At 58.4% G+C, this 87,183-nt stretch carries 83 protein-coding genes and 2 pseudogenes (1 of these 85 cut by a window edge); 47 read left to right on the top strand and 38 right to left on the bottom strand.

Features of this window, described 5'->3' with window-relative positions; all coding sequences use genetic code 11:
- A pseudogene (locus tag AACY50_RS12700) lies at positions 1 to 297 on the top strand (IS3 family transposase); the annotation flags it as partial.
- Between the two features lie 1,881 nt (positions 298 to 2,178).
- Here AACY50_RS12700 and AACY50_RS12695 read toward each other — a convergent pair.
- Positions 2,179 to 4,344 (bottom strand): glucosyltransferase domain-containing protein, encoded by a 2,166-nt coding sequence (locus AACY50_RS12695; RefSeq protein ID WP_339538635.1) that lies wholly within the window; start codon positions 4,342 to 4,344, stop codon positions 2,179 to 2,181.
- A 450-nt stretch (positions 4,345 to 4,794) separates the two neighbouring features.
- Between AACY50_RS12695 and AACY50_RS12690 the strand changes: the two genes are divergently transcribed.
- The 4 genes from AACY50_RS12690 (at position 4,795) to fabF (ending at position 9,547) form a co-directional block, all read left to right on the top strand.
- Positions 4,795 to 6,789 carry a polysaccharide biosynthesis protein gene (locus AACY50_RS12690; RefSeq protein ID WP_339538632.1) on the top strand — a complete coding sequence of 665 codons (1,995 nt, stop codon included), beginning with the start codon at positions 4,795 to 4,797 and terminating at the stop codon, positions 6,787 to 6,789.
- 110 nt (positions 6,790 to 6,899) lie between these two features.
- Positions 6,900 to 7,235: a ComEA family DNA-binding protein gene (locus AACY50_RS12685; protein ID WP_339538631.1), complete on the top strand. Its 336-nt coding sequence runs from the start codon at positions 6,900 to 6,902 to the stop codon at positions 7,233 to 7,235.
- 210 nt (positions 7,236 to 7,445) lie between these two features.
- The gene (locus AACY50_RS12680; RefSeq protein ID WP_339495521.1) at positions 7,446 to 8,240 is read left to right on the top strand and encodes an SDR family NAD(P)-dependent oxidoreductase; all 795 of its coding nucleotides are present in this window, start codon (positions 7,446 to 7,448) and stop codon (positions 8,238 to 8,240) included.
- 32 nt (positions 8,241 to 8,272) lie between these two features.
- Positions 8,273 to 9,547 carry a beta-ketoacyl-ACP synthase II gene (gene fabF / locus AACY50_RS12675; RefSeq protein WP_339431163.1) on the top strand — a complete coding sequence of 425 codons (1,275 nt, stop codon included), beginning with the start codon at positions 8,273 to 8,275 and terminating at the stop codon, positions 9,545 to 9,547.
- Between the two features lie 113 nt (positions 9,548 to 9,660).
- Here fabF and AACY50_RS12670 read toward each other — a convergent pair whose 3' ends face one another.
- Positions 9,661 to 9,828 carry a DUF2897 family protein gene (locus tag AACY50_RS12670; protein ID WP_064503201.1) on the bottom strand — a complete coding sequence of 56 codons (168 nt, stop codon included), beginning with the start codon at positions 9,826 to 9,828 and terminating at the stop codon, positions 9,661 to 9,663.
- 129 nt (positions 9,829 to 9,957) lie between these two features.
- A complete protein-coding gene (gene eat / locus AACY50_RS12665) occupies positions 9,958 to 11,322 on the bottom strand; it encodes an ethanolamine permease (RefSeq protein WP_339538630.1) in 1,365 nt (454 codons plus the stop codon).
- 370 nt (positions 11,323 to 11,692) lie between these two features.
- On the opposite strand from eat, the gene kdpF reads away from it, so the two are divergent.
- The 7 genes from kdpF to AACY50_RS12630 all read left to right on the top strand — a co-directional run bounded on the left by kdpF (position 11,693) and on the right by AACY50_RS12630 (position 20,485).
- The gene (gene kdpF / locus AACY50_RS12660; protein WP_221729235.1) at positions 11,693 to 11,782 is read left to right on the top strand and encodes a K(+)-transporting ATPase subunit F; all 90 of its coding nucleotides are present in this window, start codon (positions 11,693 to 11,695) and stop codon (positions 11,780 to 11,782) included.
- 8 nt (positions 11,783 to 11,790) lie between these two features.
- Positions 11,791 to 13,500 carry a potassium-transporting ATPase subunit KdpA gene (gene kdpA, locus AACY50_RS12655; RefSeq protein ID WP_339538629.1) on the top strand — a complete coding sequence of 570 codons (1,710 nt, stop codon included), beginning with the start codon at positions 11,791 to 11,793 and terminating at the stop codon, positions 13,498 to 13,500.
- A 10-nt stretch (positions 13,501 to 13,510) separates the two neighbouring features.
- Entirely contained in the window at positions 13,511 to 15,568 is a 2,058-nt protein-coding gene (kdpB, locus tag AACY50_RS12650; RefSeq protein ID WP_339464815.1) for a potassium-transporting ATPase subunit KdpB, read from the top strand.
- Positions 15,569 to 15,698: 130 nt separating this feature from the next.
- The gene (kdpC, locus tag AACY50_RS12645; protein WP_339431167.1) at positions 15,699 to 16,244 is read left to right on the top strand and encodes a potassium-transporting ATPase subunit KdpC; all 546 of its coding nucleotides are present in this window, start codon (positions 15,699 to 15,701) and stop codon (positions 16,242 to 16,244) included.
- A gap of 71 nt (positions 16,245 to 16,315) precedes the next feature.
- The gene (locus AACY50_RS12640; RefSeq protein WP_339464814.1) at positions 16,316 to 18,967 is read left to right on the top strand and encodes a sensor histidine kinase KdpD; all 2,652 of its coding nucleotides are present in this window, start codon (positions 16,316 to 16,318) and stop codon (positions 18,965 to 18,967) included.
- Between the two features lie 48 nt (positions 18,968 to 19,015).
- Entirely contained in the window at positions 19,016 to 19,732 is a 717-nt protein-coding gene (locus AACY50_RS12635) for a response regulator (protein ID WP_339538628.1), read from the top strand.
- Positions 19,733 to 19,894: 162 nt separating this feature from the next.
- The gene (locus tag AACY50_RS12630; RefSeq protein WP_339538627.1) at positions 19,895 to 20,485 is read left to right on the top strand and encodes an Ig-like domain-containing protein; all 591 of its coding nucleotides are present in this window, start codon (positions 19,895 to 19,897) and stop codon (positions 20,483 to 20,485) included.
- An 83-nt stretch (positions 20,486 to 20,568) separates the two neighbouring features.
- On the opposite strand, the gene AACY50_RS12625 is transcribed toward AACY50_RS12630, so the two are convergent.
- Positions 20,569 to 21,606 carry a patatin-like phospholipase family protein gene (locus AACY50_RS12625; RefSeq protein WP_339431171.1) on the bottom strand — a complete coding sequence of 346 codons (1,038 nt, stop codon included), beginning with the start codon at positions 21,604 to 21,606 and terminating at the stop codon, positions 20,569 to 20,571.
- 216 nt (positions 21,607 to 21,822) lie between these two features.
- Here AACY50_RS12625 and AACY50_RS12620 point away from each other — a divergent pair, with 216 nt between their 5' ends.
- The 3 genes from AACY50_RS12620 to AACY50_RS12610 all read left to right on the top strand — a co-directional run bounded on the left by AACY50_RS12620 (position 21,823) and on the right by AACY50_RS12610 (position 23,893).
- On the top strand, positions 21,823 to 22,107 hold the full coding sequence (locus AACY50_RS12620; protein ID WP_339538626.1) for a hypothetical protein: 285 nt from the start codon (positions 21,823 to 21,825) through the stop codon (positions 22,105 to 22,107).
- 79 nt (positions 22,108 to 22,186) lie between these two features.
- Positions 22,187 to 22,951 carry a CHAD domain-containing protein gene (locus AACY50_RS12615; RefSeq protein WP_339431172.1) on the top strand — a complete coding sequence of 255 codons (765 nt, stop codon included), beginning with the start codon at positions 22,187 to 22,189 and terminating at the stop codon, positions 22,949 to 22,951.
- 147 nt (positions 22,952 to 23,098) lie between these two features.
- Positions 23,099 to 23,893: an acyl-CoA thioesterase gene (locus tag AACY50_RS12610; RefSeq protein WP_339538625.1), complete on the top strand. Its 795-nt coding sequence runs from the start codon at positions 23,099 to 23,101 to the stop codon at positions 23,891 to 23,893.
- 19 nt (positions 23,894 to 23,912) lie between these two features.
- Here AACY50_RS12610 and AACY50_RS12605 read toward each other — a convergent pair.
- The 3 genes and pseudogenes from AACY50_RS12605 to AACY50_RS12595 all read right to left on the bottom strand — a co-directional run.
- Positions 23,913 to 24,143: pseudogene (locus tag AACY50_RS12605) on the bottom strand (terminase); the annotation flags it as partial.
- Between the two features lie 213 nt (positions 24,144 to 24,356).
- Positions 24,357 to 25,838 (bottom strand): methyl-accepting chemotaxis protein, encoded by a 1,482-nt coding sequence (locus AACY50_RS12600; protein ID WP_339538624.1) that lies wholly within the window; start codon positions 25,836 to 25,838, stop codon positions 24,357 to 24,359.
- A 198-nt stretch (positions 25,839 to 26,036) separates the two neighbouring features.
- Positions 26,037 to 26,843: a TatD family hydrolase gene (locus tag AACY50_RS12595; RefSeq protein WP_339431175.1), complete on the bottom strand. Its 807-nt coding sequence runs from the start codon at positions 26,841 to 26,843 to the stop codon at positions 26,037 to 26,039.
- A gap of 236 nt (positions 26,844 to 27,079) precedes the next feature.
- Between AACY50_RS12595 and AACY50_RS12590 the strand changes: the two genes are divergently transcribed.
- From AACY50_RS12590 to AACY50_RS12580, 3 genes are all read left to right on the top strand, one after another.
- Positions 27,080 to 28,501 carry a transglycosylase SLT domain-containing protein gene (locus AACY50_RS12590; protein WP_339431176.1) on the top strand — a complete coding sequence of 474 codons (1,422 nt, stop codon included), beginning with the start codon at positions 27,080 to 27,082 and terminating at the stop codon, positions 28,499 to 28,501.
- Between the two features lie 108 nt (positions 28,502 to 28,609).
- Complete coding sequence (locus AACY50_RS12585) at positions 28,610 to 29,044, top strand: DoxX family protein (RefSeq protein WP_221729222.1); 435 nt, start codon at positions 28,610 to 28,612, stop codon at positions 29,042 to 29,044.
- Between the two features lie 248 nt (positions 29,045 to 29,292).
- Positions 29,293 to 29,601 (top strand): class I SAM-dependent methyltransferase, encoded by a 309-nt coding sequence (locus AACY50_RS12580; protein WP_339495512.1) that lies wholly within the window; start codon positions 29,293 to 29,295, stop codon positions 29,599 to 29,601.
- Positions 29,602 to 29,606: 5 nt separating this feature from the next.
- On the opposite strand, the gene greB is transcribed toward AACY50_RS12580, so the two are convergent.
- Genes greB through AACY50_RS12565 form a run of 3 tightly spaced genes read right to left on the bottom strand, consistent with a single transcriptional unit; the run spans position 29,607 to position 33,326 of the window.
- Positions 29,607 to 30,104 (bottom strand): transcription elongation factor GreB, encoded by a 498-nt coding sequence (gene greB, locus AACY50_RS12575; protein ID WP_339431178.1) that lies wholly within the window; start codon positions 30,102 to 30,104, stop codon positions 29,607 to 29,609.
- A gap of 34 nt (positions 30,105 to 30,138) precedes the next feature.
- The gene (locus tag AACY50_RS12570; RefSeq protein WP_339538623.1) at positions 30,139 to 32,643 is read right to left on the bottom strand and encodes an ABC transporter permease; all 2,505 of its coding nucleotides are present in this window, start codon (positions 32,641 to 32,643) and stop codon (positions 30,139 to 30,141) included.
- Complete coding sequence (locus AACY50_RS12565) at positions 32,643 to 33,326, bottom strand: ABC transporter ATP-binding protein (RefSeq protein ID WP_339431180.1); 684 nt, start codon at positions 33,324 to 33,326, stop codon at positions 32,643 to 32,645. The genes AACY50_RS12570 and AACY50_RS12565 overlap by 1 nt, the downstream gene beginning before the upstream one ends.
- A 10-nt stretch (positions 33,327 to 33,336) precedes the next feature.
- Here AACY50_RS12565 and AACY50_RS12560 point away from each other — a divergent pair, with 10 nt between their 5' ends.
- The 3 genes from AACY50_RS12560 to AACY50_RS12550 all read left to right on the top strand — a co-directional run bounded on the left by AACY50_RS12560 (position 33,337) and on the right by AACY50_RS12550 (position 35,400).
- A complete protein-coding gene (locus AACY50_RS12560) occupies positions 33,337 to 33,942 on the top strand; it encodes an arylesterase (RefSeq protein WP_339431181.1) in 606 nt (201 codons plus the stop codon).
- Positions 33,943 to 33,999: 57 nt separating this feature from the next.
- Positions 34,000 to 34,293, top strand: a complete 294-nt coding sequence (locus AACY50_RS12555) for a hypothetical protein (protein ID WP_007955656.1) — start codon at positions 34,000 to 34,002, stop codon at positions 34,291 to 34,293.
- Between the two features lie 135 nt (positions 34,294 to 34,428).
- On the top strand, positions 34,429 to 35,400 hold the full coding sequence (locus AACY50_RS12550; protein WP_339431182.1) for a L,D-transpeptidase family protein: 972 nt from the start codon (positions 34,429 to 34,431) through the stop codon (positions 35,398 to 35,400).
- Positions 35,401 to 35,524: 124 nt separating this feature from the next.
- Here the strand turns inward: AACY50_RS12550 and oprI are convergent, their stop codons facing one another.
- Positions 35,525 to 35,776, bottom strand: a complete 252-nt coding sequence (oprI, locus tag AACY50_RS12545; RefSeq protein ID WP_002553018.1) for an outer membrane lipoprotei OprI — start codon at positions 35,774 to 35,776, stop codon at positions 35,525 to 35,527.
- A gap of 640 nt (positions 35,777 to 36,416) precedes the next feature.
- Here oprI and AACY50_RS12540 point away from each other — a divergent pair.
- Positions 36,417 to 36,698: a GNAT family N-acetyltransferase gene (locus AACY50_RS12540; RefSeq protein WP_003226804.1), complete on the top strand. Its 282-nt coding sequence runs from the start codon at positions 36,417 to 36,419 to the stop codon at positions 36,696 to 36,698.
- Positions 36,699 to 36,762: 64 nt separating this feature from the next.
- Here the strand turns inward: AACY50_RS12540 and AACY50_RS12535 are convergent, their stop codons facing one another.
- Together AACY50_RS12535 and AACY50_RS12530 are read right to left on the bottom strand one after the other, a co-directional pair.
- Positions 36,763 to 37,839 (bottom strand): 3-deoxy-7-phosphoheptulonate synthase, encoded by a 1,077-nt coding sequence (locus tag AACY50_RS12535; RefSeq protein ID WP_339431183.1) that lies wholly within the window; start codon positions 37,837 to 37,839, stop codon positions 36,763 to 36,765.
- Between the two features lie 142 nt (positions 37,840 to 37,981).
- A complete protein-coding gene (locus tag AACY50_RS12530) occupies positions 37,982 to 38,425 on the bottom strand; it encodes a PilZ domain-containing protein (protein ID WP_339431184.1) in 444 nt (147 codons plus the stop codon).
- Here AACY50_RS12530 and AACY50_RS12525 point away from each other — a divergent pair.
- From AACY50_RS12525 to cysB, 5 genes are all read left to right on the top strand, one after another.
- Positions 38,424 to 38,810, top strand: a complete 387-nt coding sequence (locus AACY50_RS12525) for a thioredoxin family protein (RefSeq protein WP_339431185.1) — start codon at positions 38,424 to 38,426, stop codon at positions 38,808 to 38,810. The genes AACY50_RS12530 and AACY50_RS12525 overlap by 2 nt on opposite strands.
- Positions 38,811 to 39,764, top strand: coding sequence for a putative 2-dehydropantoate 2-reductase (locus AACY50_RS12520; protein ID WP_339464807.1), 954 nt, complete (start codon positions 38,811 to 38,813; stop codon positions 39,762 to 39,764).
- Positions 39,765 to 39,790: 26 nt separating this feature from the next.
- Complete coding sequence (locus AACY50_RS12515) at positions 39,791 to 40,696, top strand: 5'-nucleotidase (protein ID WP_339431187.1); 906 nt, start codon at positions 39,791 to 39,793, stop codon at positions 40,694 to 40,696.
- A gap of 98 nt (positions 40,697 to 40,794) precedes the next feature.
- Entirely contained in the window at positions 40,795 to 41,298 is a 504-nt protein-coding gene (locus AACY50_RS12510; RefSeq protein ID WP_221729210.1) for a universal stress protein, read from the top strand.
- Between the two features lie 113 nt (positions 41,299 to 41,411).
- A complete protein-coding gene (gene cysB, locus AACY50_RS12505) occupies positions 41,412 to 42,386 on the top strand; it encodes an HTH-type transcriptional regulator CysB (protein WP_221729209.1) in 975 nt (324 codons plus the stop codon).
- A 9-nt stretch (positions 42,387 to 42,395) separates the two neighbouring features.
- Here the strand turns inward: cysB and AACY50_RS12500 are convergent, their stop codons facing one another.
- Complete coding sequence (locus AACY50_RS12500) at positions 42,396 to 42,878, bottom strand: GreA/GreB family elongation factor (protein WP_221729208.1); 483 nt, start codon at positions 42,876 to 42,878, stop codon at positions 42,396 to 42,398.
- A gap of 2 nt (positions 42,879 to 42,880) precedes the next feature.
- Entirely contained in the window at positions 42,881 to 43,288 is a 408-nt protein-coding gene (locus tag AACY50_RS12495; RefSeq protein WP_339464806.1) for a hypothetical protein, read from the bottom strand.
- 123 nt (positions 43,289 to 43,411) lie between these two features.
- Here AACY50_RS12495 and earP point away from each other — a divergent pair, with 123 nt between their 5' ends.
- Together earP and AACY50_RS12485 are read left to right on the top strand one after the other, a co-directional pair.
- Positions 43,412 to 44,554 carry an elongation factor P maturation arginine rhamnosyltransferase EarP gene (gene earP / locus AACY50_RS12490; protein ID WP_339538621.1) on the top strand — a complete coding sequence of 381 codons (1,143 nt, stop codon included), beginning with the start codon at positions 43,412 to 43,414 and terminating at the stop codon, positions 44,552 to 44,554.
- 48 nt (positions 44,555 to 44,602) lie between these two features.
- Positions 44,603 to 45,172 (top strand): elongation factor P, encoded by a 570-nt coding sequence (locus AACY50_RS12485; protein WP_028619992.1) that lies wholly within the window; start codon positions 44,603 to 44,605, stop codon positions 45,170 to 45,172.
- Between the two features lie 188 nt (positions 45,173 to 45,360).
- Here AACY50_RS12485 and AACY50_RS12480 read toward each other — a convergent pair whose 3' ends face one another.
- The 3 genes from AACY50_RS12480 to AACY50_RS12470 all read right to left on the bottom strand — a co-directional run bounded on the left by AACY50_RS12480 (position 45,361) and on the right by AACY50_RS12470 (position 47,566).
- The gene (locus AACY50_RS12480) at positions 45,361 to 45,780 is read right to left on the bottom strand and encodes an organic hydroperoxide resistance protein (protein WP_339431191.1); all 420 of its coding nucleotides are present in this window, start codon (positions 45,778 to 45,780) and stop codon (positions 45,361 to 45,363) included.
- 301 nt (positions 45,781 to 46,081) lie between these two features.
- A complete protein-coding gene (locus AACY50_RS12475; RefSeq protein WP_339431272.1) occupies positions 46,082 to 46,537 on the bottom strand; it encodes a MarR family winged helix-turn-helix transcriptional regulator in 456 nt (151 codons plus the stop codon).
- A gap of 72 nt (positions 46,538 to 46,609) precedes the next feature.
- Entirely contained in the window at positions 46,610 to 47,566 is a 957-nt protein-coding gene (locus tag AACY50_RS12470; protein WP_339464804.1) for a LysR family transcriptional regulator, read from the bottom strand.
- Between the two features lie 110 nt (positions 47,567 to 47,676).
- On the opposite strand from AACY50_RS12470, the gene AACY50_RS12465 reads away from it, so the two are divergent.
- Entirely contained in the window at positions 47,677 to 48,426 is a 750-nt protein-coding gene (locus AACY50_RS12465) for a sulfite exporter TauE/SafE family protein (protein ID WP_339431193.1), read from the top strand.
- On the opposite strand, the gene AACY50_RS12460 is transcribed toward AACY50_RS12465, so the two are convergent.
- Positions 48,416 to 49,270, bottom strand: a complete 855-nt coding sequence (locus AACY50_RS12460) for a LysR substrate-binding domain-containing protein (protein WP_339431273.1) — start codon at positions 49,268 to 49,270, stop codon at positions 48,416 to 48,418. The genes AACY50_RS12465 and AACY50_RS12460 overlap by 11 nt on opposite strands.
- A gap of 97 nt (positions 49,271 to 49,367) precedes the next feature.
- On the opposite strand from AACY50_RS12460, the gene AACY50_RS12455 reads away from it, so the two are divergent.
- Positions 49,368 to 49,583, top strand: a complete 216-nt coding sequence (locus AACY50_RS12455; protein WP_339431194.1) for a DUF1127 domain-containing protein — start codon at positions 49,368 to 49,370, stop codon at positions 49,581 to 49,583.
- A gap of 64 nt (positions 49,584 to 49,647) precedes the next feature.
- Positions 49,648 to 50,874: a winged helix-turn-helix domain-containing protein gene (locus AACY50_RS12450; protein ID WP_339538620.1), complete on the top strand. Its 1,227-nt coding sequence runs from the start codon at positions 49,648 to 49,650 to the stop codon at positions 50,872 to 50,874.
- A gap of 111 nt (positions 50,875 to 50,985) precedes the next feature.
- On the opposite strand, the gene AACY50_RS12445 is transcribed toward AACY50_RS12450, so the two are convergent.
- Positions 50,986 to 52,332: a class II 3-deoxy-7-phosphoheptulonate synthase gene (locus AACY50_RS12445; RefSeq protein WP_339431196.1), complete on the bottom strand. Its 1,347-nt coding sequence runs from the start codon at positions 52,330 to 52,332 to the stop codon at positions 50,986 to 50,988.
- A 151-nt stretch (positions 52,333 to 52,483) separates the two neighbouring features.
- Here AACY50_RS12445 and AACY50_RS12440 point away from each other — a divergent pair, with 151 nt between their 5' ends.
- Positions 52,484 to 53,239, top strand: coding sequence for a spermidine synthase (locus tag AACY50_RS12440; RefSeq protein ID WP_339431197.1), 756 nt, complete (start codon positions 52,484 to 52,486; stop codon positions 53,237 to 53,239).
- A 109-nt stretch (positions 53,240 to 53,348) separates the two neighbouring features.
- Here AACY50_RS12440 and AACY50_RS12435 read toward each other — a convergent pair whose 3' ends face one another.
- Entirely contained in the window at positions 53,349 to 54,140 is a 792-nt protein-coding gene (locus tag AACY50_RS12435; RefSeq protein ID WP_339538619.1) for a crotonase/enoyl-CoA hydratase family protein, read from the bottom strand.
- Positions 54,141 to 54,562: 422 nt separating this feature from the next.
- Between AACY50_RS12435 and AACY50_RS12430 the strand changes: the two genes are divergently transcribed.
- A complete protein-coding gene (locus AACY50_RS12430) occupies positions 54,563 to 56,236 on the top strand; it encodes a DEAD/DEAH box helicase (RefSeq protein WP_008088238.1) in 1,674 nt (557 codons plus the stop codon).
- A gap of 116 nt (positions 56,237 to 56,352) precedes the next feature.
- Here AACY50_RS12430 and AACY50_RS12425 read toward each other — a convergent pair whose 3' ends face one another.
- Positions 56,353 to 57,120: a DODA-type extradiol aromatic ring-opening family dioxygenase gene (locus tag AACY50_RS12425; protein WP_339495504.1), complete on the bottom strand. Its 768-nt coding sequence runs from the start codon at positions 57,118 to 57,120 to the stop codon at positions 56,353 to 56,355.
- A 103-nt stretch (positions 57,121 to 57,223) separates the two neighbouring features.
- Between AACY50_RS12425 and AACY50_RS12420 the strand changes: the two genes are divergently transcribed.
- On the top strand, positions 57,224 to 57,880 hold the full coding sequence (locus tag AACY50_RS12420) for a thiopurine S-methyltransferase (RefSeq protein WP_339431200.1): 657 nt from the start codon (positions 57,224 to 57,226) through the stop codon (positions 57,878 to 57,880).
- A 127-nt stretch (positions 57,881 to 58,007) separates the two neighbouring features.
- On the opposite strand, the gene htpX is transcribed toward AACY50_RS12420, so the two are convergent.
- Together htpX and AACY50_RS12410 are read right to left on the bottom strand one after the other, a co-directional pair.
- Entirely contained in the window at positions 58,008 to 58,895 is an 888-nt protein-coding gene (gene htpX, locus AACY50_RS12415; RefSeq protein ID WP_339431201.1) for a protease HtpX, read from the bottom strand.
- A 304-nt stretch (positions 58,896 to 59,199) separates the two neighbouring features.
- Positions 59,200 to 60,411, bottom strand: a complete 1,212-nt coding sequence (locus AACY50_RS12410; protein WP_042560257.1) for a pyridoxal phosphate-dependent aminotransferase — start codon at positions 60,409 to 60,411, stop codon at positions 59,200 to 59,202.
- Positions 60,412 to 60,635: 224 nt separating this feature from the next.
- Between AACY50_RS12410 and msrB the strand changes: the two genes are divergently transcribed.
- From msrB to AACY50_RS12395, 3 genes are all read left to right on the top strand, one after another.
- Positions 60,636 to 61,031 (top strand): peptide-methionine (R)-S-oxide reductase MsrB, encoded by a 396-nt coding sequence (gene msrB / locus AACY50_RS12405; protein WP_339431202.1) that lies wholly within the window; start codon positions 60,636 to 60,638, stop codon positions 61,029 to 61,031.
- 101 nt (positions 61,032 to 61,132) lie between these two features.
- Positions 61,133 to 61,618 (top strand): glutathione peroxidase, encoded by a 486-nt coding sequence (locus tag AACY50_RS12400; protein WP_339431203.1) that lies wholly within the window; start codon positions 61,133 to 61,135, stop codon positions 61,616 to 61,618.
- Entirely contained in the window at positions 61,615 to 62,076 is a 462-nt protein-coding gene (locus tag AACY50_RS12395) for a MarR family winged helix-turn-helix transcriptional regulator (protein ID WP_339431204.1), read from the top strand. The genes AACY50_RS12400 and AACY50_RS12395 overlap by 4 nt, the downstream gene beginning before the upstream one ends.
- On the opposite strand, the gene AACY50_RS12390 is transcribed toward AACY50_RS12395, so the two are convergent.
- Entirely contained in the window at positions 62,060 to 64,381 is a 2,322-nt protein-coding gene (locus AACY50_RS12390) for a hybrid sensor histidine kinase/response regulator (protein ID WP_339464800.1), read from the bottom strand. The two genes, AACY50_RS12395 and AACY50_RS12390, sit on opposite strands and share 17 nt — an antisense overlap.
- A 166-nt stretch (positions 64,382 to 64,547) precedes the next feature.
- On the opposite strand from AACY50_RS12390, the gene AACY50_RS12385 reads away from it, so the two are divergent.
- Both AACY50_RS12385 and AACY50_RS12380 read left to right on the top strand, forming a co-directional pair.
- Entirely contained in the window at positions 64,548 to 65,438 is an 891-nt protein-coding gene (locus AACY50_RS12385; RefSeq protein WP_339431206.1) for an ATP-binding protein, read from the top strand.
- Positions 65,435 to 65,917 carry a GAF domain-containing protein gene (locus AACY50_RS12380; RefSeq protein WP_339431207.1) on the top strand — a complete coding sequence of 161 codons (483 nt, stop codon included), beginning with the start codon at positions 65,435 to 65,437 and terminating at the stop codon, positions 65,915 to 65,917. Before AACY50_RS12385 ends, AACY50_RS12380 begins: the two co-directional genes overlap by 4 nt.
- Here AACY50_RS12380 and AACY50_RS12375 read toward each other — a convergent pair whose 3' ends face one another.
- From AACY50_RS12375 to AACY50_RS12340, 8 genes are all read right to left on the bottom strand, one after another.
- Positions 65,918 to 68,863, bottom strand: coding sequence for an HD domain-containing phosphohydrolase (locus tag AACY50_RS12375; RefSeq protein ID WP_339431208.1), 2,946 nt, complete (start codon positions 68,861 to 68,863; stop codon positions 65,918 to 65,920).
- A gap of 47 nt (positions 68,864 to 68,910) precedes the next feature.
- Positions 68,911 to 72,555 (bottom strand): transporter substrate-binding domain-containing protein, encoded by a 3,645-nt coding sequence (locus tag AACY50_RS12370; RefSeq protein WP_339538618.1) that lies wholly within the window; start codon positions 72,553 to 72,555, stop codon positions 68,911 to 68,913.
- An 8-nt stretch (positions 72,556 to 72,563) separates the two neighbouring features.
- Entirely contained in the window at positions 72,564 to 73,190 is a 627-nt protein-coding gene (locus AACY50_RS12365; protein WP_103304761.1) for a response regulator transcription factor, read from the bottom strand.
- Positions 73,191 to 73,574: 384 nt separating this feature from the next.
- Entirely contained in the window at positions 73,575 to 74,903 is a 1,329-nt protein-coding gene (locus AACY50_RS12360; RefSeq protein WP_339464796.1) for a deoxyguanosinetriphosphate triphosphohydrolase, read from the bottom strand.
- A gap of 70 nt (positions 74,904 to 74,973) precedes the next feature.
- A complete protein-coding gene (locus tag AACY50_RS12355) occupies positions 74,974 to 76,137 on the bottom strand; it encodes an EAL domain-containing protein (RefSeq protein ID WP_339431212.1) in 1,164 nt (387 codons plus the stop codon).
- A gap of 126 nt (positions 76,138 to 76,263) precedes the next feature.
- Positions 76,264 to 76,602, bottom strand: coding sequence for a hypothetical protein (locus AACY50_RS12350; RefSeq protein ID WP_339431213.1), 339 nt, complete (start codon positions 76,600 to 76,602; stop codon positions 76,264 to 76,266).
- Positions 76,599 to 76,985, bottom strand: a complete 387-nt coding sequence (locus tag AACY50_RS12345; protein WP_339538617.1) for a phage holin family protein — start codon at positions 76,983 to 76,985, stop codon at positions 76,599 to 76,601. Before AACY50_RS12345 ends, AACY50_RS12350 begins: the two co-directional genes overlap by 4 nt.
- A 2-nt stretch (positions 76,986 to 76,987) precedes the next feature.
- Positions 76,988 to 77,302, bottom strand: a complete 315-nt coding sequence (locus tag AACY50_RS12340) for a DUF883 family protein (protein WP_339431214.1) — start codon at positions 77,300 to 77,302, stop codon at positions 76,988 to 76,990.
- Positions 77,303 to 77,607: 305 nt separating this feature from the next.
- On the opposite strand from AACY50_RS12340, the gene AACY50_RS12335 reads away from it, so the two are divergent.
- Positions 77,608 to 78,816: an ammonium transporter gene (locus AACY50_RS12335; protein ID WP_339464793.1), complete on the top strand. Its 1,209-nt coding sequence runs from the start codon at positions 77,608 to 77,610 to the stop codon at positions 78,814 to 78,816.
- On the opposite strand, the gene AACY50_RS12330 is transcribed toward AACY50_RS12335, so the two are convergent.
- A complete protein-coding gene (locus AACY50_RS12330; RefSeq protein WP_339431216.1) occupies positions 78,813 to 80,525 on the bottom strand; it encodes a cation:proton antiporter in 1,713 nt (570 codons plus the stop codon). The genes AACY50_RS12335 and AACY50_RS12330 overlap by 4 nt on opposite strands.
- 207 nt (positions 80,526 to 80,732) lie before the next feature.
- Between AACY50_RS12330 and AACY50_RS12325 the strand changes: the two genes are divergently transcribed.
- From AACY50_RS12325 to AACY50_RS12315, 3 genes are all read left to right on the top strand, one after another.
- Positions 80,733 to 80,969 (top strand): glutaredoxin family protein, encoded by a 237-nt coding sequence (locus tag AACY50_RS12325; RefSeq protein ID WP_339431217.1) that lies wholly within the window; start codon positions 80,733 to 80,735, stop codon positions 80,967 to 80,969.
- 112 nt (positions 80,970 to 81,081) lie between these two features.
- Complete coding sequence (locus AACY50_RS12320) at positions 81,082 to 81,399, top strand: transcriptional regulator (protein WP_003226726.1); 318 nt, start codon at positions 81,082 to 81,084, stop codon at positions 81,397 to 81,399.
- Positions 81,400 to 81,470: 71 nt separating this feature from the next.
- Positions 81,471 to 82,361 carry a pseudouridine synthase gene (locus AACY50_RS12315; protein WP_339431218.1) on the top strand — a complete coding sequence of 297 codons (891 nt, stop codon included), beginning with the start codon at positions 81,471 to 81,473 and terminating at the stop codon, positions 82,359 to 82,361.
- An 81-nt stretch (positions 82,362 to 82,442) separates the two neighbouring features.
- Here AACY50_RS12315 and AACY50_RS12310 read toward each other — a convergent pair whose 3' ends face one another.
- The gene (locus AACY50_RS12310) at positions 82,443 to 82,664 is read right to left on the bottom strand and encodes a YgdI/YgdR family lipoprotein (protein ID WP_339431219.1); all 222 of its coding nucleotides are present in this window, start codon (positions 82,662 to 82,664) and stop codon (positions 82,443 to 82,445) included.
- A gap of 78 nt (positions 82,665 to 82,742) precedes the next feature.
- Positions 82,743 to 83,345 carry a molybdenum cofactor guanylyltransferase MobA gene (mobA, locus tag AACY50_RS12305; protein ID WP_339431220.1) on the bottom strand — a complete coding sequence of 201 codons (603 nt, stop codon included), beginning with the start codon at positions 83,343 to 83,345 and terminating at the stop codon, positions 82,743 to 82,745.
- Between the two features lie 81 nt (positions 83,346 to 83,426).
- Between mobA and moaB the strand changes: the two genes are divergently transcribed.
- Positions 83,427 to 83,966, top strand: a complete 540-nt coding sequence (moaB, locus tag AACY50_RS12300) for a molybdenum cofactor biosynthesis protein B (RefSeq protein WP_339431221.1) — start codon at positions 83,427 to 83,429, stop codon at positions 83,964 to 83,966.
- Entirely contained in the window at positions 83,950 to 85,176 is a 1,227-nt protein-coding gene (locus AACY50_RS12295) for a molybdopterin molybdotransferase MoeA (RefSeq protein WP_339464789.1), read from the top strand. The genes moaB and AACY50_RS12295 overlap by 17 nt, the downstream gene beginning before the upstream one ends.
- A 61-nt stretch (positions 85,177 to 85,237) precedes the next feature.
- Here AACY50_RS12295 and AACY50_RS12290 read toward each other — a convergent pair whose 3' ends face one another.
- The gene (locus AACY50_RS12290; RefSeq protein ID WP_339431274.1) at positions 85,238 to 85,546 is read right to left on the bottom strand and encodes a hypothetical protein; all 309 of its coding nucleotides are present in this window, start codon (positions 85,544 to 85,546) and stop codon (positions 85,238 to 85,240) included.
- Between the two features lie 313 nt (positions 85,547 to 85,859).
- Between AACY50_RS12290 and yegS the strand changes: the two genes are divergently transcribed.
- Positions 85,860 to 86,777, top strand: a complete 918-nt coding sequence (gene yegS / locus AACY50_RS12285) for a lipid kinase YegS (protein WP_339431223.1) — start codon at positions 85,860 to 85,862, stop codon at positions 86,775 to 86,777.
- Here yegS and AACY50_RS12280 read toward each other — a convergent pair.
- Positions 86,761 to 87,183: the 3' portion of a response regulator transcription factor gene (locus AACY50_RS12280; protein ID WP_339431224.1), read on the bottom strand. It continues 237 nt past the right edge of the window; 423 of the gene's 660 nt are visible here — the last part of the coding sequence; the start codon falls outside the window, past its right edge — the gene reads right to left on this strand; it ends in the stop codon at positions 86,761 to 86,763. The two genes, yegS and AACY50_RS12280, sit on opposite strands and share 17 nt — an antisense overlap.

Genomic DNA, 87,183 nt, shown 5'->3' with positions numbered 1-87,183 from the left:
TGCCCACAATGGCCGGCAGATGGCTTTGCCAGTCTGGACGCGGCACGCGCCTGGGTCAGGGATTTTATGCGCTGGTATAACCACGAACACCGGCACAGCCGAATCCGCTTCGTGACCCCGGCCGAACGGCACCGTGGTCAGGATCATCAGATCCTGGCTCGGCGTCATGAGCTGTACGAGCAAGCTCGGGAGAAATGCCCGGAACGCTGGTCTGGCCAGACAAGAAACTGGGAGCCGATGGGCACTGTGATGTTGAACCCGGATCGGCAGCAGCAGACCGAGAAAAGAGCGGCATAGTTAGACGGCGACGCGACAACAACCTTGAAAAACGCCGCTGATCCTGCAAGCCAAAACAGTGGCAAGGCCAACAGTGCGGAAAGCGCTAATATTAATTTTCTCATCCTAGATGTAATGCCGCTCTGTGCAACAAATGCCGCTAAAAATGGCAGCAGGGCAACCCATTGTCGCGTCTCGGAGCCGATGGCCAATATAGGCAAAAAACCTAGAATGGCTATTTTTACTGGGTAATGCAGCCTCGTGCTATCTGTCGACCTAAACAGAAGTGCTAGAGCAACGATGAATAGCGGGCCAAAATATATAAAATGAGAAATTAATGGTTTGAATGGTGGGTTGATTGATTGGAATAACATGTTTTGCCATAAGTTTGGTCCTCTGAAGCCGTTGTTCCAGTTTAGTCCAAAATATAAAATGGCATGCCCCGCGACGCTCGCAAACAAAGCAACTATCAGCCATTTTATTGAAAGTTTTGAAATAAATTCGCTTTTGGAAAAGTGGTTGCTCCATAGCCATGCGACCACTATCAGCGCAGTTAATACATATATGGTGCTCAGCGTTCTTAGGCGTGGTAATCCTGGTGCAACGGATGAGCCAATATTTAATAGTTCGCTGTCGGAAATTTGGCTTAGTAAGGAATAAGTAAAACTAACTATGGTTAATGAAAGCACTGTAAAAAGCACAGTTTTAAATTGAGTGGACGTTGTCCATCGGCTTAATAAAATATTGCTTTCTTGCGTGCTAGAAAAGGCTAATAGAGTAAGTGGGAGCAGAAAAAGTCCTGGCATTACAAGTGGTGATATTAAGCAGATTGCAAGCAAGCTTGCACGATATTTTTTCGAAAAACACCATAGGCTAATACAGGAAATTATTGTTGCAAAATGATCGCTAAGTAGAGGGTAGTACGTCGGCATAACTAGTATCGGCCACGACAGAAGCATCATTGTTGAGTATTGGGTGGCGGCTTTTAGAGGTATTCCAGACCTCAAGAGATAGTCGAGAAACAATCCTAGTGCGACGCCATAGCCAATAATATTAAGAGCTACTTGTATGTGGATAAGTTGCTCTGCACCGAGGTTAATCAGGAAGGCTAGTGCTATAAGTGGGGTGAAGCCAGGCAGCCTGCTCATGCGATACGGGTCTGCGTCGGGGAGGTGTCCAGACTGTTTCCAGTCAAACAGAAGATTCAGATAGGCGCTCCCATCCCACCCTGCGCCATCGCCAACGGCGATAATTCCGCTGAACTGATAGATTATTATAAAAGTGCCCATCGCGAATATTGACATGCAATAGGCAAGTTTTTTTTTCCAAAATCAGTTTTTTTAAGAGAAATATGATACCGATTAAAACGAGGCCATAAGCAAGCGTAATAAGTATGGCTGCATAAAGTAGTTCTTTCTGTCGTATCGAATCATCGATCTCAAAAAAATCTGTGGATCGTCGTTTGCGAAGTTCAGCATCCAAGGAGGATCCATCACCGATGAGCTCGTAATACCACGACTGCTGGACTGTAGCTGCTTGAGTGGTAGAAGTTGCCGCAAACCGTAAAAATTTACAATCGTTCGGTCTATCTGCATCGTGGAGATGAAGTTGCTGGGATCCCAGCGCAGATATTTTTCTCCGAGGGGTACTGTAAAACAAATGGTCTGTGTGCCTTTGGTCAGGCCTTTGGAGTCAGATTGCTGTTCGTTAAATATCCCGGGGGTCGTTGATCTAAAAAGTTGGGTGACGCCCTCCACAGAGGAAGTTACACTGAAGCATACATCGTGCTTGGTGCTGCCAAGTGCTCCAGTTATGTTTGCAATGTAAATGGAGGTGAGAGAAAGAAACGCGCATCCGAACGCAAGTAGCAGCCAGACGAAAGTGGGCCGCCAGGCTGTTTTTCTACTCATTGGGCTTAGCCTGTTTGTAAAGAGCATGCGTTGGATCAGGTGTTTCGCTTAACTTGATCAAATAGATGCCGTCTTTGTAGCGAACGGACCCTTGCGCGGGCCACACTGACATTGAGTCGAAGTGAGGTGTTAGGGAGGTTCTGACTGAACTTCCAAGCGAAGCGACATTGCTGAAGCCGATCAGCCTCATGTAAGCCACCATTCGATAGACGTTGCCTTGATCCCAATTAAAAAACGATGAGCTCATTGTGGATGTGTCGGGTGCAGGGTATCTACTTTCGAAAGGAAGTTTGCCATACACATCAATGAAGACCTGCTGGGCCCTGTCGAACTCTGGATTTAATTCAGCTATACGAGAGTATATTTGCTCAGCGGTGAGCCGGTCATGAGTGGTTGCCATGATCGTACTTGCGGAATATTGACCATTGGCCGATACCATCTGAAATAACATGAATATTGCGGTAACGGTACCAATAACACGCATCAATCCTTTTTTCTCAAGGACGATGATAGTTGCGATCCAGCTGATAAAAGATACAGCCAGCATGGCGCGCAATGGCAGATAAATGGCGCCAGTGACAAAATTCAGTAGAAATGGAGCTATAAGCATCGACATTACAAGGAGGCTCATCCACAGAGATGCCTTCCAGGTTTTTTGCGTGACTAAAAAGAGAGTGGCTAAGCCCAGCATTATGAACGTGCTGAAAAAGGAGGTGCCAAAAGTCTGTGATGATCCTGTGTAGTACTTCCACATTTCTATAAACACAAGCTTGCTTATTGATATGGGGTTTTCCAGCAAGTCATTGATGCGGAGGAAGTTATCAATATAAGTCCTGTTGGAAGGGTGTGAAAGTTGTGCGATCTTATTGATTGCGGCGTATAGAACGATGCTGACTATAAGTGTTGTAACTAGAAGCGCAATTCGGTTTAGCGTGGATTTTAGTTTCAGGTCGGATGCGTGATATTCTTCTCGGTATTTGAATATTATGACGCCTATCCCTGCGGCGATATAATACATGATCAGAGATTGATAAGCCCCAACGGCCAGCGATAGAAGGGAGCCAGCCATGATGGTCTGCATGACGGTTTTCGTTTTCGAATCATAGCTAAGTTTAATTCTGGAAAATATAAAGACAGAGATTGATAGTGTTAGTACACCAAAGCCGGTAGATGGTACATTAGAATAGAATTCGCCGATGAACCACCAGATGGGGTGCGCGATCAGTATGCAGTAGGCGAGCCCGGTAACCCACGTGAACTTCAGGCGAAATGCCCGAAGTAGGAACATGTAAGAAAGCGCAAGACAGGCATAGAAAAATAGGTTGGGTACGAAAGGGATCACGGGCTGGGGAAAGATGAATTTTTCAACCAGGAATGCTGTCCAGCGCCCGTCTCCTATCCATCCCGATGGGTCTGTACGGAAGGCGCCTACTTCATCATCCACAGATAAAAAGAAGTTTACGATTGGGATAAGATTTAGGAAAATACCTATGCCCAATAGTTTCACAAACTCATTCAGGGAGAAGTCTTCTCGAGAAAAGAGTATCTTCAGTTTAAGAGTGAGGGCGTGATCTCTTTGCAGGAACTCAAGAATACTTTCGTGCCATTTAATCCATCCCAGCACCGAAAAAGCCGCGACCAATCCCAGAAGGATTGCGCTAATAAGTTGTAACTTGTTTAGTGAGTTACTACTAATGTGAATATTGATCTGCGGGTCTGCAGCGTTCTCGGCAGCAGTGAAATGCACGTAGTTGTCGGTGCGCTCGGTCTCCTGGATTTGTACCAATGGTGTCAGGTTTTTCAAGTCCACCGATTTTGAATAACCCAGAACGCTAATCGTGACCGCTTTTACAAAGAAGGAACCAGAGCTTTCCAAGGGGTCCCACCTCAAATCAGAATCATATTGCAGCAGGGTGAAGTTGAATGCTTGGCTGTCCGAATCCAGTTTGTTGATTGATGAGTTACTTTCGTTGTACTCCCCACCGTTCTTATAGAAAAGTTGAGATTGTTTCGCAGGGAAGTGCGCTGTCTGGATCGTAATGATCGGCGCCAGTAGAGTGCTTTTTAGGAGAAGCCACGCAAAGATTAAAGTGAGCAGTCCCGCCGCTGCGGCCCATTTCGATATTGTTTTTATTTGTAACATTGACCCGGTCTGCATCACGTGCACCCACTTCCCTATTCTTGGTTCAAACGTTCGGTATTGTTTTGGTTGACGCTTTTAATTGGTTTGATTTTTTCGATGTTTTGTGGTGCACATTACGGCGACCATATCGCCTCTGACAACAGCCATCGTGCCTCCAATCCGTATCTCTCTTTTATGGTCGACGTTTAGCCGGAATTCAGCGTGGCATTGTGAGATAAAATCATGCTGCGCAGTATACCTACATTGGCTATGAGGCCGCAGCAGAGGTATGTCATCTCGCGCAAAAGCTCTTGGTTGAACGAAGGTCGCAGCGCCACAGTCACATAGCGCTGATGGCTTGAGCAGCGGGGGAGGGCTTTGTACCTTGCACACCTCGTTCTTTTTTCTGTAACGAAGATCCTTACCTCCGTACAATGTGCTTCGCCGGTTCAACCAAGGGAGTAGGCCAGATTGGAACAGCGGAAAATGGATAGATTACGCGGCTTCCTGCTAGGGTTGCCAAGACGACAGAAGCGACTGATCCAGGTTCTTACGGACGTCGTTCTCGTTTGGGTGGCTTTGTGGCTGGCGTTTATTGTCCGCCTGGGGATCGACGAGATGGTCAATCCCCTGAGGGTTCACCTCTGGCTGTTTCTCTGTGCTCCGGTAGTCGCTATCCCCCTTTTCATACGGTTCGGCATGTACAGAGCCGTAATGCGTTATTTCGGTAATGACGCCCTGATAGCTATCATTAAGGCTGTCAGTCTCTCGTCGCTGATACTCGCACTCATTGTCTACTGGTACAGCAATCATGAGGCAGTAGTACCGCGATCCATTGTCTTCAACTACTGGTGGCTAAGCCTCGTCATCATCGGCGGCCTGCGCTTGTGCATGCGTCAATACTTCATGGGCGACTGGTTCACCGCCGCCCAGCACGTACCGTTCACCAATCGCGACGATGGCCTCACCAAAGTCGCCATTTACGGTGCCGGCGTAGCGGGCAATCAGCTTGTCGCAGCACTGCGTATGGGGCGGGTCATGCGTCCTGTGGCATTTATCGACGATGATCCGAGCATCGCGGATCGTTCGATTGCCGGGTTGCAAGTCTACAAACCCAAACACATCCAACAGATGATCGACGTAACCGGCGCACAGGAAATCCTCCTGGCGCTGCCGTCATCTACCCGCGCACGACGTCGAGAAATTCTCACTATTCTGGAGCGTTTCCCGCTTCACATTCGAAGCGTACCAAACTTCACCGATCTGGCCAGCGGCCGGGTCAAGGTCGAAGATATACAGGAAGTGGATATCGCCGACCTCCTGGGACGCGACTCGGTCCCAGCGCAACCGGACCTGCTCGAACGTTGTATCAAAGGCAAGACAGTCATGGTCACGGGCGCTGGCGGATCGATTGGTGCGGAACTGTGCCGGCAGATCTTTTCGCTTGGCCCTATCACGCTTTTGCTGTTCGAGCACAGTGAATTCAACCTCTACAGCATTCTGTCGGAGTTGGAGCAGCGCGCCAGCAGGAAGTCGGTTCCTGTCCGTCTGCTTCCTATCCTCGGCTCGATCCGTCACCAGGACAAACTTCTGGATGTGATGAAAACCTGGGGCGTGGACACCGTCTACCACGCTGCCGCTTATAAACACGTCCCAATGGTCGAGCACAACATTGCCGAAGGCGTGCTTAACAACGTCATTGGCACGCTCAACACTGCTCAGGCTGCGTTGCAGTCGGGTGTGTCCAACTTTGTGTTGATCTCCACCGATAAGGCCGTACGCCCCACGAATGTCATGGGCAGTACTAAGCGTTTGGCCGAGTTGACCCTGCAGGCGCTCAGTCATGAGATTGCACCGGTGCTGTTCGGCGATAATGCCAATGTGTCTCGGGTCAACAAGACCCGTTTCACTATGGTGCGCTTTGGCAATGTGTTGGGTTCTTCCGGTTCAGTGATCCCGCTGTTCCACAGCCAGATCAAATCCGGTGGTCCGTTGACGGTCACGCATCCGAAAATCACGCGCTATTTCATGACCATCCCCGAAGCCGCGCAACTGGTGATCCAGGCGGGTTCCATGGGGCAGGGCGGTGATGTGTTTGTCCTGGACATGGGCGAGCCGGTGAAGATTGTCGAGCTGGCGGAGAAGATGATTCACCTGTCGGGCTTGAGCGTGCGTTCGGAGAAGAATTTGCATGGGGATATCTCCATCGAGTTCACCGGGCTACGTCCCGGTGAGAAGCTTTATGAGGAGTTGCTGATCGGCGACAACGTGGCAGCGACCCAACATCCGATGATCATGACGGCCAACGAAGATTATCTGTCGTGGGATGTGCTCAAGGGGTGTTTGTCGGAGTTGCTGTTGGCCGTCGATCAGGACGATTACGCTCGCGTCCGCCAACTCCTGCGCGAAACCGTCAGCGGCTACACCCCCGACGGCGAAATCGTCGACTGGATCTACCAACAACGTCGCCTCGAGCCCTGATTGTTTCACATCCTGTAACGCACGCATTTTTGACATGGCTCCACCATGACCTAAGTTTGGAGAGCAGCTTCGGAAAAGCTGCTTTCTAAAACGATGATGGAGCGTCACTTATGCGTACCGGTTACTTCTATTCCATGATATTCGCGCTGCTCACCAGTGGTTCGATTGCAGCGATTGCTGCACCGATTGTACCTTCGGAGGCCACTAAGACGCCGATCGTGATGGACGCGGCGGCATCTTCCCAGAGCGCAAAAATCGATCTCAATGAAGCCGACTTGGCGACGCTGCAAAAAGAACTTGCGGGAGTCGGCGAGGCCAAGGCCAAGGCGATTGTTACATATCGCGAAACAAATGGGCCGTTCGCGTCAGTGGATGAGTTGTTGGAAGTGAAGGGGATCGGCAAGGCGATTCTGGATCGCAATCGCGAGAAGCTGGAAGTGAACTAAGCTGATTGTTCAACGCCAAGGGGCCGGTCATTGACCGGCCTTTTTGTTTTCTGTTCGCGGGTTTGGCAGGGAAGGCGAAGGGGACGCTCGTCGGATAGCAAAAAATTACGGCTGTCATATTAGTATTGGATTATGCCTATAATAATTTCCGTGCGATCTGCATCATCAAGATCCGGATGGCGATCCCTCAAGCATCTCAGGAGTACTGTCATGAATTCTGTAGCAACCCAAGGTACGGCTCTGGTCACTGGCGCTTCGTCCGGTATCGGTGCGATTTACGCTGAGCGGTTGGCAGCGCGCGGGTTCGATTTGTTGTTGGTCGCCCGTGATCTGGAGCGGCTGGAGAGTGCCGCGAGCCAATTGCGCGAGGCGCATGGCGTTCAGGTGGAGGTGATGAAGGCGGATCTGACGCAAAAGGATGATGTGCTCAAACTTGAGCAGCGCCTGCGCAGTGATTCAAGCATCACCCTTTTGGTCAACAACGCTGGTGTTGCTGCCGACGGTCTTTTGGCCAATGCCGATCTGGATAAGCTGGAGCGTTTGATCCAGCTCAATATCACCACGGTCACCCGACTGGCCTCCGCCGCTGCCGCAAGTTTTGCCAAGGCAGGTCGCGGCACGATCATCAACATCGCCTCGGTGGTGGCGTTGTTCCCGGAACGTTTCAACGCCACTTACAGCGCCAGCAAGGCTTACGTGTTGAGCCTGACCCAATCGCTGAATGCCGAACTCGACGGTACCGGGGTCAAGGTGCAAGCGGTACTGCCCGGCGTTACCCGCACGGAAATCTGGGAACGCTCGGGTATTGACGCCAGCGGCATCCCGGCAGAAATGGTGATGGAGGCCGGCGAAATGGTCGATGCCGCGCTGGCAGGTCTGGATCAGGGCGAGCTCATCACCATCCCTTCGTTGCCGGATGCGGGCGAATGGCAGGCGTTTGTGGCCGCGCGTCATGTGATGGCACCGAACCTGTCGCGCAGTTCGGCAGCGAGTCGTTACAAGTAAGCTTTTCTGAATCGGTCAGAGGTACACGCGGTATGAATCAGCGTCGAGTAGTCGTCACGGGCATGGGCCTGGTTTCACCTTTGGGCAGCGGAGTCGAAGTTGTCTGGCAGCGCCTGCTGGCCGGGCGTTCGGGATTGCGCAGCTTGCCAGAAGCGGTCGTCGCTGATTTGCCGGCAAAAATCGGTGGGGCTGTGCCGTCTCTGGAGGATGACGCCGAGGCCGGGTTCGATCCGGATCGCGCCACGCCCCCCAAGGAACAGAAGAAGATGGACCGCTTCATCATGTTCGCCATGGAGGCTGCACGGCAGGCATTGGAGCAGGCCGGTTGGCATCCGGCGGAGGAAAAGGATCAGGAGCGCACCGCGACCATTATCGGTTCCGGTGTCGGCGGATTCGGTGCCATTGCCGACGCGGTACGCACAACCGACAGTCGTGGCCCGCGCCGGCTGTCGCCGTTCACCATTCCTTCCTTTCTGGTCAATCTGGCTGCGGGTCATGTATCGATCCAGCATGGTTTGAAAGGTCCATTGGGCGCTCCGGTGACAGCGTGCGCCGCCGGAGTTCAAGCGATTGGTGACGCCGCTCGATTGATCCGAGCCGGTGAGGCCGATATTGCCGTTTGCGGTGGGGCAGAGGCGGCGATTGATCGGGTCAGCCTTGCGGGTTTCGCAGCGGCGCGGGCGTTGTCCAGTGGCTATAACGACACACCTGAACGCGCCTCACGTCCATTTGATAGCGGTCGTGATGGTTTCGTGATGGGTGAGGGGGCCGGACTGCTGGTGATCGAGTCTCTGGAACACGCCTTGGCTCGCGGCGCGAAACCCTTGGCCGAACTGGTCGGTTACGGCACGACTGCCGATGCTTATCACCTGACGGCCGGGCCTGAAGATGGCAGTGGTGCGCGGAGGGCGATGGCGTTGGCAATGGCTCAGGCTGGCGTCACGCCCGATCAGATCCAGCATCTGAACGCTCACGCTACCTCCACGCCGGTCGGCGATCTAGGCGAGTTGGCAGCAATTAAAGCGCTGTTCGGTGTGCAGAATAAAATCGCCGTGACCTCGACCAAATCCGCCACGGGCCATTTGCTGGGCGCTGCGGGCGGGCTTGAAGCGATCTTCACGCTGTTGGCCATTCGTGATCAAGTGGTACCGCCCACCCTCAACTTCGACAATCCCGATCCTGCCAGCGAAGGGGTCGACATCGTCCATGGTCAGGCGCGCTCGATGCCGATCGAGTATGCATTGTCCAACGGGTTTGGCTTTGGTGGGGTGAATGCGAGCGTGCTGTTCAAACGCTGGCAGGGCTAATGTCGTCGGGAAACCAATGAAAAAGGTGGCTGGAGCTCTGCGTCTATCAAACCGGCAGACAGGTTCAGTGCAGAGCTGAAAAACCAACCCCGCCGATTCAGGCGGGGTTTTTGTCAGCGGTCTTGCGCTTCTTTAGCGTCCGCTTCGGCATTGCGCTCAGCAACACGTTTACGCTCTTCATCGGTCAGTTCGACCTTGTTGGCGGTGTCGCGCAACATCATCAATCCGCCAACGATCGAGCCGATTGCAACCACCAGAATCAACCAGGCATACCAAGGCATAACGGCTCTCCTTAAGGGCAGATCGACAGGCGAGGACTTCGCCGTGCGATGCTGCATACCACATTGGAGCGAAGCGACTTCGCAGTGGTTCCATTCTAGGCCTGTTATGCCCGGTGTACCCGAAGTCCCTTAATGCCCGGTCAACATCGCATCGGCTGGCGCGTTGGCACGCAACTGTCCGGTGAGCAGAAAGTAGCCGAAACCCACCGCCATAAAGCTGAGGAAAATCAGTCCGATCAGCGCGTTGAACCACGCCATGGCTACCAGGCACACCACCGCGAGCACCAGTGCGATCATTGGCACCAGCGGATAGCATGGCGCGCGAAAGGTGCGCTCCAGATTCGGCTCGGATTTACGCAACTTGAACAGGCTGAGCATGCTCATGATGTACATCACGATGGCGCCGAACACGGCCATGGTGATCATCGCCGCCGTGAGGGTCATGCCGCCGAGGTTGATCAGGCCATCGCTGTAGATCGCGGCGATGCCAATGATGCCGCCGACAATGATGGCGCGGTGCGGGGTCTGGAAACGCGACAGTTTGGCTAGTGAAGCAGGCAGATAACCGGCGCGGGCGAGGGCGAAGAACTGGCGCGAGTAGCCGAGGATGATCCCGTGGAAACTCGCCACCAGCCCGAACAGGCCGATCCACACCAGCATGTGCAGCCAACCGGAATTGTCGCCGACCACCGCTTTCATCGCTTGCGGCAGCGGGTCGTTGATGTTCGCCAGCGTGCGCCAGTCACCCACGCCACCCGCGAAGAACATCACGCCCATGGCCAATAGCACCAGGGTCAGGATGCCGCTGATGTACGCCTTGGGAATCGTGCGTTTCGGGTCCTTGGCTTCTTCGGCAGCCATCGCCGCGCCTTCGATGGCGAGGAAGAACCAGATCGCGAACGGGATGGCAGCGAACATGCCGGCAATCGCGGGCGCACCAAAAACATCCGAGCCGGCCCAGCCATTGAGCGCGAAATTACTGAAGCTGAACGCTGGCGCGACCACGCCCATGAACACCAGCAATTCGGCCACTGCCAGTACACAAACAATCAGCTCGAACGTTGCCGCCAGTTTCACGCCGAGAATGTTCAGGCCCATAAACACAATGTACGCACCGACCGCCGCGTGTTTCGGATCAAGTCCGGGAAACTGCACATTCAAATAAGCGCCAATGGCCAGCGCAATTGCCGGCGGCGCGAAGACGAATTCGATCAGCGTCGCCAGCCCAGCGATCAATCCACCTTTTTCGCCGAAGGCACGGCGGCTATAGGCAAACGGTCCGCCCGCGTGGGGAATCGCAGTGGTCAGTTCGGTGAAGCTGAAGATGAAGCAGGTGTACATGGTGGCGACCATGAACGAGGTCACCAGAAAGCCCAGTGTCCCGGCGACGCCCCAGCCATAACTCCAGCCGAAATACTCGCCGGAAATCACCAGCCCGACGGCGATGCCCCACAGGTGCAAGGTGCCCAGCGTGGGTTTGAGTTGTGTGTTCATACGCATGCTCCCTGAACGGTTTGTAAAGCTCGGGGGAGGGTGTGTGCAGTGGGCGTGCCAGTCTTTGAGAACAGGTCGTAATGGGCTGAAAGCTGTCGTATCGGGGATGTTCGCTGCTCGATGGGCGCATTTTTGTGCGCCAGTTGGGTGCGATGGTGGCTGTGCTGCCGTCTTCGCGAGCAAGCCCGCTCCCACAGGGGGGCGCGAAGGGGCCGGCCCTGCTGGTGCAAAAACCTCCTGTAACGCCCGCATAAACCCACTCTTTACGCTTTCTTTATGCCCAGCCAACCCCCTCGCTCTCGTTCCTTTACAGCCTCCTTTCCGACAATGCCTGCACACACGGCAATACGCCGTAACACGGAGATCTTCCATGAGCGTTCTGGACGGGGTGTCACTGTTTTTGGCAGTGGGGCTGTTCACTTATCTGTTGGTTGCGCTGTTGCGCGCGGATCGGAACTAGGAGCGGCTATGCACAGTTATGACTATTGGCTGATCCTCGCGTTTTTCGCGGTGGTCTTGCTGCCGGCGCCGTTTCTCGGGCGCTTCTACTACAAAGTGATGGAAGGCCAGCGCACCTGGTTGACGCCGATTCTTGGCCCGGTCGAGCGCGGCTGTTTTCGCGTGGCCGGGGTCGATCCGCAGGATGAACAGAGCTGGCAGAAGTACGCGCTGGCGCTGCTGGCGTTCAACCTGGCCGGTTTCCTTGTGCTGTTCTCGCTCCTGTTGTTCCAGGATCATCTGCCGCTGAACCCGCAGAACCTGCCGGGCATGGAATGGACGCAAGCGTTCAACACCGCGGTCAGTTTCATGACCAATACCAACTGGCAGTCCTACAGCGGCGAAGCGTCTCTGAGCTACCTGAGTCAGATGGTTGGCCTGACCGTGCAGAACTTCGTCAGCGCCGCGACCGGCCTGGCCGTGCTGGTGGCGCTGTGCCGTGGTATCGGTCGCAAGTCGGCGAAAACCCTCGGCAACTTCTGGGTCGACATGACCCGCGCCACCCTCTACGGCCTGCTGCCGCTGTGCCTGCTGCTGGCACTGTTTCTGGTCTGGCAGGGCGTGCCGCAGACCTTCGCGCATTATGTGAATGCGGTGACGATGCAGGGCGTTGATCAAGTGATCCCGCTCGGCCCGGCCGCCAGCCAGATTGCGATCAAGCAACTGGGCACCAACGGTGGCGGTTTCTTCGGCGTCAACTCGGCGCACCCGTTCGAGAACCCGAGCGCCTGGAGCAACTTGTTCGAGGTGTCTTCGATCATTTTGATTCCGGCAGCGCTGGTCTTTACCTTCGGCCACTACGTCAAAGACCTGCGTCAGAGCCGCGCGATCATCGCCTGCATGCTCGCTCTGTTTCTGATCGGCGGCGCGACTTCGCTGTGGGCCGAGTACCAACCCAATCCTGCGCTGAACAACGTCGCCGTCGAACAGACCGCACCACTGGAAGGCAAGGAAGCGCGCTTTGGCACCACCGCCACGGTGCTGTGGTCGGTAACCACCACCGCCGCGTCCAACGGTTCGGTCAACGGTATGCATGACAGCCTCAGTCCGCTCAGCGGCATGGTTGCGCTGGTCAACATGATGGTCGGCGAAGTGATCTTCGGCGGTGTCGGTGCGGGTCTCTACGGCATGTTGCTCAACGTGCTGATCGCGGTGTTCCTCGCCGGCCTGATGATCGGGCGCACGCCGGAATACCTGGGCAAGAAACTCCAGGCGCGCGAAGTGCAGTTGTTGGTGGTCACGTTGCTGGTGATGCCGATTGGCGTGCTCGTGCTCGGTGCGATTGCCGCGAGCCTGCCAGGTCCGGTGGCCGCAGTGACGAACCCGGGGCCACACGGTTTCAGCCAGTTGCTCTACGCCTACACCTCGGCCAGCGCGAACAACGGTTCGGCGTTCGCAGGCTTCGGTGCCAACACCCCGTATCACAACCTGATGCTGGGCTTTGGCATGTTGCTCGGCCGCTTCGGTTACATCCTCCCGGTGCTGGCACTGGCTGGCAGCCTGGCGATGAAGAAGACCGCACCGATTAGCCAGAACAGCTTCCCGACTCATGGCCCGCTGTTCGTGACCCTGTTGACCGTGACCATTTTGCTGGTGGGCGGCCTGACCTTCTTGCCGACCCTCGCATTGGGCCCAATCGCCGAACATTTGAGCATGGCTGCCTTTGGTATAGGGAGCTGAGGAGTCAATGATGAATATGCCCGCAATCAAACCCGTTGCCGTCAAAGCACCGGAACAAGCGAAAACCGCGATCTCGGCCCTGTGGCGCCCGGCGCTGGTGCAAGCTTTCGTCAAGCTCGACCCTCGGCAGTTGGCGCGTTCGCCGGTGATGCTGGTGGTCGAACTGACCGCCATTTTCACCACCGTGCTGTGCTTCATTCCAGACAGTCAGGTGCCGACCTTCGTTGCCGCGCAGATCGCCCTGTGGCTGTGGTTCACCGTGCTGTTCGCCAACTTCGCCGAAGCCTTGGCTGAAGGTCGCGGCAAGGCCCGCGCCGACAGCCTCAAGGCCGGCAGCGAAGGCCTCAGCGCCCGGCGCAAACAGGCCGATGGCAGCTTTCAGGTCGTCCCGGCCACCAGCCTGCGCAAAGGCGATGTGGTGCGCGTCGATGCGGGGGAGATGATCCCCGGCGACGGCGAAGTCATCGAAGGGATCGCCGCGGTCAACGAAGCGGCAATTACCGGTGAATCGGCCCCGGTGATTCGCGAGTCCGGCGGCGACCGCTCAGCCGTCACCGGCAACACTCGCCTGGTGTCCGACTGGCTGCTGGTGGAGATCACCGCCAACCCCGGTGAATCGACCCTCGACCGCATGATCGCACTGGTCGAAGGCGCCAAGCGCCAGAAGACGCCGAACGAAGTGGCGTTGGACATCCTGCTGATCGGCCTCACCCTGATCTTCCTGTTGGTGGTGGTGACCCTGCAGCCGTTCGCTCACTTCGCCCACGGCAGCCTGCCACTGGTGTTCCTGGTGGCGCTGCTGGTCACATTGATTCCGACCACCATCGGCGGTTTGCTCTCGGCCATCGGTATCGCCGGGATGGATCGTCTGGTGCGGTTGAACGTGATCGCCAAGTCTGGCCGTGCAGTCGAAGCGGCAGGCGATGTGCATGTGCTGCTGCTCGACAAGACCGGCACCATCACCTTCGGTAACCGTCGTTGCAGCGCGGTGTATGCAGCGCCAGGCGTCAGTGCTCGCGATCTGGCTGAGGGCGCTTTGTTTGCCTCGCTGGCGGACGAAACCGCCGAAGGCAAGTCCATCGTTGAGTACCTGCGTGGTCTGCATCCGCAGCCTGAGCCGGCGCCGGAAACCCTGACCGCCGTGCCGTTCAGCGCCGAAACCCGCTTGTCCGGTGTCGATTATCAGGGCCGCGTGTATCGCAAAGGTGCGGTCGATTCGCTGCTGAGTTTCCTCGGGCAACCACGCGCCGATCTGGCCCCGGCCCTGTCGCGGGAAATCGACAGGATCGCCCAGAGCGGCGGCACGCCGTTGCTGGTCTGTGTCGACGGCAAATTGCTTGGCGCGATTCATCTCAAGGACGTGGTCAAGCCAGGCATTCGCGAGCGCTTTGCCGAGTTGCGCAAACTGGGGATTCGCACGGTGATGGTCACCGGTGACAACCCGTTGACCGCTGCGGCCATCGCCGCTGAAGCGGGCGTTGATGACGTGCTCGCCGAAGCCACCCCGGAGAAGAAACTCGCACGTATCCGCCTTGAGCAGAACGACGGTCGTCTGGTCGCGATGTGCGGCGACGGCGCCAACGACGCCCCGGCGCTGGCCCAGGCTGACGTCGGCATGGCGATGAACGACGGCACGCAAGCCGCACGCGAAGCAGCCAACATGGTCGATCTCGACAGCGACCCGACCAAGCTCTTGGACGTGGTGCAGATCGGCAAGGAATTGCTGGTGACACGCGGTGCGCTGACGACCTTTTCCATCGCCAATGACGTGGCCAAGTACTTCGCGATCCTGCCGGCGCTGTTCGCCTCGATCTACCCGCAACTGGGCGTGCTGAACATCATGCACCTGACCAGTCCGCAGAGCGCGATTCTGTCGGCCATTGTGTTTAACGCCTTGATCATTGTGGTGCTGATTCCGCTGGCCTTGCGTGGCGTTCGCGTGCAGGCGGCGAGTGCGGCGGCGTTGCTGCGGCGCAATCTGTTGATCTATGGATTGGGCGGGATTGTGGTGCCGTTCGTGGCGATCAAAGCCATCGACATGCTGTTGACGGCGCTGCATCTGGTTTGACCCCTTGGCCAGCAGGCAGGCTCCCGCCTATGCGATGCATTCCCTGTGGGAGCCCGCCCGCTGGCGATGAGGTCAACGTGTTCCACCTGACTTAACGCGGTATCTGCTGTTTGAATTCGAGGAATTTGAAATGTCCACAATGATACGTCCGGCCCTGAGCCTGCTGGTGCTGATGACCCTGGTCACTGGCGTTGCCTATCCACTGGTGGTGACCGGTGTCGCGCACGTTGCCTTCCCCGATCAGGCCAACGGCAGTCTGGTGCACGATGCCGATGGCAAGGTGCGCGGCTCGTCACTGATCGCCCAGGATTTCGTCGGTGATGCCTGGTTCCATCCACGTCCTTCGGCGGGCGCGTTTGCGACCGTGTCCAGCAGCGCCAGCAACCTCGCGCCGAGCAATCCGGCGCTGGCCACGCGGGTGATCGACGACGCCAACAAACTGCAAGTTCCAGGGCAAGGCCCGGTGCCGCTGGCGCTGCTGACCACCTCCGGCAGCGGCCTCGATCCGCACTTGCCACCGGCGGCAATTGCCTATCAACTGGCGCGTGTCGCGGCAGCCCGCAACCTGCCGGTAGTGACCGTGCAGCAACTGCTCGATGCGCACATCGAACAGCCGCTGGTGGGGCCGCCGGTGGTGAACGTGCTGGAACTGAACATGGCGCTGGAAAAACTCTGAACCGGCGGCGCGGCCATTCGCGAGCAGGCCACAACTGGCAACACATAAACATCTGACTGAAGAGATCAAGCATGAGCGACTCCGGCCGCGCCGACGCGCTGTTAGCAGACCTGCCCCGCGACGGCCGTGGCCGGCTCAAGGTTTTCCTCGGCGCCGCCCCCGGCGTTGGCAAGACCTACGCCATGCTCCAGGCCGCCCACACCCAACTGCGCCAAGGCGTGAAAGTCATTGCCGGTGTCGTCGAGACCCACGGTCGCGCTGAAACCGAAGCGCTGCTCGGCGGCCTGCCGCAGCAACCGTTGGTGCGCTCGGAATACCGTGGCGTGATGCTCGAAGAAATGGACCTCGATGGCCTGCTTGCGGCCAAACCGAAACTGGTGCTGGTCGATGAACTGGCCCACAGCAACGCCCCCGGCAGCCGTCATACCAAACGCTGGCAAGACATCCAGGAACTGCTCGCCGCCGGCATCGACGTGTTCACCACGGTCAACGTCCAGCACCTGGAAAGCCTCAACGATCAAGTGCGCGGCATCACCGGCGTGCAGGTGCGTGAAACCCTGCCGGACTGGGTACTGCAAGAGGCCTACGAACTGCTGCTGATCGACTTGCCGCCGCGTGAGTTGCTCGAGCGTCTGCGCGAAGGCAAGGTCTACGTGCCGGAGCAGGCGCGGGCCGCCATCGATGCCTTTTTCACCCAGACCAACCTCACCGCGTTGCGCGAATTGGCCATGCAAACCGCGGCGGCGCAAGTCGATAACGATCTTGCCCAAGGCTATCGCCAACTCGGCCAGGCCGCCCCGGCGGTTCGCGGTCGTTTGCTGGTGGGCGTCGATGGCGATACGCAAGCCGAACGCTTGGTGCGTCATGCCAGTCGGGTTGCGCAACGTCGGCATCTGCCGTGGAGTCTGGTGCACATCGACAACGGCGGTGTGCGCGACGAGCAATCGCGCTTGCGCCTGCAAAGTGCTCAGCAATTGGCCGAACGTCTGGGCGGTGAAGTGGTGTTGCTGCGTGCCGGTGAGGTGGCGAAAACCCTGATCCAGCATGCCGCCGAACGGCGTGCGAGTCTGTTGCTGGTTGGCCAGTCCCGCCCGCGTCTGCGTCGTCGTTTATTCGGGGGAGGGCTGGCCGCACGGTTGTTGCGTCAGGCCCCTGGCCTGGAAATCAACGTCCTCGACAGCGATCAGCAACAGCATCAACCACGCTTGCGATCAGCGCCGACATGGGTCTGGTTCGACTATGCGCTGGCGCTGTTGGCGACGGTGTTGGCCAGTGCCTTGGCGTGGGCGGTGTCGAGTGTGTTGGCGCTGCCGAACATCTCGCTGGTGTTCCTCGCGGCGGTGTTGTTGGTGGCAGTGCGCAGCAGCCTTGGCCCGGCGCTGGCCTGTGCGGCGCTGTCGTTTCTGACCTATGACTTTCTATTCATCCCGCCGAATTTTTCTTTCAGTATTCAGCGTGAAGAAGACGTGCTGACGTTGCTGTTCTTCCTGCTGATGGCGGCGCTCACCGGCAACCTCGCGGCGCGTCAGCGTCGACAGTTGCAGGCGTTGCGCGACACGCAGGAAGAGACCAGCGAGCTGCTCGACCTGTCGCGCAAACTGACCGCCGCCACCGATCGCCAAGCGGTGGTTAACGCCGCCGCGCAGCACCTCAATGGCTGGAGCGATTTGCAACTGTGCCTGCTCAATCGCGACGGGCAGGGCGGCTGGACAGTCGAAACCGGCGCCCCGCTCGAATTGACCGAGTCCGAACGCGCTGCCGCCGATTGGGCCTGGCAGCACGATCAACCGGCCGGCATGGGCACCGGCACCCTGCCGCTCGGGCGTTGGTGGTGGTGGCCGCTTTCCGTCGAGGACGGCCCCTTGGCGTTGCTCGGTGTCTGTGCCAAAGAAGGCCAAACGTTGAGCGGGCAGCGGCGGCGCTTGCTGACGGCGTTGAGTCAACCGCTGGCGCAAGCGTTGGCCCGGGCGCAATTGGCCGATGATCTTGAAGCGGCGCGCTTGCACGGCGAAACCGAACAATTGCGCAGTGCCTTGCTGGCCTCGGTGTCCCACGACCTGCGCACGCCGCTGACGTCCATGCGCGGCAGCATCGACAGCCTGCTGGCACTGGGCGAAGCGATCCCGCTGGAGGATCGCCGCGAACTGCTCGAAGGCACCCGCGATGAAGCCGAACGCCTCGACCGCTACATCCAGAACCTGCTGGACATGACCCGCCTCGGCCACGGTGCGTTGAAGCTGGCGCGGGATTGGGTGTCGCCGGCCGACATCGTCGGCAGTTCGCTCAATCGTCTGCGCGCCGTGCTGGCGCCGTTGCAGGTCAGCACCGATGTGCCGTCCGAGTTGCCGCTGCTGTTTGTGCATGCCGCGCTGATCGAGCAGGCACTGGTCAATGTGCTGGAAAACGCCGCACGGTTCTCGCCAAGCCACGGTCGCTTGCAACTGAGTGCGGGAGCGAATGACGACGAGATTTTCTTCTCGGTCAGCGATGAAGGGCCGGGTATTCCCGAAGACGAGCGGGCGAAGATTTTCGACATGTTCTACACCGCCGCCCGCGGTGATCGGGGCGGGCAGGGCACCGGTCTGGGGTTGGCGATTTGTCAGGGCATGGTCGGCGCTCACGGCGGGCGCATCAGCGTTGCCGACGGTATCGACGGACGCGGCACCTGCATCACCTTGCACCTGCCGTTGCAGACGCAACCGGGGATGGACAGTGAAGCCTGAATCCGACTGCGCTACTCTCTTGCCAATCCTTTGTGTTGATGTGAATTCATGAGCCAGACCGCGACCATTTTGGTCATCGACGACGAACCGCAGATCCGCAAATTCCTGCGCATCAGCCTGGCTTCCCAAGGCTACAAAGTGCTGGAGGCCGGCACCGGCGCCGAGGGGTTGGCGCAGGCGGCGCTGAACAAACCCGATCTGCTGGTGCTCGACCTCGGCCTGCCGGACATGGACGGCCAGCAAGTGCTGTGCGAGTTTCGTGAGTGGGCGACGACGCCGGTGCTGGTGCTGTCGGTGCGCGCCAGTGAAGGGCAGAAAGTCCAGGCGCTGGATGGTGGCGCCAATGACTACGTGACCAAGCCGTTCGGCATTCAGGAGTTTCTCGCCCGGGTGCGTGCATTGTTGCGTCAGGCGCCAGCGGGAGAGGTGCAGCAGGCCGCGCTGAGTTTCGGCCCGCTGACGGTGGATCTGGCCTACCGGCGCGTATTGCTCGACGGCGTCGAAGTGGCGCTGACCCGCAAGGAATACGCAGTGCTGGCGCAACTGGCGCGGCATCCGGGGCGGGTGATCACCCAGCAGCAATTGCTCAAGGACATCTGGGGGCCGACGCATACCGAGGACAGTCATTATCTGCGGATTGTCGTTGGGCATTTACGCCAGAAACTGGCAGATGATCCGACGCGGCCGCGGTTTATTGTGACGGAGGCGGGGGTGGGTTATCGGTTGCTGGAGCTGGAGGGCTCAATTGCTAGTGAAGGTTGCTGAGTAAAAGCTGAGCGTATTCTCCCCTATGCCATTCATCGGGACTGTCATTTCTATCAGGTGCCAATTGTCCATTGCCGGTTGTAGGTTCTTCTTGTCGAACTCGCCACACTCAAACAGTGTGCGAATCGGTGATGAACTCAATCAGCGTAAAGCGGAGCACCTATGGACGGCCTAAAAAAATTTGAAATGGATGAATCTGATGCTTCCATAACAGGATCAGCTCATTCTTTGCAGGCTCATTCTGGTTTGATGCCTCAAGCATCTCCGGATACGATTTTTCAGCGCAAGCCTACCGGCGGCAAAGAACCGTACACCTACAAGGTTAGCGATCCACGCATTGCACATGTTGATGATCAGGGGCTTGTCACCGCACTCAGTTCGGGTCAGGTCAGAGTGACGGCTTCAGATGCGACAGGGCAGGAGAAAAGCTACGTATTGAGCATTCCTAACGGTTATCGCTATTTCTCTTTTGGCGCAGGGCGATTGAGCAACTTACAAAGCGATGCGAACCGCGAAAGAGTCAGGTTGGCAGATATTTATGAGTTGAGGATTCTTTATCAGCGCTTTGGCTATGCGTGGCCGTTGAACGATGGACAGTTCTGGTCGACGACGGGATCTGCTGATACGCCAGAGCCTGCGCCTCCATATCCCATTGAAACGGGGAACAATGTGTACACGAAAAACATGAAAACCGGTGTCGAGCAGACAAATGACACGGGTCATGTTTTTGATTCCCTGGGCAGAAACCTGTAACGGTTTGCTTTCGGTGAGTGAACGCTGTTCAGGGAGCTGGTAACCAGGCCCCTGAACCATGCATTGCAGCTGCGTCGGTGCGCTCATCCCTGCTCGCTGTCATATCGATCCAGCGTATCCCGAGCAATTTCTCTGCCCAGTGCGATCAACTCCGGCGCTTTGTAGAACTCGAAAAACCGGCAAACCCGCTTCGGTACGTTGATCAGGATATCCGGTGGGTACCCGGCGATCTTGTACTGCGCCAGCGAGGTCTGCATCACCTCGAAGCTCTGGTTGATCAAGTCCAGCAATGATGCCGGTCCGACGTTATCGATGATGAACGAGCCAGTTGCGGATTTCGGTGCGCCTTCGCGTTCGGGCGCGGCAGCGGGTTGTTGGGCTTCGGGTTCGGCACCTTCGAGCCACGGATTGATGTCCGCCGCTTCGGCCCTCAGGGCTTCCTGTTCCAGGCGCAGTAATTGTTCGGCCTGGGTGCGACGGAACGGCATCTTCGAACCCAGCGAACTGATCAAACTGTCGAAGCGCGAGCGAAACGCCGGCGGACGCTGGATCACCGGCAGTTTGTAATGCCCCTGGTTGGTCGAGTTGAGATTGACCGCGATGATCAGATCACAGTGGCTGGACACCACCGGCACGATCGGCAGCGGATTGAGAATCCCGCCATCCACCAGCATGCGGTTGCCCTGCATCACTGGAGTGAACAGGCTGGGAATCGCCGCTGAGGCGCGCATGGCCTGGTGCAGGCAGCCTTCCTGGAACCAGATTTCCTGTTGATTGGTGAGGTCGGCGGCGACGGCGGTGTAGGGGATGCGCAGGTCTTCAATGTTGATTTCGCCGACGATCTTGCGGATCTGGCCGAAGACTTTCTCGCCACGAATCGCTCCCAGGCGAAAACTCACATCCACGAGCCGCAGCACGTCGAGGTAATCCAGCCTTTCGATCCAGTTGCGATATTCGTCGAGTTTGCCGGCGGCGTAGATACCGCCGACCACGGCCCCCATCGAACATCCAGCAATGCAGGCGATTTCGTAGCCGCGCTTTTCGATTTCTTCAATGACGCCGATATGGGCATAGCCCCGGGCACCACCGGAGCCCAGCACGAGTGCGACACGCTTTTTCATCAAACTTCCTCCCGACAAGGGGCCACAATGCACTTATCGAGCGGGCGGCTCAATCGCCAGGGTCGTTCAGGGCGCCGGGAGCGTCGTTTTTTGCGGCGGCGTGTTCCTCTGGCGCTATTCTCTTTACCCGCGCGGTTTCATATGCAGGTCAGGCACTTTTTCGCGGCCTGACCGTCTTAACTGCACGACTGTTGACCTAACCTTGAGGTGTGAGTGATGAAAGCCTGGATCTGTGTGCCGTTGATTGCATTGGCATTGGCATTGGCCGGTTGCGCCGGTAAAACCGCTTACCGCGACAGTTGCGGCAGCCAACTCGACACCGCTTGGCATGAGCTGGACCTGGCCAAGGCTGAAGGCTTTGCCGGTACCGTCAGTTATTCCAAAGCCTTGTCGCTCCTGACAGCCGCCAAGACCCAGCAACAATTCGAGGGTTTCGAGGGTTGCAGCAAGAAAGCCGAGAAGGCGCGTTTCTATATTCGCGAATCCCGTGCCGGACGCTAAGCTGCTGACATAGCGCAGGGAGGCGGTTTTGCCATGTCGGCAGACGCTTCCCCCGAGCCATTTGAATCAGGAGCAAGTGATGTCAGCGTTGGTTGACCGGTTGGTGGCCCATGTTCTGAGCCTGGAAGTGCGACTGCTGGCCTGTCAGGCGCGGTTGACTGCCCGGACCGACCCCGAGGCGTTGCACGATTTGCGCACGACGGTGCGCCGCTTGCGCAGTCTGTTGCGGCCCTTGCGTGGCTTGCCGGGTGTGGAGCAACTTGAGGGCGCCGCTTCGGCCGTCGGTCAATTGACCACGCCGTGGCGTGACCGTGAGGTGCTGGCGGCGTACTTGCTCCAGCACGATCAACCCGAAGCCGCGCAACGGCGCATGGCAAAGATGGCCGAGGCCTATCCGACGCTGGCGGCGAGCAGCGAGGTGGCTTCGCTGTTGATGATTCTCGACGCGTTCCCGCGTTTTCTGCGTGCGTCCCAGCGTCAGGGGTTGCTCAAGGGGCTGGAAAAACGCATCGAAAAACGCCTCGGCAAGCAATGGAAAAAACTCGATGAGGCGCTGCACGATCCGGCCCACGACCGTCATCGCCTGCGCTTGCTGATCAAGCGTGTGCGTTATGGCATCGAGGCCTACCCTGAACTGGACCGTTTGCCGCAAGCGGCGCTGGCGCGCTTGAAGTCGGCGCAAGGCGCCTTGGGCGATTGGCACGATTGCTGGCAGTGGCTGGCAAAAGCCGAACAGGAAGCGGATCTGCAGCCCTGCGTCGCGACGTGGCGGGCGACCATGATCAAAGCCGAGAGCAAGGCCGATCGCGTACTCGAAAAACTCAGTTCAACCTGCTTCAAATAATCCTCAAACCTGCCTGCATCCACTGTCACTGTGTGGGCGGGCTTCATCCTGTCCGAGATGTCAGTCTATTTGACCGGAATAGACGCTGCGGCGCTCTGCCTGGCTGGTTAAGATCCCTGCATTCACTTTTCGTTTTCTGAGGTTGCCATGCGCTTTTGCGATTTGCTCGAAGCGGTCCGCCGCGAACCGGAACTGACCATCCCTGCCGAATGGGCACAGGGCCGCGCCAGTTTCGGTGGCCTGGTGGCTGCGCTGCAATACGAAGCCATGCGCGCGAAGGTGCCTGCCGATCGCCCGGTGCGTTCGCTGGCGATCACGTTTGTCGGTCCGGTCGAGCCCGAAGTCCCGGTGACTTTTCAAGTCGATGTGCTGCGTGAAGGCAAAGCCGTCAGCCAGGTGTTGGGCCGGGCCATGCAGAACGGTCAGGTGGTGACGCTGGTGCAAGGCAGCTTCGGCGCCTCGCGAGCGTCGGAAGTGGCCGTGCCAGCCCTTCCTGCCCCCGAGATGAAGCCTTTGGACGACTGCCAGGAACTGCCGTACATCAAAGGTGTGACCCCTGAGTTCATGCGCCACCTGGCGATGCGCTGGAGTGTCGGTGGCCTGCCATTCACGGGCAATACATCGCGAGACATGGGCGGTTGGGTGCGTTTGCGTGGCGATGTGAAGGACGAACCTGTCACTGAATCGCACATTCTGGCGCTGGTGGACGCATGGCCGCCGTCATTGTTACCGCACCTGAAGAAAGTGGCGGCGGGCAGTACGCTGACCTGGACCGTCGAATTCGTGCAGCCGTTGCGCGATGTAAGCACGCTGGACTGGTGCAAATATCGGGTGGAAACCGAGTACGCCGCCGACGGTTACGGGCATGCCGCCGCCAAGCTCTGGAGTGCTGAAGGGGAACTGATCGCGATGAGCCGCCAGACCGTCACGATTTTTGCCTGAAGCCCGCAACGCGGGCTTACGCCTCCAGGTTGTGGTGACGGCGCTGCAAACCCAGTGCCGCAACGACGCCAACCACGCCAATGGCCACGTTGGCCAGGCTCAAGCTGAACACCCCGGACACGATCAAAAGAAACGCAACGATAAACAAAGGTACGGCAATCAGTTGCAGCGCCTGGTGGGTCGATTGCTGCTGATTGGTCGGGTACACGCGCCATTGCCACGCGGGAAGGTTGGGATGACGTTTGCCCATGTTGACTACTCCTCGATCCATGTTGAACACATGGGTTGAAGCATAGGCCGGAGTGGGAAGGTCGGCGAATCAAGCTTGGCTATGGACGCGATAGGGACGACGCCGGGATGCGATGTTGGCCGATCTGACGCCTTCGCGAGCAAACCCGCTCCCGCAGGGAGCTGTGTCGTTCACAAGTCCAATGTGGAAGCGAGCTTGCTCGCGAAGAGGCCCTCAGAGTTTCAACTGCCCAATCGCCTTGCTCAGCTCTCCAGCCAGTTTCGCCAGCTCATTACTGGTCGTCGCTGAATCCACGGTCTGCTGCACGGTGTTTTCGGTCACATCACGGATACTCACCACCGCGCGATTCATGTCCTCGGCCACTTGGCTCTGTTGCTCTGCCGCCACGGCGATCTGCGTATTGCTTTCACGCATTTGTGCCACTGCGCCGGTGATATGCGCCAGTGCTTCGCCAGCCTCCTGCGCTTGCTGCACACAGTCGTCGGCCTTGTACGAACTCTCCTGCATGAAATCCACCGCATCGCGCGTGCCGGCCTGCAAAGCGCAAACCATGGTGGTGATCTCGTCGGTCGAGGTCTGCACCCGTTTGGCGAGGTTGCGAACTTCATCGGCCACCACGGCAAAACCACGGCCCATTTCGCCGGCCCGTGCAGCCTCAATGGCGGCGTTGAGCGCCAGCAAATTGGTTTGCTCGGCGATGCTGTGAATCACGCTGACCACGCCGTTGATCTTTTGACTGTCCTCGGCCAGGCGCTGGATCATCTCGGCGGTCTGTTGTACACCGCTGGACAGGCCGGCAATCGAATGCTGCACCCGTGCAACCACTTGCTGACCGCTACCAGCCAGGCCGTCGGCGGTCTGCGACAGATCGCGAGTGGCACCGGCGTGCTGGGCGATGTGATAAACCGTGGCAGTCATCTCGTTGATCGCGGTGGCCGCCTGATCGGTTTCGCTTTGCTGGCCGAGCATGCCGTGGCGCACTTCGTTCATGCTCGACGCCAGACGCGCAGCGCCGACATCCAGTTGCTGCGCAGTGTTGGCAACGGTGGTGACGACGCGCTGATAACCGGCCTGCATCGCGTTGAACGCGTTGGCCATCTGCCCGACCTCATCCTTTCCGGCCAGCGGTACACGGGCTGAAAGATCGCCGCTTTTTTCAACGTGCAACATCACGTCTTTCAACGTGTTGAGCTGGCTGAGCAGGAAGCGGATCAACAACTGCGAAGCGCCGAGCATCGCCAGCATCAGGATGAACACCGCCACGGCATAGTTGGCGAAGCGCTCGCCGAACACTTGCTTCAGGCTTGGGCCGTAGGCGATGACTGCTACTTGCTGGCCGTCGGCACGGCTGAACACTTCGGCGCCCATCAGCGGGTTGTCGCCGAACAGTGGCAGGTGGTTGATCTCGTTCCAGCCGTTGTTGTCGGTGATCTCCAGCAGCGGTTGATCGTGGAGGCGTGGCGCCTCCCCGCGTTTGAAGGTCAGCACTTGATCGGCCTGGGGCAGCACCTGCCCGGCCGGCCAGGCCTTGAGCAAGTGCGCCTGGGCTTGCGCCGACGCTTGTAACGCGAGACTGCGGGCCTGTTGTTCGAGCTGTACGGCGTACAACACCAGCAACAGGGTGGTGACGAAGGCGACCGCGTTGACCGCCCAGAATTTGTATTTCAGCGAGATATTGCTAAGCCAGGCACCCATGGAGGTTTTCTCTGATAGCGGAAACAGCATTGGCAAGGTGCCAGCATTGTGCCGCTATGCAGCTCTGGAAATCTTGATGTGTGTCAACAGCCGATGCTGTCCGGCTGTGCTCGCAAAAGCGTTGTGTCAGTCGCTATTTATTTATCTGACTCAGCGCTCTCGCGAGCAAGCCCGCTCCCACAATGGTTGTTGTGTGTGTCAGGGGAGGGAGGGGAGGTTGAAGAATGCCCGGGCACAAGCGGTCGAGTGCGCGGCGAGGTCTTCCTCGGTTTCACCCCGGTGCAACGCCACTTCGCGCAGCACTTCGGTCAGGTACGCCGGTTCATTGCGGCCATTCTTCGGTTTCGGGCGCAGGGTGCGCGGTAACAAGTAAGGCGCATCGCTTTCCAGCATCAGCCGGCCGCGCTTGATCTCTTTGACTAATGGATGCAAGTGCGTGCCCCGGCGCTCGTCGCAAATCCAGCCCGTGATGCCAATATGCAGATCCAGATCGAGGTAGCTGTACAACGCCTTCTGCTCGCCGGTAAAGCAATGCACCACGGCCGCAGGAAGTTGATCGCGGAAGTCCTTGAGTATCTCCAGCAGGCGCACACTGGCGTCGCGCTCATGCAGGAACACCGGCAATTGCAGCTCAACGGCCATTGCCAGATGTTCCTCGAGGACTTTTTCCTGTTGGGTGCGCGGTGAGAAATCGCGGTTGAAATCCAGTCCGCATTCGCCCACGGCGACCACGTTGGCTTCTTTGAGCAGGCTGCGCAGGCGCCGGGCGCTGTCGGCATTCCAGTCACTGGCTGAGTGCGGGTGAATCCCGGCCGTTGCAAACAGCCGTTGCCCACTGTCATCCAGTTGCTGGCACAGTTCCAGTGCCTGTTCGCTCCCCTCGACACTGGTGCCGGTCAGCACCAGTTGGCTGACCCCGGCGGTGTAGGCGCGGTCGAGTACGGCCTGGTGTTTGTCGGCGAAACTTGGGTTGGTCAGGTTGACGCCGATATCGATGAGTTGCATGGTTGCTACCTCGGGCCGAAGGCCGGAAAGCATACCAGAGCTGTAGATTCATCATAAAAGCCAAGAACTACAACGGCTTATGACTGTCTGTTGAGGCCGCTAGACGGCTTGTGTTGGTATGGTGGCCACTACTGTGCCACTCTCTCGCACTTTGCCAGCGCTCCTGGCGCTCTGTTTTCGTCGGCGATTTTGACCTCTCAGCGGTGAAATCGCCCCGTATTCTTTCCGGAGAGTGGATGATTCGTCCCTCGGTTTTGCTGCTGTTGTGTGGATCGTTACTGCTGCCGATGGCGGCGGTAGCGCGCCTGCCCGGGCCGCTGCAAGCCGTGCCGGCCGCCAAGGTGCGTGACTTGTCCGAGATTCGCGGCAGTCGCGTGCTGCGGGTGCTGGTCAACCAGAGTCGTAACAGCTCCGGCGAAGTCCAGGGGCAGGCCATCGGCGTCGAATACCATCGCCTGCGCGCCTTCGAGCAATACCTCAACGGCCATGCGCGTGACGGCCAGGAAATCACCCTCAAGATCATTCCCAAAGCCAAGGATCAACTGCTCGGTGCCTTGCAGCGCGGTGAGGGTGATCTGGTGGCGCCCGGTGAATTGCTTGATTTGCAAGCCGGCCGTGCGGTCGCCAGCAGTGAGCCGATAGCCAGCGACGTGCCGCTGGTGCTGGTCGGCATCAAGGGCGAGCGGCGCTACACCAGGCTTGAGCAACTCGCCGGCAAAACCCTCGCCTTGCCCACCGGCAGTGCGGCCGGGGAAGCGGTCAGCCAACTCAATCAGAAGCTGGCGCTGCATAAGCTGGCGCCGATCAAGATTGAATGGGTCGATCCGACACTGGCGGTCGAGGATGTACTGGAAATGGTCCAGGGCGGCATCTTTCACCTGACCATCGTCGAGCAACCGATTGCCGAGCGCTGGGGCAAGATCCTGCCCAAGCTGCGTGTTGAGCGGCAACTGAGGATCGGCGATCCCGGCGAGGAATACTGGTTCGTGCGCCGGGATGCATCGATGCTGCGGGCGAGCATTGATCGCTTCCTCAGCGGTTACAAGAAGCCGTCGAACGAAGATGTAGCGTTTCTGCGCATCTATCGCCGTCTGTATAAAGTCCACTATCCATTGGCCAAGGCCGACCGTCAGCGTCTGGAGAAACTGCGCCCCGTGCTGCAAAAGCATGCCACGGCGCAGAACATGGACTGGCTGAACCTGGCAGCGTTGGCATTCAAAGAGTCGCGCTTGCAGCCCAGTGCCCGCAGCGGCAGTGGCCCGACCGGGCTGATGCAGATCACCCCGTCCGCAGCGCGGCGGGTCGGTGTGAACAATATTCAGAATCTCGATGCGAATGTGCAGGCTGGGGCCAAATACCTGGCGATGATCCGCCGCAAGTTCTTCGCCAGCCCCAAGCTCAATGAGCGCGAGCGCATGGCGTTCACGCTGGCGGCTTACAACATCGGGCCGGAGCGGGTCCAGGGTATGCGTGCCGAGGCCCGGCGGCGGGGGCTAAATCCTGATCAGTGGTTCTTCCAGGTCGAGCGCATTGCCATGGAGCAGGTGGGAATGGGGCCGGTCAGCTATGTTAATAGCGTGAACAAGTATTACTTGGCCTTCGACCGGGAGCGGGAATCATTGGAGCCCGGTGGGCCGAAAGTTGTCTCACGCAAATAATCTAATAAATCGATTGTTATGGCGAAATATTTGCGCTTTTAACATAGAATTTACTGATTAATATAGCGGCCAATCCACACACACTTCTCGCAAAACAAGGAATGCCCCATGAGCTCTCTGATCAATAAGGTTCTGTTCACCCGCGCAGGCTACGGCTTGACCCTTCTGCGCATCGCTGTCGGCGTGATCTTCGCTGCCCACGGCTCGCAGAAACTCTTCGGTCTGTTCGGCGGTTACGGTCTGGCTGGCACTGCGCAGTACATGGAAAGCCTGGGTCTGACGCCTGGGTATGTGATGGCCACGCTGGCCGGCGGTACCGAGTTCTTCGCCGGTCTGGCCTTGATCATCGGCCTGCTGGTTCGTCCGGCGGCGCTGGGCCTGACGTTCCTGTCGCTGGTTGCGATCTTCACCGTGCACATCAGCAACGGTCTGTTCATGGCCAACAACGGTTACGAGTTCGCTCTGGCGTTGCTCGGTGGCAGCCTTGCCGTTCTGATCGAAGGTGCTGGCAAGCTCTCGGTGGATCGCGCCATCGCCGGTTGAGCGCTCTGACTCACGCCTAAGGCTCGCATTGTGCGAGCCTTTTTTGTTGCGGCTGATTCTTGACACTGATCGGTCACGTTCTCTAGGATGCTGCTCATGCGCCGATTTAAACAGCTACTTGCGGGGCGCCAGGTGACTACAACAGTTGCCGTCAGAAGCCGGAACAGGGCTTCGAAATACCGCTAAAGCGCTGGTTCGGTGTTGCCTCTCACCTGCCACGCAGACTTTTGAGGCAGAGACACGACACGATGAATGCACTACGCCCTCCAGCACGTCCCGCGCCGATCACGGCACATATCACCCAACGCAATCCAAAAATCCTGCTTGGCGGCAAACATCAGCCGACGCTGTTGCGTTATCTCGATGGCTGGCCACGTCGCAGCGGCGGCCCCGCCGCGTTCCTGATCCAGTTTGTCGAGGACGGCGAGTCGCTGGCACGGTTTGCCACTGACAGTTTTGATCTGGCCGTGATTCAGGTGCCGAGCCAGGAAGACGTGCCGCACATGATCGCGCAACTGGTCCGCGTCGCACGGCAAGGCTTGATTACCCGTCGCTAGGGTTTTCAGGGGTAGTCGATGGCCACGATGTACACGAACTGTTCGCCAGTCGGTGTCTGTACCCGCACTTCTGCGTCGAGCGCCTTGCCGATCAGGGCGCGGGCCAGCGGCGAGTCGATGCTGATCAGGCCCAGTTTCAAATCCAGTTCATCCGGGCCGACGATGCGGTAGCGCGATGGCTTGCCGTCTTCGTCTTCGATGGTTACCCAAGCGCCGAAGTAGACCTTGTTCGGGTCGCTGGGCTTTTCGCTGACAACCTTCAACGCTTCCAGCCGTTTGGTGAGGAAGCGCACACGGCTGTCGATCTCGCGCAGCATCTTTTTGCCGTAGGTGTATTCAGCGTTCTCCGAGCGATCACCCTGAGCCGCCGCCTCGCTGACCGACTGCGTGACCTGTGGACGGCGCACATGCCACAGTTCATGGAATTCAGCGCGCATCCGCGCTTCACCTTCGGGTGTGATCAGCGCGGTGCCGGCGGTACGGGGAGGGCGATAACGGCTCATGGCAATTTCTTGTGAGTTAGACGGCTGGAGTCTATCAACCCTCGCTCAACACTGTCAGCGGACTTGCGTTGAGTGCCCGACGTGTACCGAAGACGCCCGCGCCCCCGATCAGCGCCGCGCCAATCAGCGGTAGCACCAGCAGCCACGGGTGCGGATGCCACGGCAGATCGAAGGCGTATCGATACAGCACCAGGCTCACCGCTTCCGAACCAATGGCCGCGAGCAGTCCGCTGACCGCGCCGAGCAAACCGAACTCAATGCGACGTGCCTTGATCAGCAACTGCCGCTCCGCGCCCAGTGCTCTTAGCAATGCACCTTGGCGAATACGCTCATCCAGCGTTGCCTGCAACCCGGAAAACAGCACTGCCATTCCCGCCGCCAACACAAACAACAACACGTACTCCACAGCCAGCGTGACCTGGGCGAGAATGCTGCGCAGTTGTTCGAGCAGGGCTTCGACCTGAAGAATGGTCACAGCCGGGAAGGCCCGCGACAGATCGACGATCTGCTGGTCGTGTCCAGGCGCCAGATAGAAGCTGGTCAGGTAGGTCGCCGGCAGATCCTTCAATGTGCCGGGCTGGAAGATCATGAAGAAGTTCGGCTGGAAATTGTCCCAGTTGATCTCGCGCAGGCTGGTGACCTTCGCTTCTCGATTGACCCCGCCAACGCTGAACACCATGTGATCGCCGAGTTTGAGCTTGAGGCTCTCGGCGACCTTGCCTTCCACCGACACCCCGGGAACATCGTCAGTGGGCTGTTCAGTCCACCACGACCCGGCGGTGAGCTTATTGCCGGGCGGCAAGTCGGCGGCCCAGGTCAGGCTCAAGTCGCGTTGAATGGCGCGGTCGCCAGCAGAGTCCTTGCTGACGATCTGCTGCACCGCTTCGCCATTGATGCTGATCAGGCGCCCCGGCACCACCGGATACAGCGGCGCCGCTTGCGCTGACACGTTGATCAGGTGATCGGTAAAGGCCTGTTTGTCGGCTGGCAAAATATTCAGGGCAAAATAGTTGGGGGCATTTTTCGGCAGTTGATTTTGCCAGGTGTCGAGCAGTTCGCCGCGCAGCAGGGCGATCAAGGCCATGGACAGCAGGATCAGCCCGAATGCCAGCGATTGGCCGGCTGCTGCGAGCGGATGACGCAGCAATTGACCCAGGCCCAGACGCCACGGCAAAGAAGCACGGGCGAGCATGCGCCGCAGGCTTTTGAGCAACAACAGAAGCAAGCCACCCAACACCAATGCGGCGACCACGCCACCGCCGAGCAAGGCAAACGTCAGCAACAGATCAAGGCTCAGGCGCCACATGATCAGGCCCAGCGCGCCGAGCGCCGCGCCATAGACCATCCAGGTGCTCGACGGGATCGGGAGCATGTCGCGGCGCAAGACTCGCAACGGCGGCACTCGTCCCAACGCCGCCAGTGGCGGCAGCGCGAACCCGGCCAGTGCCACCAGCCCGGTCGCGATCCCGGCAAGGGCCGGAAACAGGCCACCTGGCGGAACATCACTCGGCAGCAGATCATGCAACAGCGCGAACAAGCCCAGTTGCGCCAGCCAACCGAGTAACGCACCACTGAGGGCGGCGAACAGCCCAAGTGCCGTCAGTTGAATACTGAACAGCAACATGGTTTCCCGTCGCGACAAGCCGAGGCAGCGCAGTAATGCACTGGCATCGAAACGGCGACTGGCAAAACGGTTTGCCGACAACGCCACCGCCACGCCAGCCAGCAGCACCGCGACCAGGCTGGCCATGTTCAGATAGCGCTCGGCCTTGCCCAGCGCGCCGCCAATCTGCCGATTGCCGTCGCGGGCATCTTGAATCCGCTGATTCGCTGCCAGCCCTGGCTTGATCAGTTGTCGATAGGTTTGCAGTGCTTGCGGTTCGCCGCGCCACAATTCGCGATAGCTCACTCGGCTGCCGGGCTGCACCACGCCGGTCGCGGCGAGATCGTCGAGGTTGATCAGCACGCGTGGCGTCAGGCTATAAAAGTTACCGGCTCTGTCCGGTTCGTAAGTCAGTACCCGTGTCAGCTTCAGGGGCTTCATGCCGACGTCGATGCTGTCGCCGATCTTCAGGTCCAGCGCGGTCAGCAGGCGTGACTCGACCCAGGCTTCGCCGGGCTGGGGTTCGCCTCCGGGCTCTTCAGTTGCGAAGGGGGCCGGGGCGCTTTTCAGTTCACCGCGTAATGGATAGGCGCGGTCTACCGCTTTGATGCTCGACAACTGAATGCCGTTGTCGGTCGCGATGACACTGGAAAATTCCACGACCTGCGCGTGATCAAGGCGTAATTCGGTGCCGATTCTGATTTGTTCCTGACGGGCCGGTGAGCTGCCTTCCAGTACCAGGTCGGCGCCGAGAAACTCGGTAGCGCGCAGCATCATGGCGCCATTGAGGCGGGCACCGAAATAGCCGATGGCGGTACTTGCCGCTACGGCGACCACCAAGGCGAAGAACAACACCCGCAGTTCTCCGGCGCGGGCATCGCGCATGAGTTGACGGATGGCGAGACTCAACAGACGCAACAGCGGCAGGCGTGCCATCAAGGCTCCAGAGGGGCGACCAACAGCCCGGCTTCAAGTCGGATCAGGCGCCGGCATCGATGGGCCAGGCGTTCGTCGTGGGTCACCAGCACCAGTGTGGTGCCGCGCTCCTTGTTCAATTCGAACAGCAAATCGCTGATGCGCTCGCCGGTGTGGCTGTCGAGGTTGCCGGTGGGTTCGTCAGCGAACAGCACGTCAGGCTCGGCGGCAAAGGCTCGGGCAATCGCCACGCGCTGTTGTTCGCCGCCCGAGAGCTGGCGCGGCGAGTGAGTCAGACGCTGGCCGAGGCCGACCCGTTGCAGCAATTCAGTGGCGCGCTCGCGGGCGTCTTTACGGCCATCAAGCTCAAGCGGCAGCATGACGTTTTCCAGCGCGTTGAGACTGTCGAGCAATTGAAACGATTGAAAGACGAAACCCACATGTTCGGCACGCACCCGAGCGCGCTGGTCTTCGTCGAGATTACCCAGACTCTGGCCGGCGAGGGTGACTTCGCCGCGGCTCGGTAAATCGAGACCGGCAAGCAGGCCGAGGAGGGTGGATTTGCCGGAACCGGACGCGCCGACGATGGCCAGGCTGTCGCCCTTGTTCAGTTCCAGGCTGAGTTCGTGCAGGATAGTCAGTTCACCTTCCGCGCTGGGAACCACTTTGCTGAGGTTCTTCGCGGTGAGAATGCTTGCGCCCATGGAGAATCCGATGCGTGTGTGGTTTTTGAGTGCTGGCCTGGCCTTGATGTGCATGGCCCAGAACGCAGCGGCGGGTACTGTCCTGATCGTTGGGGATAGTATCAGCGCCGGTTTCGGGCTGGATACCCGCTTGGGATGGGTCTCGTTGCTCGAGCAACGGCTCAAACAGGAGGGTTTCGACGACAAAGTAGTGAATGCCTCCATCAGTGGTGACACCAGTGCCGGAGGCCAGGCGCGGCTGCCCGCGCTGCTTGCAGAGCATAAGCCCGACCTGGTGATCCTCGAACTGGGTGGCAACGATGGCTTGCGCGGAATGCCGCCAATTCAATTGCAACAAAATCTTGCTTCGATGATCGACAGCTCCCGCCAGAGCGGTGCCAAGGTGCTGTTGCTCGGCATGCAACTGCCGCCCAATTATGGCAAGCGTTACACCGACGCTTTTGCCCAGGTGTACGGCAAACTCGCCGACGCAAAAAAGATCCCGCTGGTACCGTTTTTCCTCGACGGCGTGGGCGGTCATCCAGACTTGATGCAGGCTGATGGTTTGCACCCGGCAGTCGGGGCTCAGGGCAAGTTGCTGGAAAATGTCTGGCCTACGCTAAAACCGTTGTTATGAGGCTTTTCTAGCGGCAGGCTTTCGGCTAATGTGGCGCCCCCTTATTCGGAGCCCCCAATGCCACGTTCTGCCTGGTCTCTTTTTGCCTACCAACTGATCGAGCCTGACGAACAGCTGGATCTGTTCGCCTGCCAGGAAGTGCGGGTGCATCTGGTGACCCGTCAACTGGAACTCGGTGGTTCTGCGGATCGGACCCTGTGTGGCAGCCTGCTACCGGCGCAGCCGCGCTGGTCGAGCGTAGATCGTCGGGTGTTTCAGGATCAGCGCCTGTGCTCGCTGTGCCGGGCGATTCTGGAGTCGCAGAAGCGCGGCACCTCACCGATCTGGCCTGAGTTGCGCTTCGAACTCTAAAATCTTGAGTCAATAGGTTGACCGCGTCTTGAGAGCCAGCCTCCTCGCCGCAGGTCTTGTGGCTCCCCGAATTCCCGAGGTGCGGTGTACAATCGCGCGCTCATACCCTTGTTGATCATGCGAAGGATGTTCCGGATGTTGCCGCGCTTTCCTGCCGTCGCCCGCTGCCTGTCTCTTGCCGCCCTGTGTGTGGCCGGTCCCGTTGCTGCATTGGAGTTTCCCCTGCCACCGCCTGGTGAAGACATCATTGGTCAGGTGCAGGTGATCAAAGCCAAGTACGAAGACACTTTCGCTGATCTGGGCACCGCCTACGATCTGGGCTATTCGGAAATGCTCGCGGCCAACCCGGGTGTCGATGCCTGGTTGCCCGGCGCCGGCACCGAGATCGTTCTGCCAACCCGTTTCATTCTGCCGCCGGGTCCGCGTGAAGGCATTGTCATCAATCTGGCCGAATACCGTCTCTACTATTACCCGAAAGGCCGGAACGTGGTGTACACGTTCCCGCTGGGGATCGGTCGTGAGGGCTGGGGTTCGCCAATCGCGCACACATCGATCATTGCCAAGACGCCGAACCCGACCTGGACGCCTCCAGCCTCGATCAAGGCTGAACACGCTGCTGATGGTGATCCGCTGCCCAACGTGGTGCCGGCCGGTCCGGACAACCCGCTGGGACCTTTCAAATTCACCCTCGGCACGCCGGGCTATCTGATCCACGGATCGAACAAGAAATTCGGCATCGGCATGCGTACCAGTCACGGCTGTTTCCGCATGTTCAACAATAACGTGCTCGAGATGGCCAGCATGGTGCCGGTCGGTACCTCGGTGCGTATCCTCAATGAGGCCTACAAGTTCGGGAGCAGTGGCGGCAAGGTTTACCTTGAGGCGCACACGCCGATCGACGACAAGGGCGATCCGTCGGTGGTCGACAAGCACACAGCGGTGATCAACGCGATGCTCAAGCGTGATGACATTACTAACAACCTGCGCGTGAACTGGGATGTGGTGCGTGATGTGGTAGCGGCCGAGGATGGTCTGCCAACCGAAATCGGTACGCCAAACACGTCGGCGCCGATTGTTTCGAACACGCCGATCGACCCGCTGCAGTAAGGTCGGATCCGAACCCGTCGAGCCTTGAGGCATCGACGGGTTTTTTATTGCCAGGACAAAAGTACCGGCAATAAAAAAGCCGACCCAAAAAATGGGTCGGCTTGATAATAATCCCGAAGGACTATTACTTGCGGCTAGCCTTGTCGAGCATGCGCAGAGCGCGCTCGTTAGCTTCGTCAGCAGTCTGTTGTGCTTTTTGAGCAGCAGCCAGAGCTTCATCAGCTTTACGGTAAGCTTCGTCTGCACGAGCCTGGGAGCGAGCAGCTGCGTCTTCAGTAGCGGTCAGACGTGCTTCGGTTTCTTTCGATACGCTGCTGCAACCGGTAGCCAGAACTGCGGCCAGAGCCAGAGCAGAGAATTTCAGAACGTTGTTCATCGTGTTCCCCTTCAAGGACTTTCAATTAAGTGGCTGTCTCCTCGGATTGAGGAAATAGCCGGCGTACATACTACCCATTACTTGTAGTAAGTAAACTGACGTAGCGCAAGAAGCAAAAAAAATTGTAGGCGCTGATTCTTTTTCGAGCAACTTTTAACTGCCCTGTATAAAAAACATCCAGCTACAGGCCCCGCGCTGAGCGAGTCAATGAGAAAAAGTTCCCGTTGTCATGTGCTGTTTTTGCAGAGTTGTCTAAAGTCTTTCTAGATGAATTCGTCCATACTCTTGTTCCGATTCTGCGTGCTGCTTCGCTTATCTTTGTTCATGTTGAGGTGACTTTATAAAAGGCGGCACGTCTTAAGTCTCAACATCCGGCAATGTTCAGGTGAGCGGCCCGGGAGATATCGTCTCCAGGCCATCCCTGCGTCCATCGGAGCAGCCCCCCCCCGTCAAGCCGCTTGATGACGAGCGTACCTTGAGCATTTTTGCCAATGGTGCCTACTATTTACAGGTGCTCGATTGCGTGGGATCGGTGTGGCTCTTCTCGTTGTCCATCAGGCACGGGGTGGCGTAGATGTTCCTTCGCCGGAAAAACATCGGTAAGGTAGGGGTCAAAATTCAAGACCCGCGAGGAGTAGTGATGAGCGAGGCGTTGTCCATCCACCATGACCAGGCTGGTCATCAGTTCGAGACCAATGTGGACGGTCATCGTGCCTACCTGACCTACATGGATCTGGGTAAACAGACCCTGGATATCTATCGCACGTTTGTGCCCAACGCCCTGCGTGGCCGTGGCATTGCCGCAGCGCTGACAGAAAGCGCGTTGCAATACGCCGAGGAAATGGGCTACACGGTCATCCCCTCGTGCTCCTACGTCGAGCGCTACATGGAGCGTCATCAGCGCCGCGCTGCGAAAATCTGAACAGCACACACAAAAACGCCGGGCAATGAATGCCCGGCGTTTTTTTATGCCTGTAAAACGCGGATCAACTGCGCTCGCGTTTGGGCAACACATCCTTGAGCTTGGCGTGCATGCTGCGCAGGGTACTCTCGGTGGCGGACCAGTCGATGCAGGCATCGGTGATCGACACGCCGTATTGCAGGTCGGCGAGGTCTTTTGGAATCGCCTGGCAGCCCCAATTCAGATGACTCTCGACCATCAGACCGATAATCGACTGGTTGCCTTCGAGGATCTGGTTGGCCACGTTCTCCATCACCAGCGGTTGCAGGGCCGGATCCTTGTTGGAGTTGGCGTGGCTGCAATCGACCATGATGTTCGGCTTGATCTTGGCTTTGTTCAGCGCCTGCTCGCACAGGGCGACGCTGACCGAATCGTAGTTCGGCTTGCCGTTGCCGCCGCGCAATACCACATGACCGTAGGCGTTGCCTTTGGTGGTGACGATCGATACGCCACCTTCCTGATTGATCCCGAGGAAACGATGCGGGCTGGACACCGACTGCAGGGCGTTGATCGCTACCGTCAGGCCGCCGTCTGTGCCGTTCTTGAAGCCGACGGCCGAAGACAGGCCCGAAGCCATTTCACGGTGCGTCTGGGATTCGGTGGTGCGCGCGCCGATAGCCGACCAACTGATCAGGTCCTGCAGATATTGCGGGGAGATCGGGTCGAGGGCTTCGGTGGCAGTCGGCAGGCCTTTCTCGGCCAGATCCAGCAGCAATTGACGACCGATGTGCAGACCGTCCTGGATCTTGAACGAGTCGTCCAGATACGGATCGTTGATCAGGCCTTTCCAGCCGACGGTGGTGCGCGGTTTTTCGAAATACACGCGCATGACCAGGTACAAGGTGTCGCAGACTTCCTCGGCCAGCACCTTCAGGCGTTCGGCGTATTCGTGGGCAGCCTTGATGTCGTGGATCGAGCACGGACCGATCACTACGAACAGGCGGTGGTCGGTGCCATCAAGAATGTTGCGAATGACTTCGCGACCCTTGGTGACGGTGCGCAGGGCCGCGTCGCTCAGAGGGATATCACGCTTGAGCTGATCAGGAGTGATCAGGGTCTCGTTAGAGGCGACGTTTAGGTCGTTGATCGGTAAATCAGCCATCGTTTACTCGTCAGGTCACGGGTGCCGGCCGCCAGCGATCCCCGCGCGGCGGAACACAGCAGATTTAAGCGCGTCGGGGAGCTGAACCTTAGCGCGTTAGACGCCTGCTCGACAATGGGCACGTCACTGTTTAAAACAGAGCCTAATCCAGCAATGGCTGCGCGAAAGCCTTGCGAACGCTGTCGTGGGAGAACTCGTCGGCATGTTGCTCGACCCAGTGCAGGGCCAACGCCTGAATATCCTGCAGGGCATCGTGAGCATCGTTTATTCGGCAATAGCGTTCGATCTGACACACTTGCTCACCCATTCGCGCACTGAACAGCGCCTGTTCATCGGTGAAGGCGATGCCCACCAGATACCCCTTTTTACGCCGCAGACACCACGCCACATAGCCCGGATAACAGATATCGGCATTGAGCGTCGGCATGCGGATTTGCAGCGCCGTGCCATGGCGCCAGGCGCGGTGATAATTGCAAGCGATCCCGCCGAGGCTGATAGTGTGCAGCTGTTGTCTGGAAATACACTCAGGCTTGAGCAAGGTTAATTCAACCGGCACTTCGTCCGGATGAGGAATGAAACGTCCCATGAGCACAGACTCCCTGTGTCGGCCATTTGACATTGTTTCCCCCAGTATAGTGGTCGAATCGCAGCTGACCGATTTCGACGCTGACCAGCGGCTGTTGGCGATGAACGGCGTTTCGCTGGTGATTTTTACCAGCGTCGGTTGCGCCAGTTGCCGGTATGCCCGTGAGGTCTTGCCCGGTTTGGATCTGACGGTGGATCGCTTGTGCTGGATCGACGCCGGCGAAAACGGTGGCCTGGTGGCGCGGTATCAGGTCTTTCATTTGCCGGCGTTGTTTGTCGTGCGTGACGGCGAGTTCTTTGGGGCATTGCACACGCGCCTGACGGTCGATGCGCTCAACGAGGCATTGGCGCAGGCCTTGGTTCGAATAGCAGAGGAGTTGCCATAAATGGGGACAATCAGCAAACCGGTGGTGGGGATTATCGGCACCGGCGCAATAGGTGGTTTCTACGGTTTGATGTTGGCGCGCGCTGGGTTCGATGTGCATTTTCTGTTGCGCAGCGAGTTCTCGTCGGTCGCCGAACGGGGCTTGCACGTTAACAGTGCGGTGCATGGCCCGCTGACGTTGAGCCCTGTGCAGGCTTATTCTTCGGCCCAGGACATGCCGCCGTGTGACTGGTTGTTGGTCGGCGCCAAGACCACCAGCAATGTGGGTCTTGCCCCCTCGATCATTCAAGCCTCGAAGCCCGGCGCGAAAGTGCTGCTATTGCAGAATGGTCTGGACGTCGAGGACAGCCTGCGTGAACAGTTGCCCGATTCGCTGCACCTGCTCGGAGGTCTGTGCCTTATCTGTGTACACCGCGAAGGGCCTGGGCAAATAACCCATCAAGCTTTGGGTGCTGTGAATGTCGGTTACCACAGCGGCCCGGCCATCGATGATGCCGGACGCATGGCGATTGTCGAAGAGGGCTGCACTTTGTTCCGCGCCGCGGGTATCGACTCGCAGGCGATGCCCGATCTGCAGCAGGCACGCTGGCAGAAACTGGTCTGGAATATCCCCTACAACGGTCTTTCGGTGTTGCTCGGCGCGAGTACCACGCCGCTGATGGCCGACGCCGACAGCCGCGCGTTGATCCAGGCGTTGATGACCGAAGTGGTGCAGGGGGCCAAGGCCTGTGGGCACGACATGCCGCCCGGTTACGCCGAGTACCTGTTCACGATGACCGAGAAAATGCCGGACTACTGGCCGAGCATGCACCACGACTTTTTGCACAAGCGTGCGCTGGAACTCGAGGCGATTTATGCCCGGCCACTGTCGGCCGCGAAAGCGGTGGGCTGCGAGCTGCCACGTATCGAAGCGTTGTATCGCACGTTGGGTTTTATCGACCGCCGCAACGTTTAAGTTTTTTTGTGAAAGGGCGGGTAGGCATGGCCAAGAACATCGATGACAAACTGGTGCTGGCGATTTCATCGCGCGCCTTGTTCGACCTGAGCGAGAGCCACAAGGTCTACCTGTCGAGCGGCGTTGAAGCCTATCGGCAATATCAGATCGAGCACGAAGACGAGATTCTCGCACCCGGTGATGCCTTCCCGTTGGTGGAAAAACTCCTGAGTCTTAACAGTCGCCTCGGTCGTGCTCGGGTCGAGGTGATTCTGGTGTCACGCAACAGCGCCGATACCGGCCTGCGAGTGTTCAACTCGATTCACCATTACGGTCTGGCGATTTCCCGTGCGGCGTTTGTCGGCGGGCGCAGTCCTTATCCGTATCTGAAAGCGTTCGGCTGCGATCTGTTTCTCTCCACCCATGCCGAGGATGTGCGTGCGGCACTGGATGCCGGTTTCGCCGCCGCGACGATTCTATCCGGGGGCGCCAGCCGTGCGGCCAGCGATGAGTTGCGCATCGCCTTCGACGGTGACGCGGTGATCTTTTCCGACGAGTCTGAACGCGTCTATCAGTCCGGCGGGCTGGAGGCGTTTCAAGCCAAGGAACGTGAGTCGGCCCGTGAGCCTTTGCGCGGAGGGCCGTTCAAGGGCTTTCTCGCCGCGCTCAATTTGCTGCAGCGCGAGTTCCCTGACGACGACTGCCCGATCCGCACGGCGTTGGTGACGGCGCGTTCGGCGCCGGCGCATGAACGGGTGATTCGCACGTTGCGCGAGTGGGATATCCGCCTCGACGAATCGCTGTTCCTCGGCGGCCTGACCAAGTCGGCGTTTCTTGAGGCCTTTGCTGCCGATGTGTTCTTTGATGATCAGACCGGCCATTGCGAACTGGCCCGCGAAGTCGTCGCTACTGGCCACGTGCCTCATGGCATCAGCAACGAACCGTCGATCTAAAGCCCCGGTGCTTCAAGAAGTTGCGTCACACGTCGTACTCGCCAAGGCACTGCTAAGCTGAATCAAATCTGCGCCATGTTGGCTTGCGAGGGGGTCATATGATTCGTTCGATGCTGTATGCCACTGACCTCGGTCTGTACGCCCCGTTAGTGATGCAGCACGCCTTGGCTTTGGCGCGAACGTTCGATGCCGACCTGTACGTCGTGCATGCGGTGGAGCCGATGGGGTTGTTTGCCGAATCGGTGTTGCAGAGTTATCTCGACGAGCAGGCGTTGAACGAATTCCACAGCCAGGGTTTGAAAACAGTCATCGCCAATATCGAGCAGCGGGTACTGGAAAGTTTTCGCGAAGAACTGGGGGACGAGGGCGAGCTGGATCTGCAGCGCATTCGAGCGGTGCGCGTGCTGCAGGGCGATCCGTCGCAGGTGATTCTTGATCAGGTACAGAAACTCTCTGTCGATTTGCTGATCGTAGGAAGTCACAGCCACGGGGTGGGCGCGGAAACGCCGTTGGGGCGCACGGCCGCTCGAGTCCTGCAATTGGCCAAGGTGCCGGTGTATCTGGTGCCACTGGTGGAGCGTCGGCGGCGGGAGGATCGCTAAAGCAGGAATAATGGCGCTTTGATAAAAAAGTTCTAGATTTATTATTCTAACCATTAATATAGTTATATATCGTCGCTGATGCCCGTGGCGTCTACCTGCTTTGAGGGATACATATGAAGCTTCAACAATTGCGCTACATCTGGGAAGTGGCGCACCACGACCTCAACGTTTCCGCTACAGCCCAAAGCCTCTACACCTCGCAACCGGGCATCAGTAAACAAATCCGTCTGCTGGAAGACGAACTCGGCGTCGAAGTGTTTGCCCGCAGCGGCAAGCACCTGACCCGCGTGACGCCGGCCGGCGAGCGCATCATCACCACCGCTGGTGAGATTCTGCGCAAAGTCGAAAGCATCAAGCAGATCGCCCAGGAATTCTCCAACGAGAAGAAAGGCACCCTGTCGATCGCCACGACTCACACCCAGGCGCGTTATGCACTACCGCCGGTGATCAGCAATTTCATCAAGCAATACCCGGACGTGGCGCTGCACATGCACCAGGGTTCGCCGATGCAGATCGCCGAAATGGCTGCTGACGGCACCGTCGACTTCGCTATTGCCACCGAAGCGCTGGAGTTGTTCGGCGATCTGGTGATGATGCCGTGCTACCGCTGGAACCGCTGTGTGGTGGTGCCGCAGGGCCACCCGCTGACCAAGCTGCCGAAGCTGACCCTCGAAGCGCTGGCTGAATACCCGATCGTGACTTATGTGTTCGGTTTTACGGGACGTTCGAAACTCGACGAAGCCTTCAGCCATCGTGGCCTGTCGCCGAAAGTGGTATTCACCGCCGCCGACGCCGACGTGATCAAAACCTACGTGCGCCTGGGGCTGGGCGTAGGCATCGTGGCGAAGATGGCGGTTGACACCAAACTCGACAACGACTTGGTGGTGCTCGATGCCAGCGAGCTGTTCGAATCGAGCGTGACCAAGATCGGTTTCCGTCGTGGTACTTTCCTGCGCGGGTTCATGTGCGACTTCATCGAGAAGTTCGCGCCACACCTGACCCGCGAAGTGATGGCCAAAGCTATCCAGTGTCACAACAAGCAGGAACTGGAAGATCTGTTCGACGGCGTCGAACTGCCCGTTCACTAAGCGCCCGCCTCAGAGCACCTCGGTGACAGTGAACTGTTGCCGGGTGCCCGCCACCAGAATCTCGACCTCATCACCTTCCAGCTTGCCTAGCAGGCTCTTGCCCAGTGGCGAGCGTGGGGTTATGACAGTAATTGGTTGACCCACCACATCGACTTTCAGGCCCGCCGCATCCGGGGCCAGAAACAGCCACTGCTCGCGCCCCTTTTCATCTTCCAGGCCGAGCAGGGCGCCCACTTCTATACCTCGGTTTTCGTCGTGCGCGCGCAGCGTCAGGTTCTGGCACAGCGCCAGTGACTGGCGAATTTCCTCGACCCGTTTCGCTTGCCCTGCCGCCAGATACGATGCCTCAAGCCCGAGGGTGTCGTACTTGTTTTCGGCGATGTTTTCTTCGTGGGTGGCGGTTTCGTAAGCGGTTTGCGCAGCGCGTTCGGCGATGTCGAGGTCGATGCGCAGTTTGTCGAGAATCAATTGGTGGACAGTGTGCTTGTTCATGATCAATCGCAGAATTGTAAAACGTTGGCGCGGCTTTTTTCGCTTGGCGCGGTCTGGTCCTGTTGCAGCCAGAACTGGCATTTCGGGTTTGACTGGTTGCGGCCGCTGCTGCGTGCCTGATCAAGGCGATTTTGCTGCTCGTTCTTGCGCAGGCTTTCTTCGTACTGCTCAAACAGCGGACTCTGCGGTGCAATGTCTGGTTGTGTCCGGACGGCTGGCGGGTTGGCCAATTGCTGTACAGCCTGGGCGACCGGCGCCAGTTGTTCGTTGAACAGAACGTGTGAAGCCAGCCAGCACGTCAGCGCAATGGCAAGAAAACCCAGCCATATGCCCAGGGCAATGCTGCCGGTCAAATGCAGCGCGCTCAGTTGAACCGGCAAGGGGCGACGCGGGTTAGGACGGTAGGGCATGGCTGCCTCCTGGCGGATGGGTGCGGGCAAATGGTGATTGTCGCACGAAGATTAATCGCCGTCGGCTCTTCTGCATGAGGTCATTTATGCGGACAATCGGTGTTTTGCCAACGGGAGTCTTGAATGCCGGAACCGAAAACCCGCTGGGATATTTTTTGCACCGTGGTCGATAACTACGGCGACATTGGCGTGACCTGGCGCTTGGCCCGGCAACTGGTGGCTGAGCATTCGCTGACAGTGCGGTTGTGGGTCGATGACTTGCGCGCATTCGAACGCATTTGTCCGCCAATCGATATCAACGCCGCGCAACAATGGCAGCAAGGTGTGGAGGTGCGACACTGGCCAGGCGAATGGTTAGAGACGGACGCCGCTGATGTGGTGATCGCCGCGTTCGCCTGCCAACTGCCGAGTGATTACATGAGCGCCATGGCCGAGCGGGAACAACCGCCGTTGTGGATGAACCTCGACTATCTCAGCGCCGAAGACTGGGTCGTGGGTTGCCACGGCCTGCCATCGGTGAAGTATAAGTCGGTGCAGAAGATATTCTTCTTTCCGGGATTCCGTCCAGGAACGGGCGGATTGTTGCGTGAGCGAGGTTTACTCGAACGGCGTCGGCAGTTTCAGCAAGATCCCCAGGTGCAGCGAGAATTCCTGCACGGTCTTGGGATCGACCGCGTGCCTGAAGCCCAACTGATTTCGCTGTTTGCCTATGAGAACGCTGGTTTGGCCAGTTGGCTCGATGTGCTGGCAACCGATGCAAAGCCAACCCATCTGCTGGTGCCTGAAGGTCGGATACTCGGCGACGTCGCGCGATGGCTTGGGATGGAAAATCTCGACGTCGGGGTGATTCATGTTCGTCAATCGCTGACGGTGCAGGTGCTGCCGTTCGTCCGCCAGGATCAATACGATCATCTGCTCTGGTGCTGCGATTTCAATGCGGTGCGCGGGGAAGACTCGTTCGTGCGGGCGCAATGGGCGGGGCGGCCGATGCTCTGGCACATTTATCAGCAGGACGAAGACATCCATCTGGACAAGCTCGATGCCTTCCTCGCGCTCTACACAAAAGGCCTGTCACCGGCCGCTGCCGAGGCGATGAGCGGTCTCTGGCGAGCCTGGAGCGCCGGTCAGCCGATCGGCGAACACTGGCTCGCGGCCCGTCATCATTGGCCAGAACTGCAGAAAAATGCCGAATCGTGGTGTCTGGAACAAGGCTTGCAGGCTGATCTTGCCGCGGCGCTGGTACAGTTTTACCTAAATTGGATATGATACGCGGCCTAGATTTTTGTAAATCCCATCCAAATTCGGATATTCGCAATGAAAACTGGTAAAGAACTGAAACCCGGTACCGTGATCCGTCTCGAAAACGATCCTTGGCTGGTTCAGAAAGCTGAATTCACCAAGTCGGGCCGTAACAGCGCGATCATGAAGACCAAGCTGAAAAACCTGCTGACCGGTTACAAGACCGAGATCGTTTACAGCGCCGACGACAAACTGGACGACGTAATCCTCGACCGCAAAGAAGCGACCCTGTCCTTCATCAGCGGCGACACCTACACGTTCATGGACACCACTGACTACACCATGTACGAGCTGAACGCTGAAGACATCGAAGCCGTTCTGCCTTTCGTTGAAGAAGGCATGACCGATGTTTGCGAAGCGATCTTCTTCGAAGAGCGTCTGGTTTCCGTAGAGTTGCCGACCACCATCGTGCGCGTAGTTGACTACACCGAAGGTTCGGCTCGTGGCGACACTTCCGGCAAAGTCATGAAGCCAGCCAAGCTGAGCAACGGTACCGAGCTGCAAGTTGCCGACTTCATCGAAATCGGTGACAAGATCGAGATCGACACCCGCGAAGGCGGTTCCTACAAAGGCCGTGCCAAATAAGCACTGCTTTTTGCGGAAAGAAAAAACCCGACCATTGAGTCGGGTTTTTTTGTGCCTGCGATTTGTGCTGTTGCTCATCCTCTGTGGGAGCGGGCTTGCTCGCGAATACGTTGTTGCATCCAGTGAAGGGTTGACTGACAGGACGCCTTCGCGAACGAGCCCGCTCCCACAGGTTTTTTGCGTTTATCTCAAACGGTGGTGTGCAAACGTACATCAACATTGCCACGGGTGGCGTTGGAGTACGGGCAGACTTGGTGCGCCGCTTCGACCAGGCTTTGCGCGTCGGCCTGATCAAGGCCCGGCAGGCTGATGTGCAAATCGATGTCCAGACCGAAACCGCCTGGGATCTGGCCGATGCCGACGTGGGCGGTGATCGAAGCGTCGTCCGGGATTTTGCGTTTGGTCTGGCTTGCGACGAATTTCAGCGCGCCGATGAAGCAGGCCGAGTAACCGGCGGCGAACAGTTGCTCAGGGTTGGTCGCTGCGCCACCGGCACCGCCGAGTTCTTTCGGGGTTGCGAGTTTGACGTCGAGGATGTTGTCGCTGGAGATTGCGCGACCATCACGGCCACCGGTGGAAGTTGCGATTGCAGTGTAGAGAGTTTGCATGGTGTGAGCCTCGTTCAGTGTCGTTTTTTGCGCTAACTGTTTGCGCGCTAAGTAAGTGCGAGATGAATGTAGCTCGCAAATATTTTGTGCGCAAGATAATTTTTTCAAAAAATGTCGGCCCTGATGTGTGAACAGTCCACTAATCATTAAAAGTGCATGATCTGAAAGGAATTTTTGAGTTGGCGCAGAAACATTGTGGAAGCGGGATTGCTCGCGAAGGCGTGGTGTCTGTTAACGAACAGGAATTTGACACCCCGCTTTCGCACGCAAGCCCGCTCCCTCATGGGGGGAGGTAATGGATTCAGGTGAGGCTGTCGTGCAGATGGCTGCGAAGTGCCTGCAACTCAGCTTGCAGATTCTGCAGGCGCTCCAGGGTGAAACCGCTGGCGCCTAGAATGCATTGCGGAACTGTTCTGGCTTGTTCCTTCAGTGCCCGGCCCTGTGCGGTCAATTCGACAATCACCACGCGTTCGTCTTCACGGCTGCGGGTGCGGCTGAGCAAGCCTTCGCCTTCCAGGCGTTTGAGCAATGGCGTCAACGAACCCGGATCCGTCAGCAGTCGTGTGCTGATTTCTCCGACAGTCAGACCGTCCTTCTCCCACAGCACCATCATCGCCAGATACTGCGGATAGGTCAGGCCCAGCGCTTGCAGCATCGGTTTGTAGACCTTGGTCATCATCAGTGAGGTCGAGTGCAGGGCGAAGCACGCCTGATTGTCCAGCAGCAGGTCTTCGCAGGTGTCGCGTTCGGATGTCATGTCAAAGCCTTGATCGGTGATGGTCATGAATCTAGCGTCCGAATGTTTAATGCGCCAGATAATTCTCCAGTTCTAGTGGCGGCCCAGATCACGCTGGAGTGCCAGATCCCACGGCGGTACGGGGCTGAATCGGGTCTTGAGGTATTCCAGCAACAAATGACTGCGCGAATGGGTTTGCCGTTCCATGCGCAACGCGTAGATGCCCGCGGATTCCGGCGCAGGCAGGCCGTGCTCGCAGAACAGCGGCAGCAACTCGCCGCGCAACAGGTACTCGCTGGCGAGCCAGGTTGGCAGGTGCGCAATCCCCAGCCCGGCCAAGGCGCCACACACCAGTGCCTCGGCGTTGTTGGCGCTCATGCGAATGCGTGCGGGACGATGCAGTTGCATCTTCCCGTCTGCCTCGAAACGCCAGGCAAAGGGCGGGGCGAGACCTTCCCAGTCCAGACCGTCGTGTTCACTCAATTGCGCGGGATGGTCTGGCACGCTTCGGCGTTTGAGATAGTCAGGGCTGGCGCAGGCAATGCGCACTATGCTTGCCAGCGGAGTGGCCACCAGCCGTGTGTCGGCCAGTTGTCCGGCCCGCAGCACCAGATCCACTTTGCCCAGGTTCGAACCGCTCATATCGACGAAGCTGTCGATCAGGTGCAACTGCACATCCAGCCCGGGATACAGAACGAGGAAGTCAGCAATGACCGGTGCCAAGTGTCGCCGCCCGAACGCGGCCGGGGCGTCGATGCGAATCAAGCCTTCCGGCGCACTGCTCAGGGAAACGGCTTCGGCGCGGGCCAGTTGCAGTTCGGCGACGATCCGTCGCGCCCGTTCGGCAAAGGCCAGGCCTGCGGGGGTGGCGCGCACGGCGTGTGTGCTGCGGATGAACAACTGGCTGCCGACCGCGCTTTCAAGGCTGTCGATGCGTCGAGCGACTGCCGAAGGCGTCAGTGGATGAAGGCGTGAAGCGGCGGAAAAACTGCCGCTTTCCAGCACATCGAGAAACAGCCCGAGTTGATCGGTCAATTGATTGGGGTTCATGTCGGTTCAACGCTTTTGCGAAATCGGCATAGCCATTGTGCGTTGCTGTGCGTTTCCCTGCCAGCCGCGACTGCGTAGGATGAATCGCCTGACGTAAGAGGAATTTGGCTGTGATGGACTTCTTGTTGTACCTGCTGTTCGGCGCGGCCCTCGGCACACTCGGTGGCATCTTCGGCATCGGTGGCGGCCTGATTGCCATTCCTTTGCTGGGCGTGTGGTTCGGGCTCGACCAGCAGATTGCCCAAGGCACCGCGCTGGTGATGGTGGTGCCGAACGTGATGCTGGCGCTGTGGCGTTACCATCAGCGCAATCGCATCGAACTGCGGCATGCGTTGCCGCTGGCCGTCATGGGCTTCTGTTTTGCCTGGATCGGCTCGATCTGGGCGGTGGGCATCGATGCACAGACGATGCGCATCGGTTTTGTCGCCTTTCTGGTCGTGTTGTCCGTCTATAACCTGGTGCGCATACTAGGCGCGCGGCCAGCGACGACACCCCGAATGCGTTATTCCTGGCCATGGCTGGGTGTACTTGGTGCGGCGTCCGGAACCATGGGCGGGTTGTTTGGTGTCGGCGGAGCCGTGGTGGCGACGCCGGTGCTGACCAGCGTGTTCGGTGCCACTCAGGTGGTTGCTCAAGGCCTGTCGCTGGCGCTGGCGTTGCCGAGCACTGGCGTCACCCTGGTCACCTACGCGGTGCATCACGAAGTTGACTGGATGATCGGCCTGCCACTGGCCATCGGCGGTCTGGCGAGCATCAGTTGGGGTGTGAAAGTTGCCCACGCGATGCCGGAAAAAATTCTGCGTGGGCTGTTCTGCGGCTTCCTGGTGCTGTGTGCGGTGATGCTCGCGATTAAAGTTTGAAGCCGTCGACGATGTGTTCGGCCAGGCACTCGGTAATCGGGGAAGGTTTGTTCAGGTTGCGGATCAGCATGATGCTCGCCTCGGGCAGCAGCGGCAGGTTTTCGTCGGCGCCGAGAATACGCATATCCGGGGTGATCAGGCTTTCCAGTTGGGCGGTGATCGCCAGACCAGCGCTCACCACCGCCATCAGCGCCGACAGGCTGGTGCTGTTGTAGGCGATGCGGTAATCGCGGCCCATTGCGTCCAGCGCATTGCATGCCCACAAGCGACAGAAACAATCACTGTTGAACATCGCCAAAGGCAACGGCGTCTGTTCGTGGGCGCTGAAGTTTTGCGCCTCGGCCCAGACGAAGCGCTCCTTGCGCAGCAGTTGACCAATCTCGTTGCCCGGCTCGCGGGTCACGATCGACAGGTCCAGGTCGGTGCGCTGCAATAGCTGTCTGGTCGATTCGCAATGCACTTCGATCTGGATCAGCGGATAGAACTGCGCAAACCGCGACAGGATTCCCGGCAGAAAGCGCATCACGTAATCATCCGGCGTACCGATGCGCACGGTGCCGACCATGTGCGGCTCGCGCAAGGTGTTGAACACTTCGCTATGCAGTTTGAGGATGCGCCGCGCGTAACCGAGCAGAACCTGACCCTCTGCAGTCAGTCGCACCTGACGGCCATCACGCTCGAACAGTTGGCGCTGCAACACGTCTTCTTCCAGCCGCTTCATTTGCATGCTCACCGCTGATTGCGTGCGGTTGACCATCTCGCCAGCGCGGGTGAAACCGCCCTGATCGGCAATCGCGACAAAGGTGCGCAGGACATCGGTATCGATACTGGGGTAGGCCGACAATTGATGAATCTCCGTGATGAATGCCATCAGAAACATTCGTTGGATTGATCTTAGCGCCAGCGCGAGACTGGGGCCATCCACAACGGAGGGCAATACGATGAAAGGTCAAAAAGTCTATGTAAGCGATGAAAGAGTTCCTGTTCATCTCATCTCGGATCTGCTGCACAAGTTTAGTCGCTGGTACGAGCTTCACCGCGAACGCGAGTTGCTCGCCAGTCTGAGTGACGAAGCGCTGAAAGACATCGGCGTCAGTCGCGCCGACGTCGAACATGAGTCGGTGCGGCCATTCTGGGACGATCCGATGCACAAATGATCAGGGCATTACTACACAAACCACTTTCAGGTGAGGTAGGTTGCGAGCAGACAAGGAGATGCTCATGCCCGCGACACTGTCCTTTTCCCTTAAACAGGCTCGACGTCTGGCGCTGGCTGCCCAAGGGTTCAACGGGCGCCAGCCGCCGACCGTCAAGGCATCGCACCTTAACCGGCTGATCGAACGGCTGGGCCTTTTGCAGATCGACTCTGTCAATGCCGTGGTGCGCTCGCACTATCTGCCGCTGTTCTCCCGTCTCGGTTCCTATTCTTCTGACTTGCTCGACCAAGCGGCCTGGACTTCGGGACGGCGTCGCACGTTGTTCGAATATTGGGGGCATGAGGCATCGTTGCTGCCGCTGTCGATGTATCCGTTATTGGCGTGGCGGATGCAGCGCGCCAAACGTGGCGAAGGCATCTATCAGCAGTTGGCGAAGTTCGGTCGCGAGCAGCAGGACACGATTCGTCGGGTGTTGGCGTCTGTTGAAGCACAGGGTGCTTTGGGGGCCGGCAGTCTGTCGACCCGCGAAGACAAGGCTGGGCCTTGGTGGGACTGGAGCGCGGAGAAGCATGCGCTGGAATGGTTGTTCGCCGCTGGCGAAGTGACAGTGGCGGGGCGACGCGGATTTGAGCGTTTGTATGATTTGCCCGAGCGGGTATTGCCGGCGTCAATCCTGCAGCAGACCCTGCCTGATGAGGCCCAGGCGCAGCGCGAATTATTGCTGCATGCCGCTGAAGCACTGGGCGTCGGCACGGAAAAAGATCTGCGTGACTACTTTCGTTTGAATCCGGCGGATGCCCGTCCGCGTCTTGCCGAACTGGTTGAGGCCGGACAGTTGCTCACCTGTGAAGTGGCCGGTTGGCGGCCAATCGCCTATTGCCTGCCGGAGCCGAAAGTCCCGCGCAAGGTAGCGGCCAGCGCGCTGTTATCACCGTTCGATTCGTTGATCTGGGAGCGTAGTCGCACCGAGCGTCTGTTCGATTTCCGCTATCGACTGGAGATCTACACGCCTCAGGACAAACGGGTTTACGGGTACTACGTGTTGCCGTTTCTACACAACGAACGGATTGCTGCGCGGGTCGATCTGCGTTCCGAGCGGGCATCGGGGCGATTGGCGGTGCAGGCGGTACACGAGGAGGCGGCGGGGCTGGATGACGAGGGGATGCTGGCGCTGGCGGTGAACTTACGGCGGATGGCGCATTGGCTGGGGTTGGAGAGGGTGCAGCTTAATTGTCAGCGCGAGAGTGCAGGGCGGTTGCGGGTGGCATTGGCGCAAATTGATGTTGATTGATTGGGCCTTTTCGCGAGCAAGCCCACACTGGATTGGTGTTGTTCACTAAACCAGTGTGGGAGCGGGCTTGCTCGCGAATGCGACCTGTCAGACGCTAGATGCCTGACTGATTCAACGGCGAACCTGCTTCAGCGTCTCGGCAATCAAAAACGCCAGTTCCAGCGACTGATCGGCATTCATCCGCGGGTCACAGTGCGTGTGATAACGATCCGACAAGCCATCTTCAGTGATCGGCCGCGCCCCGCCAATGCACTCGGTGACATTCTGCCCGGTCATCTCGATATGAATCCCGCCGGCATAAGTGCCTTCGGCTCCGTGTACCTGGAAGAACTGTTTCACCTCGCCGAGGATCTGCGCAAAATCACGGGTCTTGTAGCCGCTGCTGGCCTTGATCGTGTTGCCGTGCATCGGGTCGCAACTCCATAGCACCTGCTTGCCTTCGCGCTGAACCGCACGGATCAGTGCTGGCAGGTGATCGCCAACCTTGTTCGCGCCCATTCGCGCGATCAGGTTCAGGCGACCCGGATCGTTGTCCGGGTTGAGCACGTCGATCAGGCGGATCAAATCGTCGGGGTCCATGCTCGGGCCGACTTTCACCCCGATCGGGTTGTTCACGCCGCGCAGGAATTCGACGTGAGCGCCGTCGAGCTGACGGGTGCGGTCGCCGATCCACAGCATGTGCGCCGAGCAATCGTAGTAATCGTTGGTCAGGCTGTCACGACGCACGAAGGCTTCTTCGTAGTTCAGCAGCAATGCTTCATGGGCGGTGAAGAAACTGGTTTCGCGCAATTGCGGCGAGCTGTCCATGCCGCAAGCGCGCATGAAGGCCAGGGTTTCATCGATGCGGCCAGCGAGGTGGCTGTACTTCTCGGCCAGCGCCGAGTTGGCGATGAAATCGAGATTCCATTTGTGCACTTGATGCAGGTCGGCAAAACCGCCCTGGGCGAAGGCGCGCAACAGGTTCAGGGTCGCGGTGGACTGGTGATAAGACTGCAGCAGGCGTTCCGGGTCCGGCACACGGCTTTTTTCGTCAAAACCGATGCCGTTGACGATGTCGCCACGGTAGGCCGGCAGGGTCACGCCGCTGATGGTTTCGTCGTTGGCTGAGCGCGGCTTGGCAAACTGGCCGGCCATGCGCCCGACCTTGACCACCGGGCAGCCCGCGGCGAAGGTCATGACGATGGCCATTTGCAGCAACACTTTAAACGTGTCGCGAATTTTCGCCGCGGAAAATTCGGCAAAGCTTTCGGCGCAGTCACCGCCCTGCAGCAGGAACGCCCGCCCCTGAGTCACTTCGGCAAACTGACGACGCAGTTCGCGTGCTTCGCCGGCAAACACCAGTGGCGGATAGCTGGCCAGCGTCTGCTCGACCTGGCGCAAGTGCGCGGCGTCGGGGTATTGGGGTTGTTGCTGGATCGGCAGGGCACGCCAGCTTTCAGGGCTCCAGGGTTGGTTCATCACGGTCTCTAAGGTTCTACGCACGGAAGGCCATGGTATCAGCAAATTAGTGCGTGACCTGTTCCTGCCCCTTCGCCGACAATCGCCTCTTTGCCACGGCGCCAAAGCGGTGCCATCGCGTCACCGCGCCCGGTGACCATCAGGAGACGAAATGACTGAGGAGCGCGTCGAGCATCTGCTCGCCGAAGTACAGGATGAGTTCGGCGTGATTCGCGTGCTGGAAGTGGCGGATTACCGCTTTCTCGAATTCGGCGATGCAATCGAGCAGAGCTGTGTGTTCACCGCTGATCCGAGCTGGCTGGAATACGACTACACCCGGGCGATGCTGATTGGCGCGTTGTGCCATGAGCGCCCGGAGAGTGCGCTGTTCCTCGGACTGGGCGCCGGTACGCTGACTCAGGCCTGCCTCAGGTTCCTGCCTCTGGAGGATGTCGAAGCGATTGAGCTGCGTCCCGATGTGCCGCGTCTGGCCGTTGAATACCTTGGGCTGGATGATGATCCGCGTCTGTACATTCGCGTTGGCGATGCGCTCGAGTTGCTGCCAACCGCCGAGCCGGCGGATCTGATTTTTGTCGACCTCTATACCGATGTCGGGCCGGGCGTCGGGCACCTTGCCTGGCGTTTCCTGGGTGACTGTCAGAAGCGTCTGAATCCGGGCGGCTGGCTGGTGATCAATCAGTGGGCCACCGATGACGGCAAGCCGCTGGGTGCGGCGTTGTTGCGAGGGCTCTATCACCGGCATTACTGGGAGTTGCCGGTGAAGGAGGGCAATGTAATTCTGATTGTCCCGGCGGATCTCGATCAGGCACTGGACATGCAGGCGCTGACGGCCCGGGCCGAAGCACTGGCGCCGCAGTTGGGGTATTCGTTGCAGTCGTTGATCAAAGCCATTCGTCCGGCGACTTGAGTCTTCAGCGCTGACCCCTTCGCGAGCCAGCCCGCTCCCACACTTGAAATGCATTCCAAATGTGTGAGCGGGCTGGCTCGCGAAGAGGGCCTGAAGAGCACCACATTTCTCAGATCCCTTTGAAGATGCCCGGGCGCCGTTCAACCAGCGACTTGATACCTTCCTTGGCATCCTCACTACTCAGCAACTTTTTCACCAGCGTCGGCAACCCCTGCGCCGCCGCCGTCTCACCTTCATAGCGCGCCTGTCGCGCCGATTGCAACGTCGCCTGTACCCCCAACGGCGCCTGTCGGGCAATCCGCTCAGCCAGTTCAATCGCCCGTGGCAGCAGATCTTCGCTGGCCATCACTTCCTGCACCAACCCCAGCCTTAATGCGTCGTGGGCATCAAACTCATCCCCGGTCAGCAACCAGCGCATCGCATTGCCCCAGCCGGCCACCTGATGAAAACGTAAAGTCGCGCCACCAAAAGGAAAGATCCCACGCTGAACTTCCATTTGCGCGAAGCGGGTATTGCTCGCACACAGGTTGATATCCGCTGCCAGCATCAACTCGATACCAATGGTCAGGCAGTAGCCCTGCGCTGCAACAATCACCGGTTTGCTCACCCGTGGCCCGACGAAAACGCCCCAGGGATCGCAACCGCCGCTCGGAACCTGCCAGCCTTGCGCAAGGGCGGCGCTGGCATTGACCAGATCCAGACCGGCGGTAAAGTGTTCGCCATGCCCGAACACCACCGCTACCCGCGCCTCGCTATCCGCCTCGAACTCGCCGTAGGCCAGGCTCAGCTCATTGAGCAGGTCGAGGTCGAACGCATTGCGCTTGGCCGCTCGGTCGAGGCCGATCAGGTGGACATGACCACGACGTTCTCGGCTGACGCGGCCGGGGCAGGGCTGGTTCATGGCTAAATCCTCAGGCAGGAAGGGCGGGGCAGCGACGGTATGCCGCACATCGGTGAATCGTTTTAGCGTCATCACCCGTAGGGCCGGGCCTTTGAAAAATAGACCTTGGCGCGATTATCCGCAAAACCCCATTACACAGCGGTGACGCACGGATTCAGGCGATAAAAAAAGCTCCCTTTTTGGGCAAAATCCGGTATAGTGCGCGCCGGCCTTTAACCGGGCCGCGTTTAGGTAGCGCAATTTCCCGAAGTCAGCTTCGGCTGCACGTCCGCATTGCGGGCTCTTCCCGGACGATTCTTTTTCTCATTCATTCGTTTTCGCAAATCCCCGCCGACAAAGCTGCCAGGGCGACTCTTGAGTCTCAACACGGCATGCGCAGCTTTGGAGCATGGGTCTTTGCGGATGCACTTAGAGGCAGACCCATGACCCAGGAAACCGGCGGATTCGCCGCTTTTAATCTTAATCCGAATATTCTTGCAGCCGTCGCAGCGACCGGCTACGAAGAGCCTTCGGCGATTCAGCAGCAATCGATCCCGATCATCATGGCCGGCCAGGACATGATTGGCCAGGCGCAAACCGGTACCGGTAAAACCGCCGCGTTCGCACTGCCTATTCTGCACCGCATCGATCCTGCCAAGCGCGAACCGCAAGCCCTGATCCTGGCGCCAACCCGAGAGTTGGCGCTGCAAGTAGCAACCGCTTTTGAAACCTACGCCAAGCAAATGCCAGGCGTCACCGTTGTCGCCGTTTACGGCGGCGCGCCGATGGGCCCGCAACTGAAAGCAATCCGTAACGGCGCACAGATCGTTGTCGCCACTCCGGGCCGTCTGTGCGACCACCTGCGTCGCGACGAGAAAGTGCTGTCGACCGTGAACCACCTGGTTCTCGACGAAGCTGACGAAATGTTGAAACTGGGCTTCATGGATGACCTGGAAGTCATCTTCAAGGCTCTGCCAGCGACCCGTCAGACCGTTTTGTTCTCGGCTACCCTGCCGCAGTCGATCCGCGCCATTGCCGAACGCCACCTGCGCGATCCGCAACACGTCAAGATCCAGACCAAGACCCAAACCGTTACCGCGATCGAACAGGCTCACCTGTTGGTTCACGCTGACCAGAAGACTTCGGCCGTTCTCAGCTTGCTGGAAGTGGAAGATTTCGACGCTCTGATCATGTTCGTGCGCACCAAGCAAGCGACCCTGGATCTGGCCAGTGCCCTCGACGCCAAAGGCTACAAAGCCGCTGCGCTGAACGGTGACATCGCCCAGAACCAGCGTGAGCGCGTTATCGACTCGCTCAAGGATGGCCGTCTGGACATCGTTGTTGCGACCGACGTTGCTGCTCGTGGTCTGGACGTTCCGCGCATCACTCACGTTTTCAACGTGGACATGCCGTACGATCCAGAGTCCTACGTTCACCGTATCGGCCGTACGGGTCGTGCCGGTCGCGAAGGTCGCGCACTGCTGCTGGTGACTCCGCGTGAGCGTCGCATGCTGCAAGTGATCGAGCGTGTAACCGGTCAGAAAGTGGCTGAAGTACGTCTGCCGGACGCTCAGGCTGTTCTCGATGCGCGCATCAAGAAGCTGACCAACAGCCTCTCGCCGCTGGTGGCTGATGCCGAGTCGACTCACGGTGAACTGCTGGATCGTCTGACTGCCGATATCGGCTGCACGCCGCGTGCTCTGGCTGCTGCTCTGCTGCGCAAGGCCACCAATGGCCAAGCGCTGAACCTGGCTGCAATCGAGAAGGAGCGTCCACTGGTGCCGAACAATGCACCGCGTGGCGACCGTCCTGAGCGCACCGGTGATCGTCCAGATCGTGGTGACCGCGAGCGTCGCGCGCCAATGCCTTTGGGCGAAGGCCGTGCTCGTTGCCGTACCGCGCTGGGTGCGCGTGACGGTATCGCTGCGAAGAACCTGCTGGGCGCTATCCTCAATGAAGGTGGTCTGGCCCGTGAAGCGATCGGTCGCATCCAGGTGCGTGACAGCTTCAGCCTCGTCGAGCTGCCGGAAGATGGTCTGGACAAACTCCTGACCAAACTGAAGGACACTCGCGTTGCCGGTAAGCAGCTGAAACTGCGTCGCTACCGCGAAGATTGATCCGCTCCTGGCTGATTGATCGAACATAAAAAATCCCCGACTGGTTCGGGGATTTTTTTTGCCTGTTTTCTGGATTCACATCAATCCATGTGGGAGCGAGCGTTCTCGCGAAAGCGTCAGCCGAAACGATATATATCCATCCCCAACGCCCCCATCGTGAACCCCTTGTGCGCCACACTGAACTCGCCTCCGGCACCTCGCGCAAAATACAGCGGCAGCAAATGCTCATCACTCGGATGGCTTCGCACCGCATTGGGCGCCTGCTGACGGTAGTCGTGCAGCGCAGCCTCATCGTTGGCTGCAAGTCTGTCGATCATCCAGTCACGGAAGGCCTTGGCCCATGGCTCGACACTTTCCGCACCGGCATGCCAGTCCAGCTCACGCAGGTTGTGAGTGATGCTGCCAGAGCCGATCAGCAGAATCCCTCGTTCGCGCAGGCTTGCCAGCGCACGGCCGACGCGTGTTTGCAGTGCCGGACCGCCGCGACTCGGTAACGAAACTTGCACCACTGGAATATTTGCCTCGGGATACATCAGGGACAGCGGCACCCAGACGCCGTGATCGAACGGGCGCTGTGGATCGAGGCGCGCGGGTAGGCCTTTAATGGTCAGCAGATCGGCGACCTCGGCAGCCAGTTGCGGATTGCCCAGCGCCGGGTACTGCACTTCAAACAGGGCGCGCGGGAAACCGCCGAAGTCATGCAATGTCTCGGGTTGCGGATGGCTGCTGACCAGCAATTCGTGACTCTCCCAGTGTGCGGAGACAATCACGATGGCTTCGGGCCTGGGCAATTCGGCGGCCAGTCGTGCGAGGGCTGGGCCGCTGGCGCCGGGCTCCAGCGCGAGCATGGGCGATCCATGGGAGATAAACAGGCTGGGAAGCATGGACGGGTTCCTGAGCGGTAAGATGGGCCATCTTCAGTCAGTTCATTGATCTAAATCTAATATAAGTTTTAACGCTTTTTGATCGATTTTTTAGGAGCGACACATGCAGCCTGAGTTTTGGCACAAGAAGTGGGCATCTGACCAGATCGGCTTTCATCAGCCTGAGGTGAACCCCCATTTGCAGCGGCACTGGCCGGATCTGTCGATCCCTGTATCGGCCCGCGTACTGGTGCCACTGTGTGGGAAAAGTCTGGATTTGCTGTGGCTGGCCGGGCGTGGCCACAAGGTTTTAGGGGTTGAGCTGTCGGAAAAAGCTGTCGAGGATTTTTTCAGCGAGCAGCGGGTGTCCCCGCAAATCAGCGAGAGGGGCATATTCAAGGTATATCGCGCTGGATCTATCGAGCTTTGGTGTGGTGATTTCTTTGCACTGAAAGCGGACGATGTCGCCGATTGCGCAGCGCTGTACGACCGGGCAGCGATGATCGCGCTCCCGTCACCGATGCGTGAGCAGTATGCGGCGCACCTTCAGCAGATCTTGCCGCAGGGCTTGCAAGGATTGTTGATTACGCTGGATTACGATCAGTCACAGATGTCCGGGCCGCCGTTCGCGGTGTTGGACGATGAGGTGCAGCGGTTGCTGGGCGGCGGTTGGCAGGTGCAAGTGCTCGAACAGCAGGATGTGCTGGGGGAGAGCTGGAAGTTCTTGCAGGCGGGCGTGACGCGGTTGGAGGAGAGGGTTTACCGTATTTCCGGTCATTAGTTGTTTTTCGGCAGTACTGACGTTATCGCTGACTTGCCAGCGATGACGTCAGCCAGAGCAGCCCATGACTCGAAGCAATAAAAAAGACCCGCATCACTGCGGGCCTTCTTTTTTTACGTGAGCTGGATCAACCGCGACGACGCAAAGCGTCGATACGCTCTTCCAGAGGCGGGTGACTCATGAACATGCGGGCGAAGCCCTGCTTGATACCACCGTTGATGCCAAACGCACTCAGGGTGTCCGGCATGTGTACCGGCAGGCCCTGTTCGGCACGCAGGCGTTGCAGTGCACCGATCATCGCGCTGGTACCGGCCAGACGTGCACCGGCTTCGTCGGCGCGGAATTCGCGTTTGCGCGAGAACCACATGACGATCGCACTGGCCAGGATGCCCAGTACCAGTTCGGCGAAGATGGTGGCCACGTAGTAGGCAATGCCCCGGCCTTCTTCGTTCTTGAAAAAGAACTTGTCGACGAAGTTGCCGATGATCCGCGCGAAGAACATCACGAAAGTGTTTACCACGCCCTGGATCAGCGCCAGGGTCACCATGTCGCCATTGGCAACGTGGCCGATTTCGTGAGCCAGCACGGCTTTCACTTCATCGGGCGAAAAACGCTCGAGCAGGCCCTGACTGACGGCGACCAGTGCGTCGTTCTTGTTCCAGCCAGTGGCGAACGCGTTTGCTTCGTAAGCGGGGAAAATACCGACTTCGGGCATCTTGATCCCGGCTTCGCGGGACAATTGCTCGACGGTTTGCAGCAGCCATTGCTCATGCCGTGTGCGTGGCTGGCTGATGATCTGGGTGCCGGTGCTCATCTTCGCCATCCACTTGGAGATGAACAGCGAGAACAGAGAGCCGGCGAAACCAAAGACTGCACAGAAAACCAGCAGCTGACTGAGGTCGAGATCAACCCCGTTGGCCGCCATGAACCCGTTGAAGCCAAAAAGGCTCAGGGTGATGCTGGCTATCAGCACGACCGCCAGGTTAGTGGCCAAAAACAGCAGGATGCGCATCATGGTTGTAGAAATCTCCTCAAGCTAAAGATGTAGCGTAGTGCGGGGTATATAAGGTGCTGCACCGGGCTATTCAACCGGGTGACTATTTCAAACTGTGTCCTACAGCGATTTCTTCGGCGCACGCCCCGTTTCCCACAACAGACACTGATACGGACGACACGCAGCCGCGACCCGTCGCCATGGCGTCAGGCGTATATGGCGGGTACGAATCGCAAGTGTAGAGGGCGTGTGGAGGAGGGGAGCGCAGAAGTGTTGCTGAATCAGACAGTGCGCAACGTTCGGGCCGTTGCGCACTGCTGGCCATTTACTGGCGGTAGGACTTGAGGAAGTTGCCGATGCGGCCGATGGCCATTTCGAGTTCGTCGACTCGTGGCAGGGTGACGACACGGAAGTGATCCGGCCACGGCCAGTTGAATGCCGTGCCCTGCACCACCAGCAACTTCTCGGAGAGCAACAGGTCAAGGACGAATTTTTCGTCGTTGTGGATCGGGCAGACCTTCGGGTCGATCCGTGGGAACGCGTAAAGCGCACCCATCGGTTTGACGCAGCTCACACCCGGGATATCGTTGAGCAGTTCCCAGGTACGGTTGCGCTGTTCCAGCAGGCGACCTTGCGGCAGTACCAGATCATTGATGCTCTGATAGCCGCCCAATGCGGTCTGGATCGCATGTTGGCTCGGCACGTTCGCACACAGACGCATGTTGGCCAGCATGTCGATGCCTTCGATGTAACTCTGGGCGTTGTGTTTCGGTCCGGAAATCGCGATCCAGCCAGAACGGAAGCCGGCCACGCGATAGGACTTCGACAGGCCGTTGAAGGTCAGGCACAGTAGATCCGGGGCCAGGGACGCGGTGCAGATGTGCACGGCGTCGTCGTACAGAATCTTGTCGTAGATTTCGTCGGAGAACACCACCAGGTTGTGCTGACGGGCCAGTTCCAGCATGCCCAGCAACACTTCCTTCGAATACACCGCGCCGGTCGGGTTGTTCGGGTTGATGATCACCATGGCCTTGGTGTTCGGGGTTATTTTGGCCTTGATGTCGGCCAGGTCCGGGAACCAGTCGGCACCTTCGTCGCACAGGTAGTGCACCGCGTTGCCGCCGGCCAGGCTCACGGCAGCGGTCCACAGCGGATAGTCTGGCGCCGGCACCAGCACTTCGTCGCCGTTGTTGAGCAGCGCCTGCAGCGACATCACGATCAACTCGGAAACGCCGTTACCCAGGTAGATGTCTTCAATGCCGACACCTTCGACCTGTTTCTGCTGGTAGTACTGCATCACGGCCTTGCGCGCACTGAACAGACCTTTGGAATCGCTGTAGCCTTGCGCGGTTGGCAGATTGCGGATCACATCCTGAAGGATTTCGTCCGGCGCTTCGAAACCGAACGGCGCCGGGTTGCCGATGTTCAGCTTGAGGATGCGCTGGCCTTCCTCTTCCAGTCGTTTGGCGTGCTTGAGCACCGGGCCGCGAATGTCGTAGCAGACGTTGGCGAGCTTGTTCGATTTGCTGAACTGCATGGCGATGTGATCCCGAAAATGAACGATCCAGACGGCGGATGGACAACCGTGCTGGGATTCCTGCGTCTTCGTACAGGCGAATGTCTTGAGGCATGGTGCCCAGAATCCGTTTGAATGCGCCCGGTCTGGCTGCCAGACTGGCGTGTGACGAGGCGCAATCATACGTGCCGCCCGATCCGTGGAAAAGGTACAGATCGGGCTTTTTCAGCCGCTGAGGTGTGATGATGGAAAAGTTGGAAAAAACCCTGGAAGAATGGAAAGCCATGCTTGATCCGCAGCAGTACGAGGTTTGCCGCCTCAGTGCGACCGAGCGACCGTTCTCCGGCAAGTACAACGCCACCAAAACTGATGGTGTTTACCACTGCGTCTGCTGTAACGAGCCATTGTTCGACTCCACGACCAAATTTGATTCCGGTTGCGGCTGGCCGAGCTTCTACGCGCCAATCGGCGAAGGTGCCATGACCGAAATCCGCGATATCAGCCACGGCATGATTCGTACCGAAGTGAAATGCGCGTGCTGTGATGCGCATTTGGGGCACGTCTTTCCGGACGGTCCGCCCCCGACTGGTTTGCGCTATTGCATCAATTCGGTGTGCTTGAATCTGGAGCCCCGGGAGTAGGTGTTTGGGCGGCCCAAGGGTCGCTCTTCGAATAATTAAATTGTATGCAATTAAATTGTTCGCTATTTTTGCGGCTTCTTCCTGATTTCAGAGCGCGCCCCATGAGCGACAACCTGCTGAATATCCCTTGCACCACCATCAAGGGCGAACAAAAGACCCTGGCCGATTTCGCCGGTAAAGCGGTGTTGGTGGTCAACACTGCCAGCAAGTGCGGCTTCACCCCACAGTACAAGGGGCTGGAGGAACTGTGGCAGGCCTACAAGGACCAAGGCCTGGTAGTTCTGGGCTTTCCATGCAATCAATTCGGCAAGCAGGAGCCGGGCAATGAGGGCGCGATCAGTGAGTTCTGCGAACTGAATTTCGGTGTCAGCTTCCCGCTGTTCAAAAAGATCGAAGTCAACGGCGCAGGCGCCCACCCACTGTTTGTGCAATTGAAGAAGCGCGCTCCGGGTGTACTCGGTTCTCAGGGCATCAAGTGGAACTTCACCAAGTTCCTGATTGGTAAAGATGGCCAGTTGGTCAAGCGCTTTGCGCCGGCCACCAAGCCGCAGGATCTGAGCCGCGAGATCGAAGCCTTGCTCAAATGAACAGCCTGTCCGTCGATTCGCTGAACCTCGACAGTCAGTTGTGCTTCAAGCTGTATGCGGCTTCTCGTGCGGTGATCCGCGCCTACAAGCCGATGCTCGATCAGCTTGGCCTGACCTACCCGCAATACCTGGCGATGCTGGTGTTGTGGGAATGGCAGGACAGCGCGCCAGAGCAACCAACGGTCAAGGCACTTGGCGAGCGACTGGCGCTGGATTCCGGCACCTTGACCCCATTGCTCAAGCGGCTGGAGCAATTTCAACTGGTACAGCGCCAGCGCTCTGTGCTCGATGAGCGTGAGGTGCATCTGAGCCTGACGGCGGCGGGGCAGGCGCTACGCGAGGAGGTCGGGCCACTGAAGGCCCGTCTGCTGTGCGACAGCGGTGTGGATCTGGACCGATTGAATGGCTTGCGCGACGGACTCGATCACTTGCTGGGCCAGATCAAAGCGCTGGCGTAGTCGTGATCCATTGGTCCAGCAATGCCGCCAGCTCTTCGCGGCGAAACGGCTTGGCCAGGTAGTCACTCATGCCCGCCGCCCGACAGCGTTCACGCTCCTCGGACATAGCGTTGGCGGTCAACGCGACAATCGGCAGGTTTGGCCAGCGTCCGCTCTGGCGAATCTGTCGGCTCGCTTCATAACCGTCCATCACGGGCATGTTGCAGTCCATCAGCACCAGATCGAATTCCTGATACTCCAACTGATCCAGCGCTTCGGCGCCATGGGCAGCCACCACGACATCACAGCCAAGTTTGCCGAGCATGCCTTTGGCCACCAGTTGATTGACCGGGTTGTCCTCGACCAGTAGCACACGCCCACGTCTGACGGGGGGCGAAGTTTCGAGTTGTGCATCGTTGATGGTGGCGACCTCCGGGTTCAAGGTGCGCCGCAGATTCTGATAGAGCGCGTTACGCGCCAGTGGTCGGGCCTGTTGTTGCAGCGGGGCGAGGGCTGCCGCTTCTTCGCTGGGCAGGAAACTGCCGTAGGCGGTCACCAGCAGGATCGGAGCGGTGAGTGTCGGACGCAGCCCGAACAGGCACTCGGGGCAGTCAGTGATCAGTACATCGGGCGACAGCCCCAGCAGCGAGTCGTCCATAGTGCGTTGTTCGTACGCAAGGCCCCAGACCGGCAGCAGATTTTTCAACAACTCTGCCAAGCCGCTGCTGGCGGCGGTAATGGCGAGGACTTTGCCATGCAGAAGCGCCGGAGCCAGTGCTCGGGTATGGCAGGGCAGCGGTAGCTCGGCGCAGAACTGGCTGCCGAAACCGGTCTCGGAAGTGATACTCAGGCGTCCCTGCATGGCTTCGCAGAGGTTGTAAGTCAGCGCCAATCCCAGTCCGGTGCCGCCGTACTGGCGGGTAATGCCGGCACCCGCCTGAGTGAACGGCTGGAAGATCTTCACCTGTGCTTCCTGTGCGATACCGATACCGGTGTCGCAGACTTCGATACGCACGCCATCCTTGTAGGTCGACAATCGCACATCCACCCGCCCGAAGCGGGTAAATTTCAGGGCGTTGGACAGCAGGTTGCTGACGATCTGCCGGACCCGGGTCGGATCGCCCAGCACCAGTGCGGGGAAGTGCGGATCAATCAGGCAGGTCAGCTCGACGCTCGGCGCCGCGTTCTGCGACAGCAGGTTGGCGGTGTCCTCGATCAATGAGCCGAGGTCGAACGGGATGTGCTCGAGCTCCAGTTGTCCTGCATCGAATTTAGACAGGTCGAGAACATCGTTGAGCAACTCCACCAGCACTTTGCCCGAGTCGTGGGCGATCGATAGCTGTTGTTGTTGCTCGGCATTCAGCGGTCCGTCGAGTGAAAGCGCGATCATCCCCAGCAGACCGTTGAGTGGCGTGCGGATCTCATGGCTCATGTTGGCCAGGAACGCCGACCGTGCTTCGGCCATCTCCAGCGCCGTGCTGCGGGCGACTTCGAGCTCCTGATTGGACTGGCTGAGCCGGGTATTGATCGCTTTGAGTTCGGCGGTCCGCGTCGAGACGATGTCTTCCAGTTGGCCGAGGTATTCGGTCAGACGGTTTTCGGCGTTGCGCCGCTGCTGGATCTCGGTGGCGATGTTCTCGAATTGCTGATTGGCGACTTTGACCAGTACGCCGATTTCATCGTTGGCATGCCCGGCCGGGCATTCCAGCGTGGCCGCTTCGGCGCTGCGAGGGTCACGTCCGCTGAGCTCGCGAATGACGCGAACCAGCGGTTTGGTCAGCATCACGTAAAACAGCGCCAGCAGAATGCCGGTCAGGATCAGGCTGCGCGCGAATCCATTGAGCAGTGTGACCTCGGCCCGGCGCAGGAAGCGGCTGCCGTACGTGTAGGTGTCGACTTCAAGACTCAGGATCCCCAGCGATTCGTTGGGCAGGTGATCCAGATACAGGCGATCTTCGAATTGACGCTTGGCGCCGAAGAGGAAATCGCTGATCACCCGATAGCCGTTTTGCAGCTCCGGGCGTTTGACACTGGCCAGCTCCGTATTGTTGTTGTCGATCAGTTGCGCAGAAATGATTGCCGGTGAGCGCAGCAGGCCCAAGGCGAGTTCCTGGGCCAGTTCGGCATCGATGTTGTAGGCAATGCGTGATGCCGGGTTATGGCTGATCTCCAGCAAAGACAGGATTTCACGGTTGATGGCGGCGTCTTCACTGGCATAATCGATGCCGATTTGCAGTAGGCTGAGCAGCGTGCCGAGAATGAACCCGACCAGCACAGTAAGCCGGGCTTGTTTGTATGACAGCCGGTGAGTGAATTTGATATCCATGGGGTGTTGAACCACTTCCGTTTCCCTTCGCTGCTCAAGCATAGTCGATCATGTACGGATACCGAGGTTCCCGAATCGCCTTGTAACAAGGCTCGGCGCGGGAGTTTTGATCTGAGTGTCGTCGCTGGATCGCCATCATCACTGTGAAAGGGCCCGAGGAGAAGACGTGGATTCCCGATTGAATGCTTTTCTTGAACGTGCCGAGTCTGTTCTGGCGCGGATCGAACCGTTGTTGCCGGTGCCTCGTCCTGTCATCGACTGGGGGACTTGCCTGGCTGCGCGCTGGCAGCGTGACGGACGCAGCGGTTTTCTGCTGCCGCTGGAGGTCAGCCTCGACATGCGGCTGTCCGACCTGATCGGTGTTGACCGTCAGCTTGAGCAACTGGGGCGCAACACCCGGCAATTCCTCGACGGCATGCCGGCCAACCACGCTTTGCTCTGGGGCTCGCGCGGCACCGGCAAATCCTCGCTGGTCCGGGCGTTGCTCGCCGAGCACGCCAAGGCCGGCCTGCGCCTGATCGAGATCGAGCGCGACCATCTGGCCGACTTGCCGCGCGTGGTCGAGCAGATTGCCAAACTGCCGCAACGTTTTGTGCTGTTCTGCGATGACTTGTCGTTCGAATCCGGTGAAGGTGATTACCGCATTCTCAAAAGCGTGCTTGACGGCTCGCTGGAGCAGGCGCCGGACAACGTCTTGCTGTACGCCACGTCCAATCGCCGTCACCTGGTGCCGGAGAAGGAAAGCGACAACGAAAACTGGACACGCGTCGACGGCGAACTGCACCCCAGTGAGGCGGTGGAGGACAAGATCGCGCTGTCGGATCGTTTCGGTCTGTGGCTGTCGTTTTATCCGTTTACCCAAGAACACTTCCTGAATGTTGTCGAACACTGGATCGGCCAGTTGGCCGCCAAGGCTGGCCTGAGCTGGCAGCGCGACGAAGCACTGGACATCCTTGCCGTGCGTTGGGCCACCGGCCGCGGCAATCGCAACGGACGTTGCGCGTACCAATTCGCCCGTTATTGGGTGGGACTGAAATTGTTGGAGCACAAGGCATGATTGATTTGCAACAAAGCGGCCAGGGCCTCGAAGGCTATGGCATGTTGGCCGCGCAACTGGAGTCGCTGCTGGCCGATGAGCGCGATTTTATCGCCAACGCTGCGCAGTTTTCCGCGTTCCTGTTCAACCAGCTCGAGGATCTGAACTGGGCGGGTTTCTACCTCAATCGCCACGAAGAGCTGGTGCTCGGCCCGTTTCAGGGCCAGATCGCATGCGTGCGTATTGCGTTCGGGCGCGGTGTCTGCGGTGCAGCGGCGGCAACCTTGCAGACCCAGCGGGTTGAAGACGTTCACGCGTTTCCCGGTCATATCGCCTGCGACAGCGCCTCGAACAGTGAACTGGTCGTGCCGCTGGTCAAGGAGGGGCGCCTGATCGGTGTTCTTGACCTCGACAGCCCGAAGCTTGCGCGATTTGGCGCCACCGATCAGACGGGTATCGAGCAACTGGCGGCGATCTTCCTGCGCCTGACCGACTGCTGATCACGCGCCAAGGCCGGCCTTTTGCAACAGGCTGGCCGTATCCACTGAATCAATCTGGTGGGGGTCGAGAAAACGTTCGGCGTACTGCATGTACACGCCGTCGTTGATGAACAATCCAAACAACTGCGCATCGATGTGCGCCTCGCGGCACATGGTAGCCATGATCCCCAGAGCCTCGCTCAAGGACTTGGCTTTCTTGTAGGGACGATCGGCCGCAGTGAGTGCCTCGAAAATATCGGCGATCGCCATCATTCTTGCTGGCAGGCTCATCTCTTCGCGCTTAAGGCGTTTCGGGTAACCGGTGCCGTCCATTTTTTCATGATGGCCACCCGCGATTTCGGCAATGCTGTCGAGGTGGCCGGGGAAGGGCAGGTGACTGAGCATCATGATCGTCTGCACCATGTGGTGATTGATGATGTAGCGCTCTTCGCGGGTCAGGGTTCCGCGCACGATGCTCAGGTTGTACAGCTCGCCGCGATTGTATTTGTAGCGCGGTACATCCAGCTTGAAGCCCCACGGATTGTCGTCCGCAATCAACTCGTTTGCGTCGCGTTCAAGTAAATGTTCGGGTTTGTCCGCCAGCAACTTTTCGTGTGCTGGCAAACTCTGCACTGGTGTTTTCGCCTGACGCTTGTTTTCTTCCCATGACACGCCTAAACGGTCATCCAGCGTCCGCACCCATGTGCGTTGGGACAGATCATGCAGGCGCTGCAGATCCGCTTCGGCCATCGCTTCACTGCCCAGGTTGCAGCGGGCCACAAAGGCAAAGTCTTCGTCCAGTGCGTACAGGGTTGCATCGCGTCGTTCGGCCAGTGAGGTTTCGTCTCCACCCAGGGCCAGGGCCTGCCAGTAAATGATCCAGGCATCGCGCTTGAGCACTTCGAAACGGGTGCGGATTTCGTGGATGCGGTCGTTGAGGGTTTCCAGTTTGGTGGCCTTGTCGACCACGTATTCCGGCGTCGTGACCTTGCCGCAGTCGTGCAGCCACGCGGCAATGTGCAAGGCTTCCCATTCATCCTCGGTGGGTTGATAGGCCTTGAAGGCGGGCGCCTGGCTCGCCGCAGCGGCCTGGGCGAGCATCAGGGTCAGCTCTGGCACTCGTTGACAATGCCCGCCGGTATAGGGGCTCTTGGCGTCAATGGCCCCGGCGAGTAACTGAATGAATGCATCGAGCAGTTGTTTCTGTCTGGCTTGCAGGCGTTGGCTCTCGATACTCACAGCCGCTGCACCGGAGACTGCCTGCAGGAAGGCAATGCGGTCGGGCCGCAGTTTTTCGAGGTCGGCCGGGGTGCCGCTGTCGTTGATCAGCAGGATCAGCAGCCCGATGGTTTCGTTATGGCGGTTGTGCAGGCGGATGCCGATCAGATGGATGCGCGGCGAGGCCATTGCCAGCAAGACTTTCTGCAGATCCCCGGCCTGATCGACACCCATGTTGCTCACCACATTGTCGGTGCTGACCAATTGTTCAAACCATGCAGGGCCTTGGCTCTCGTGCAGGTCGTGCCCCTGAATATCGAACGCCTCCAACGCTTGAGGTGTGCCATTGATCACCAGCCCGTAAGGCTCCATGCGGCTGTCATCGTTTTCACGCAGATAGATCAGCCCTGCCTGAGCCTGGGCGATCTGCACCGTTTCGAACAGTACCCGTTGCAGCAGCGGTGCGAACCGGGTTTCGGCCCCCAGGGTGTCGGTTATCCGGAAGAAACTTGCCAGGGTATCTTTCATTCGGGCCATCGACACGCTCAATTGGTCGACTTCAAGTACCGGAGAGCGCCGGGCCAGTGGAAAGTTGAAATCGAAACTGCGGATCGCGTCCGCTTCCTTTACCAGCGCATGCAGCGGTTTGACCAGAATACGCGAGATCACCCAACCCAATGGCAGGCACAACAACAAGGTGCCCAGGGTGATCAACGCACCTTGCCAGCGCATGCGATAGGCATCGACCAACAGTTCGTCTTCCGGCACGAGCAACGCCAATTGCAAACCTTTCGGGCCGCCTTCCTGAATGCTGCTGCGCGCGACGATCCATTGCCGGCCGTTCGCTTCCAGTCGATTGCCCGTGTGTGCACCAGACAGCAGCGCATGGAGGCTGGGGCTCAAGTCGGCCGCCCTGGCCAGATGCGCGGTGCGGTCATCGACGATCAGGCGGCTGCTATCGGGATAAGCCACGGCATTGCCGTTGGCATCGAACAGGACAATTTCGGTGGAAGGCGTGACGACATGCTTGCTCAAGGTGGCAGACAGGGCGGCCAATGTCAGGTCGGCGCCAATCACCGCATTCTCGCCACTGCGTCGGGCCAGCGTGGTGCCGACATTGTGGGTGGAGAAAAACACATAGGGTTGGGTGGTGATCTGCTCGGTTTGCTGGCGGGCGTCGACGAACCAGGCGCGGCTGCGCGGATCGTAGGCGTCTTCGGTATTGTCCTGGCGGCTGATTGGCGTCAGGGCGAGGTCGAAGAACAGCGATTGCGAATGCATCTTGCCCTGCGGGTCATGCTCGATGCTCCAGACCTGATACGCCGCCGCTTCCGGTGCCTTGAGCAATGTCTTCAAGGCAGCGGTGCGTAGCGGGCGGACCATGAAAAAATCGCCATTGGCATAACCCAGATAGAGCGAGGCCAGGTTCGGGTTGTCCGTGAGCGACTGGCTGAACGGTCTGAGCAGCGGCAAGCGTTGATCAAGACGCATGGCCTGTGTGGCGGGATTGTCCGCCAGCAGGCTCAACAGGTGCCGGATTGGCTGATAGGTCGCGGACATGTCCAGGCGCACGTCCTGCTCGATCCTGTTGAACAGTTTTTCACTGCTCGACAGGATGATCTGTGTCGTCTGGCGATAATTGAACAGTCCCAGCACCACGCCCGTGAGCAACAGCAGAAACGTGAACATGACACTGATGTGCACGTGCAGCGGGAACCGGCGTTGTTGCGGGCGCAGTGGGCTGGGCATTTCCGGTTCTCCTTGATGGTTAACTCACTGCTCAGCGCCAAGCATAGTTAAGGCACGCTCATTGTGCCTTGATCGGACAATGCTAATTGTTGTTGCAAGGCTTGCTCCAGTTCGAGTATTGCCCGGTTGCTCGCCTCGCAACGGCGGGCGATCTCGTCCGTTGCCAATGCCTGTGCGCAGGCCTGTTCAAGGGCATCGCAGCATTCGATTACGCGTGTTGCCTGAGCGATGCGCGCGGCGCCTTTGATCTTGTGAGCGACCACGGCCAAGGCTCCGGGATTGTCTTGCGGCGACAACGCGAGCAGTTCCTGTCGGTCGAGACGGCTGCTTTTGAGCAGTTCAACCAGCAGCCGCCGAGCCTGTGCAGGATTGCCGCCGGTCAACATGTTCAGACTTTGCAGGTTGAATGCTGGCGAGGGTGAAACCGGGACGATGCCATCGAGCCACTGGCTGAGCAGACTCAGGCTCAGGGGTTTGAACAGGCAATCGTTCATGCCGGCCTGTTTGCAACGTTGTATTTCCTCGGGTTGTGCATTGGCGGTGAAACCCAGCACGGTGCAGGGTGGGCAGCGGCTCTGCAGCTCTTGCTGGCGAATGGCGCGAGTCAGTTCATAGCCATTCATCAAGGGCATGTTGCAGTCGACAATCACCAGATCGAACCGGCCATCCTTCCACACTTCAAGTCCGCAGCGACCGTTCTCGGCGATGCTGAAGTGATGACCGAGGAACTCCAGTTGCTGACACATCAACAAGCGGTTGGCAGGGTGATCGTCCACCACAAGTACGCGCAGGGGCGCCAGCGAAGTTTTGACAGGGGGTTCACTTCGGGCCGAACTCACCAGGGCCGGCAAGGTTTCCAGCGGCAAGGAAATGCATACCTGGGTGCCGATCCCGGGCTGGCTGCTCAATTGCAGTTGTCCGCCCATCATTTCGCACAGATTGCGACTGATGACCAGGCCCAGACCCGCGCCGCTTCTGGCCTGCTGATGGCTGTTCTGCGCCTGGGCAAAGGGTGCGAACAAACGCTGCTGATCCTCGGCACTGATACCGACGCCGCTGTCCTGTACGGTCAGTTGCATCAGCGCACGAGCCGGCACCTCCGTGCTCATGAGGTCAAGAGTGATCCTGATATGTCCGCGCTCGGTGAACTTGATGGCGTTGCTGATCAGGTTGGACAGCACTTGCTTGAAGCGCAGTGGGTCCAGCTGCACGTCGACCGCCAGATCCGGCGGATTGAAGATGATTTGCAGGGCGAGATTTTTCTGCCGGGCGAGGCCGTCGAAAATTCTGGCGACAGACGCCACCGTGTCGACCAGATTGACCCGTTCCGGACAAAGGCTCAGGCGTCCGGATTCGATCCGTGCGATGTCGAGAATGTCGCCGATCAAGCCCAACAGATCCTTGGCTGAATGGTAGGCAGTGTCGATCGATGAACGGTCCGGATGCTGTTGATCCATGCGTTTGAGCGTCAGCTCGAGCATACCGATCACAGCATTCATCGGTGTGCGGATCTCGTGACTCATGGTGGCAAGAAAAGTGCTCTTGGCACGGTTCGCCTCATCTGCCTGCTCTTTGGCGGTGCGCAACTCGTCGAACAGTTGGCGACGCTCGCTGATGTCGATCCAGCCACCGATGATGCCTTTCACTTCGCCGCTGGAGTCGCGATACGGGATGATCCAGTGATAGATCGTCAGCCGGCGGTTACCGATGTGCAGGGGACGATCCAGTAACTGGGGAATGCCTTCGTTCACTACACGCTGATAATCGGCTTGAAACGCCTGCGCTTCGAAGGCGTTGCTCAGAGTGCCTTGCATGACGCTTTTGCCGATAACATCCTCGCGTCTGGCATTGAATACTTCGAGGTAGCTGTCGTTGCAGCTTTGCAACAGACCTTTGCGGTCGCGAACGTAGATCGGGTGTGGTGTGCCGTTGACCAGTGAGCTCATGAACTCGAACTGGTCGCTCAAGGCTCGCTCGGCTGCCTGGCGCTGTTTGATCTGGTGTCGCATGTAGGCGTTCCAGGCCAGCAGGAGCAGCAGGACCAGGCAGGCTCCTGTGATCACTTGATAGAACAGGCGCTGATAGTTGCGCCAGATGTTCTGCGAGGCGCTGGAGTAACCGCGCCACCGGCCGTTGATCACGCCGAGTTCTTCGGGGGCAATGCTCAGCAACGCTTTGTTGATGATCGAACCCAGTTCCTTGTTGTCACGGGCAGTTGCCAGGGAGAACGCTGCCTGACCGGTGCCGATGGTGGTGGTGATTTGCAACGCGCGCTCGAAGATCCGCGAAGAAATGAAGTAGTTGGCGATCACCAATGAATTCACCGCGCCGTCAACGTGACCTTCGGCCAGTAGCGAGACGGCGCTGAATGTATCTTCTGTTTCGATCAACTGGATACGTGGGAACTCGCGTCGCAAATACTCGACCATCGGATTGCCTTGGGCAATCGCCAGTCGCTTGTCTTTGAGCTGACCCAGATTGGTCGGGCTGTCAGCGCTTTTGCGAGTCAGCAAGACGTAAGAGTTTTCCAGATAGGGCCGACTGAAGTTCAGGGTTTTTTCCCTCTCGGCAGTTGGCAGCAGTGCAGCTATGAGATCGGCCTTATGGCTGTCGATCTGTTTGATCATCTGTGCGTCGTTACGGCTGCGATGGATCTCGAAGCGCAAGCCGGTGCGCAGGCGGATCAGTTCGAGAAGGTCTGCGCTGATTCCTCGAAAATTGCCGTCGCCGTCGAAGAAGGTCAGCGGCGCGTATGCTTCATTCACCACCACACTCACCACGGGATGCTGTTTGAGCCATGTTTCTTCGCGTCTGGTCAATTGCAGCTTCTGATCGGTGAGGAGCAGGTCGCTGCCGGCGCTCCAGCGTTTGGCGATGTTGTCCCGTTCGCTGCGTGGAACCGCTTTGAGCACGGCGTCGATGATGCCCAGCAATTGCGGATTGTTACGCCGTACGGCGAAGCTGAATCCGAGGGCTTCCTGCTTGCCGAAATTAGCCATGCGGACGTTGTTCAGGTGGCCCTTGTTGATCATGTAATGGGTGGAAAGCGTGTCACCGATAAATACATCGGCCTGATCGAATGCGACGGCGTTGATCGCGTTTTGATAGGAGGGATAACAGGTAATGAGCGCTTTGGGATAAAGCATCTTGACGTCAGGGGGCGGCAGGTAGTGATACACCATGCTCAGTCGCAGGCCTGCCAGGCCTTCGGTCAGGGAGCGGTTTTCGTCTTCGCGGGTAACGAGCACTGGCTGATCAATTGCGTACGGTTCGGATAGCGCGATGTCGGCATTACTGGCTTCGAACCCGTTCGCCGTACCCAGCAGGTCAACCTGGCCGTCGATGAGCGCGTGAATCGCGGCCTCTCGGGAGGGAAAGCGTTTGACCCGGATCGGCAAACCGATGGTTTGACTGAGAAGCCCTGCATAGTCGGCGGTCAGCCCCTCGTAATCGCGACCGCTGGCGGTCATGTCGAAGGGGGGGTAATCGGGGGCAGAGGTGCCCAGTATCAGCTCGCTACGGGTTTGCAGCCACTGTCGTTGAGACTGTTCGAGTGCCACTGGCACCGATTCGCTCGCCGAGCGGCTGAGCAAGTTATAGTCCGGTGAATCAAAAGGCATGGCGAACACATTGCTGCTCAAGAACAGACCGGCACTCAACGCAATTAAATAGTCTTTTAAACGACTGGGCATGCTGGCTCTCACACGAGTGCGTTACGTTTGGCCATCTCGATAAGCTCTACAAGGGATTTGGCTTTGAGTTTCTGCATAAGGCGTTTTTTGTAGGTGCTGACGGTTTTATTGCTGAGAAACATGCCTTTGGCTATTTCCTTGTTGGTGCGCCCTTGGGCAAACAGTTGCAATACCATCAACTCGCGATCGTTGACGGACTTGAAGAGTTCCAGTTCTGTATAACGAATATCGTCGCTGCGAACCGGATTCAACGCTTGGCTGGGGAAATAGTTGTAACCGGAAAGTACCGCCTTTATAGCACTGACCAATTCGCTTAGGTCTTCCTGTTTACATACATAGCCCGACGCACCGGATTGCATGCAGCGAATTCCGAATAAAGTCGGGCATTGCGCGGTCAGTACCAGGGTTTTCAACGGCGAACTCATGGCGTTGAATCGCGCCAGTACCTCCAGACCGTCGAGTTTTGGGATGCTGATGTCGAGAATGATCAGGTCCGGCATGCACTCGCGCACCATCTGCATGGCATCGACCCCATTGTCGGTCTCTCCGACGACCTTATAACCTTCATGTTCCAGCAGCATGCGAACGGCGAGACGGATGACCGGGTGATCGTCGACAATAAAAACGGAGTTCATAATCAAATCCCATACAAGCACCAATAAAGCGCGCACCTTAGCCCAGATAGATGAAGGCTCGCATGAACTGACTTGGCTTCAGTCGCGATATCGGATTATTCCTACAATTAATGAGGAAAGGTACTACGGTCGAACTAGGTTTGGCGTAAGGATGTACAGGGAATGCAGTGGCTTATAGTTCGGCTTGAATGTTTTACAAGTGTTGGTTGTTAATGGTTTTTTATAGGTGTTTAAGTGTGCTGGTTCGTCGCTTGTTTGTTTTTGTTTGTTTTGCCGTTACGTCGCGCCATAAAACTGCTGAGTGTGCCCGTGTCATAAGGGATTGAGCAGAGAAAGTGATTGCCCGACATTCGGTCGGCTAAATGCCGACCGAATGAGGCTGAATCAGCGACTGGAGCGACCGGTCATTTCCAGCGCCATGTCGCTGGCGTAGCTGTCGGTCATGCCGGCAATGAAATCGATCATGCGTAAAAATGACGTGTGCAACGAACCTTGCGGATCCGGTGCGTTATTGCCCAGCAAATCGAGAATACGTCGACTCTTGAACGACGGTGTGCGCCCGTTGTGTTGTTCCAGTGCGGCGCCGCAGAACGAGTTGAGCAGAATCTCCAGCGTCGTGTAGGCGCCGATTTCGTGCAGGGTTTTGCGTTTGTCCTGAAAGATCTTCTTGCGGGCAATGTCCTTGGCGTTCAATACACAGCGCTTGGTCGGGCCGTGCATGTGCTCGACCAGATCGCCGTGCAACGTGCCGGCGAGCAGTGCGTCCTGTTGCTCGACAAAGGCCCGCGCCGCCGCGTTGGTCAAATGCTCGATGGCCTTGCCACGCAGGATTGCCAGTTTGCGTCGACGCGAATCCTGCGGGCCAAGCTGACGATAGGTTTCCGGCAGATCATCACCCACCAGTCCGAGCAGCAGCGATTCGACTTCGGCGTATTCCAGCAACTCCATCTCAAGACCGTCCTCGAGGTCGATCAGGGCATAGCAGATGTCGTCGGCGGCTTCCATCAGGTACACCAACGGATGGCGCGCCCAGCGCTGGTCTTCCAGTTGCGGCAGTCCGAGCTTTTGAGCGATCTGTTCGAGCAGCGGCAACTCGCTCTGATAGCAACCGAATTTGTGTTTTTTGTATCCCAGGGAGTCAGCGTGACGGGCTGTCCACGGGTATTTCAGATACGTGCCAAGCGTGGCGTAGGTCAGGCGGGTGCCGCCGTCGAACTGATGGTACTCAAGCTGCGTGAGCACCCGGAAACCCTGGGCATTGCCTTCGAAATTGAGGAAATCGGCGCGTTCGGCTTCACTCATGCCATCAAGCCAGCCACGCCCGGCCGCCTGTTGAAACCAGTGGCGAATGGCATCTTCACCTGAATGGCCGAATGGCGGGTTGCCGATGTCGTGAGCCAGACAAGCCGATTGCACGACCATCCCCAGGTCGGCGGGATCACACCAATCGGGAAGGGCATTGCGCAGGGTTTCTCCGACGCGCATGCCCAACGAGCGGCCGACGCAACTGACTTCCAGTGAATGGGTCAGGCGCGTGTGGATGTGATCGTTGCTCGACACCGGATGCACTTGGGTCTTGCGACCCAGGCGGCGGAAGGCGCCGGAGAAAATGATGCGGTCATGGTCTTTATGGAAAGGGCTGCGGCCGAGCTCTTGCGGGCTGTGCAGGGGCTTTCCGAGGCGTTCGCGGTTGAGCAGGGTGTGCCAATCCAAGGCTGATTCTCTCCGTCTGGTGACTGAATTGCCCTAGCTTCCCGGTTCACGGCGGCACCTGCAAGCGGAACTACAGCCCCGCCGCATCGATGTCGATCAACAGTAACCGTTCGCCGTTGTCGAAAAACTGTCCGGCCGTCAGGCAATACTGGTTGCTGGTAGCGTCGCGGTAGGTGTTGGAGAGGGTCAGGCGCCGCTCCTCCCAGCCTTCGGCGAGTAAATGGTAGAAGTACGGGCGCCATGACCAGTTGTGCCCCAGATACCGGTTATCAGCGACCCAGCCGTTGTTGCGCCATTCCAGATTGGGGGTCAGTTGCGTGCCATGACGGTCGCATTGATAAAACCGCAGCAGCCATGGGAAGGCTTCCAGTTGTGGCAATGCACTGAGTGGCGCGTGAGCCTGAGCCCAGTGTTGCAGGATTGCCATCAATTCACTGAGTTGCTTGCGCATCTGCATCAACCGTGCGCGTTCGGCGAGTTTCTGATGAACGTACCGCTGGCGTAGCTCGGCAAAACGCTGCACAAAAGCGTCTGTCGGATAGAAGGCTTCCTGGGCCCGGGCGAACAGAAAACCCTGCACGTAACGGGAACCGCACTCAAGGGCGAAATTCAGTTGGGCTTCGGTCTCGACACCTTCGGCGATGATCCAGCAGCCGGTTTTCTCGGCCATTTGTGCAAGCGCTTTCACCACATCACTGCTCGGGCCGCCTAGGGCGGCGGCCTGAAATAAACGCATGTCGAGTTTGAGGATATCCGGTTGCAACGCCAGTACTCGATCAAGTTGCGAATAACCGGCGCCAAAGTCATCGATGGCAATCCGCGCACCGGCCTGGCGATAACGCGCGACCACTTCGGCAAGGCGCTCACCATTGCCCCCCAATTCGGTGATTTCGAACACGATACGTTGCGGATCAACATCATGTCGTGTCAGTTGTTTAAGGCTGGGTAGCGCTTGATCGGAGCGCAGTCGACTGATCCAGCGCGGCGACATGTTCAGGCTGAGAAACCAGTCAGCCGGAGCTTCATGCAAGCGACTCAGGGCGTTGTCACGAATCTGCCGATCAAGGCGGCGCAGTGCGATGGCAGGCGTGCGGCTGTCGGCGAACAATGGCCCGACCGAGGTCAGTTGACCGTCAGCCTGACGCAGGCGTCCTAACGCTTCGACGCCTGCTATGCGTCCGGTGGCCGTGTCGATGAAAGGCTGAAAGCAGGCGAGCGGTTGCCCGTCGATCACGGGGCCTCCTTAGTCGTTCTTGTTCTGGCTGAACCCCGTCGACCGGGTAGGCGCGAGAGGATTGAACCTCCGGATACAGGAGGTTCATCTCGCGGCTATTGCAAGAATGTAGCCAGATGCGTTCGTTCAGCGTTTGCCAGAACCCTGCATGACCAGTTTGATCAGCGGCCCAAGGCTGGTGCCCAGACGAATCAATCGGGTCAGCCCCCCGACGCCGCCGCTTTTCGCGCCTTTGCCGGTAATAAAGCCCAGCAGTGTGACAGCCGCCACGCCCCACAGCGGCGCGTGCTTGATGCCCAAGCCACCCTGCAGGTTTTGTGTCATGCCGCGCATCCGCTGCAGGGGCTGCATCACCTGACCCGCTTCATGGCGGATTTCCTGCCGGTGCATTTCCATGCGAAGGCGGATAAGCGCTTTGCGCATTTCCCGGCGTGAGCTGTTCTGTGGAAGTTCATGCAGGCTCATGGCAGCAGGCGCTCCCGGTCATTGGCCAGCTCTTCGAGCGTGCCGTGGAAGGGCGAGGATTCATCGAAGATCGCAGCCTTGAGGCGCAACCCACAGAAGGTCGCCGCCAGGGTGTAGAACACGCACAGGCCGATGATCGCCGGGAGACGGTAGGTGTCCCAGAACACAATCAACACCAATGTCGATAAACCGACCAGCAACAGCAGGGCAAACACCAACGCTAGGCCTGCAAAGAGCAACAGGCTGACGGTGCGTGCTTTCTGCTCTTGCAATTCGATGCCGAACAGCTCGACATGACTGTGCAACAAGCCAAGGACGGCAGCGCCCAAACGCCGCGTGGAGGAGGCGGTGCCCGCAGTCGGGCCGGATTCACCGATCGACATGATCAGCGCCGAGTGGCCAGCAGGCCGATCAGGAAGCCGACGCCTGCCGCGATACCAACGGACTGCCAAGGGTTGGCCGACACGTAATCTTCGGTGGCAGTGACAGCGGCCTGACCACGATCACGCAGAGTGTCTTCGGTCAGTTTCAGGGTTTCCCTTGCACGCAGCAGACTGTCGTGGATCTGATCACGCAGTTCATCGGCCTGATCGCCTGCCAGACTGGCGGTGTGCTCGAGCAAACGTTCGGTGTCGGCGACTAATGTCTGGAAGTCGTTGATCAGGATTTCTTGAGCAGTCTTTGCCTTGATGCTAGCCATGGTGGATCTCCGTAGGTGGCGTCTGAATCGTTCGAGTATGAGCCTTGCGCGAAGGTTCAGTACAAATGACTGGTACAACTTTTGCTGTGTCGTGGTGCGTCGCCCGGCTGTCGTGCGCGGTTGCTGGGCACGCAATCAGGAAAACCTTAACTCAAACAATCCATGTTCGTGTCAGGACATCGACCTCGTGCGCCAAAGTGGTTCATCGGCCCCTGGGGTACATGACAGTTTGGTCGCAACTTGGTGCATGAAATGCCCGCACGAACTGCTTTGGTGCCTTTTTAAGCCCTCAGGTCTGCCTCTTTATGGAAAATCTGCAAAGCGCTGTGGACACGCTGGTTCACAGCTCCAATACGTTGTTCATTCTGATCGGTGCGGTGATGGTGCTGGCAATGCACGCCGGTTTCGCTTTTCTGGAGGTCGGTACGGTCCGCCAGAAAAACCAGGTCAACGCATTGTCGAAAATTCTCAGCGATTTCGCCGTCTCGACCCTGGCCTATTTCTTTATAGGTTATTGGATTTCCTACGGCGTGACCTTCATGCAACCGGCGGCGGTGTTGAGCGCCGATCATGGTTATGGGCTGGTGAAGTTTTTCTTCCTGCTGACTTTTGCGGCGGCGATCCCGGCAATCATTTCCGGCGGCATTGCCGAGCGAGCACGCTTTGTTCCGCAATTGTGCGCTACGGCGCTGATCGTGGCGTTCATCTATCCGTTTTTCGAGGGCATGGTCTGGAACGGCAACTATGGCCTGCAAGCCTGGCTGACGGCGCGGTTCGGTGCGGCGTTCCATGACTTTGCCGGTTCTGTGGTGGTACATGCCATGGGCGGCTGGCTGGCAATGGCGGCGGTGTTGCTGCTCGGCCCGCGTAATGGGCGTTATCGCGAAGGACGTCTGGTGGCCTTCGCGCCATCGAGCATCCCGTTTCTGGCCTTGGGCTCGTGGATCCTGATTGTTGGCTGGTTCGGCTTTAACGTGATGAGCGCGCAAACGCTGCAAGGGGTCAGTGGTCTGGTGGCTGTCAATTCGTTGATGGCGATGGTCGGTGGCACCATGACGGCATTGATCGTCGGACGCAATGACCCGGGTTTTCTGCATAACGGCCCGTTGGCCGGGTTGGTGGCGATCTGCGCAGGCTCTGATCTGATGCATCCGGTCGGTGCGCTGATAACCGGGGCCATTGCCGGTGCACTGTTTGTCTGGTGCTTTACCGCTGCGCAGGTCAAATGGCGCATCGACGATGTGTTGGGAGTGTGGCCATTGCACGGTTTGTGCGGCGTCTGGGGTGGGATTGCCTGCGGGATTTTCGGCCAGACAGCGCTCGGCGGTCTCGGTGGCGTGAGTCTGATCAGCCAATTGATTGGCTCGGCGCTCGGCGTTGCGGTGGCGCTGATCGGTGGTTTCGCCGTGTACGGTGTGATCAAGGCGTTGCATGGGCTGCGCCTGAGTCAGGAACAAGAGTATTACGGCGCCGACCTGTCATTGCACAAGATCGGCGCGGTGAGTCAGGACTAAGTCTCCTCATGGTCGGCACCGGGGTAAAAACCGTGCAGCAGGCGATAGCGATCAATGCGTACCAGATCGACTTTTTCCTGTACCTGATGCGCCGGCAAACCGAGCATGATCAAGGCGTGCGAGGCCAGCATCAGGCTCGATTCCAACAGTTCCGGCACCACTTCGGTGGCGCCGGCGGCTTTCAATTCGGCCCATTGACTGTCGTCGCGGGTGCGCACCAGAATCGGTACATGTGCGTTGAGCCGGCGGGCTTCCTTGAGGATGCGCAGGGCGACATCGCTCTGATCCACCGCAATCACCAGCAGCCTTGCGCGAAGCAGGCCGACGGCAGTCAGGAGATCTGCGCGTGAGCAATCGCCATAATGCACGTCACTTTCTCCGGATGCGGCTTCCTGTACCCGCACCGGGTCGTTATCCAGAGCAATGTAGGGTTGCTTCGCATTGCACATGAAGCGGCCGATCGATTGGCCGACGCGGCCGTATCCACAAATAACCACATGCTTGTCGAGTTCGGCGTTGAGCGCGCTGATCTCCTCGATCTGTGCTTCCTGGTTGGGTTTGCGATGCAGGGCCGCAGCGATGCGTGGAGCGGCCCGCAGCAACAATGGTGTCAGTAGCATCGAGCAGAAGGTTGCCGCGAGCAGCAGCGCCCCCAATTCGTCGGGCATCATGCTGTTTTGTTGCATCTGCGCCATCAGCGCGAAACAGAATTCGCCGCCCTGTGCCAGGGCCAGACCGCTGCGCCAGGCGGTTTCACTGTCACTGCCGCGCCACTTCACCAGAAGCGCCACAACGATGCCCTTGATGACCATCAATCCGAGTGTGAGGCCGAGAATCAACAGGCTGTGGCTGACGAACAATTGCAGATCGATCAGCATGCCGATGCTGACGAAAAATACCCCGAGCAGAATGTCGCGAAAGGGCCGGATATCAGCCTCGATCTGATGCCGGTAGTGGCTTTCACCCAGCAGCATGCCGGCGAGGAAGGCGCCAAGTGCAGGGGACAGACCCAGCAGGTGAGTCAGCCATGCAGTCAGTAGCACAATTACCAGCGCCAACAGCACAAACAACTCTGCCGAGCGTGAAGCAGCCACTTCATGGAACAGCCGAGGCAACAACCAGCGACTGGCGAACAGCAGGCCGACAAACAGCACCCCGGTTTTCGCCAGGGTCAGCGGCAATGCCCAATACCATGCTTGATCGCTGCTGCCGGCGAACACCGGCACCAGCGTCAGCAGCAAAACGGCGACAACATCCTGAAACAGTAAAACGCCAATGGCATTCTGGCCATGACTGCTGAATACCTCGCCGAGGCTGCCCAGCTCTTTGGTCACGATCGCCGTGGACGACAATGACAGTCCGGCGCCGAGCAACAGCGCTGGAGTCATCGGCATGCCCAGCAGCATCAGCAGCAGCCCCAGCAGCGCTGCGCTGATAAGCACCTGCTGGCTGCCCAGGCGAAACACCACCTGGCGCAACGCGATCATCTTCGACAGGGAAAACTCCAGGCCCAGCGAAAACAGCAGAAACACGACGCCCAGTTCGGCCACGTCTGGCAGGTGTTCACTCTCGTTGACCCAGTCGAATGCGCTCGGCCCGACCAGCAGCCCCACGCACAGGTAACCCAGCACCGGCGGTAGCCGCAGACGACGGAACAGGGCAATCACCACGAGGGACGAGGCGAGGATGATCAGCAGGTTGGCAAACACTAGGCACTCCGATGTCAGGCTCTGGCTTCTCAAGCGTAGAGGCAAAAAGAGCGGAAGCATCGCGTAATTGGTTATTGCGTGAACTGATATGAGTCAGGGTTTTGCGAGGGAAACGCCAAAGAGGCGCTGAAGCCTTTGGGCGGTGGTGGCTCGACGGGTTTCCAGGGGAGGCCTAGAATAAATTCATTAAATTTTGGTTGAGCAACCATGCCTCCTGAATGTCAGTTGTTCGGCACCCTGGGGTGTCATTTGTGTGAAGTCGCTGAAGCCCAATTGATGCCTTTTGTCGAGCACGGCCTGCTTGTCGAACTGGTGGATATCGCTGAGGACGAGCGCTGGTTTGAGGCCTATAGCCTGCGGATTCCGGTGCTGCGCCGAGTCGACACCGGTGCGGAACTGGGCTGGCCGTTCAGTGCCGATGAGGTCGCGGCGTTCCTTGGTTGAGGAGCTTTACCGGATTATCCCGCTGGTCGCCGATGCGAATCCATCCCTTGGCACTTCACGGTTTATTCGGTTACTGTATGGGCATACAGTAATTGGGTCAGAGGGACGAACTGTGGTCAATGTCGAACAGTTGAAGAACAGCGTGAACCGGATGTCGGTTGACGTGGTGCGCGAGGCCGTTCTCGAATTGCGCCTTGACGGACTGGTCACGGAAGGCAAGACGCCATTCAACAAATTGCATTTCAACACGTGTTTTGCCGAGATCGAAGCCCTGTTTCAGCGCGCCGGTTACCACAAGCAATTGGATGTGGTTGGCTATCAGGGTTTGCTCTATGCCTTGTATGACCCGGGTCGCTGGGAGGCTGTCGATGTGTTGCGCTGGCTCAAGGAGTTCACCGAGGCGGCGGCACTCAAGTCGATTCCCGCCTGAGGATTCTGCGCTAGGTTCGCTTCTCTCATTGCGGGATAATGCCAGCCTGCATTGAGGGTCCGAATTTTCGTATGTCCACATCAACATTCTCTGCTGCGCAAAATCAGGCCAGCACGCTTTATCTGCCACCCGGTAAGTGGCCGACCGTACTCGATTGTCTGTGCGAGCACTTCAGTGCCATTGGTCGCGAGCAATGGCTGGACCGAATCGCCCGGGGGCGGGTACTCGATGGTCAGGGGCAGCCAATAGCGGTGGACCTGCCCTACAAGGAAGGCTTGCGGATTCACTACTTTCGCGAGGTGCCGGACGAAAAGCCGATCCCGGTGGTCGAGTCGATTCTCTATGCCGATGAGCACTTGGTGGTGGCTGACAAACCTCACTTCCTGCCTGTCACGCCGGCCGGCGAGTATGTCGAGCAGACCTTGCTGCGCCGGCTGATCCGGCGTCTGGATAATCCCCATCTGGTGCCATTGCACCGTATCGACCGGCATACGGCGGGGCTGGTGATTTTTTCTGCCAATCCACAAACCCGCTCGGCGTATCAGTCGCTATTTCCGACGCGGCAGATCGACAAACGCTACGAAGCCATTGCCCCTGCCTTGCCCGAACTGAGCTTCCCGTTGGTGCATAAGAGCCGCCTGATCGAGGGGGAACCGTTTTTCCGCATGCAGGAGGGGCCGGGAGTCAGTAACACTGAAACGGCTGTCGAGGTTCGGGAGAAGAATGGCAATCTCTGGCGCTACGGCCTGTATCCAGTGACCGGCAAGAAGCATCAACTGCGTGTCCACATGACCGCGCTGGGGGCAAGTATCTGCAACGATCCGTTTTACCCGGATGCGCTGAAAGACGTTGAGGACGACTATGCCAATCCGCTGAAACTCTTGGCGCAAGGACTTCGTTTTATCGACCCGGTAACAGGTGAGGAGCGCGAGTTCGAGAGTCGTATCACCCTGCAATGGTGACGCCGTGCGCACTTTTTGAGTGTCCATGAAAAAGCCCGCATGAAAATGCGGGCTTTTCTGTATCCGTTGTCGACGTAGAGCTTAAAGCTCTTTAACGGTACGAACCTGATCCTTGTTGATGCGAGTTTCTTTACCGTCCAGCTGTTTGAACTCGTAGAAACCTGAATCTTCGTCGTATTGCGGGGTGTCGACGGCCTGGATTTCGCGACCGTCATTCAAGGTGATCACTGTAGGCGAGGAGCAACCGGCGAGGGTAGCGAGGCCCAGTGCGAGCATGAAAGTGGCGAGGGTCCGTTGAGTCATTAGTGTGTCTCCGAATGGGAATTCTTTTGGTTACTGAGCTTGAGACGTACGCAAGACGTCAGAGTTCCTTCGATAATGTCAGTCTGACACGGTGTTGTGTGAATTTAACAGGTCGGGGGTGTTCAGGTTAGCCAGTCGCGGGTCGTTGTCGGGGCATTGCAGGGCATTGGCGCCCAAGCTGCGCATCACTCGGCCGGGGCTGCGTTCACCGGCGTTCCAGGCGTCTTCGAAGGCCGGTAAAAGGGCGGCCGGAATCACGCAGAGCAAAGGTTCCCAGTGCTTGCCGTGGCGCAACATTAAAGGTTTGTCAGGATGCCGGTTGGCGGTTTCGCGCATGTCGTGCAGCAGCGCTGCGTCGATACTCGGAACATCACATGGCAATACCAGCAGGTGAGGATGGCGCGCGGCTTTCAGGCCCGCACGAATGCCCGCCAATGGTCCTGGAAAGTCGCTCTCGTCATCGATCACCAATTGATCGGCGAACAGCGCATAACGCTCGCGATTGCGATTGCAGGAGATGATCAGGTCGTCAGTCAGTGGGCGAGTCTTGCGCTGCAAATGTGCGATCAGCGGGTCGCCCCTCCACTCCACCAGACCTTTGTCCTGACCGCCCATGCGCTGGCCGCGTCCGCCTGCCAGAAGGAGAATGGAGCAGGGCGGCAGTTGCGTCTTCAAGGTCATGGCTGCTCTCCAGAGGGGCGGCAAAAAAAGGGGGCGCTGTGATATAACACCGGGCTGTTTCCCCTACAACTGGACGAGCCTATGAAAGCCAAGGCTGATGTACCTTTCGTGCCGCTCAATATTGCGGTTCTGACTGTCAGCGATACCCGAACCCTGGAAACCGACACCTCCGGTCAGGTCTTCGTGGACCGCTTGACTGCAGCTGGCCACGTTCTGGCCGAGCGTGTCTTGCTTAAAGATGACCTCTACAAAATTCGAGCGCAAGTCGCCCACTGGATCGCCGATGATGTCGTGCAGGTTGTGCTGATCACCGGTGGCACCGGTTTCACGGGGCGTGACAGCACGCCAGAAGCCGTGGCGTGCTTGCTCGACAAGCAAGTGGATGGGTTTGGCGAGTTGTTCCGGCAGATATCGGTGGCCGATATCGGCACCTCTACCGTGCAGTCCCGTGCGCTGGCCGGCCTGGCGAATGGCACACTGGTTTGCTGCTTGCCGGGTTCGACCAACGCCGTGCGCACGGGCTGGGATGGCATTCTTGGCGAGCAATTGGACGCTCGCCACCGCCCGTGCAATTTCGTGCCTCATCTGAAAAAGGCGATGCCTTGTGAGTCCCGTGGGTAAGCCGGGCAAGACGGGCTCGCTGATGCCGGTCGAGGAAGCGCTGGCGCGTTTGCTGGATATGGCCGAAGCCTCGCCAATCGTCGAGCATGAGTATTTGCCACTGGCGCTGGTCGAAGGTCGGGTGCTGGCCGAAGATTTGATTTCGCTCCTCGATCTGCCACCTTGGCCCAATAGCGCCATGGATGGATATGCCCTGAACCTGGCCGACTGGACCGGCGAACCTCTGCCAGTCAGTCAAAAGGTGTTTGCCGGGCAGTCTCCCGAAGCTCTGAAACCCGGTACCTGTGCGCGCATCTTTACGGGAGCGCCGGTACCGTCTGGGGCTGATTGCGTAGAAATGCAGGAAAACGCTGACGTTCAGACTGATGGAACCGTACGCTTCATCGAACCGATGAAGATCGGCCAGAACATTCGCCCACAAGGCCAGGAAACAACGGTCGGTGAGTTGATCCTGTCGGCCGGAACCCGGCTTGGCCCGATTGAGCAAGGTTTGGCTGCTTCGCTGGGCTGCGCCGGTCTGACGGTTGTGCGCAAGGTTCGGGTGGCGGTGATTTCCACTGGCGACGAATTGGTCGAGCCGGGTCAACCGCTGGGGCCAGGGCAGATCTACAACAGTAATCGGGTGCTGCTGTGCAGTTGGTTACAGCGTCTGGGCTGTGAAGTGATCGACGCAGGCATTCTTCCGGATGATCTGGCTGCCACCCGCGCTCGCTTGGGTGAGTTGCAGGATGTTGATCTGATTCTTTCCACCGGAGGCGTTTCGGTGGGAGAGGCTGATTTTCTGGGTGTCGCTTTGCGAGAAGAGGGCGAACTGGGCCTTTGGAAGCTGGCAATCAAGCCCGGAAAGCCGCTGACATTTGGCCATTTCCGCAATGTGCCCGTTATCGGGTTGCCCGGTAACCCGGCTTCGACGTTGGTGACTTTCGCGCTGCTGGCTCGGCCTTACCTGATGAGGCGCCAAGGCGTGCGGGATGTCGGCCCCCTGAAGTTCAAGGTGCCAGCAGGCTTTGTCTGGCCTGTTGCCGGCAATCGGCGTGAATACTTGCGGGGGCGTCTTGAACAGGGGAGGGCGACTATCTACAGTAACCAGAGCTCAGGTGTGTTGCGCAGCGCCGCGTGGGCAGACGGATTGGTTGAAGTATTGGAGGGGGGCACTCTGCTCGAAGGAGACGAGGTCGTCTTCATTCCGCTGAGTGATCTCCTGGGCTGAACCCTGCTTCGCAAATGCAGGCGTCGACTGATCCTGTCGACGCCTGCAATGTTTCGTTCGGTCAATGGCTGATCAGTGCAACAAGCTGGTCGAATCGGCTATTGGCCACCCAACCCAACAGACTCAGCACTACGGCTGTTGCGCCCGCCGAGTAGGCGAGACGGTGTTTGATCGTTCTGACGTCACTTCGGACTTCGTCCATGTCCCGTCGAATGTATTTGAGGTGGGTTTCCAACTCGGTCACACGAGGTTCCATATCTGTTTCTCCAGTGGTCTTGGTGCTGCTTTTGAAATCGGACTTGTGACTCGCGCGACATTCGGCGAGAGGGGCAACCGGACTCACTGGCATTCTGGCTTCATGGCTTGACATGGACATATCCACTTGCTGTTTCAAATGTACGCCAGCGACCTTTTTCATCTTTCGAGCTATTAAAAAACCTTGGGGAGTTTCCACTCATTACATGCACATCCTTGTGTTGTCGGATTGATGATTGATACCGCCGGCACACGGTGACCCAACTGTTCTGTGTGGTCAATTGAGCCGATTCCGCATGTTTCGTAAGAAAAAGTACCGCTGTGTAGGACGCTTCGGCCGGCAATTGAATTAATTGTCATTGCTGTGGCTTTTTTGCGCGACACGGCGGTCAACATGTTTCAATCGATTCAATTCAGGGAGTGACGCTATGAGTGAACGCCGGGCGCTGTTGGTTCTGCATGGCAAGCAGGCACTCAACGAGGCCGTTCGCACCGCGGTAGAGAACAAGCGCAAGCAAGGCTGGGAGTTGGCGGTACGCCTGACCTGGGAAGCGGGGGATGCCCAGCGATGGGTCGAGCAAGCGTTGGCGGACGGGTACACGAAAATTATTGCTGGCGGCGGAGACGGCACGTTGCGCGATATCGCCGAAACCCTTGCGGCGCATCCAGGCAAAGCCAGTCTGGTGCTATTGCCTTTGGGAACTGCCAACGACTTTTCCCGCGCAGCAGGGATCCCGCTGGAGCCGGCCAATGCGCTTGAACTTCTTGATGTACCGCCGTGTGACATTGATCTGGGGGAAGTGGGCGGGCAGGTCTTCCTGAATATGGCTACCGGCGGTTTCGGCAGTCAGGTTACGGCCAATACTTCAGAAGAGCTGAAAAAAGTATTGGGTGGTGCAGCCTATCTGTTCACCGGTTTGTCGCGGTTCAGTGAGCTGCATGCTGCTTATGGTGAGCTGCAAGGGCCGGATTTCCATTGGAGCGGCGAGTTGCTGGCATTGGGGATCGGCAACGGGCGTCAGGCGGGTGGCGGGCATGTATTGTGTCCGCAGGCGCTTGCCGATGACGGTTTGCTTGATATCAGCATCTTGCCCGCACCACAGGAGTTGGCCGGCACCTTGAAGTCGCTGCTCAGCGATGGTTTCGGTATCGACAACATGTTTGTCAGAACCCGATTGCCTTGGGTCGAAATCAAGGTCGCTGAAGGGCTGTACATCAATCTTGATGGTGAGCCGCTGGAAGGCAGCAGCATGCGGTTCGAGGCGCGGCCAGCGGCGTTGCAGGTTCACCTGCCGAGGAGTTCGCCGCTATTGACCATCAAGCCATCAGTCAGTCGTCCAGACTGATGATCTGTTCGCGCACGGCGAACAGTACAAGGCCCGCCACATCGTAGATTTGCAGGCGTTTCATGATCTGCGAACGGTGGGTCTCTACAGTCTTGATGCTCAAACCCAGGCCATTGGCGATTTCCCGGGTGGATTTGCCGCGTACGATCAAACGCAGGATTTCCAGCTGTCGGGCAGTCAGGTTGTGCGAGTCGGCGGTTTCCGGTTGCTGCTTCTGATTGCGGGTCAGCGCCTGGTTGATCACGGTGTGGGCGATGGCCGGACTCAAGTAACGCTCGTTGTTGCGCAAGGCTTCCAGGGCGTGCTCGAGTTCGGTGGCTGTGGTGTCCTTGAGCAGGTAGCCGTGGGCACCGGACTCCAGTGCCTGCATGATCAGCGCAGGGTCGGTGTGCATCGACAGGATCAG

The sequence above is a fragment of the Pseudomonas sp. RA_15y_Pfl2_54 genome, assembly GCF_963971015.1.
Taxonomy (GTDB): Bacteria; Pseudomonadota; Gammaproteobacteria; order Pseudomonadales; family Pseudomonadaceae; genus Aquipseudomonas; species Aquipseudomonas baetica_A.
Note: the sequence above shows the minus strand (reverse complement) of the source record. Positions and strands in the feature narration are given on the sequence as shown.

Excerpts from the sequence above, each read along its gene's own strand:
- AACY50_RS12695 (WP_339538635.1), bottom strand. The coding sequence starts at position 4,344 with ATGCAGACCGGGTCAATGTTACAAATAAAAACAATATCGAAATGGGCC.
- AACY50_RS12690 (WP_339538632.1), top strand. The coding sequence starts at position 4,795 with ATGGATAGATTACGCGGCTTCCTGCTAGGGTTGCCAAGACGACAGAAG.
- AACY50_RS12685 (WP_339538631.1), top strand. The coding sequence starts at position 6,900 with ATGCGTACCGGTTACTTCTATTCCATGATATTCGCGCTGCTCACCAGT.
- AACY50_RS12680 (WP_339495521.1), top strand. The coding sequence starts at position 7,446 with ATGAATTCTGTAGCAACCCAAGGTACGGCTCTGGTCACTGGCGCTTCG.
- fabF (WP_339431163.1), top strand. The coding sequence starts at position 8,273 with ATGAATCAGCGTCGAGTAGTCGTCACGGGCATGGGCCTGGTTTCACCT.
- AACY50_RS12670 (WP_064503201.1), bottom strand. The coding sequence starts at position 9,828 with ATGCCTTGGTATGCCTGGTTGATTCTGGTGGTTGCAATCGGCTCGATC.
- eat (WP_339538630.1), bottom strand. The coding sequence starts at position 11,322 with ATGAACACACAACTCAAACCCACGCTGGGCACCTTGCACCTGTGGGGC.
- kdpF (WP_221729235.1), top strand. The coding sequence starts at position 11,693 with ATGAGCGTTCTGGACGGGGTGTCACTGTTTTTGGCAGTGGGGCTGTTC.
- kdpA (WP_339538629.1), top strand. The coding sequence starts at position 11,791 with ATGCACAGTTATGACTATTGGCTGATCCTCGCGTTTTTCGCGGTGGTC.
- kdpB (WP_339464815.1), top strand. The coding sequence starts at position 13,511 with ATGAATATGCCCGCAATCAAACCCGTTGCCGTCAAAGCACCGGAACAA.
- kdpC (WP_339431167.1), top strand. The coding sequence starts at position 15,699 with ATGTCCACAATGATACGTCCGGCCCTGAGCCTGCTGGTGCTGATGACC.
- AACY50_RS12640 (WP_339464814.1), top strand. The coding sequence starts at position 16,316 with ATGAGCGACTCCGGCCGCGCCGACGCGCTGTTAGCAGACCTGCCCCGC.
- AACY50_RS12635 (WP_339538628.1), top strand. The coding sequence starts at position 19,016 with ATGAGCCAGACCGCGACCATTTTGGTCATCGACGACGAACCGCAGATC.
- AACY50_RS12630 (WP_339538627.1), top strand. The coding sequence starts at position 19,895 with ATGGACGGCCTAAAAAAATTTGAAATGGATGAATCTGATGCTTCCATA.
- AACY50_RS12625 (WP_339431171.1), bottom strand. The coding sequence starts at position 21,606 with ATGAAAAAGCGTGTCGCACTCGTGCTGGGCTCCGGTGGTGCCCGGGGC.
- AACY50_RS12620 (WP_339538626.1), top strand. The coding sequence starts at position 21,823 with ATGAAAGCCTGGATCTGTGTGCCGTTGATTGCATTGGCATTGGCATTG.
- AACY50_RS12615 (WP_339431172.1), top strand. The coding sequence starts at position 22,187 with ATGTCAGCGTTGGTTGACCGGTTGGTGGCCCATGTTCTGAGCCTGGAA.
- AACY50_RS12610 (WP_339538625.1), top strand. The coding sequence starts at position 23,099 with ATGCGCTTTTGCGATTTGCTCGAAGCGGTCCGCCGCGAACCGGAACTG.
- AACY50_RS12600 (WP_339538624.1), bottom strand. The coding sequence starts at position 25,838 with ATGGGTGCCTGGCTTAGCAATATCTCGCTGAAATACAAATTCTGGGCG.
- AACY50_RS12595 (WP_339431175.1), bottom strand. The coding sequence starts at position 26,843 with ATGCAACTCATCGATATCGGCGTCAACCTGACCAACCCAAGTTTCGCC.
- AACY50_RS12590 (WP_339431176.1), top strand. The coding sequence starts at position 27,080 with ATGATTCGTCCCTCGGTTTTGCTGCTGTTGTGTGGATCGTTACTGCTG.
- AACY50_RS12585 (WP_221729222.1), top strand. The coding sequence starts at position 28,610 with ATGAGCTCTCTGATCAATAAGGTTCTGTTCACCCGCGCAGGCTACGGC.
- AACY50_RS12580 (WP_339495512.1), top strand. The coding sequence starts at position 29,293 with ATGAATGCACTACGCCCTCCAGCACGTCCCGCGCCGATCACGGCACAT.
- greB (WP_339431178.1), bottom strand. The coding sequence starts at position 30,104 with ATGAGCCGTTATCGCCCTCCCCGTACCGCCGGCACCGCGCTGATCACA.
- AACY50_RS12570 (WP_339538623.1), bottom strand. The coding sequence starts at position 32,643 with ATGGCACGCCTGCCGCTGTTGCGTCTGTTGAGTCTCGCCATCCGTCAA.
- AACY50_RS12565 (WP_339431180.1), bottom strand. The coding sequence starts at position 33,326 with ATGGGCGCAAGCATTCTCACCGCGAAGAACCTCAGCAAAGTGGTTCCC.
- AACY50_RS12560 (WP_339431181.1), top strand. The coding sequence starts at position 33,337 with ATGCGTGTGTGGTTTTTGAGTGCTGGCCTGGCCTTGATGTGCATGGCC.
- AACY50_RS12555 (WP_007955656.1), top strand. The coding sequence starts at position 34,000 with ATGCCACGTTCTGCCTGGTCTCTTTTTGCCTACCAACTGATCGAGCCT.
- AACY50_RS12550 (WP_339431182.1), top strand. The coding sequence starts at position 34,429 with ATGTTGCCGCGCTTTCCTGCCGTCGCCCGCTGCCTGTCTCTTGCCGCC.
- oprI (WP_002553018.1), bottom strand. The coding sequence starts at position 35,776 with ATGAACAACGTTCTGAAATTCTCTGCTCTGGCTCTGGCCGCAGTTCTG.
- AACY50_RS12540 (WP_003226804.1), top strand. The coding sequence starts at position 36,417 with ATGAGCGAGGCGTTGTCCATCCACCATGACCAGGCTGGTCATCAGTTC.
- AACY50_RS12535 (WP_339431183.1), bottom strand. The coding sequence starts at position 37,839 with ATGGCTGATTTACCGATCAACGACCTAAACGTCGCCTCTAACGAGACC.
- AACY50_RS12525 (WP_339431185.1), top strand. The coding sequence starts at position 38,424 with ATGAGCACAGACTCCCTGTGTCGGCCATTTGACATTGTTTCCCCCAGT.
- AACY50_RS12530 (WP_339431184.1), bottom strand. The coding sequence starts at position 38,425 with ATGGGACGTTTCATTCCTCATCCGGACGAAGTGCCGGTTGAATTAACC.
- AACY50_RS12520 (WP_339464807.1), top strand. The coding sequence starts at position 38,811 with ATGGGGACAATCAGCAAACCGGTGGTGGGGATTATCGGCACCGGCGCA.
- AACY50_RS12515 (WP_339431187.1), top strand. The coding sequence starts at position 39,791 with ATGGCCAAGAACATCGATGACAAACTGGTGCTGGCGATTTCATCGCGC.
- AACY50_RS12510 (WP_221729210.1), top strand. The coding sequence starts at position 40,795 with ATGATTCGTTCGATGCTGTATGCCACTGACCTCGGTCTGTACGCCCCG.
- cysB (WP_221729209.1), top strand. The coding sequence starts at position 41,412 with ATGAAGCTTCAACAATTGCGCTACATCTGGGAAGTGGCGCACCACGAC.
- AACY50_RS12500 (WP_221729208.1), bottom strand. The coding sequence starts at position 42,878 with ATGAACAAGCACACTGTCCACCAATTGATTCTCGACAAACTGCGCATC.
- AACY50_RS12495 (WP_339464806.1), bottom strand. The coding sequence starts at position 43,288 with ATGCCCTACCGTCCTAACCCGCGTCGCCCCTTGCCGGTTCAACTGAGC.
- earP (WP_339538621.1), top strand. The coding sequence starts at position 43,412 with ATGCCGGAACCGAAAACCCGCTGGGATATTTTTTGCACCGTGGTCGAT.
- AACY50_RS12485 (WP_028619992.1), top strand. The coding sequence starts at position 44,603 with ATGAAAACTGGTAAAGAACTGAAACCCGGTACCGTGATCCGTCTCGAA.
- AACY50_RS12480 (WP_339431191.1), bottom strand. The coding sequence starts at position 45,780 with ATGCAAACTCTCTACACTGCAATCGCAACTTCCACCGGTGGCCGTGAT.
- AACY50_RS12475 (WP_339431272.1), bottom strand. The coding sequence starts at position 46,537 with ATGACATCCGAACGCGACACCTGCGAAGACCTGCTGCTGGACAATCAG.
- AACY50_RS12470 (WP_339464804.1), bottom strand. The coding sequence starts at position 47,566 with ATGAACCCCAATCAATTGACCGATCAACTCGGGCTGTTTCTCGATGTG.
- AACY50_RS12455 (WP_339431194.1), top strand. The coding sequence starts at position 49,368 with ATGAAAGGTCAAAAAGTCTATGTAAGCGATGAAAGAGTTCCTGTTCAT.
- AACY50_RS12450 (WP_339538620.1), top strand. The coding sequence starts at position 49,648 with ATGCCCGCGACACTGTCCTTTTCCCTTAAACAGGCTCGACGTCTGGCG.
- AACY50_RS12445 (WP_339431196.1), bottom strand. The coding sequence starts at position 52,332 with ATGAACCAACCCTGGAGCCCTGAAAGCTGGCGTGCCCTGCCGATCCAG.
- AACY50_RS12440 (WP_339431197.1), top strand. The coding sequence starts at position 52,484 with ATGACTGAGGAGCGCGTCGAGCATCTGCTCGCCGAAGTACAGGATGAG.
- AACY50_RS12435 (WP_339538619.1), bottom strand. The coding sequence starts at position 54,140 with ATGAACCAGCCCTGCCCCGGCCGCGTCAGCCGAGAACGTCGTGGTCAT.
- AACY50_RS12430 (WP_008088238.1), top strand. The coding sequence starts at position 54,563 with ATGACCCAGGAAACCGGCGGATTCGCCGCTTTTAATCTTAATCCGAAT.
- AACY50_RS12425 (WP_339495504.1), bottom strand. The coding sequence starts at position 57,120 with ATGCTTCCCAGCCTGTTTATCTCCCATGGATCGCCCATGCTCGCGCTG.
- AACY50_RS12420 (WP_339431200.1), top strand. The coding sequence starts at position 57,224 with ATGCAGCCTGAGTTTTGGCACAAGAAGTGGGCATCTGACCAGATCGGC.
- htpX (WP_339431201.1), bottom strand. The coding sequence starts at position 58,895 with ATGATGCGCATCCTGCTGTTTTTGGCCACTAACCTGGCGGTCGTGCTG.
- AACY50_RS12410 (WP_042560257.1), bottom strand. The coding sequence starts at position 60,411 with ATGCAGTTCAGCAAATCGAACAAGCTCGCCAACGTCTGCTACGACATT.
- msrB (WP_339431202.1), top strand. The coding sequence starts at position 60,636 with ATGGAAAAGTTGGAAAAAACCCTGGAAGAATGGAAAGCCATGCTTGAT.
- AACY50_RS12400 (WP_339431203.1), top strand. The coding sequence starts at position 61,133 with ATGAGCGACAACCTGCTGAATATCCCTTGCACCACCATCAAGGGCGAA.
- AACY50_RS12395 (WP_339431204.1), top strand. The coding sequence starts at position 61,615 with ATGAACAGCCTGTCCGTCGATTCGCTGAACCTCGACAGTCAGTTGTGC.
- AACY50_RS12390 (WP_339464800.1), bottom strand. The coding sequence starts at position 64,381 with ATGGATATCAAATTCACTCACCGGCTGTCATACAAACAAGCCCGGCTT.
- AACY50_RS12380 (WP_339431207.1), top strand. The coding sequence starts at position 65,435 with ATGATTGATTTGCAACAAAGCGGCCAGGGCCTCGAAGGCTATGGCATG.
- AACY50_RS12375 (WP_339431208.1), bottom strand. The coding sequence starts at position 68,863 with ATGCCCAGCCCACTGCGCCCGCAACAACGCCGGTTCCCGCTGCACGTG.
- AACY50_RS12370 (WP_339538618.1), bottom strand. The coding sequence starts at position 72,555 with ATGCCCAGTCGTTTAAAAGACTATTTAATTGCGTTGAGTGCCGGTCTG.
- AACY50_RS12365 (WP_103304761.1), bottom strand. The coding sequence starts at position 73,190 with ATGAACTCCGTTTTTATTGTCGACGATCACCCGGTCATCCGTCTCGCC.
- AACY50_RS12350 (WP_339431213.1), bottom strand. The coding sequence starts at position 76,602 with ATGAGCCTGCATGAACTTCCACAGAACAGCTCACGCCGGGAAATGCGC.
- AACY50_RS12345 (WP_339538617.1), bottom strand. The coding sequence starts at position 76,985 with ATGTCGATCGGTGAATCCGGCCCGACTGCGGGCACCGCCTCCTCCACG.
- AACY50_RS12340 (WP_339431214.1), bottom strand. The coding sequence starts at position 77,302 with ATGGCTAGCATCAAGGCAAAGACTGCTCAAGAAATCCTGATCAACGAC.
- AACY50_RS12335 (WP_339464793.1), top strand. The coding sequence starts at position 77,608 with ATGGAAAATCTGCAAAGCGCTGTGGACACGCTGGTTCACAGCTCCAAT.
- AACY50_RS12325 (WP_339431217.1), top strand. The coding sequence starts at position 80,733 with ATGCCTCCTGAATGTCAGTTGTTCGGCACCCTGGGGTGTCATTTGTGT.
- AACY50_RS12315 (WP_339431218.1), top strand. The coding sequence starts at position 81,471 with ATGTCCACATCAACATTCTCTGCTGCGCAAAATCAGGCCAGCACGCTT.
- AACY50_RS12310 (WP_339431219.1), bottom strand. The coding sequence starts at position 82,664 with ATGACTCAACGGACCCTCGCCACTTTCATGCTCGCACTGGGCCTCGCT.
- mobA (WP_339431220.1), bottom strand. The coding sequence starts at position 83,345 with ATGACCTTGAAGACGCAACTGCCGCCCTGCTCCATTCTCCTTCTGGCA.
- moaB (WP_339431221.1), top strand. The coding sequence starts at position 83,427 with ATGAAAGCCAAGGCTGATGTACCTTTCGTGCCGCTCAATATTGCGGTT.
- AACY50_RS12290 (WP_339431274.1), bottom strand. The coding sequence starts at position 85,546 with ATGTCAAGCCATGAAGCCAGAATGCCAGTGAGTCCGGTTGCCCCTCTC.
- yegS (WP_339431223.1), top strand. The coding sequence starts at position 85,860 with ATGAGTGAACGCCGGGCGCTGTTGGTTCTGCATGGCAAGCAGGCACTC.